The sequence below is a fragment of the Variovorax sp. V93 genome, assembly GCF_041154485.1.
GTDB classification, from domain to species: Bacteria; Pseudomonadota; Gammaproteobacteria; order Burkholderiales; family Burkholderiaceae_C; genus Variovorax; species Variovorax beijingensis_A.
The window spans coordinates 57,672-169,559 of record NZ_AP028670.1; the positions used below are offsets into that span (position 1 = coordinate 57,672).

Annotated in this window: 107 protein-coding genes and 1 pseudogene (2 of these 108 running past the window's edge); 57 read left to right on the top strand and 51 right to left on the bottom strand. The window is 65.5% G+C overall.

What is annotated here, in order from left to right; translation table 11 throughout:
• Positions 1-552 carry the 3' portion of a sigma-54 dependent transcriptional regulator gene (locus tag ACAM54_RS26265; protein ID WP_145746841.1) on the top strand. The gene continues 816 nt to the left of window position 1, outside the view, so 552 of the gene's 1,368 nt are visible here — the last part of the coding sequence; its start codon lies beyond the left edge, outside the window; the stop codon is at positions 550-552.
• A 57-nt stretch (positions 553-609) separates the two neighbouring features.
• Here the strand turns inward: ACAM54_RS26265 and ACAM54_RS26270 are convergent, their stop codons facing one another.
• Genes ACAM54_RS26270 through ACAM54_RS26285 form a run of 4 tightly spaced genes read right to left on the bottom strand, consistent with a single transcriptional unit; the run spans position 610 to position 3,895 of the window.
• A complete protein-coding gene (locus tag ACAM54_RS26270; RefSeq protein WP_369651805.1) occupies positions 610-1,827 on the bottom strand; it encodes an NAD(P)/FAD-dependent oxidoreductase in 1,218 nt (405 codons plus the stop codon).
• 4 nt (positions 1,828-1,831) lie between these two features.
• Entirely contained in the window at positions 1,832-2,149 is a 318-nt protein-coding gene (locus tag ACAM54_RS26275; RefSeq protein ID WP_145746843.1) for a non-heme iron oxygenase ferredoxin subunit, read from the bottom strand.
• An 8-nt stretch (positions 2,150-2,157) separates the two neighbouring features.
• The gene (locus tag ACAM54_RS26280; RefSeq protein ID WP_192324266.1) at positions 2,158-2,628 is read right to left on the bottom strand and encodes an aromatic-ring-hydroxylating dioxygenase subunit beta; all 471 of its coding nucleotides are present in this window, start codon (positions 2,626-2,628) and stop codon (positions 2,158-2,160) included.
• Position 2,629: 1 nt separating this feature from the next.
• Entirely contained in the window at positions 2,630-3,895 is a 1,266-nt protein-coding gene (locus ACAM54_RS26285) for an aromatic ring-hydroxylating dioxygenase subunit alpha (protein ID WP_192324264.1), read from the bottom strand.
• Between the two features lie 128 nt (positions 3,896-4,023).
• Between ACAM54_RS26285 and ACAM54_RS26290 the strand changes: the two genes are divergently transcribed.
• Together ACAM54_RS26290 and ACAM54_RS26295 are read left to right on the top strand one after the other, a co-directional pair.
• The gene (locus tag ACAM54_RS26290) at positions 4,024-4,938 is read left to right on the top strand and encodes a LysR family transcriptional regulator (RefSeq protein ID WP_192324262.1); all 915 of its coding nucleotides are present in this window, start codon (positions 4,024-4,026) and stop codon (positions 4,936-4,938) included.
• 87 nt (positions 4,939-5,025) lie between these two features.
• Positions 5,026-5,736 carry a gamma-glutamylcyclotransferase gene (locus tag ACAM54_RS26295; protein ID WP_192324260.1) on the top strand — a complete coding sequence of 237 codons (711 nt, stop codon included), beginning with the start codon at positions 5,026-5,028 and terminating at the stop codon, positions 5,734-5,736.
• Positions 5,737-5,752: 16 nt separating this feature from the next.
• Here the strand turns inward: ACAM54_RS26295 and ACAM54_RS26300 are convergent, their stop codons facing one another.
• On the bottom strand, positions 5,753-7,393 hold the full coding sequence (locus ACAM54_RS26300) for an AMP-binding protein (protein WP_369651804.1): 1,641 nt from the start codon (positions 7,391-7,393) through the stop codon (positions 5,753-5,755).
• Positions 7,394-7,416: 23 nt separating this feature from the next.
• Positions 7,417-8,007, bottom strand: coding sequence for a 2-hydroxychromene-2-carboxylate isomerase (locus ACAM54_RS26305; protein ID WP_192324256.1), 591 nt, complete (start codon positions 8,005-8,007; stop codon positions 7,417-7,419).
• A 160-nt stretch (positions 8,008-8,167) separates the two neighbouring features.
• Between ACAM54_RS26305 and ACAM54_RS26310 the strand changes: the two genes are divergently transcribed.
• Positions 8,168-8,908, top strand: a complete 741-nt coding sequence (locus tag ACAM54_RS26310) for an SDR family oxidoreductase (RefSeq protein WP_145746850.1) — start codon at positions 8,168-8,170, stop codon at positions 8,906-8,908.
• 7 nt (positions 8,909-8,915) lie between these two features.
• Positions 8,916-9,902 (top strand): nitronate monooxygenase family protein, encoded by a 987-nt coding sequence (locus ACAM54_RS26315; RefSeq protein WP_145746851.1) that lies wholly within the window; start codon positions 8,916-8,918, stop codon positions 9,900-9,902.
• Positions 9,903-9,951: 49 nt separating this feature from the next.
• On the opposite strand, the gene ACAM54_RS26320 is transcribed toward ACAM54_RS26315, so the two are convergent.
• Positions 9,952-11,730 (bottom strand): acyl-CoA dehydrogenase C-terminal domain-containing protein, encoded by a 1,779-nt coding sequence (locus tag ACAM54_RS26320; protein ID WP_369651803.1) that lies wholly within the window; start codon positions 11,728-11,730, stop codon positions 9,952-9,954.
• Positions 11,731-11,747: 17 nt separating this feature from the next.
• Positions 11,748-12,932, bottom strand: a complete 1,185-nt coding sequence (locus tag ACAM54_RS26325) for an acetyl-CoA C-acyltransferase (RefSeq protein WP_369651802.1) — start codon at positions 12,930-12,932, stop codon at positions 11,748-11,750.
• A gap of 300 nt (positions 12,933-13,232) precedes the next feature.
• Here ACAM54_RS26325 and ACAM54_RS26330 point away from each other — a divergent pair, with 300 nt between their 5' ends.
• Positions 13,233-13,823 carry a TetR/AcrR family transcriptional regulator gene (locus ACAM54_RS26330; protein WP_369651801.1) on the top strand — a complete coding sequence of 197 codons (591 nt, stop codon included), beginning with the start codon at positions 13,233-13,235 and terminating at the stop codon, positions 13,821-13,823.
• Between the two features lie 12 nt (positions 13,824-13,835).
• Positions 13,836-14,348 (top strand): MarR family winged helix-turn-helix transcriptional regulator, encoded by a 513-nt coding sequence (locus ACAM54_RS26335; RefSeq protein WP_225612951.1) that lies wholly within the window; start codon positions 13,836-13,838, stop codon positions 14,346-14,348.
• Positions 14,349-14,354: 6 nt separating this feature from the next.
• On the opposite strand, the gene ACAM54_RS26340 is transcribed toward ACAM54_RS26335, so the two are convergent.
• Positions 14,355-15,824 carry an efflux transporter outer membrane subunit gene (locus tag ACAM54_RS26340; protein WP_369651800.1) on the bottom strand — a complete coding sequence of 490 codons (1,470 nt, stop codon included), beginning with the start codon at positions 15,822-15,824 and terminating at the stop codon, positions 14,355-14,357.
• 104 nt (positions 15,825-15,928) lie between these two features.
• Between ACAM54_RS26340 and ACAM54_RS26345 the strand changes: the two genes are divergently transcribed.
• The 5 genes from ACAM54_RS26345 to ACAM54_RS26365 all read left to right on the top strand — a co-directional run bounded on the left by ACAM54_RS26345 (position 15,929) and on the right by ACAM54_RS26365 (position 22,635).
• A complete protein-coding gene (locus ACAM54_RS26345; protein WP_192324248.1) occupies positions 15,929-16,546 on the top strand; it encodes a TetR/AcrR family transcriptional regulator in 618 nt (205 codons plus the stop codon).
• A gap of 83 nt (positions 16,547-16,629) precedes the next feature.
• Positions 16,630-17,745: an efflux RND transporter periplasmic adaptor subunit gene (locus ACAM54_RS26350; RefSeq protein WP_369651799.1), complete on the top strand. Its 1,116-nt coding sequence runs from the start codon at positions 16,630-16,632 to the stop codon at positions 17,743-17,745.
• Positions 17,742-20,819 carry an efflux RND transporter permease subunit gene (locus ACAM54_RS26355; RefSeq protein WP_369651798.1) on the top strand — a complete coding sequence of 1,026 codons (3,078 nt, stop codon included), beginning with the start codon at positions 17,742-17,744 and terminating at the stop codon, positions 20,817-20,819. Before ACAM54_RS26350 ends, ACAM54_RS26355 begins: the two co-directional genes overlap by 4 nt.
• Positions 20,820-20,858: 39 nt before the next feature.
• On the top strand, positions 20,859-21,671 hold the full coding sequence (locus ACAM54_RS26360) for an oxidoreductase (RefSeq protein WP_209501543.1): 813 nt from the start codon (positions 20,859-20,861) through the stop codon (positions 21,669-21,671).
• Positions 21,672-21,705: 34 nt separating this feature from the next.
• Positions 21,706-22,635: a LysR family transcriptional regulator gene (locus ACAM54_RS26365; RefSeq protein WP_192324239.1), complete on the top strand. Its 930-nt coding sequence runs from the start codon at positions 21,706-21,708 to the stop codon at positions 22,633-22,635.
• A gap of 83 nt (positions 22,636-22,718) precedes the next feature.
• Here ACAM54_RS26365 and ACAM54_RS26370 read toward each other — a convergent pair whose 3' ends face one another.
• From ACAM54_RS26370 to ACAM54_RS26420, 11 genes are all read right to left on the bottom strand, one after another.
• Positions 22,719-23,627, bottom strand: a complete 909-nt coding sequence (locus ACAM54_RS26370; protein WP_369651797.1) for an acyltransferase domain-containing protein — start codon at positions 23,625-23,627, stop codon at positions 22,719-22,721.
• Positions 23,624-24,487 (bottom strand): triphosphoribosyl-dephospho-CoA synthase MdcB, encoded by an 864-nt coding sequence (gene mdcB, locus ACAM54_RS26375; protein WP_209501539.1) that lies wholly within the window; start codon positions 24,485-24,487, stop codon positions 23,624-23,626. The genes ACAM54_RS26370 and mdcB overlap by 4 nt, the downstream gene beginning before the upstream one ends.
• Entirely contained in the window at positions 24,484-25,176 is a 693-nt protein-coding gene (mdcG, locus tag ACAM54_RS26380) for a malonate decarboxylase holo-[acyl-carrier-protein] synthase (RefSeq protein ID WP_192324233.1), read from the bottom strand. The genes mdcB and mdcG overlap by 4 nt, the downstream gene beginning before the upstream one ends.
• A gap of 16 nt (positions 25,177-25,192) precedes the next feature.
• Positions 25,193-25,894, bottom strand: coding sequence for a biotin-independent malonate decarboxylase subunit gamma (mdcE, locus tag ACAM54_RS26385; protein WP_192324231.1), 702 nt, complete (start codon positions 25,892-25,894; stop codon positions 25,193-25,195).
• 14 nt (positions 25,895-25,908) lie between these two features.
• Positions 25,909-26,790 carry a biotin-independent malonate decarboxylase subunit beta gene (locus ACAM54_RS26390; RefSeq protein ID WP_192324229.1) on the bottom strand — a complete coding sequence of 294 codons (882 nt, stop codon included), beginning with the start codon at positions 26,788-26,790 and terminating at the stop codon, positions 25,909-25,911.
• On the bottom strand, positions 26,787-27,119 hold the full coding sequence (gene mdcC, locus ACAM54_RS26395; protein ID WP_192324227.1) for a malonate decarboxylase acyl carrier protein: 333 nt from the start codon (positions 27,117-27,119) through the stop codon (positions 26,787-26,789). Before mdcC ends, ACAM54_RS26390 begins: the two co-directional genes overlap by 4 nt.
• Positions 27,120-27,133: 14 nt before the next feature.
• Positions 27,134-28,816 (bottom strand): malonate decarboxylase subunit alpha, encoded by a 1,683-nt coding sequence (mdcA, locus tag ACAM54_RS26400; protein ID WP_369651795.1) that lies wholly within the window; start codon positions 28,814-28,816, stop codon positions 27,134-27,136.
• 45 nt (positions 28,817-28,861) lie between these two features.
• A complete protein-coding gene (locus ACAM54_RS26405; protein WP_369651794.1) occupies positions 28,862-30,235 on the bottom strand; it encodes an SLC13 family permease in 1,374 nt (457 codons plus the stop codon).
• A 159-nt stretch (positions 30,236-30,394) separates the two neighbouring features.
• On the bottom strand, positions 30,395-31,309 hold the full coding sequence (locus ACAM54_RS26410; RefSeq protein ID WP_369651793.1) for a LysR family transcriptional regulator: 915 nt from the start codon (positions 31,307-31,309) through the stop codon (positions 30,395-30,397).
• Between the two features lie 334 nt (positions 31,310-31,643).
• Positions 31,644-32,519, bottom strand: coding sequence for a sterol desaturase family protein (locus ACAM54_RS26415; protein WP_369651792.1), 876 nt, complete (start codon positions 32,517-32,519; stop codon positions 31,644-31,646).
• Positions 32,520-32,522: 3 nt separating this feature from the next.
• Entirely contained in the window at positions 32,523-33,026 is a 504-nt protein-coding gene (locus tag ACAM54_RS26420) for a MarR family winged helix-turn-helix transcriptional regulator (protein WP_225612949.1), read from the bottom strand.
• A gap of 478 nt (positions 33,027-33,504) precedes the next feature.
• Between ACAM54_RS26420 and ACAM54_RS26425 the strand changes: the two genes are divergently transcribed.
• Both ACAM54_RS26425 and ACAM54_RS26430 read left to right on the top strand, forming a co-directional pair.
• Positions 33,505-35,727 (top strand): LamG-like jellyroll fold domain-containing protein, encoded by a 2,223-nt coding sequence (locus ACAM54_RS26425; protein ID WP_209501531.1) that lies wholly within the window; start codon positions 33,505-33,507, stop codon positions 35,725-35,727.
• Positions 35,728-35,833: 106 nt separating this feature from the next.
• Positions 35,834-37,138 carry a hypothetical protein gene (locus ACAM54_RS26430; protein ID WP_369651904.1) on the top strand — a complete coding sequence of 435 codons (1,305 nt, stop codon included), beginning with the start codon at positions 35,834-35,836 and terminating at the stop codon, positions 37,136-37,138.
• Positions 37,139-37,154: 16 nt separating this feature from the next.
• On the opposite strand, the gene ACAM54_RS26435 is transcribed toward ACAM54_RS26430, so the two are convergent.
• A complete protein-coding gene (locus ACAM54_RS26435; protein WP_369651905.1) occupies positions 37,155-37,376 on the bottom strand; it encodes an SDR family oxidoreductase in 222 nt (73 codons plus the stop codon).
• Positions 37,377-37,622: 246 nt separating this feature from the next.
• On the opposite strand from ACAM54_RS26435, the gene ACAM54_RS26440 reads away from it, so the two are divergent.
• Positions 37,623-37,967 carry a hypothetical protein gene (locus ACAM54_RS26440; RefSeq protein ID WP_369651791.1) on the top strand — a complete coding sequence of 115 codons (345 nt, stop codon included), beginning with the start codon at positions 37,623-37,625 and terminating at the stop codon, positions 37,965-37,967.
• A gap of 115 nt (positions 37,968-38,082) precedes the next feature.
• Complete coding sequence (locus ACAM54_RS26445; RefSeq protein WP_369651857.1) at positions 38,083-39,498, top strand: ISNCY family transposase; 1,416 nt, start codon at positions 38,083-38,085, stop codon at positions 39,496-39,498.
• 322 nt (positions 39,499-39,820) lie between these two features.
• Here ACAM54_RS26445 and ACAM54_RS26450 read toward each other — a convergent pair whose 3' ends face one another.
• On the bottom strand, positions 39,821-40,690 hold the full coding sequence (locus ACAM54_RS26450; protein WP_369651856.1) for a WYL domain-containing protein: 870 nt from the start codon (positions 40,688-40,690) through the stop codon (positions 39,821-39,823).
• A gap of 129 nt (positions 40,691-40,819) precedes the next feature.
• On the opposite strand from ACAM54_RS26450, the gene ACAM54_RS26455 reads away from it, so the two are divergent.
• The 6 genes from ACAM54_RS26455 to ACAM54_RS26480 are packed head-to-tail and all read left to right on the top strand — an operon-like array spanning position 40,820 to position 43,578.
• A complete protein-coding gene (locus ACAM54_RS26455; RefSeq protein ID WP_369651790.1) occupies positions 40,820-40,990 on the top strand; it encodes a hypothetical protein in 171 nt (56 codons plus the stop codon).
• Between the two features lies 1 nt (position 40,991).
• Positions 40,992-41,303: a hypothetical protein gene (locus tag ACAM54_RS26460; protein ID WP_369651789.1), complete on the top strand. Its 312-nt coding sequence runs from the start codon at positions 40,992-40,994 to the stop codon at positions 41,301-41,303.
• On the top strand, positions 41,300-41,659 hold the full coding sequence (locus ACAM54_RS26465) for a metal-dependent hydrolase (RefSeq protein WP_369651788.1): 360 nt from the start codon (positions 41,300-41,302) through the stop codon (positions 41,657-41,659). The genes ACAM54_RS26460 and ACAM54_RS26465 overlap by 4 nt, the downstream gene beginning before the upstream one ends.
• A gap of 23 nt (positions 41,660-41,682) precedes the next feature.
• Complete coding sequence (locus ACAM54_RS26470; protein WP_369651787.1) at positions 41,683-41,940, top strand: multiubiquitin domain-containing protein; 258 nt, start codon at positions 41,683-41,685, stop codon at positions 41,938-41,940.
• Entirely contained in the window at positions 41,915-43,111 is a 1,197-nt protein-coding gene (locus ACAM54_RS26475) for a ThiF family adenylyltransferase (protein ID WP_369651786.1), read from the top strand. Before ACAM54_RS26470 ends, ACAM54_RS26475 begins: the two co-directional genes overlap by 26 nt.
• Positions 43,108-43,578, top strand: coding sequence for a DUF6527 family protein (locus ACAM54_RS26480; RefSeq protein WP_369651785.1), 471 nt, complete (start codon positions 43,108-43,110; stop codon positions 43,576-43,578). Before ACAM54_RS26475 ends, ACAM54_RS26480 begins: the two co-directional genes overlap by 4 nt.
• 399 nt (positions 43,579-43,977) lie before the next feature.
• On the opposite strand, the gene ACAM54_RS26485 is transcribed toward ACAM54_RS26480, so the two are convergent.
• Entirely contained in the window at positions 43,978-44,928 is a 951-nt protein-coding gene (locus ACAM54_RS26485) for a 5'-nucleotidase (RefSeq protein WP_369651784.1), read from the bottom strand.
• Between the two features lie 327 nt (positions 44,929-45,255).
• On the opposite strand from ACAM54_RS26485, the gene ACAM54_RS26490 reads away from it, so the two are divergent.
• Positions 45,256-48,519: a DEAD/DEAH box helicase gene (locus tag ACAM54_RS26490; RefSeq protein WP_369651783.1), complete on the top strand. Its 3,264-nt coding sequence runs from the start codon at positions 45,256-45,258 to the stop codon at positions 48,517-48,519.
• Between the two features lie 104 nt (positions 48,520-48,623).
• Here the strand turns inward: ACAM54_RS26490 and ACAM54_RS26495 are convergent, their stop codons facing one another.
• Positions 48,624-50,342, bottom strand: coding sequence for a phage integrase family protein (locus ACAM54_RS26495; protein ID WP_369651782.1), 1,719 nt, complete (start codon positions 50,340-50,342; stop codon positions 48,624-48,626).
• Positions 50,343-50,669: 327 nt separating this feature from the next.
• Between ACAM54_RS26495 and ACAM54_RS26500 the strand changes: the two are divergent.
• Together ACAM54_RS26500 and tnpB are read left to right on the top strand one after the other, a co-directional pair.
• Positions 50,670-50,840: pseudogene (locus ACAM54_RS26500) on the top strand (GntR family transcriptional regulator); the annotation flags it as partial.
• On the top strand, positions 50,814-50,954 hold the full coding sequence (gene tnpB, locus ACAM54_RS26505) for an IS66 family insertion sequence element accessory protein TnpB (RefSeq protein WP_369651910.1): 141 nt from the start codon (positions 50,814-50,816) through the stop codon (positions 50,952-50,954). The pseudogene ACAM54_RS26500 and the gene tnpB, both read left to right, overlap by 27 nt.
• Before the next feature lie 39 nt (positions 50,955-50,993).
• On the opposite strand, the gene ACAM54_RS26510 is transcribed toward tnpB, so the two are convergent.
• The 15 genes from ACAM54_RS26510 to ACAM54_RS26580 form a co-directional block, all read right to left on the bottom strand.
• Entirely contained in the window at positions 50,994-52,172 is a 1,179-nt protein-coding gene (locus ACAM54_RS26510) for a zinc ribbon domain-containing protein (protein ID WP_369651854.1), read from the bottom strand.
• A gap of 66 nt (positions 52,173-52,238) precedes the next feature.
• Positions 52,239-53,588, bottom strand: coding sequence for an allophanate hydrolase (locus ACAM54_RS26515; protein ID WP_369651781.1), 1,350 nt, complete (start codon positions 53,586-53,588; stop codon positions 52,239-52,241).
• Positions 53,589-53,631: 43 nt separating this feature from the next.
• Positions 53,632-54,315, bottom strand: coding sequence for an isochorismatase family cysteine hydrolase (locus ACAM54_RS26520; RefSeq protein WP_369651780.1), 684 nt, complete (start codon positions 54,313-54,315; stop codon positions 53,632-53,634).
• Positions 54,312-54,665 (bottom strand): nitrile hydratase accessory protein, encoded by a 354-nt coding sequence (locus ACAM54_RS26525; protein ID WP_369651779.1) that lies wholly within the window; start codon positions 54,663-54,665, stop codon positions 54,312-54,314. Before ACAM54_RS26525 ends, ACAM54_RS26520 begins: the two co-directional genes overlap by 4 nt.
• The gene (gene nthA / locus ACAM54_RS26530) at positions 54,662-55,255 is read right to left on the bottom strand and encodes a nitrile hydratase subunit alpha (RefSeq protein ID WP_369651778.1); all 594 of its coding nucleotides are present in this window, start codon (positions 55,253-55,255) and stop codon (positions 54,662-54,664) included. The genes ACAM54_RS26525 and nthA overlap by 4 nt, the downstream gene beginning before the upstream one ends.
• Positions 55,256-55,258: 3 nt before the next feature.
• Positions 55,259-55,918: a nitrile hydratase subunit beta gene (gene nthB, locus ACAM54_RS26535; protein WP_369651906.1), complete on the bottom strand. Its 660-nt coding sequence runs from the start codon at positions 55,916-55,918 to the stop codon at positions 55,259-55,261.
• 26 nt (positions 55,919-55,944) lie between these two features.
• A complete protein-coding gene (locus ACAM54_RS26540) occupies positions 55,945-56,697 on the bottom strand; it encodes an ABC transporter ATP-binding protein (protein WP_369651776.1) in 753 nt (250 codons plus the stop codon).
• A 2-nt stretch (positions 56,698-56,699) separates the two neighbouring features.
• Positions 56,700-57,491, bottom strand: coding sequence for an ABC transporter permease (locus tag ACAM54_RS26545; RefSeq protein WP_307657406.1), 792 nt, complete (start codon positions 57,489-57,491; stop codon positions 56,700-56,702).
• Positions 57,488-58,156: an urea amidolyase associated protein UAAP2 gene (locus ACAM54_RS26550; RefSeq protein WP_369651853.1), complete on the bottom strand. Its 669-nt coding sequence runs from the start codon at positions 58,154-58,156 to the stop codon at positions 57,488-57,490. The genes ACAM54_RS26545 and ACAM54_RS26550 overlap by 4 nt, the downstream gene beginning before the upstream one ends.
• 18 nt (positions 58,157-58,174) lie before the next feature.
• Positions 58,175-58,858 carry an urea amidolyase associated protein UAAP1 gene (locus ACAM54_RS26555; protein ID WP_369651911.1) on the bottom strand — a complete coding sequence of 228 codons (684 nt, stop codon included), beginning with the start codon at positions 58,856-58,858 and terminating at the stop codon, positions 58,175-58,177.
• A 122-nt stretch (positions 58,859-58,980) separates the two neighbouring features.
• The gene (locus tag ACAM54_RS26560) at positions 58,981-59,970 is read right to left on the bottom strand and encodes an ABC transporter substrate-binding protein (protein WP_369651774.1); all 990 of its coding nucleotides are present in this window, start codon (positions 59,968-59,970) and stop codon (positions 58,981-58,983) included.
• A 126-nt stretch (positions 59,971-60,096) separates the two neighbouring features.
• A complete protein-coding gene (locus ACAM54_RS26565; protein WP_369651773.1) occupies positions 60,097-61,038 on the bottom strand; it encodes a LysR family transcriptional regulator in 942 nt (313 codons plus the stop codon).
• 80 nt (positions 61,039-61,118) lie between these two features.
• Complete coding sequence (locus ACAM54_RS26570) at positions 61,119-61,304, bottom strand: Arm DNA-binding domain-containing protein (RefSeq protein WP_369651772.1); 186 nt, start codon at positions 61,302-61,304, stop codon at positions 61,119-61,121.
• A 236-nt stretch (positions 61,305-61,540) separates the two neighbouring features.
• Positions 61,541-62,926, bottom strand: a complete 1,386-nt coding sequence (locus tag ACAM54_RS26575; protein WP_369651771.1) for an ATP-binding protein — start codon at positions 62,924-62,926, stop codon at positions 61,541-61,543.
• A 51-nt stretch (positions 62,927-62,977) separates the two neighbouring features.
• Positions 62,978-63,601, bottom strand: coding sequence for a TetR/AcrR family transcriptional regulator (locus ACAM54_RS26580; RefSeq protein ID WP_369651770.1), 624 nt, complete (start codon positions 63,599-63,601; stop codon positions 62,978-62,980).
• A gap of 144 nt (positions 63,602-63,745) precedes the next feature.
• On the opposite strand from ACAM54_RS26580, the gene ACAM54_RS26585 reads away from it, so the two are divergent.
• The 6 genes from ACAM54_RS26585 (at position 63,746) to ACAM54_RS26610 (ending at position 72,242) form a co-directional block, all read left to right on the top strand.
• Positions 63,746-64,957: an efflux RND transporter periplasmic adaptor subunit gene (locus tag ACAM54_RS26585; protein ID WP_369651769.1), complete on the top strand. Its 1,212-nt coding sequence runs from the start codon at positions 63,746-63,748 to the stop codon at positions 64,955-64,957.
• A gap of 15 nt (positions 64,958-64,972) precedes the next feature.
• A complete protein-coding gene (locus ACAM54_RS26590) occupies positions 64,973-68,134 on the top strand; it encodes an efflux RND transporter permease subunit (protein ID WP_369651768.1) in 3,162 nt (1,053 codons plus the stop codon).
• A gap of 10 nt (positions 68,135-68,144) precedes the next feature.
• The gene (adeC, locus tag ACAM54_RS26595; RefSeq protein WP_369651767.1) at positions 68,145-69,611 is read left to right on the top strand and encodes an AdeC/AdeK/OprM family multidrug efflux complex outer membrane factor; all 1,467 of its coding nucleotides are present in this window, start codon (positions 68,145-68,147) and stop codon (positions 69,609-69,611) included.
• Positions 69,608-70,237, top strand: a complete 630-nt coding sequence (locus ACAM54_RS26600) for a TetR family transcriptional regulator (protein ID WP_369651766.1) — start codon at positions 69,608-69,610, stop codon at positions 70,235-70,237. Before adeC ends, ACAM54_RS26600 begins: the two co-directional genes overlap by 4 nt.
• Positions 70,238-70,323: 86 nt before the next feature.
• Positions 70,324-70,944: a TetR/AcrR family transcriptional regulator gene (locus ACAM54_RS26605; protein WP_369651765.1), complete on the top strand. Its 621-nt coding sequence runs from the start codon at positions 70,324-70,326 to the stop codon at positions 70,942-70,944.
• Positions 70,941-72,242, top strand: coding sequence for an NAD(P)/FAD-dependent oxidoreductase (locus tag ACAM54_RS26610; protein ID WP_369651764.1), 1,302 nt, complete (start codon positions 70,941-70,943; stop codon positions 72,240-72,242). The genes ACAM54_RS26605 and ACAM54_RS26610 overlap by 4 nt, the downstream gene beginning before the upstream one ends.
• Positions 72,243-72,509: 267 nt before the next feature.
• Here ACAM54_RS26610 and ACAM54_RS26615 read toward each other — a convergent pair whose 3' ends face one another.
• Complete coding sequence (locus ACAM54_RS26615; RefSeq protein ID WP_369651763.1) at positions 72,510-73,205, bottom strand: FadR/GntR family transcriptional regulator; 696 nt, start codon at positions 73,203-73,205, stop codon at positions 72,510-72,512.
• A gap of 187 nt (positions 73,206-73,392) precedes the next feature.
• On the opposite strand from ACAM54_RS26615, the gene ACAM54_RS26620 reads away from it, so the two are divergent.
• On the top strand, positions 73,393-74,274 hold the full coding sequence (locus ACAM54_RS26620; protein WP_369651762.1) for a fumarylacetoacetate hydrolase family protein: 882 nt from the start codon (positions 73,393-73,395) through the stop codon (positions 74,272-74,274).
• A gap of 90 nt (positions 74,275-74,364) precedes the next feature.
• On the top strand, positions 74,365-75,348 hold the full coding sequence (locus ACAM54_RS26625; protein WP_369651761.1) for a Bug family tripartite tricarboxylate transporter substrate binding protein: 984 nt from the start codon (positions 74,365-74,367) through the stop codon (positions 75,346-75,348).
• On the opposite strand, the gene ACAM54_RS26630 is transcribed toward ACAM54_RS26625, so the two are convergent.
• Entirely contained in the window at positions 75,324-76,208 is an 885-nt protein-coding gene (locus ACAM54_RS26630; protein ID WP_369651760.1) for a helix-turn-helix domain-containing protein, read from the bottom strand. The two genes, ACAM54_RS26625 and ACAM54_RS26630, sit on opposite strands and share 25 nt — an antisense overlap.
• Before the next feature lie 294 nt (positions 76,209-76,502).
• Between ACAM54_RS26630 and ACAM54_RS26635 the strand changes: the two genes are divergently transcribed.
• Entirely contained in the window at positions 76,503-77,285 is a 783-nt protein-coding gene (locus ACAM54_RS26635; RefSeq protein ID WP_369651759.1) for an alpha/beta fold hydrolase, read from the top strand.
• A gap of 66 nt (positions 77,286-77,351) precedes the next feature.
• Positions 77,352-78,692 carry an amidohydrolase family protein gene (locus tag ACAM54_RS26640; protein ID WP_369651758.1) on the top strand — a complete coding sequence of 447 codons (1,341 nt, stop codon included), beginning with the start codon at positions 77,352-77,354 and terminating at the stop codon, positions 78,690-78,692.
• Positions 78,693-78,768: 76 nt separating this feature from the next.
• Here ACAM54_RS26640 and ACAM54_RS26645 read toward each other — a convergent pair whose 3' ends face one another.
• Complete coding sequence (locus ACAM54_RS26645; protein ID WP_369651757.1) at positions 78,769-80,361, bottom strand: IclR family transcriptional regulator C-terminal domain-containing protein; 1,593 nt, start codon at positions 80,359-80,361, stop codon at positions 78,769-78,771.
• A 174-nt stretch (positions 80,362-80,535) separates the two neighbouring features.
• Here ACAM54_RS26645 and ACAM54_RS26650 point away from each other — a divergent pair, with 174 nt between their 5' ends.
• Genes ACAM54_RS26650 through ACAM54_RS26670 form a run of 5 tightly spaced genes read left to right on the top strand, consistent with a single transcriptional unit; the run spans position 80,536 to position 84,608 of the window.
• Positions 80,536-81,345: a ribonuclease activity regulator RraA gene (locus ACAM54_RS26650; RefSeq protein ID WP_369651756.1), complete on the top strand. Its 810-nt coding sequence runs from the start codon at positions 80,536-80,538 to the stop codon at positions 81,343-81,345.
• Positions 81,346-81,358: 13 nt separating this feature from the next.
• Positions 81,359-81,814, top strand: coding sequence for a nuclear transport factor 2 family protein (locus tag ACAM54_RS26655; protein ID WP_192324093.1), 456 nt, complete (start codon positions 81,359-81,361; stop codon positions 81,812-81,814).
• Positions 81,811-82,104 (top strand): Dabb family protein, encoded by a 294-nt coding sequence (locus ACAM54_RS26660; RefSeq protein WP_369651755.1) that lies wholly within the window; start codon positions 81,811-81,813, stop codon positions 82,102-82,104. Before ACAM54_RS26655 ends, ACAM54_RS26660 begins: the two co-directional genes overlap by 4 nt.
• A 1-nt stretch (position 82,105) precedes the next feature.
• The gene (locus ACAM54_RS26665; protein ID WP_369651754.1) at positions 82,106-83,701 is read left to right on the top strand and encodes an aldehyde dehydrogenase (NADP(+)); all 1,596 of its coding nucleotides are present in this window, start codon (positions 82,106-82,108) and stop codon (positions 83,699-83,701) included.
• 13 nt (positions 83,702-83,714) lie between these two features.
• Positions 83,715-84,608: a hypothetical protein gene (locus tag ACAM54_RS26670; RefSeq protein ID WP_369651753.1), complete on the top strand. Its 894-nt coding sequence runs from the start codon at positions 83,715-83,717 to the stop codon at positions 84,606-84,608.
• A gap of 18 nt (positions 84,609-84,626) precedes the next feature.
• On the opposite strand, the gene ACAM54_RS26675 is transcribed toward ACAM54_RS26670, so the two are convergent.
• Entirely contained in the window at positions 84,627-85,598 is a 972-nt protein-coding gene (locus ACAM54_RS26675; protein WP_369651752.1) for a LysR substrate-binding domain-containing protein, read from the bottom strand.
• A 93-nt stretch (positions 85,599-85,691) separates the two neighbouring features.
• On the opposite strand from ACAM54_RS26675, the gene ACAM54_RS26680 reads away from it, so the two are divergent.
• The 8 genes from ACAM54_RS26680 to ACAM54_RS26715 all read left to right on the top strand — a co-directional run bounded on the left by ACAM54_RS26680 (position 85,692) and on the right by ACAM54_RS26715 (position 92,635).
• Positions 85,692-86,720 (top strand): NAD(P)-dependent oxidoreductase, encoded by a 1,029-nt coding sequence (locus tag ACAM54_RS26680; protein WP_192324089.1) that lies wholly within the window; start codon positions 85,692-85,694, stop codon positions 86,718-86,720.
• Positions 86,717-87,796, top strand: coding sequence for an Ldh family oxidoreductase (locus tag ACAM54_RS26685; RefSeq protein ID WP_369651751.1), 1,080 nt, complete (start codon positions 86,717-86,719; stop codon positions 87,794-87,796). Before ACAM54_RS26680 ends, ACAM54_RS26685 begins: the two co-directional genes overlap by 4 nt.
• 42 nt (positions 87,797-87,838) lie before the next feature.
• Positions 87,839-88,663, top strand: coding sequence for a transporter substrate-binding domain-containing protein (locus ACAM54_RS26690; RefSeq protein ID WP_192324087.1), 825 nt, complete (start codon positions 87,839-87,841; stop codon positions 88,661-88,663).
• 33 nt (positions 88,664-88,696) lie between these two features.
• Positions 88,697-89,509 (top strand): transporter substrate-binding domain-containing protein, encoded by an 813-nt coding sequence (locus ACAM54_RS26695; protein WP_225612942.1) that lies wholly within the window; start codon positions 88,697-88,699, stop codon positions 89,507-89,509.
• A gap of 236 nt (positions 89,510-89,745) precedes the next feature.
• Positions 89,746-90,429 (top strand): amino acid ABC transporter permease, encoded by a 684-nt coding sequence (locus ACAM54_RS26700; protein ID WP_192324086.1) that lies wholly within the window; start codon positions 89,746-89,748, stop codon positions 90,427-90,429.
• A gap of 13 nt (positions 90,430-90,442) precedes the next feature.
• Positions 90,443-91,090 carry an amino acid ABC transporter permease gene (locus tag ACAM54_RS26705; RefSeq protein ID WP_369651750.1) on the top strand — a complete coding sequence of 216 codons (648 nt, stop codon included), beginning with the start codon at positions 90,443-90,445 and terminating at the stop codon, positions 91,088-91,090.
• A complete protein-coding gene (locus tag ACAM54_RS26710; protein WP_369651749.1) occupies positions 91,074-91,802 on the top strand; it encodes an amino acid ABC transporter ATP-binding protein in 729 nt (242 codons plus the stop codon). The genes ACAM54_RS26705 and ACAM54_RS26710 overlap by 17 nt, the downstream gene beginning before the upstream one ends.
• A gap of 20 nt (positions 91,803-91,822) precedes the next feature.
• Positions 91,823-92,635, top strand: a complete 813-nt coding sequence (locus ACAM54_RS26715) for a transporter substrate-binding domain-containing protein (RefSeq protein WP_369651748.1) — start codon at positions 91,823-91,825, stop codon at positions 92,633-92,635.
• Positions 92,636-92,682: 47 nt separating this feature from the next.
• Here ACAM54_RS26715 and ACAM54_RS26720 read toward each other — a convergent pair whose 3' ends face one another.
• The 5 genes from ACAM54_RS26720 to ACAM54_RS26740 all read right to left on the bottom strand — a co-directional run bounded on the left by ACAM54_RS26720 (position 92,683) and on the right by ACAM54_RS26740 (position 97,939).
• Entirely contained in the window at positions 92,683-93,774 is a 1,092-nt protein-coding gene (locus tag ACAM54_RS26720; protein ID WP_369651747.1) for a mandelate racemase/muconate lactonizing enzyme family protein, read from the bottom strand.
• The gene (locus ACAM54_RS26725; protein WP_192324081.1) at positions 93,771-94,625 is read right to left on the bottom strand and encodes an NAD(P)-dependent oxidoreductase; all 855 of its coding nucleotides are present in this window, start codon (positions 94,623-94,625) and stop codon (positions 93,771-93,773) included. Before ACAM54_RS26725 ends, ACAM54_RS26720 begins: the two co-directional genes overlap by 4 nt.
• 134 nt (positions 94,626-94,759) lie before the next feature.
• Positions 94,760-95,572: a transporter substrate-binding domain-containing protein gene (locus ACAM54_RS26730; protein ID WP_192324080.1), complete on the bottom strand. Its 813-nt coding sequence runs from the start codon at positions 95,570-95,572 to the stop codon at positions 94,760-94,762.
• Positions 95,573-95,722: 150 nt separating this feature from the next.
• Entirely contained in the window at positions 95,723-96,919 is a 1,197-nt protein-coding gene (locus ACAM54_RS26735; RefSeq protein WP_369651746.1) for a mandelate racemase/muconate lactonizing enzyme family protein, read from the bottom strand.
• Positions 96,920-96,970: 51 nt separating this feature from the next.
• Positions 96,971-97,939, bottom strand: coding sequence for a tripartite tricarboxylate transporter substrate binding protein (locus ACAM54_RS26740; protein ID WP_192324078.1), 969 nt, complete (start codon positions 97,937-97,939; stop codon positions 96,971-96,973).
• Between the two features lie 213 nt (positions 97,940-98,152).
• Here ACAM54_RS26740 and ACAM54_RS26745 point away from each other — a divergent pair, with 213 nt between their 5' ends.
• The gene (locus ACAM54_RS26745) at positions 98,153-99,196 is read left to right on the top strand and encodes a LacI family DNA-binding transcriptional regulator (RefSeq protein ID WP_369651745.1); all 1,044 of its coding nucleotides are present in this window, start codon (positions 98,153-98,155) and stop codon (positions 99,194-99,196) included.
• A gap of 132 nt (positions 99,197-99,328) precedes the next feature.
• Here ACAM54_RS26745 and ACAM54_RS26750 read toward each other — a convergent pair whose 3' ends face one another.
• On the bottom strand, positions 99,329-100,234 hold the full coding sequence (locus ACAM54_RS26750; RefSeq protein ID WP_369651744.1) for a LysR family transcriptional regulator: 906 nt from the start codon (positions 100,232-100,234) through the stop codon (positions 99,329-99,331).
• Positions 100,235-100,320: 86 nt separating this feature from the next.
• Here ACAM54_RS26750 and mdlC point away from each other — a divergent pair, with 86 nt between their 5' ends.
• The 8 genes from mdlC (at position 100,321) to ACAM54_RS26790 (ending at position 109,512) form a co-directional block, all read left to right on the top strand.
• Positions 100,321-101,949: a benzoylformate decarboxylase gene (gene mdlC, locus ACAM54_RS26755; RefSeq protein WP_369651743.1), complete on the top strand. Its 1,629-nt coding sequence runs from the start codon at positions 100,321-100,323 to the stop codon at positions 101,947-101,949.
• Positions 101,950-101,990: 41 nt separating this feature from the next.
• On the top strand, positions 101,991-103,442 hold the full coding sequence (locus ACAM54_RS26760; RefSeq protein ID WP_369651742.1) for an aldehyde dehydrogenase: 1,452 nt from the start codon (positions 101,991-101,993) through the stop codon (positions 103,440-103,442).
• 20 nt (positions 103,443-103,462) lie between these two features.
• Entirely contained in the window at positions 103,463-104,428 is a 966-nt protein-coding gene (locus ACAM54_RS26765) for a Bug family tripartite tricarboxylate transporter substrate binding protein (protein WP_369651741.1), read from the top strand.
• Between the two features lie 61 nt (positions 104,429-104,489).
• Positions 104,490-106,175, top strand: coding sequence for an FAD-dependent oxidoreductase (locus ACAM54_RS26770; protein ID WP_369651740.1), 1,686 nt, complete (start codon positions 104,490-104,492; stop codon positions 106,173-106,175).
• Between the two features lie 70 nt (positions 106,176-106,245).
• Positions 106,246-107,211 carry a Bug family tripartite tricarboxylate transporter substrate binding protein gene (locus ACAM54_RS26775; RefSeq protein ID WP_369651739.1) on the top strand — a complete coding sequence of 322 codons (966 nt, stop codon included), beginning with the start codon at positions 106,246-106,248 and terminating at the stop codon, positions 107,209-107,211.
• A gap of 10 nt (positions 107,212-107,221) precedes the next feature.
• Complete coding sequence (locus ACAM54_RS26780) at positions 107,222-108,112, top strand: intradiol ring-cleavage dioxygenase (RefSeq protein ID WP_369651738.1); 891 nt, start codon at positions 107,222-107,224, stop codon at positions 108,110-108,112.
• On the top strand, positions 108,109-108,417 hold the full coding sequence (locus tag ACAM54_RS26785) for a Dabb family protein (RefSeq protein ID WP_369651737.1): 309 nt from the start codon (positions 108,109-108,111) through the stop codon (positions 108,415-108,417). The genes ACAM54_RS26780 and ACAM54_RS26785 overlap by 4 nt, the downstream gene beginning before the upstream one ends.
• 21 nt (positions 108,418-108,438) lie before the next feature.
• Entirely contained in the window at positions 108,439-109,512 is a 1,074-nt protein-coding gene (locus ACAM54_RS26790; RefSeq protein ID WP_369651736.1) for a maleylacetate reductase, read from the top strand.
• A 37-nt stretch (positions 109,513-109,549) separates the two neighbouring features.
• Here ACAM54_RS26790 and ACAM54_RS26795 read toward each other — a convergent pair whose 3' ends face one another.
• Together ACAM54_RS26795 and ACAM54_RS26800 are read right to left on the bottom strand one after the other, a co-directional pair.
• Entirely contained in the window at positions 109,550-110,512 is a 963-nt protein-coding gene (locus ACAM54_RS26795) for a Bug family tripartite tricarboxylate transporter substrate binding protein (RefSeq protein ID WP_369651735.1), read from the bottom strand.
• 20 nt (positions 110,513-110,532) lie between these two features.
• On the bottom strand, positions 110,533-111,888 hold the 3' portion of the coding sequence (locus tag ACAM54_RS26800) for an NAD-dependent succinate-semialdehyde dehydrogenase (protein WP_369651734.1). It continues 120 nt past the right edge of the window; the window shows 1,356 of its 1,476 coding nt (coding positions 121-1,476); its start codon lies beyond the right edge, outside the window; the stop codon is at positions 110,533-110,535.

Below are 111,888 nucleotides of genomic sequence, written 5' to 3' on the forward strand. Positions count from 1 at the left end.
GGCTCCAACAAGGCCATTGCCTTCGACTGCCGCGTGGTGGCCGCAAGCAAGGAGGACCTGAAGGACATGAGCGACCGCCAGAAGTTCAGGGCCGACCTGTACTACCGGCTCGGCGTCGCCTTCATCGAGCTGCCGCCGCTGCGCGAGCGACGCGAAGACATTCCCCTGCTGTTCGAGCACTTCACGCTGCTGGCCGCGAGCCGCTACGGGCGTGCGGCGCCACTGCCCACCAACGCCCAGCTGGCCGACCTGATGGCCTACGCGTGGCCGGGCAACGTGCGCGAGCTGCGCAACGTGGCCGACCGCTTCGTCCTGGGCCTGCTCGGCGAGCGCCTGACGCAGACCCGCGGCACCGGCGAGGGCTTGCCGGCGCTGCCGCGCGCGCTGCCGCAGCAGGTGGAATCCTTCGAGCGCGCGGTGATCGTCGAGGCGCTGCGCAAGCACCAGGGCGACCAGCCGGCCACGGCGGCCTCGCTCGCCATCGCACGGCAGACGCTGCACGACAAGCTGCGCAAGCTCGGCATCGCGGCGGAAGAGTTCAAGTCCCCGTAACCGGCGGGGCGGCTCGGGCCTTGGCGATCGCCCGGCACAGGGACCAGGACCGCGGCCTCAAAGCTTGGCGAGCGGCACCTGCAGGTCGGCGAGCTGCGCGGCATCGACGCGGGTGCGGCGCTCGATCAGCCGCCGCGCAAATCGCAGGTCGCGCGCGGCATTGGGGCCCAGCGCCGCAACGACCTTGCCGGCGTCCAGGAAGAACATCACGAAGCTGCCGGAATTGCGGTCGCCGCGCACGACCACATCGTGTGCCGGCGTGGGCATGCCGAAGATCTGCAGGTTGACCTCGTACTGGTCCGACCAGAACCAGGGCAGCGGCTGGTGGTTCACCGCGATGCCGAGCGCCGCGCGCGCAGCGGCAATGCCCTGCTCCTGGGCGTTCTGCCACGATTCGAGCCGCATCCGGCGCCCCGCCCATTCGCACTGCCATGCAGCCACGTCGCCCGCGGCCAGGATGTCGGGATCGGAGGAGCGGCACTGCGAATCGACCAGCACGCCGCCATCGCATGCCAGGCCAGCCTCGCGCGCGAGCTCGTCGTTGGGGACCAGGCCGACACCGATGAGGACCGCGTCGCATTCGATCTCGCGCCCATCGGTGAATGACGCCGTGAGACCGCCCCGCGCGTTCTGCGCCAGGCGTTCGATGCCGGTGCCGAGCCGGACATCGACGCCGTGCGCGATGTGGAGCTGCAGCAGGTAGCCGGAGATTTCCGGCGGAACGGTGCGCTCGCACAGCCGGCCCATCGCTTCCACGACGGTCACCTCCATGCCTTTCTTGCGGGCCGTCGCAGCCACTTCGAGTCCGATCCAGCCGCCCCCGACGACGAGCAGCCGCTTGCCGGCCAACAGCGCGGCACCGAGCGCCGCCGCATCCTCGATGCTGCGCAAGCTGAAGACGCCGGGCAGGTCCGCGCCCGGGATATCCAGGCGGCGCGCCCGGCCGCCGCTGCAGAGAATCAGCTTGTCGTAGGAAACATGCGCTCCCTGCGTCAGGTGGAGCTGCTTCGCGGCCCGGTCGATGAAGGTCGCGCCGACGTTCGGCCGCCAGTCGATGCGAAGCGCATCGAAGGCTTCCGGTTTCAGCAGGTGGGTCGTGTCCGCCTGCGCGTCCCCGGCGAGCACCGCCTTGGACAGCGGCGGGCGCTCGTAGGGACGATGCGGCTCGTCGCCGACCAGCACCACGCGCCCCGCGAAACCCTCGCTGCGCAGCGTCTGCGCGGCCCAGCCGCCGGCCTGGCCGGCGCCCACGATGGCGATGGTTTCGGTATTCATGAGTTCAACCGAGCGAGAGAAACACCCGGCCCGCATCGATCTTCACCGGGTATGCGCGGATCGCCTCGGTCACGGGCGCGCAGGTCGGCTTTCCATTGCGCACGTCGAACTTGCCCTGGTGCAGCGGGCACTCGATCTCGTGGCCTTCGAGGAAGCCCTCGCACAGGCGCGCATGGCCGTGGGTGCACACGTTGTCGGTCGCGTAGATCTGGCCGTCCACGTTGTACAGCGCGATGTCGCGCCCGCCGACCTGCATGCCGACGACATCGTCGGCGGGTACTTCGTCGACCGCTGCGGCCTCGGTCCATTGGGAATCGCTCATGGCTGGCCTCAGAGGGGATAGATGACGGAGTTGGGGATCATTTCGCTGTCGTAGATGACCTGGCGCGAGGCAAACTTCAGCCCCTCGGCGGTACGCACGACCACATCGATGTAGCGGCCCACATTGAAGACGCTCGAGAGTTCGGACAGCTTGGTGCGGAACACCGCGTAGTTGGCCTCGCACTCGAAGCGGTCCGCCTCGGCCTTCAGCACGAGCGGCGTCCCGACCACGTGGCGCTGGTAGTAGGGGTCGTGGAACAGGGTCTCGCGGATGCCGTAGACGCGGTCCTTCAGCATGCCCTTGCTTTCGAACGACAGCGTGGCCAGCGGAAAGCCGCGCTCGTGGTTCTCGCGCGGCTGCAGGCGGTAGCTGCAGTCGTCCGTGAAGAATTCCGGCCAGAGTTCCCATTGGCCGGAACTCACCGCCTGGGCGTAGCGGGCATAGAGCTGGGTCAGCTCGAAGTAGTCCTGGAAGTTCATCTCAAGCCTCCATGACCTTGCGCCAGTATTCGTACATGCCCCGGATCAGCGTCTCGGTGACCATGTGGTCCGTGTCGCCGACTTCGCGTCCGCCGAGTTCGGCGAGCGTGCGGTGGAAAGGTTTCTGTTCGAAGCCTTTCTGCGAAAGCTCGATCACCTCGCCATCGTCGGCCGAAACGAAGCCCGCCGGTCCGAAGAGATTGGCCTGGCGCAGCCGCCGCAAGGTCATGGCGTCGTCGTCGTCCTCGAAGCCGAAGTGCGTCCAGACGAAATCGAAGGCGCCCGGGCCGCTCGGCTGGATATGCCGGGTCGAGACGCTGTTGACCTGCTGCTGGAAGATCACGCTCGGGAACAGCGTCATCATCACCGCCGTCGGGCCGCGCCACCACGGCTCGGGCACGATGTCCAGGAAGCGGTCGTCGTTGAGCTTCATGCTTTCCTTGAAGCTCGACACCTGTGTGACCTGGTCGGCCTTGCCGCTCGCGCCGCGGGTCGAGATCATCGCGGCGTGGCGGTGATGGCGGTCCATCTTCAGCTCCGACTTGTTGTCGGCGCGCCAGAGCCCGAAGGTGACGAACCAGGTGTGCAGCAGGCCCGGGTGGTACGGGTCCTTGATGTTCTCCTGCATCAGCTTCCAGTTGCCGGGAATGCGCTGGCGGTTGTAGCCGAGGATCGTGAGCTTGCGGCCGTTGAACAGCCGGTCGAAGTAGCCCAGGATTTCCGGGCCCATGAAGTCCTCGAGTGATTCCACCTGTGCATCGAAGGACGCGAACACGACGCCGCCGCGCGTGGCGACCTTGAGCTTGTTGAGGCCGTGCTCGGCCGGCTTGAAGTCGGCCGGCATTCCGCCATTGACCTTGCCGTCCTGCTTCACGCCGCGGCGAAAGGGCACGCCCTGCAGGTCGCCGCCCAGCGAGTAGTTCCACTGGTGATAGGGACAGGTGAACCCGCCGGCCTTGCGGTTGCCATGGCGCTCGCGGCAGAACTGCATGCCCCGGTGCGCGCATACGTTTTCCACCACGCTGATGGAGCCTTCCGCATCCCGGACCATGATCACCGAGCGCTCGCCGATCACCGTGCGCTTGAAGTCGCCGACCTCGGGAATCTCGGCCTCCAAGCCCACGTAGCACCAGTGGCCCCGGTAGAAAAGGCGTTCGAGCTCCTGCCGGTGCTGGTCGGCGTCGGTGTAGGCCATGAAGGGAATGCGGCTCGTGCCCTTGTCTTCCCAGCGGATCTGCTGCGGGAAAACGGCCGATGTGTCGTCCATGTCTTGTCTCCTGTGCGGCCGCGTCGCCTGGGCCGCTCGTCTCGTGGTTCCCAATGATCGGCAGTTCGAGCCTATCGTTCAATAGAATGTGCCGAATAATTCATATAGATTTCGCGAATGGAGACGCGGTGGAGCTCAAGGACATCGACCTCAACCTGCTGGTGGTGTTCAACCAGCTGCTGATCGACCGACGGGTGTCGAAGGCGGCGGCGAATCTGGGCCTCTCGCAGCCCGGCGTGAGCAACGCGCTGGCGCGCCTGCGCAAGCTCACCGACGACCCGCTGTTTCTTCGAACGCCCAAGGGCATGGAACCCACGCCCTTCGCCGAGCAGCTGGCCGCGCCGACCGCGAGCGCCCTGCAGACGATCCATGCCGCCATCAACCAGCGGAGCTCGTTCGAGCCGGCCACGTCGACGCGCGCCTTCACCATCGGCATGACCGACATCGGGGAGATCTATTTCCTGCCCAAGCTGATGAAGGAGCTGGCGCGCGTGGCGCCGGGCCTCTCGATCAGCACCGTTCGCAACACGGCGGTCAATCTCCAGGACGAGATGGAATCCGGCCACGTCACCCTGGCCATCGGCTTGCTGCCGCAGCTCAAGAGCGGCTATTTCCAGCGGCGGCTGTTCAAGCAGCACTACGTCTGCATGTTCCGCCGGGGCCATGCGCTCGACAAGCGCCAGATCTCGCTGGCCGAGTTCTCGAAGGCCGATCACGTGGTCGTGGTCTCGGAGGGAACCGGCCACGGCAAGGCGGATGAGCTTCTCAGCCGCAAGAAGATCGTGCGCAAGGTTGTCCTGACGGTGCCGCACTACGTGGCGGTCGGCCATATCCTGCACGGCTCCGACCTCGTGGCGACGGTGCCCGAGCGGCTCGCCCAGGCCCTGGCCGGTCCGTTCGGCCTGTCCTATGTGCGCCATCCGGCCAGGCTGCCCGAGATTGCGATCAGCCTGTTCTGGCACGGCCGCTATCACCGGGACCCCGCCGTGGCGTGGCTGCGCGCCTTGATCGTGCGGCTTCACGGGGAGGGTGTGCCCGGCTGAAGCGTTCCGTTGAATGTACGTACGTTCACTAAACGACTCCGATGCTATCATCGGACCCTTCCCACAGGACTCCCTGGAGGCTCGCCCATGCGTTATCCCGGCCCGCGCGAGAACGACCGAGATGGATCGAAGGCGGCGATCGAGCCCGTGCGGGTCACCCGCGAAGGGCTCCTCGATGACGCCTTCATGGCGCAGGTCTATGCGCAGCTCCCGGTGGGCGTGCGGCTGCGCACCGCGGAGGAACTGGAAGCGTCCATCGAAGGCGTGCTGTCGCGGCACGATGGCAATGCAGCCGTTCATGTGTTCGGATATGGATCGCTGATGTGGAACCCCGCGGTGGAGCACACCGGCGTGCATCCGGCGAAAGTCCACGGTTGGCACCGCTCCTTCTGCCTGCGCTCGATCGTCGGGCGAGGCTCGCAGGAGCACCCCGGACTGATGCTCGCCCTCGACCGGGGCGGCGCGTGCCAGGGATTGCTGTTGCAGATCGAGCCGCGCAAGGCGCGCGATGAGCTGCGGGTGCTCTGGCGAAGGGAGATGCTGACCGAGGTGTACCAGGCCCGGTGGGTGACCGCCCATGCGGAGGGCCGGCCGGTGCGCGCAATCACCTTTGCGGTCGACCGATCCCATCCACGCTACACGAAGGCGCTCTCCCTGCACGAGATGGCCCGGATGATCAACACGGGAGCGGGCAGCCTCGGCAGCTGCCGCGAGTACTTCGACGCCACGCTTCGAAAGCTCGAGGCGCTCGGCATACGCGACGTGGGGATGGAGCGGCTGCGCAGCGCCGTGGGCTGAAGCCCCATCCGCGCCATCAGGCCGCTGCCGGTGCGCGCAGCTCCTTGCGCAGGATCTTGCCCACGGTCGATTTGGGCAAGGCCTCGAGAAAGGTGATGTGGCGAGGCACCTTGTAGGGCGCCAGGAGCTCGCGGCAATGCGATTCGACCTGGTCCGCCTGCAGGCCCGGCGAGCGGCGTACGACGAACAGGTGGGGGACTTCGCCGGAGCGCTCGTCGGGCACGCCGACGCAGGCGCACTCCAGCACCTCCGGATGCAGCGCGACCACGCCCTCGATCTCGTTCGGATACACGTTGAATCCGGACACCAGGATCATGTCCTTCTTGCGGTCGACGATGGTCATCAGCCCCTGCGCATCCATGGTGACGACATCGCCCGTGCGGAACCAGCCATCGCCGGTGAATGCCATGCGCGTTTCTTCCTCGCGCTTCCAGTAGCCGGCGAACACCTGCGGGCCCTTGATGAGCAGCTCGCCGGGCGCGCCCGGCGCCACCGGCTCGCCCGCGTCGTCGACGATCATCACGTCGGTGGAGGGCACCGGAACGCCGATGGTGCCGTTGCAGCCCGGCGCATTGAAGGTGGCGCTGGGCGATGTCTCCGTGAGCCCATAGGCCTCGGTGATCGGCGGCCCGCCCGCCGCCTCCCACTTGCGCGCGACCGCCGCCTGGATCGAGGCGCCGGCGCCGATGACCATGCCGCAGCGCGAAAAGTCGACCGACGACAGTTCGGGCAGGTTCACCATGCCGTTGAACATGGTGTTGACGCCGATCAGCACGTCGAAAGGCGCCCGGCGCAACTCGGCGCACAGGGCCTTGGTGTCGCGCGGATTCATGACGAGCCGGTTGTGTCCGCCGCTCGCCAGCGCCATCAGCGCCATGCCGAGCGGGAAGATGTGGTACAGGGGCAGCGGCGTGACCAGCTCGAAGTTCTGGAACTCGAGGTTCAGCCGCAGCCAGGACTGCATCTGCAGCACACTCGCCAGGACGTTGCGATGCGTAAGGCAGGCGCCCTTCGATACGCCGGTCGTGCCGCCCGTGTATTGCAGGAACGCGAGATCTGAGGGGCGCACCTGTGCGGCGCTGAAGCCTGCATCCTGCACCGATGCGATGGCAGTGTGCAGCGGGACGAGATGCACGTCGGAGCCGCGTGCCGACATCGGCCGATCGCCGGCGGGCGCGAGCAGCGATCGCCTCAGGTCCTGCATCGGCGCGGTGACGACGTGCCGCACCTCCGTCCGCTCGATGGCCTCGGCCGCGAGTCCCGCGAACGGATCGGCAACCACCAGCGCCGCTGCGCCGGAATCCGCCAACTGGTACGCCACTTCGCGGGCCGTGTAGAGCGGATTCATGGTCACTCCCACGAAGCCTGCGCGTGCGATCGCAGCCAAGGCAACGGGATAGAGGAGGTGGTTCGGCAGCAGCAGCGCCACGCGGTCGCCGGGCTGCAGCCCTGCCGCCTGCAGGAAGGCCGCAAAGCGAGCCGATGCCTGTTCGAGCTCGGCGAAGGTCAGTGATTCGCCGTTGCACGTCACGGCCGGCCGGCCGGCGTTTCGAGCGAAGGCGCCTTCGAGCAGGGTGGCAAGGGTTTCGTGCTCGCCGTAGACGAGGTCGCGGGGCAGTCCTGCCGGGTAGGACGCATGCCAGATTCTTTGATCCACGTTGTCTCCTTTTTTTGCTTTGGTCAGGACAGCGCTTCGCGAACGAAGTCCATCCGGTCCTGGCCGAAGAACATCTGGCCGCCGACGAAGAGCGTGGGTGCGCCGAACACGCCGCGCTCGACCGCCTCCTGCGTCGTTGCCTTCAGTGCGGCCTTGGTCTCGGCGTCCTGCGCCAGGCGCTCGATCTCGGCGGGGTCGAATCCGCCTTCGACCAGCGTGCGCGCCGTGAGCTGCGCATCGTTGAGGTTGAGCGCATCGATCCACAGCGCCTTGAACACGCAGCCCAGCAGCTGCTGCAGCTGCTCGGGGCGGCGCAGTTGAATGCCGGTGACCGCACGCATGAGGAACAGCGTGATGACGGGGAAGTGCGGGTTGCCCTGGAACGGCACGCCATAGCGGCGCGCATGGCGCTCGTAATCCATCTGCGTATAGCGCCCCTTGGCGGGGATGGTGGCCGGCGAGGCATTGCCGGTGGCCTGGTAGACACCGCCCAGCAACATCGGCCGGTAGACGAGGTCGGCACCGTGGCTCGCGCACAGGGCGGGCAGCTGCGTCCACGCCAGGTAGGACGACGGGCTTCCCACATCGAAGAAGAAATCGACTGACTTGCGCATTGAGGGACTCCTTTAAGTTAACGAACGTTTGGTAAACGAAAGCTATGTGATTGAACGAGCTTCGTCAACGGGGTTTCCTTGGGCTTTGCCCTTGATTGACAAACGAACGTTCATTGATTAACGTGCAATGACCTAACGAACGTTTTTTAAAGGAGACCGTATGGACCCATCAGCCAACCACCGCGGCGTGGCTCTCGTCATCGGCGCGGGCGACGCCACCGGCAGCGCGATCGGCGCGCGCTTCGCCCGAGAGGGCTACGTCGCGTGCCTGACGCGGCGCTCGGCCGACAAGCTGGAGCCGGCCGTCGAGCGCATCCGCGCGGCCGGCGGCCAGGCGTTCGGCTACGGCAGCGATGCGCGCAAGGAGGAAGAGGTCGTGGCCCTCATCGACCAGATCGAGAAGGAGCGCGGCCCGATCGAAGTGATGGTGTTCAACATCGGCGCCAACGTGCCCAGCAGCATCCTGGAGGAGACCGGGCGCAAGTACATGAAGATCTGGGAGATGGCCGCCTTCAGCGCCTTCCTGAACGCGCGCGAGGTCGCCCGCAGGATGGTCGAGCGCGGGCGCGGCACGATTCTCTTCACCGGCGCGACGGCCGGCATCCGCGGCTCGGCGAAGTTCGCGGCCTTTGCCGGCGCCAAGCATGCACTGCGCGCCCTGGCCCAGAGCATGGCGCGCGAGCTCGGCCCGCGCGGCATCCACGTGGCGCACATCGTGGTCGACGGCGCGATCGACACGGAGTTCATCCGCAGCAACTTCCCCGAACGCTACGCGCTGAAAGAGCAGGGCGGCATCCTGAATCCCGAGCACATCGCGGAGAACTACTGGTACCTGCACACCCAGCCCCGGGACGCATGGACCTTCGAGATGGACCTTCGTCCCTACATGGAAACCTGGTGAAAGACACATGAAAACACGCATCACTGAACTCTTCGGCATCCGCCACCCGATCATCCAGGGCGGCATGCACTACGTCGGCTTTGCCGAGCTGGCCGCGGCCGTGTCCAACGCCGGCGGGCTCGGGCTCATCACGGGCCTCACGCAACGGACGCCCGAGCTCCTGGCCAAGGAAATCAGCCGCTGCCGCGAGATGACGGACCAGCCCTTCGGCGTGAACCTCACGTTCCTGCCGACCCTGTCCTCGCCGCCATACCCCGAGTACATCGCGGCCATTGCCGAAGGCGGCGTGCGCATCGTCGAGACGGCGGGGCGCAGTCCCGAGGCCTACATGCCCGCGCTCAAGAAGGCCGGCATCAAGGTCATCCACAAGTGCACCTCGGTGCGGCACGCGCTCAAGGCCGAAGCGATCGGCTGCGATGCCGTGAGCGTGGACGGTTTCGAGTGCGGCGGCCACCCGGGCGAGGACGACCTGCCGAACATGATCCTGCTGCCGCGTGCGGCCGAGGAGCTGAAGATCCCGTTCGTCGCCTCCGGCGGCATGGCCGACGCGCGCAGCCTGGTGGCGGCGCTGGCGCTGGGCGCGGAAGGCATGAACATGGGCACGCGCTTCGTGGCCACGCAGGAGGCGCCGATCCACCAGAACGTGAAGGACGCCATCGTGGCGGCCACCGAACTGGACACACGGCTGGTGATGCGCGGCCTGCGCAACACGGAACGCGTGCTGACCAATTCATCGGTCGAGCAGTTGATCCGGATCGAGAAGGAAAAAGGAGCCGACCTCAAGTTCGAGGACATCATCGACCAGGTCGCGGGGGTCTACCCGCGCGTGATGCTGCAAGGCGAGATGGATGCCGGCGCCTGGAGCTGCGGCATGGTGGTCGGCCTGATCAACGACATTCCGACGGTGCAGGAGCTGATCGATCGCATCATGGAAGAGGCGGAGCAGCTGATCGTTCAGCGGCTCGCCGGTTTGCTGGAGCCTGCGCTGGCCTAGCCTGGCGTTGTGGCGGCGCTGCTCCAGCGCCGCCACTGGTCACCAGCCATTAGAAGAGATCGACGGCCGGCTCCATCAGTGCGGACGACCCGGCCCGGATTTCCCGGCAGAGCCCCGCCGCCTGCGGCAGCAGCCGCTGGAAGTAGAAGCGGGCCGTGGCAATCTTCGATGCATAGATCGGGTCGCTCGATCCGGCATTCCTGAACGCCACCTCGGCCATGCGCGCCCAGGTCCACGCCAGCGCCAGGTGTCCGACCAGGCGCAGGTAGGGCACGGCGGCCGCACCTGCGGCATGCGGGTCCCGGGCCGACGCGGCCACCAGCTCGCCCGTGAGCTGCCTGATCTCGGTGGCCAGTTCGGCCAGCGGCTGCGCGAACTCGCGCATCGCCTCGCGCGGGCTGCAGGTTTCGGCGAATGCGCCGGCCATGTCGAGAAAGACACCCATCTGCCGGCCCTGGTCCGCCAGCACCTTGCGGCCGAGCAGGTCCATGGCCTGCACGCCGTTCGTGCCCTCGTAGAGGCCCACGATGCGCACGTCGCGCAGGTGCTGCTCGACGCCGTTCTCGCGGATGTAGCCGTGCCCGCCGAACACCTGCATTGCGAGCAGCGTGCATTCCACCGCAAGGTCGCTCGACAGCGCCTTCACGAGCGGGGTCAAAAGCCCCAGCAGTTCGGCCGTCTCGCTGCGCCTGGCCGCATCCGGATGAAGGCGCTGCAGGTCGCTCAGCTGCGCGGTCCACAGCGCCAGGGCGCGCGCGCCCTCGATGTTCGCCTTCTGCGTGAGCAGCATGCGGCGCACGTCAGCGTGCCCGATGATCGGATCGGCCGCTTCGCCAGACGATCTTGCACCGCTCGCGCGGCCCTGCAGGCGCTCCTTGGCATAGGCCAGGGCCTTCTGGTAGGCCGCTTCCATGAGGCCGATGGCGATCATGCCGACCAGCACGCGCATGTGGTTCATCTGCACGAACATGCCCGCGAGTCCCTTGTGAGGCGCGCCCAGCAGCCAGCCGGTGGCACCGTCGAAGTTGATGGTGCAGGTCGAGTTGCCGTGGATGCCCAGCTTGTGCTCGATCGAGCCGCAGACCACCGCATTGCGCGCGCCGGCTGCGCCGCTTGCATCGGGGATGAATTTCGGGACGATGAAGAGAGAAATGCCCTTCACGCCCGGCGGCGCATCCGGCATGCGCGCGAGCACCAGGTGCATGATGTTGCCGGTCAGGTCCTGCTCGCCGCCCGAGATGAAGATCTTGCTGCCGGTGATGCGGTAGCTGCCATCGGCCTGCGCCACGGCCCGGGTGCGCATCAGGCCCAGGTCGGTGCCTGCGTTGGGCTCGGTCAGGCACATGGTGCCGGCCCATTCGCCCGAGGCGATCTTGGGCAGGTAGAGCGCCTTCTGCGCCTGCGACCCGTTGGCCGACACGTTCACGTAGGTGGCATGCGACATGCCGGGGTAGGACGCCCACGCCATGTTCGCGCCACCGAAGACTTCATAGACCGCATTGGCCACGACCGAAGGAAAGCCCTGGCCGCCGAAGTCGGGGCTGCACGCCAGGCCGGGCCAGCCGTTCTTGGTGAACTCGTCGTACGCCTTCTTGAAGCCGGGCGGCGTCTGCACCACCCCGGGCGAGGGCATGCTGCAGCCGTGTTCGTCCCCCGCTGCGTTGAGCGGCGCAATCACCTCGGAGGCGAACTGGCCGGCCGCAGCGAGCACCTGGTCGATGGTTTCCGCGTCCAGTTCAGGCTGGCCGCAGTCCTGCAGCATGGCCGGCACCTGGAGCAGCTCGTGCAAGACGAACTGGATGTCGCGCATCGGGCTTTGGTAAGTCATGGTGATAGCTCCTTGCCTCAGGCCACTTCGAACAGGCCGGCGGCACCCATGCCGCCGCCGATGCACATCGTCACGACGACGAAGCGCGCGCCGCGCCGCTTGCCCTCGATGAGCGCATGCCCCACCAGCCGCGAGCCGGTCATGCCATAGGGGTGCCCAATGGTGATGCCTCCACCGTTGACGTTCAGCCTCTCGGGATCGATGCCCAGCTGGTCGCGCGAATACAGCACCTGGCAGGCGAAGGCCTCGTTCAATTCCCACAGGCCGATGTCACCGACCTGGAGCCCATGGATCTTCAGCAGCTTGGGCACTGCCAGGACCGGGCCGATGCCCATTTCTTCCGGCGCGAGCCCGGCCACCGCGATGCCGCGGTAGATGCCCAGCGGTTTGAGCCCGCGGCGCTCCGCAACCGCGCGTTCCACCAGCACGCAGGCCGATGCGCCATCCGACAGCTGGCTCGAGTTGCCTGCGGTGATGACGCCGCCTTCGATCACCGGCTTGAGACTGGCAAGGCCTTCGAGCGTCGTGTCGGGGCGGTTGCCCTCGTCGCGGTCGAGCGTGACCTCGCGGTAGCTGACCGCACCCGTCTGCTTGTCGGCCACGGCCATGCGCGCCGTGATCGGCACGATCTCGTCGTCGAACAGATGGCGCTCCTGCGCCAGGGCGGTGCGGCGCTGCGCCTCCGCGGAATACGCGTCCTGCGCCTCGCGCGAGATGTCGTACTTCTTCGCGACGATTTCGGCCGTGTTCAGCATCGGGATGTAGGCGTGCTGCACGCGCGCAACGAGCAGCGGGTCGGCTTCTTCGCCCACCCACTTGACGAAGGGGTTCTGCACGGCGGAGATGTTCTCCTGGCCCCCGCCCACGGTCACGTCCATGCCGTCGACGATGATCTGCTTGGCCGCCGTCGCGATGGCCATCAGCCCGGACGCGCATTGCCGGTCCATCGTCTGTCCCGGCACCGACTGCGGCAGTCCCGCCGCGAGTGCCGCGAGGCGTCCGATGTTCATGCCCGCGGTGCCGGCAGCCATGGCGCTGCCGATCACCACGTCCTCCACTTCCCCGGGATCGATGCCGGCCCGCTGCACGGCGTGCTGGATCGCGTGGCCCGTCAGCGTGGGCGACTTGATGTTGTTCAATGCGCCGCGGAACGCGCGGCCGATGCCCGTGCGTGCGGTGGAAACGATGACGGCTTCTCTCATGGTCAGACTCCAGGGGGTTGGCTAGACAGGTTGGCGCAGCGGCTCGCCGCGTTTCAGGCGCAGGGCGGGCGGGAGTTCCTCATCGCCATCGCTTCGTCCGCCTTGCTTTAAATAACGATCGTTTGATAAACGATAGTGCACTATAGTTTTGCGGCGAGGGCAGCGTCAACACGCTGGAGCGGGTTTGCGGCAGGGGGAAACCCTTGATGTGGAGCCCAGGGGCCGCGATGGAATCACGATCGTTTATCAAACGAGTGGCATGCTATGATGGGCACCTCCACGATCTGCAGAGGCCCACTCATGCGCTATCCGTCCACTCACAAAGAGGAAACCCGCAAGAAGCTGCTCGCGAATGCCCGTGCCATCGCCAAGAAGGGCGGCTTCGGCACCACCGGCGTCGATGAGTTGATGGCGAGCATCGGCCTGACCGGGGGCGCCTTCTATGGACACTTCCCGTCCAAGGAGGCGCTGTTCGCCGAACTGCTCGAACACGAAATCTCCAACAGCACCGACATGCTGGCCGGAGACCGCGACTCGCCGCCCGACCACGTCGCCAAGCGGCTGCGCAGCTACCTGAGTTCGTACCACGCGCTGCATCCGGAAACCGGCTGCGTGCTGCCGGCGCTCGGGCCCGAGATCGCCAGGGCCGGGCCCGAGGTGCGTGCCTCGGTCGAGGAGGGCCTGAAGCGCCTGCAGAAGAGCTGGAGCTCGCGCATCGGCGACCCCGATGCGGCATGGGCGCTGATTGCCCAGTGCGTGGGCGCGCTGGTGTTGTCCCGCGCGGTGGAATCCGAGCGCACGCGCAAGGAAATCCTGGCCTCGAGCCGGCGCTTCATCGACCAGACGCACGCGCTGGACGCGGCGCCCGCGAAGCCATCCAGGGCCTCCTGACGGCCGCGGCCGATGCTGCCCCGGCGCGCCACTGCTGCACGTGCGCTGATGCCAGCGCGCCCTGCACCGCGGACGCTGGCGGTTGATGCCGCCGGCCCCGAGCGGTCGGCCTGCACCTACACCACGGCGCATCAGCTCGCCCGCCTCGTCAGGCAGCACTACGACGCGGAACTGGGCGCGATCGGCCTCAGGGCCACGCAGTACCGGCTGCTGGTGGAAATCCTTGCACACGGGCCGGTGCGCCCCTGCGACCTGGCGGAGAGCATGTCGCTTTCTCCGTCGACGCTGACGCGCAATCTCAAGCCCCTGATCGCGGCGGGATGGGTCGATCTTGGACCCGGGATGGACGGACGCACCCGCAGTGTGTGCGTCACCGCTGCGGGCCGCAGCAAGTGTGCCGAAGGCCTGCCTCGCTGGAGCATGGCGCAGGCCAGGGTGCATCGGTTGATGGGGAGCCGGCAGGTCGGCGCGTTGCACGCGCTCGTTGGCCAATGCTTGACGAGCATGTCGGCAGCGGCCGAATGAACGCGGTCAATCTCGGTGCGGCCCGATGGCTGCCGCCCGGACGGGCTCGGCCTGCCAGCCGCCGCCGAGCGCCTTGAATGCATTGACTGCCGCGCGCGCCGACTCCGTTTGCGCCTGCGCTCTGGCATCGGCCACGCGCAGCATGCCCTCGTCGGCCTGCAGCACTTCGATCAGGCTGACCACACCGCGCTGATAGGCCGCGAACGATGCCCCTCGCGCGCGGCCGAGCGATGCTTCTCCCTGCGCGAGCAGCGCGGCCTGCTCTTCGCGCTTGACCAGGGCCGAGAAGGCGTTCTCCACGTCTTCGGTGGCACGCAGCGCGGCGAGCCGGTAGGCCGCGAGCAGCTCCGCGTCCTGCCCCTTGGCGAGTTCGATCTGCGCATCGATGCGGCCGAAGTCGAACAGCCGCCAGCGCAGCCCGAGCAGGGCCGCGGCCTGGCTCGCGCCGGCGCTGAACAGGTTGCCGCTGGTCACCGACGTGGCGCTGCCGATCGTTCCCGCGAGCGACAGTTTGGGGTAGTACTCGGCCACGGCCACGCCGATGCGGGCGTTCGATGCCGCAAGGCGCCGCTCGGCGGCGATCAGGTCGGGCCGGCGCCGCAGCAGCTCGGCGGGCGATCCGGCGGCACCGATGCCAGGCGCAACGGGAATGGCCGCTGGCGCAGCCAGTTCGGCGCGGTGCGCGCCTGGCGCCGTCCCCAGCATCACGTCGAGCGCGTTCATGGCCGCGGCCTCGCCCGCCTCGAGCGCCGGCACCGACGCGCGAACCTGCGCCAGCGCGCCTTCGCCCTGGTGCAACTGGAGCTCGGTGGCGAGCCCCTTGCCGTGGAGCAGGCCGATCTTCGCGAGCAGGTCCTGCTGCGTTGCGGCTTGCCGGCGTGCAATGTCTAGGCGGGCCTGCAGGCCGCGCAGGGTGATGTAGATGTCGGCGGTCTGCGCGGCCACGGCCAGGCGCGTGGCGGCCGCGCCGGCCTCCGATGCCTGGTAGTCGGCCAGCGCGGCCTCGCGTCCCCGGCGCAGGCCGCCGAAGATGTCCAGCTCCCAGCTGGCGCCGAGGTTCGCTTCGTAGGCGCTGCCGTGGCGATCGAAACCCGGCTGCGCGTTCAGCACCTGGCCCAGCGGCGTCTCCACCGACTGGTAGGCCCTGGCCGCCTGCGCGCCCAGATTGCCCGAAGGCAGCAGCGCCGCATTCGCCGCACCGAGCCCCGCCCGGGCCTGTGACACGCGGGCGGCGGCCTGCGCAAGATCGAGGTTCTGCTTCAGCGCCTGTTCAACATAGCCGGCCAGCTGCGCATCGCCGAAGCCGGTCCACCACGCCACCAGCTCGGCGTTGGCGGCGCCGGATCGCTGGGCGAGCGCCGCCTCGCCGATGAAATGGTCGGGCAGGGCCGGGACAGGCCGGACATAGTCAGGCCCCACGGCGCAGCCTGCGAGGAGGCTGAACAGCAGGGGCAGGGCAAGCGTGCGTGGGGACATGGGATTGCTCCGGGCGATGGACGGAAAAGGCCAAAGAATTGAGTGACTATAATTCAATTTGGTCACTTGTTGTTGTTTGTTTGCCGAGGCGCTAAGCTCCCGGCATGAACAACGCAACTTCTTCTGCGCCAACCACGCGGGGGCCGGCCGACCACGACGTGCGCGCGCAGATCGTCGCGGCGGCCACCGAGCACTTCAGCCAGTACGGCTACGAGAAGACCACGGTTTCCGACCTTGCCAAGGCCATCGGCTTCTCCAAGGCCTACATCTACAAGTTCTTCGAGTCCAAGCAGGCAATCGGCGAAATGATCTGCTCGAACTGCCTGCGCGAGATGCAGGCAGACATCCGCGCAGCGGTCGACGCGGCCGGCAGCCCGCCGGAAAAGCTGCGCCGCATGTTCAAGGCCATTGTCGATTCGGGCCTTCGGCTGTTCCTGCACGACCGCAAGCTCTATGAGATCGCGATCTCGGCAGCCAGCGAGCACTGGCCGTCGGCCATCGCCCACGAGGCGTGCATCCGGCAGATGCTGCTCGAATTGCTGAAGCAGGGGCGCGAGTCCGGCGACTTCGAGCGCAAGACGCCCATCGACGAGACGGCAGCAGCCATCTACCTGGTCATGCACCCGTACATCAACCCCGTGATCCTGCAGCTCAGCTCCAATTACACGGACCAGGCGCCGGCCCAGCTGTCGGGTCTGGTGCTGCGCAGCTTGTCGCCGTAGCCGAATAAGTTCTCAGTGACTATTGACTAAATTGGTCACTGTTATCAGAATCGGGGCTCTATCGATTCGTCAATGGGCCCCTCATGCACTCGCGCCGCTTCCTCACATCCGCCTTGGTCTGCGCCTTGCCGTTCGCGCTGGCCGCCTGCGACGACAAGGCCCCGCCCGATCCGCGCACCCAGGCGCCGCTGGTGCGCGCCGCCACGGTCCAGGCCGCCGCGTCGGCATCGCGCTCGTTCACCGGCACCGTCGCCGCGCGGGTTCAAAGCGACCTGGGCTTCCGCGTCTCCGGAAAGGTGCTGGAGCGCCTGGTCGACGCGGGCCAGACGGTCAAGCGCGGCCAGGTGCTCATGCGCATCGACCCGGTCGACCTGAGGTTGGCCGCGCGTGCGCAGCAGGAGGCCGTCAGCGCCGCGCGGGCGCGTGCGAAACAGGCCGGCGACGAGGAAGCGCGTTACCGCGATCTGCGTGGGACCGGCGCCATTTCCGCCTCGGCGTACGACCAGGCCAAGGCGGCGGCGGATGCCGCGCAGGCCCAGCTCGCGGCAGCAGAAGCGCAATCGGAAGTCGCACGCAATTCGAATCGCTATTCGGAACTCGTTGCCGACGCGGACGGCACGGTGCTCGAGACGCTGGCCGAGCCCGGCCAGGTCGTCAGCGCCGGGCAGCCGGTGGTTCGCGTGGCGCAGGCCGGCCGCAGGGAGGCGGTGGTGCAACTGCCCGAGACGCTCCGCCCTGTCATCGGCTCCGCGGGGCAGGCCACGCTGTTCGGCAGGGAACGCGTTGCCGTGCCCGTCAAACTCAGGCAGCTCTCCGATGCGGCCGACAAGCTCACGCGCACCTTCGAGGCGCGCTACGTGCTTGAGGGCGAACTCGCCAACGCGCCGCTGGGCGCCACCGTGACGATCGACATCTCGGACGGCAAGCCGGCCCGGGCAGGAGGCGTCCAGGTGCCCATCGGCGCCTTGTTCGATACGGGCAAGGCCACGGGCGTCTGGGTCATCGGCGGCGATCCGTCGACGGTGCGCTGGCAGCCGGTGGCCGTCGAGCGCCTCGACGGCGAGCGTGCGCTGGTGGACGGGCAGCTCAAGCAGGGAGACCAGGTGGTCGCGCTTGGCGCACACCTGCTGCGCGAAGGCGAGAAGGTGCGTGTGGCGGCCTCGGCCGCGACCGCCGCAGTGGGCGGAGCCCGCCCATGAGCGAAGGCCGCTTCAACCTGTCGGCGCTGGCGGTACGCGAGCGATCCATCACGCTGTTCCTCATCGGCCTGATCTCGCTGGCGGGGCTGGTCGCGTTCTTCAAGCTCGGGCGCGCGGAAGATCCGGCCTTCACCGTGAAGGTGATGACGGTCATCACCGCCTGGCCCGGCGCCACGGCGCAGGAGATGCAGGACCAGGTCGCCGAAAAACTCGAGAAGCGCCTGCAGGAGCTGCGCTACTACGACCGCACCGAGACCTACACGCGGCCCGGGCTGGCGTTCACGACGCTGACGCTGCTCGACAGCACGCCGCCGGCACAGGTGCAGGAACAGTTCTACCAGGCGCGCAAGAAGCTCGGCGACGAAGCGGGCAGCCTGCCGGCCGGCGTGATCGGACCGATGATCAACGACGAATACGCGGACGTCACCTTTGCCCTGTTCGCGCTCAAGGCCAGGGGAGAAGCGCAGCGCGTGCTGGTGCGCGATGCCGAGACGCTGCGCCAGCGCCTCTTGCATGTGCCCGGCGTGAAGAAGGTCAACATCGCGGGTGAGCAGTCGGAGCGCATCTACGTCGAGTTCGCGCACGACCGGCTGGCCACCCTGGGCATCGGGCCGCAGGACGTGTTCGCGGCGCTCAACAGCCAGAACGCGCTGAGCCCGGCCGGTTCCGTGGAAACCCGCGGCCCGCAGGTCTTCATTCGGCTGGACGGCGCATTCGACACCCTGCAGAAGATCCGCGACACGCCCGTGGTCGCGCAGGGCCGCACCCTGAAGCTGTCGGATGTGGCCACGGTCAGGCGCGGCTACGAAGACCCCGCCACCTTCATGATCCGCAACGGCGGCGAGCCGGCGCTGCTGGTGGGCGTCGTGATGCGGGAGGGCTGGAACGGGCTCGACCTGGGCAAGGCGCTGGACGTGGAAGCCCGCGCCATCAACGCCGAGCTGCCGCTGGGCCTGAGCTTCGCCAAGGTCACCGACCAGTCGGTGAACATCAGTGCGTCGGTCGACGAATTCATGGTCAAGTTCTTCGCGGCCCTGCTGGTCGTCATGCTCGTGAGCTTCCTGAGCATGGGCTGGCGCGCGGGCCTGGTGGTGGCTGCCGCGGTGCCGCTGACGCTGGCCGTGGTGTTCGTGGTGATGGCCGCTACGGCCAAGAACTTCGACCGCATCACGCTCGGCTCGCTGATCCTCGCGCTCGGCCTGCTGGTGGACGACGCCATCATAGCCATCGAGATGATGGTGGTGAAGATCGAGGAGGGCTACAGCCATGTGGCCGCATCCGCCTATGCCTGGAGCCACACGGCGGCGCCGATGCTCTCGGGCACGCTGGTCACCGCCGTCGGCTTCATGCCCAACGGCTTCGCACCGTCGACCGCGGGCGAGTACACGAGCAACATGTTCTGGATCGTCGGCATTGCGCTGATCGCCTCCTGGGTGGTCGCCGTGGTGTTCACACCGTACCTGGGCGTCAAGCTGCTGCCCAACTTCAAGAAGATCGAAGGCGGCCATGCCGCGATCTACGGCACGCCGCGCTACAACCGGCTGCGCGGCGTGCTGGCGCGCGTCATCGCGCGCAAGTGGCTGGTGGCGGGCGCGGTCGTCGGCCTGTTCGTGGTGTCGATCCTCGGCATGGGCGTGGTCAAGAAGCAGTTCTTTCCGATCTCCGACCGCCCCGAGGTCCTGGTCGAAGTGCAGATGCCCTACGGCAGCGCGATCACCCAGACCAGCGATGCCACGGCCAAGATCGAGGCCTGGCTGTCGGCGCAGCGGGAGGCCCAGATCGTCACCTCCTACATCGGGCAGGGCGCGCCCCGCTTCTACTTCGCGATGGGCCCGGAACTGCCCGACCCGTCGTTCGCGAAGATCGTGGTACGCACCGCCAGCCAGGAGGAGCGCGAAGCGCTGAAGCACCGGTTGCGCGAGGCCGTCGCCGACGGCCTCGCGTCCGAGGCGCGGGTGCGCGTGACGCAGCTCGTGTTCGGGCCGTACTCGCCGTTTCCCGTGGCCTACCGCGTCAGCGGACCCGATGCGAACGAGCTGCGCAGGATCGCAGCCGAGGTGCGGCAGGTGATGGATGCCAGCCCGATGATGCGCACCGTCAACACCGACTGGGGCACCCGCACGCCCACGCTGCACTTCACCCTGAAGCAGGACCGCCTGCAGGCCGTGGGGCTGAGCTCCAGCGCGGTGGCGCAGCAGCTGCAGTTCCTCCTGAGCGGCGCGCCGGTGACCACCGTGCGCGAGGACATCCGCACCGTGCAGGTGGTGGCCCGCTCGGCCGGCAGCACCCGGCTCGATCCCGCCAGGCTCGCGGACTTCACGCTCGCCGGTGCCGGCGGCCAGCGCATTCCGCTGTCGCAGGTCGGCGAGGTCGAGGTACGCATGGAAGAGCCCGTGATGCGGCGGCGCGACCGCATGCCCACGATCACGGTGCAGGGCGACATCGCCGAAGGGCTACAGCCCCCCGACGTGTCGAAGGCGATCACCGCGAAGCTGCAGCCGCTGATGCAGAAGCTGCCGGCCGGCTACCGCATCGCCGAGGCCGGCTCCATCGAGGAATCGGAGAAGGCAACCGCGGCGATGCTGCCGCTCTTCCCGATCATGCTGGCGGCCACGCTGCTCATCATCATCTTCCAGGTGCGCTCGATCTCCGCGATGGTCATGGTGTTCCTCACGAGCCCGCTCGGGCTGATCGGCGTGGTGCCGACCCTGCTGCTGTTCCAGCAGCCCTTCGGCATCAATGCGCTCGTCGGGCTCATCGCGCTGTCGGGCATCCTGATGCGCAACACGCTGATCCTGCTCGGCCAGATCCACCACAACCAGCAGGAGGGGCTCGATCCGTTCCATGCGGTCGTCGAGGCGACCGTGCAGCGTGCGCGGCCCGTGATCCTCACGGCGCTGGCGGCGATCCTCGCGTTCATTCCGCTGACGCATTCGGTGTTCTGGGGCGCATTGGCGTACACGCTGATCGGCGGTACTTTCGCGGGAACGATCCTCACGCTGGTGTTCCTGCCGGCGATGTATTCGATCTGGTTCAGGATCAGACCCGGCAACGCGACCCAACCCGCGCACTGACGCGCCTCATCACCATTCATCAAGATCAAAGGAATTGCCATGTCGAGTTCATCAGTCGTTGTCGTGACGGGCGCGTCCTCGGGCATCGGGCGCGCCGCTGCGGAAATGTTCGTGGCGCGGGGCTGCCGGGTGTTCGGCACCGCGCGCGACCTGCGCAAGGCACCTGCGCTGCCCGGTGTCGAGTTCGTCGAGATGGACGTTCGCGAAGAGGGCTCGGTCCAGGCAGGCATCGAATCCATCATCGAGCGGGCCATGCGCATCGACGTGCTGGTCAACAACGCGGGAATGATGATGATCGGCGCGGTCGAGGAAACCGCGACGGCCGAGGCCGCGGAACTGTTCGACACCAACGTCTTCGGCCTGCTTCGCACGACGCGCGCCGTGCTGCCATACATGCGCCAGCAGCGCCGCGGGCGGATCGTCAACGTGAGTTCGGTGCTCGGCGTGCTTCCGGCCCCGTACATGGGGCTCTATGCGGCCACCAAGCACGCGGTGGAAGGGCTGTCGGAATCGCTGGACCACGAGGTGCGCCAGTTCGGCATTCGCGCGACGCTGGTGCAGCCGGCCTTCACGCGGACCAACCTCGATGCCAACGCACCGCGTGCCAAGACACGGATCGCGGGCTATGACCGCGAACGCGACCAGGTGGCGCTCTCCGTGGCCGCCAGCGTCGGCGGTGCGCCCGGGCCGCACGGCGTGGCGAGCACCATCGTCGAGGCGGCGCTCGGCCCGTGGCGCATGCGCTGCACGCCGCCGGGGGAGGCGTCCTTGCTGACGAAGCTGCGCCGCTTCATGCCTGCGGGACCGGTGGACGCGAGCCTGAGAAAAAAACTCGGACTCGGTTCCTTCTGAGCGCGCGCCCCGTCCGGCAGCGAAGGAGAACATCATGGACAGCCTGGATCTCCTGCGCACCTTCAGCGAGGTGGCCTCTTCCGGAAGCTTCTCCCGCACTGCCAAGCATCTCGCGCTGTCGCGGGGGACCGTCAGCAAGTACATCGCGGCCCTCGAGCACCGCTTCGGCGTGCGGCTGCTGAACCGGACCAACCGCGCCGTCAGCCTCACGGACGCAGGCCTCCTGCTGCTCGACAGGAGCAGGCCGATACTGGAACTGGCCGACGTGACGCGCGCCGAACTGCAGGACCGCGCGCGCATCCCGAGCGGGCGCCTGCGCATCTCGGCACCGCACGGCATGGACCTGACGCAGCTGCCGGCACTGATCAACGACTTCCTCGGCCACTATCCGGAGGTCAGCATCAGCCTCGTGCTCTCGAACCGCCTGGTCGACCTCTCGGAGGAGGGGGTGGACATCGCGCTTCGCTTCGGCCCCTCGGCCAACGAGAACCTGATCGTTCGAAAACTGGTGCCGATGGCGCTCAGCGTCTGCGCCGCGCCCATGTACTGGCGCAAGCACGGCGTGCCTGCCCATCCCGCCGAGCTTGCGCATCACACCGCGTTGATCAGCACCCAGCTCCATCCGCTGCCGAAGTGGCGCTTCGAAGCCGACCGCCAGCCGATCGAGGTGGCGGTCCGCGGCAGGCTGGACGCAACGGAAACCGGCCCGCTGATCCAGGCGGCGCTTCTGGGCGCAGGCGTGGTCTACCTGCCGTCGGTGATGCTCGAGCCTTACATCGAGAGCGGGCGGCTGGTGCCCGTGCTTTCCACATTCGTTCGCAGCGACATGTGGCTGTCGGCTGTCTATCTGCAACGCCGGCACAGCACCGCGGTGCAGCGTGCATTCCTGGATTTCCTGGCGGTGCGGCTCAAGCCTGCAGGCAAGGAGGGCAGGACGGACCGTTCAGATCCACCGCGCCCTTGAGCGCGAGTTCAGGCGTGACCAGCAGCTGCTCACGATGGATCTCCTGATGGTTCGATTCGGTGCGTCAAAGGGCCTGCCGGGCTTCATGGATCCGCATGGCTGTTCAGCCACGCTGCAATCGCTGCGGCGCTGCGGAAGTCGTCGCAGGCGCGCGCGGGAACGCCGGGATGGCGCTGGTTCCACATGCGCGAGAGCGTCTGGCCCGGCCCCACCTCCAGCACGCAGCGCACCTGCCGCGCCATGATGTTTTCCATGCATTCGTCCCAGCGCACCGTCTGTGCAATCTGGGCAGCCAACGCCGCGCGGGCAGACCCTGCATCGCGGACGCGGTCCCCTGCATTGCTGAACAGCACGACGCGGGGCGCCTGGAACGGCACCTGCGCCAGCGCCAGTGAAAAGCTCACCGCCGCTTCGCGCATCCAGGGCGTGTGGGACGCAACGCTGACCCGCAGGCGCGTGCACTGCGCACCGGCGGCCAGGGCGATGCGCTCGGCATCGTCCAATGCAGCAATCGGGCCGCCGAGGACCACGCTGGCGCTGCCGTTGCGAATCGCGAGTTCGAGCCCCGCGTCGATGCGCAATTGCTCCAGCTTCTGCGCGGGCAACCCGCTGACGGCCAGGAGGCCGCCGGGCGCACGGGCGGCGCAGCGGTCCATGGCCTCGGCCCGCAGTGGCGCGAGTGCTGCGGCCGCGCCCGCATCGATCACGCCGGCCGCGCTGAAGGCCGCCAGTTCGCCGACGCTGTAGCCGGCGACCGCGGCGGGCGGCGGAACCATGGGCGCGAGTTGTGCCCAGGCCGCCAGGGCAAGGCCGGTCAGCAGCGTCTGCGCGTTGTCGTTGCGTTCGGCCCAGTGCGGGTCTGCGAGGGCGCGGCGCCAGTCGGCGACCCCCAGCCGCACGCACATGCCGTGCACGAGTGCGTCGTCCGCGAGCCAAGGCAGCATCGCGGGATGCTGGGTGCCCTGGCCGGAGAAAAGCAGCGCGAAGCTCATGGGCCTGGACACACGCGCTGGAGCCAGCAGGCGGCGGCCAGCGTGTCTGCCGCGCCGCCGGGCGACAGGCGTCGCCGCACGAAATCGTCTGCAATGGCCTGCGCCTCCTGGAGCCCTTCGGGCCGCGCGATGCCGCCTCGATCGAGAAAGCCTTGCGCTGCGTGCCGGGCGTCGCGCAAACCGGCCAGGCCGCCACGGTGCGCGAGATTGCTGTCGTCCAGCACGGCGATGATGTGGAACAAGGTATCGAGCCGGGCCAGGCGGGGCGCGAGGCCCCGGGCCAATGCCTTCCTCAGTGCCGGAAGCGCCGTCTCGAACAGCACCGGAAACGCCAGCGCCGCCTCTTCCGATGCGCTGCGCAGGCCATGGCGCCGTGCAGCGATGCCGCCGGGGAGGGCGGACGGCCGTTGGCTCCGCTTGGCGAGTGCGTCGCCCCAGTGCCGGCGCAGCGCATCGCGCAGCGCTGCCGGGTGCAGTGGACCGTCTTGCTCGCGCAGTGCCGCGCCCGCCGCCGCGCACAGCAGGCCGAGCATGAAGATCGCGCCGCGGTGCGTGTTGATGCCGCCGGTGGCAGCCAGCATGCGCGCCTCCGCCGCGATGCCGTGGCGTTCGAGCACCGCGAAATCCGCGCCCGCAGCCCCGGCCTCGGCGATCCGGACGAAGTAGCGGCGCAGCGAGAACAGGCTGCGCATGAAGGTGTGCGCGTCCATGTCGTCGTGGCTGCCGCAGTCGATCAAGGTGACCAGGCCAGGCTTGGGCGACAGCGACAGTTCGTCGTACAGCGCGAGCGTGGCGGCGCGACCGATCGCTGCCAGTGTCGGCCGTGACTCCGGGGCCAGAGAAAAGGCGGCGTTCCTCATGCGACCGGCTCCATGATCTCGGCTTGCCCGCACCAAGTGGTATCCCGCTGCAGGCACACGCCGTCCAGGCGCTTGACCATCACCGCCCGCGCACGTCCGGCGCGCCACTCGCGCCATTCACGCCAAGCCACGGCCGCGCCGTCCGCGAACATGAGCTCGCCATCCAGCCGGGGCCGTTCCGCCTCGAAGGACCCGAGCGCACGAACCACGGCATCCGCATGTGCCGCGTCGTCGACGGGGATCGACAGGTCGAGATCGGAATCGTCCCGTACGTGATCGAGACCGCTGATCGCCTGCCAGCCGAAGCTGCCGAACACGCGAGGGGTCGCATGGCTTGCGTCGAGCCTGCCGAGCAGTTCACGCACTGCGCCACGCGCCGGCGGGGGCAGCAGCTTCTGCATGTCGTCGAGCCGCGGGAATTCGCCGAGGCCGTGCACCGCGGCGTGCGGCACCTGCAGCGCAATCCGGCGCCTGTCCCAGCGCGCAGGCGCAGGCAAGCCGAGCGCGATCCATCCATCGGCCATGGCGTCTGCCGGCTGGCGCGTCACGACCAGCGGTAGCCGGTGCGATGCCCAATGCGCGAGGCAGTCGCGCGCCTGCGCATCCCACGGCCGGCCGAGCACGGCGGCCCATCCGCTCGTGGAGAGGCGGGCGAGCTGGTGGCGGCGCAGCGGAACCATGGCGGTCATCACATTCAGGCGGAATTCAAGCGGCGTCCAGCACGCGCTGCACGACCGAGGCGGCGAGCCGGCGGCCACCCCGTTCGGCGCCGTCCCGCGCGCGCTGGTCCTCGGTCGGCGCATGGGCCAGCGCCTCGCGCAGGCAGGCCTGCAGGTCACCTTTCCAGAGCGAACGCACGCCGCCCATCGCCACGTAGTTCTGCACGCCCGGTGCGAACACCGGGTTGGACTGCGACAGCGCCGTGAGCTTGTCCTCCGGCAGCTTGGTCACGCGCGCCATCGCGGGGATGCGCATCACGCGGATCTCGGCGTCGGGCAGCGCATAGCAGGCGTCGGCGATCAACCCCGAGGTGATGAAGCCGCCGGACAGCGCCTGGTCGTACACCAGGCCGAGCACGCGGTGGCCGCGGCGCCGCGCCAGGTCGATGCTGGCGCCCAGGTGCGCCATCGCCCGGTTGATGCCGAGCAGTTCGTCGCGCCGGCGCAATTGCTGGCCCTGGGTGTCGATCAACAGCAGGATCGGCCGGCCCGGATGCCGTGCGATGGTGTCGAGCACCACGCGGGCCTGCGCCAGCGCGAGCCGGACACCGATCGGCGCGTGGTTGGTGGTGCCAATCACCGCCACCGGCTCACCGTCGAAGATGACTTCGCCTTGCAGAAAATCTTCGTCTTCGCGCATGCCGTGGTAGGGGCCGAAGAGCTGGGTGACCAGAGAACTCCATTGCATGTGATGCTCCTCGTTCAGATGGTGCGAAGCGCGCGCACGGCTTCGACCGAAAGCTCCGGCACCTGCTGCGCGTCGGCAATGCCGAGTGCGCTCCAGAGCAGCGCCGCCTCGTCGCGGTCCGTGGTGTCGGTGGTGTCCAGGGCGTGCAGGCGTTGCGTGAGCAGCGCGTGCTCCTGCTCCAGTGCCGCGAACGTGAACGGCTTCGATGCACCGATCGCCGCGATGGCCGCCGCGCGGAAGGCGGCAACGTCGTCTTCGACCAGCGCATCGCAATCGCCGGTCAGCCAGCGGTGCTTGCCGCCGGTCGTGCGCCAGACCAGCGCGCGGTCGCGCGAGTCGAACTCATCCACACCGTGAGAGGCTTCGATTACCTCGGGGCCCGACATCGCCAGCCGGCCGACATCGCTCATCACGATGTAGTCGGCACAGCGCGCCACGATGCCCATGCCGCCGAAGCAGCCATTGGCACCGCCGATCAGCACGAGCACCGGGATGCCGGCGGCGCGCACGTCGAGCAGGGCGCGCATCACTTCCGATACCGCGATCAACCCGGCATTGGCCTCGTGCAATCGCACGCCGCCCGATTCGGCCAGCAGCAGCACCGCCGCCGGCCGGTCGCGCAGCGCCCGCTGCAGCAGGCCGACCAGCTTGGCGCCATGCACCTCGCCGACGCCGCCGCCCATGAACGCGCCTTCCTGGGCAGCCACGAACACCTCACGGCCATCGAGCATTGCGCGGCCGACCGCCACGCCGTCGTCGAAGGCCGAGGGCACGCCGAGCTGTGCCAGGTGCGGGCTCATGACCCGCTCGCTCGGCGGCAGCCATTCGTGGAAACTGCCAGGATCGAGCAGCAGCGCCAGCCGCTCGCGCGCCGAGCATTCGGCATAGCTGATCATGGCCGGCCTCCGGTGATTTCGGCCACCGCCTGGTCCAGGCGCAGGCTCACCACCGCGGGCGTGGCCCCCATGTCGTTGATCGACACGCGCACGCCGGCCAGCGGATGGCGCGCGTGGAAGTCGTTCATCACGGCCTGCCAGATCGGCTCGAAGCCGCGCGCCGAAGTCTCGATGCGCACTGCGCAGCCATCGCCGCCGGCCGGCTCGAGCAGCACCTCGAGGTTGCCGGAGCCGACCACGCCGACCAGCACCGGCGCAAAGGCCCCAGCCGGCTTGCCGCCGGAAAAGGAAAAGTCCAGGGTTTCGAGCCCTGCGGGAACGTCGCTCATTGTCGGATCTCCTGCTACCAGTTTCTGAAGCGCCTGGGCGGCTGGTACAGCCCGCCGGAGGCGCGCACCAGGTCGCGCATGCTGCGTGCGGCCAGCAGGTTGCGCGTGGCCTGGCGGGGGTCGATGCCAAGGTCCTGCGGCCGGCGGATCACGCCGCGGTCGCGCAGGTTCTCCACCGCGCGCCTGTCGCGTGCCAGGCCCACCGCGGTGTAGCCGGCCACGCCGCGGATGGCCTGTTCGCGCTCCGCGTCGCTGCGGCACAGCAGCAGGTTGGCGATGCCTTCCTCGGTGAGGATGTGCGAGACGTCGTCGCCGTAGATCATGATCGGCGGCAGGTCCATGCCGGCCTGCTCCTGCAGCGTCCAGGCGTCGAGCCGGTCGACGAAGGCCGGCTGCATGTGCTCGCGGAAAGTCTCGACCATCTGCACCACCAGCTTCTGCCCGCGCGGCGTGCCGGCGGCGCCCGTGCGGCCGGCACGCGCCTCGCGCCCGGCCTTGAGCCAGGCCGGGCTCGCATGGCGGCGGCCGCGCGCATCGGCGCCCATGTTGGGCGCGCCGCCGAAGCCGGCGATGCGGCCCAGCGTGGCGGTGGAGCTGTTGCCGTCGAGGTCGATCTGCAGGGTCGAGCCGATGAACATGTCGCAGGCGTAGTGGCCCGCCGCCTGGCAGAACGCCCGGTTGCTGCGCAGGCTGCCGTCCGGGCCGGTGAAGAACACGTCGGAGCGCGCGCGGATGTAGTCTTCCATGCCCAGCTCGGAGCCGAAGGAGTGCACGGACTCCACCCAGCCCGCCTCGATCGCCGGGATCAATGCCGGATGCGGGTTCAGCGCCCAGTGCCTGCCGATCTTGCCCTTGAGGCCGAGCGACTCGGCATAGGTCGGCAGCAGCAGCTCGATGGCCGCCGTGTCGAAGCCGATGCCGTGGTTCAGGCGCTGCACGCCGTACTCGGCATAGATGCCCTTGATCGCCATCATCGCCATCAGGATCTGGACCTCGCTGATCTGCGCCGGGTCGCGCGTGAACAGCGGCTCGATGAAGTTCGGGCGCGGCGCCTTGACGACGAAGCTCACCCAGTCGGCGGGAATGTCGATGCGCGGCAGTGTGGTGGTCCTGCCGTCGACCATTTCGTTGACCTGCGCGATCACGATGCCGCCCGAGAACGCCGTGGCCTCGACGATGGCGGGCGTGTCCTCGGTATTGGGGCCGGTGTAGAGATTGCCTTCGGCATCCGCAGCCTGCGCGGCGACCAGCGCGACCTTGGGCGTCAGGTCGATGAAATAGCGCGCGAACAGTTCGAGGTAGGTATGGATCGCGCCGATCTCGATGCGCCCCGCCGACACCAGCTTGGCCAGCCGCGCGCCCTGCGGCCCCGAGAAGCTGAAGTCCAGCCGGGCCGCCACGCCGTTCTCGAACACGTCCAGGTGCTCCGGCAGCGCCAGCACCGACTGCACCATGTGCAGGCCGTGGATGCGCTGCGGATCGACCTGCACCAGGGCCTGCGCCAGGAAGTCGGCCTGCTTCTGGTTGTTGCCTTCGAGGCAGACACGGTCGCCGGGCGAGAGCACGGCTTCGAGCAGGGTGGCAATGGCTTCGGTCTCGACGCGCTTGCCGGCGAGCCGCGTCCCGAGCGCATCGGCCGCGCGCGCGAGCCGGGCATTGCGGTCGTCAGCCTTGGAGGTCCAGGAACTGGGGGTCATGAGAGGAGGAGGGGGTTGAAAGTCGATCGAATCGGGGGAAGTGCCTCAGAGCACCACGAAGAGCAGCCACACCACCACGGGAGCCACCAGCGTCACGACGGCGCCATACACCATCAGCTGCCGGAAGAACAGGTCGCGGTCCACGCCCTTGGCGTTGGCGAGCACCAGGGCGCCGTTGGTGGAGAACGGGCTGACGTCGACGATGGTCGAGGACACGGCCATGGCCGCGATGAAGCCGATGGCACTCACGCCGCTGCCGCCCTGCAGGAACGGCACCGCCAGCGGGATCAGCGAACCGAGCACGGCGGTCGACGAGGCGAAGGCCGAGACCACGGCGCCCACGAAGCACAGCAGCAGCGCCGCGACCATCGGCGAGGTGAGCCCGGCCACGCTGTGGCCGACGAAGTCGATCGTGCCCATCTTTTCCATCACGCCCACGTAGGTGCTGACGCCCACGATCAGCATGATCTCCGGCCACGACACCTGGCCCAGCGCGCGCTTTTGCAGGTTGGGCGCCATCAGCGTCAGCACGAGGCCGATGGTGATCGAGACGAAGCCGATGTCCTGCTTGAAGAACAGCGTCAGCACGGCCAGCGCCAGCAGGCCGGCCACGGTTGCGATCTGGTAGCCACGCGAGCCTGGGTTCGCGGCCCCGGCGGGCGCCGATTCCATCAGCGAGTTCTCCGCCCGCGCCGCGGTACGCCGCTCCTCGGGGAACGATTCGCCCTCGGCGTCGCCATACACCTGGGCGCCGCTCTGTCCATGCGAGGCGCGCGGCACGACCGGCGCACTGCCATCGGCATTCGCTCGCTGGCGCATCAGCTTCATGCCGCCCATCAGGAAGAACAGCAGCAGCGACACCGACAGGTTGACGCCAAGGCTCGCCAGCATGGTGGCGATCTCGTTGAGCGGCAGGCCGGCCTTGGCAACGATCTTGTTGGTGATGCCGCCGTAGATGCTGATCGGCGAGAAGCCGCCGCCCTGCGCACCGTGCACGACCATGAGCCCCATGAGCAGCGGATTGATGCCGTACCTGGCGGCAAAGCCGAGCGCGATCGGCGCGATGATGGCCACCGCCGCCGGGCTGACCGCGCCCACCGCCGTGAGCAGCGCGGCGATCAGGAACATGATCCACGGGATGGCGGCGATGCGCCCACGCACGGCGCGCACCGCCAGCCTGACGAGCCAGTCGATGGTGCCGTTGTTCTGCGCCAGCGCAAACAGGTAGGTGATGCCCACCAGCGTGAGAAACAGGTCGGCGGGAAAGCCGCCCATGATCCCCTTCGCGTTCATGCCGGCCACCAGCGTGCCGACCAGGAAGGCACCGACGAAGGCGATCACACCCATGTTGATGGGCAGCACCGTGGCCAGCACGAACATGCCGACCAGTGCGTAGATCGAAATCCAATGTGAACTCATCGAGGCGTCTCCGGTGTTTTGGGTGCGACGCACATGCACCGTGCGCCTGGGTCCGTACGTTACGGACCCCCTCCGGGACGATCAATGAAGCGGCGTGGCCGACCCTTACGCCTTGCGAAACGATCGAGGGTTAACCCGAATCGGGCCGGTACCGCGCGTTCAGCCGAGTTCGGCCTTGGCCAGGCGGCACACCGACAGCAGCGCAAGCAGGTTGGGATCGCGCTCGCGGGTGCGCAGGAAGTTGAGCGCGATGGTCTGGCGCATCAGGTACCTGGGCTGCAGCGGGATCAACTGCACCTTCTGCGGCATGACGCCGCGCACCCGCCCCGGCAGCAGCGTGTAGCCGACGCCGCCGCTCACCAGGTTCATCAGCGAGAAGATGTCGTCGGTCTTCATCACCACGTTGGGCGTGAAGCCGGCGATGCGGAAGGTCTCCACAAACCCCCGGTAGGTGGCGAAACCTTCGCTCAGGCTCACGAAGCGTTCGCCGGCGCAGCTGCTCAGGTCGATCTCGCCCAGCGCGGAATAGGGCGAGCCCACCGGCGCAGCAAACTGGATGTCGTCCTCGAACAGGGGCTCCGATTCGACATCGGAAACATCCTCGGGAATGGCCATGAGCGCCGCGTCGATCGCGCCATCGCGCAGCTTCTGCAGCAGGTGCGCATTGGAGCCGAGCACGAGCTCGGTGTGCAGGTCGGGCTTGCGCAGCTTCATGCCCATGATCAGCTGCGGCACCGTGCGGCTCGTCAGCGAATAGAGGGAGCCGATGCGGATGCGGTCGGACGAGTAGCCGGCGACCTCCCGCGTGGCGCGGATGCCCTGGGCCATGGTGCGAAGCACCTCGCGCGCCACCTCCGCCAGCGCATGTGCGGCTTCGGTCGGGTGCAGGTTGCGGCCTTCATGCCGGAACAGCGCGCAGCGCAGGCCGGTTTCCAGCGAATGCAGGGCCCGATGCACGCTGACGGCGCTGATCTCGAGCTTTTCCGCTGCGCGGGCCAGGTTGCCGGTCTCCATGAAGGCCAGCAGGATCTCGAGCTTGCGGAAGGTGATCTCTTCGTCGACGTGGAGGAGCATGGAGGGCCTGCGGATGAGGCCCGATCGTAACCCTGCACTCATCTGCCGCGCCTGCGCGTGGGCGTGGCCGCCGCCTGGCGCGACGACTCCGAGCGGGCAACTGGAGCGATGGCATGCGCGCGTGGCACCCGAAAGCCGGTCGGTGAGCTTCTTCGGCACCTTGATCTCGATGGTGAAGCAGGCTTCGGCACGGCCGTGATGCCCACGTTCGCAATGACCGCCTGCAAGCGCCATCATGTCAACGCAGACGTCCGGCGCGGCATGTGCGTCTGCTGGCCTTCTCAGGCACGCCTGGCTGGAGAGCTGATGCCCCTGAGGCCATCCGGCGGGAAAGCTATTTGCCCGCACGCTGGCGCAGTTCTTCGGTCGTCTCGCCGGGTCCTATGGCACTCCACCCAGGTGGCATCACAACATGGGCCAGTTTGGCCTTGAAGCCACGCGCCGCAACGACATCTCTCACCAGCGAAAGCCACTGATCAAATTCCACCCGGAAGGGGTTGTAGCTGGTTTGAGGTTTGACCAAACCGTAGCGGCAGGGAGTGTCTGCGCGCTCCGCAATATAGGTACCGAACAGACGGTCAAACACAATCAACACACCGCCGTAGTTCCCATCCAGATACTCCAGGTTGGCGGCGTGATGCACGCGGTGGCTGGAGGGTGTATTGAGCACGTATTCCAGCCAGCCCAGTTTGGGAATCCACGCGGCGTGGATCCAGAATTGGTAGGCCAGATTCAGCGCCAAGGTCGCCAACACCAGTTGCGGGTGAAATCCCAGCCAGACCAAAGGCACGAAAAAGACCACGCTGCCGGTGAGCTTGCCCACCATGGAAACGCGGTAGGCGGCTGCCAGGGTCAATTGGTTGGGTGTGTGGTGCACCGAGTGGTTGGCCCAAAACCAGCGCACACGGTGCGAGGCGCGGTGGTACCAGTAGTAGCAAAACTCCTGACCCAGGAACAACACGGCGATCGCCTGCCACGAATCGATCGTGACAGTGGTCAAGCGATGAGCCCACGCCCAATCGAAAACGGGGGCGGCCAGGGAGAACGGAATCGCAATGGCGAACACATGGCGCGCCACCACATTGGTCAGAGAAACGCCCAGGGCTTTCCAGTCGTAGCCTTGCCTGCGCGCCAGAACGGCGGCTTCCAGCAGCGAGGCCAGCACAAGAATGGGGAGCACCACCAGGACCAGGAATTTGTTCATGCTCATGGCCTACTCCTGATCGGTTTGCCGTGCGTTGGCAGCGGTTGGGTCGGCAGCAACTGTCGGAAGAGCCTGTGCAATCCGCTCCAGCAGTACGCAAGCACTTTGCAACTGCGCGCACTCCGTGGACGTCAGTTCGGAGGCAATGACCTGTGCCAGTGAAATCTCCACGCGTTTGGCAGCGCTGCCCAGCAATGTCAAACCCGATCTGGTCAGCGTGAGTACCGATTGCCGACCGTCGGTGGCATGCGGTTCGCGTTTCACCCAGTTTTCGGCCTCCAATTCAGCCAGCAGACGGGTTAAGGATTGGACCTTGACGCCTTCTCGCATGGCTAGTTCAGTAGGTGTCATGGGGCCTGCAAGGCGGAGCTGACCGATCACACTCAATTTGGCCGCGCCAATGCCCTCGGTTTGAAGCTTGGGCCGCAAGGGGCGTGAGAGCAGGGTGACAGCACGCCGCAGTTGGCTGGCACAAGCCTGGGCGTCATTTCGATTTTTTGCCATGGTTTTCATAAGACGTTGCTTACTAGATTTATTGTAAGAACAGTCTTACTAAAATGTCAACGCACGGGCCAGCGCCCGATGTCTATCCGGATCAAGCAAAGTGCGGCGACCCCCCAGCTCAAGCGGGCCGAAGAGAGGGTCTGCGGAGGAGCCATGACGCAGTGGGCTCGGCGGGAGAGATCGAACTGCGGGCCGGCGATGCGACCCGACGCGGTATCGAGGCAGGCGTGCCCCGTCGTGCGGGCCTCCGGCGCGCGCATGTCGATGCGTCGGTGGTTCCTGTCGATCCTGCATGGGATCGCAAGGCTGCTGACATTCGATGGCTTCGCCCGACGCCTCGGGTGACAACGAATGTCACTTCTTGCCGGTGCGTTTCCCTTGCAGCACGTGCAATGCATCCATCGGTTTTACCGAATTTCTCCGTATCGAGCGATCGGGGCGAGTGGCACGCAGATTGCAGAGTCTCTTCTTTGCACATTCAAGATAGATGACACATCCCACGAACGACGACAAGAGCGCCTCGCTGCTGGATCGCCGCACTTTCTTTATCGGTACTGCAAGTGCTCTGGCACTGGGAACGACGGCTTGCGGTGGAGGAAGCGGGGGCAGCAGCTTCTCGCCCATGGGTGGCGCCGCCGCGCAGCAGACGCCGCAACAGCAGACATCGGGTGCGGCTCCCGGTGCCGCAGACAACCCTGCAGCCTCGACGCCCGAGACGACGCCCCCCGCGCCGGAAGCACGCAAGATTGGGCATCCGGGCCTGCTCGTCACGGAGACCGACCTGCAGCGCATCCGTGACAAGCTCGCAGCCAGCGCGCAGCCGTGGGTCGGTGGCTGGGGCATGCTGCTCAATGGCGGGCGGGCCAACCTCGACACCAGGCCGTTCCCGCTGGCGACGGTGATCCGTGGCGTGGACGGCCAGAACTTCGGCGTGATGATCGTGGACATGCAGCGCGCGCTCCATCTCGCGCTGCGCTGGAAGATCACGAACGACGAGAACTATGCGAAGAAGTCGGTGGAGTTCCTCAACGCCTGGTCTTCGACCCTGACCAAGCTGGACGGCAATTCGAACGTCTTCCTCGCCTCGGGGCTCTACGGCTTCCAGTGGGCCAACGCCGCAGAGCTGATGCGGACCTATTCCGGATGGGCGAAGGAGGACCTCACCCGCTTTCAGGACATGCTGCTGAAGGTGTTCTATCCGTTGTGCCACGACTTCCTGGTCAACCACAACGGCACGGAGACAAGAAAGGTCACCCACTACTGGGCCAACTGGGACCTGTGCAACATCTGCTCCGTCTACGCGATCGGCGTGTTCTGCGACCGGCCCGATCTGACCGCCGAGGCGATCAGCTACTACAAGACCGGCCGGGGCAACGGCGCGGGCGCCAACAACGTCTACTACGTGCATCCCGGTTATCTGGGGCAATGGCAGGAAAGCCATCGCGACCAGGGCCATTCGACCCTTGGCATCTCCCTGGCCGGCGCACTGTGCGAGATGGCCTGGAACCAGGGCGAGGATCTCTACGGATACTGGAACAACCGGCTGCTGGCCGGCGCGGAGTACGTCGCCAAGACGAACCTGGCGGACGCCAGCGGCAACGCCCTGTTCACGATGCCGTTCGCCCCTTACACGGGCGTCTTCGGAACGGGCACCCAGGCGGCGGGCACGGGCAGCCTGCGGCCTTGCTGGGAACTCATCTACAACCACTACGTGAACCGCAAGGGCCTCTCGGCACCGTGGACCAAGGCAGTCGTCGACAAGGTACGGCCGGAGCGAGCCGATGGCGGCGACCAGCCGGGGCTGGGCACGCTGCTCTATGCGCGCGATCCGGTCCCCGCCGCAAAGCCCAGCGGACTGAGTGCATTGCTCAACGATGGAAAGGTGCAGCTGTCCTGGTGGGGCAGCGCAGGCGCCTCCCACTACCTCGTGCAGCGAGCGGCTTCGCCCGACGGTCTGTTCACGACCCTTTCGACAGTCACCGACCCGCGCACCTACACCGATGCCCCGGCCCAGGGCACCTGGTACTACCGGATCGACGCCGTGACCGACACGGGCCAACTCGCCGGCGCGGACACCCTGCGCGTGGCCGTGCCCGGCGAGCTGTGGCTGCACCTGCCGCTCAACGGCGATGCCAACGATGCCAGCGGCCACGGCCTGCATGCACAGTTGAAGGGCGGCACGAGCTGGGGCGAAGGACGCGCCGGCGGAAGTGCTTTGCAGCTCGACGGCCGCAGCGGTCACGTTGCGCTGCCCGACGGGGCCGTGTCGGCCCTGGGCGATTTCACGATCGCGGTGTGGGTCTATTGGGATGCGACAGCCGTCAATACGCGCATCTTCGACTTCGGCTCCAACGACGTGGCCTACATGTCGCTGATCCCGCGCGATGGCAAGGACCAGCTGCGTTTCTCGGCCTCGCGCAATCAGTTCTGGAACGAGGAGTCTGTGACCGCCGGCCTGCTGCCCACGGGGCGTTGGGTGCACGTGGCGTTCACGCTCTCGGGCACCGTGGGCACGCTCTACATGGATGGCGCGCAGGTCGCCACCGGGAACGGCATCTGGATCAATCCCTTCCAGCTGGGCCGCACCACGCAGACCTGGTTGGGCCGTTCGCAGTACGGCGGCGATCCGTTCTTCAAGGGCCGCATGCAGGACTTCCGCATCTACGGCGGTGCGCAGGACGCGGCCTTCATCGCGAACCTCGCGCGCTGACGGCCGACGGATAGCTGCGCGGCGCAGCCGACCCTGACCTTCAACCGACCCGCGTGCGCCTTCCAGGACGCGCCGGGGCTTTCCTCGATCCAAACAGACTTTTCTCATGAACTTTGCTTCTCGACGATGCGTTTCCGCACTGATGACTTCGCTGCTGCTTTTCGGCTGCGGCGGAGGAGGAGGTGGGGGCGGCGGTGGGGCCGGCGTTGCGCTGGTGGGGAGCCCGACCGGCCAGTCCGGCAGCGGCGCTTCCTCCAATGCCGGCCCGAGCAGTGGCGGCCAAGGCACCGGCGGCGCTTCGGGTGGTGGTGATGTTCAAGGCGGCGGTGGCATCCAGGGCGGGGGCGACACCGCGCCCCTCATGGCCACGGTCGCCTTGGCCAGCAGGCTCGGCAAGCCCGCCCGGGTGCTGGTCGGCCTGGGCGCCACTTCCATCGACGACATGAAGAGCCAGGACATCCAACCCGACATCGTCGAGCGCTATCTGGTGGGTGTCGGGCCGGGTTCCTGGCCCACGTGGAACAGTCCCGATGGGGCCTACGTCACCTTCACCGCGCAGGCCGCCCAGGCCTACGGTGCGGTTCCCATGTTCACGCTCTACCAGATGACGGCGAACGGCGAGGGCAACCTGAGCGGCATCAGCGACAAGACCTTCATGGACAAGTACTGGGGCCAGGTCCGGTTGATGTACCAGCGCATTGCGGACCTGGGCACGCCCGTTCTGATCAATCTGGAGCCGGACTTCTGGGGATTCGCCGCGTCGCAGGCACCCGGTCGCGATCTGACGAAGATGGCCGCTGCCGTGAGCGGCCAGCCGGAATGCAGCACACTGCCGAACACCGTCGCGGGCCTCGGCCAGTGTTTCGTTCAGATGGGCAGGAAGGTCGCGCCCAAGGCGCTGCTCGGGTTCCCTCCTGCCTTCTGGAACGGCACCCCTGCGGAGATCGCTGCTCAGATGCGCACGGCCGGCGCGAATCAGGCCGACTTCATCGTCGCCCAGACCAGCGACCGCGACGCGGGCTGCAGGGAAGCTGCATCGCGGCCTGCCGAATGCCAGAACGGAAGCGCTCCGTTCTACTGGGACGCGAGCAACAAGACCAGCCCGAACTTCCACGATTCGCAGAAGCAGTATTCGGACTACCGCGCGGCGCTGGGCAACGGCCTGCCGATCCTGTGGTGGCAGACCCCGATGGGCGTGCCTTCCGACACGCCCGGCGGCACCGACCAGCACTACCGCGACAACCACGTCGACTACATGCTGCGCAACACGCAGGAGTACGGCGACATGCAAACCTTCGCGATCGTCTTCAGCGCAGGCGGCAGCCACCAGACCTCCATTGCCACGGATGGCGGCCAGTTCGCGCGGCTGTCGGCACAGTACCTCGCGCGCGGCGGCGCCGCACTGAAGTAGCGGCCTGCTGTCTTCGCTACCGCGCGGTGGCCCCGCCATCGACCGGGATGATCGCGCCGGTCATGCAGCTGGATGCGGGCGAGGCCAGCAGCAGCGCCGGTCCCTTGACCCCGTCGACCTGGGCCACCCGGCCCAGGGGGATGTGGGTGCGCATCGGCTCGGCTGACTCCGGAACGTGCTGTCGGCCGCTGTTGATGTTCGCGGCGAAGGGGCCGGGCGCAATGGCGTTCACCAGCACGTTGTGGGGCGCCAGCTCGATGGCGGCATCTCTACCTAGCCAAAATGGGACATTACTAATCGGCCGCTACATCTGCGAAAGATGCAATGTATCTTATGTTAAATAATATACTGGACGGCTTACCATTAGGGGTTCCATGTGGTTCTAGTAATTCCTTTGACACTCTCCAATTAATTCCTTTGACACCATCGACTCACGCGCTGCTTTCTGGAGAAGTTGGGTTGCCAAGTTTTGCGGGAGACGCGGATGATTTCCGCATGGGCCAACTTGGGAGGTATGCCGGCATTACTTTCTGACAGCGACTGCTGGCATGCAAACCAAGAGGCCCAGTCGATGCGCGTGCGGCAAGAAATCGCGCAAGGCCTCGACGCCGATCGGCAAGTTTGGCAGCAACTCGACACCTTTTGTCCTGTTGCGGGGCTTCGCCACGCGGGTAACACTGCCGCACTCCCGAATTCAGCGACACAGGCCAATGGCCCGAACATCTCCGGAAACAGGATGGGCACGAATGCCAAGCTGCTAAGCAAGCATTCGCGTAAAGCATCAAAAGAATCTCGGCGCGAAAATCTCTCGACGTCAAATCCGCAATGAATTAAACATAATCATTCTTGTATCGCACAAATTTGTGGGAGCAAAGTTGTAATGTCGCATTCCAGCAAAGTTGAAATGTCGCAAAGTTGGCTGCCCCGAGCTCCGAGGCATGGCCATGGCGACACCTGCTGCGACGATCACTATGACGATGCGCGAAGCCGATCGGCTCAAGACTATTCAGGCGGTGGTCGACCGGATGCTGCGGGTCGGCCAGGCCGCGCAGCGGCTTGGCATGAGCCGAAGGCAGATCGAGCGGCTGGTGAGCCGCTACCTGGACGACGGGCCCTCCGGCCTGGTCTCACGCAAGCGCGGGCGTCCCAGCAGTAACCAGCTGGCCGCAGGGATTGCCGAGCGCGCCGTCGAGCTCATTCGCGAGCGCTACGGCGACTTCGGCCCGACACTGGCCGCCGAGAAGCTGAAGGAATGTCATGGCGTCGTACTCAGCAAGGAAACCGTGCGAGCGCTGATGACGGCGGCCGGCCTGTGGACGCCCCGCAAGCAGCGCGCGGCCAAGATCCACCAGCCTCGCAACCGCCGGGCGTGCGTCGGCGAGCTGATCCAGATCGACGGCAGCGATCATGAGTGGTTCGAAGAGCGTGATGTGCGCTGCACATTGCTGGTGTTCATCGACGACGCCACGAGCCGGCTGATGCAGCTGCACTTCGTGCCGACCGAGTCGGCCTTCGCGTACTTCGAAGCCACGCGGGCCTACCTCGAGCAGCATGGCAAGCCGGTGGCGTTCTACAGTGACAAGGCCACCATCTTCCGTTCAGCGCGCGACTCGACCGACTTCGGTCGCGGCACGACGCAATACGGCCGTGCACTGTTCGAGCTGAACATCGACATCATGTGTGCCAACACGAGCCAGGCCAAGGGTCGCGTGGAACGCGCTAACCTGACCCTGCAGGACCGTCTGGTCAAGGAGCTGCGCCTGCGCGGGATCAGCACGCGCGAGGCAGCGAATGCGTTTGCGCCGCACTTCATCGCTGACTTCAACGCCCGGTTTGCGAAGCCGGCCAAACGGGACTTCGATGCGCACAGGCCGGTGCGTGACGATGAAGATCTGGATCTGCTGTTCACTTGGCGGCTGCAGCGCAAGGTGTCGCTGTCGCTCACGCTGCAACACGACCGAATCATCTATCTGCTCAAGGACTCGCCGGCCAACCGCAAGCTGATCCATCGGTACATCGATGTCTATGAGTACCCGGATGGGCGCATCGAGCTGCGAGCCGACGGAGTCAACCTGGTCTATGAGCGCTATGACCGATTGCCGCAGGTCGACACCGCCGCCATCGTCGAGAACAAGCGCCTGGGCCATGCTCTGCAGGCTGCGCTGGTGATCCAGGCGCAGCGTGACGATCGAAGGAAGTCCAGTACGCCCTCGCGCACGAATCAGGGGCAGGCGCCCTACTCCACCAAGGCTTTGCCAGGGACCAAACGGTCCAGGCAGTTCACGTCACAGGACCTCGACGAAGCGGTCAGAGCGGTCTGCCGAGCCCCCAACAAAACAACCGTGTTGGCCTCCGGCTGAAAGGCACTGTGCAGGCTCAAAGGCAAGGCAGTCACGGCGTTCGCCGGGCTCCATCCAAAACGAAGAAATGCGACATTTCTACTTGGCTAGAACTACGACATTTGAACTTGGCGTTGACAAAATTTGTAGCGGCTGAATAGTAATGTCGCGTTTGGCCCGAAATATCGCATTGTTGCTCCGGTCCAGCTCCTGGAGCCGAGGCACAGCGATGGCAACACCGGTGGCAACTACTATCACCATGTCGATGCGTGAAGCCGATCGCCCCAAGACCATCCAGGCCGTCGTCGACCGGACGGCGCGTGTAGGCCACTCCCGCGCGCAACTACTTTGACTTCGGATCGCGATACCCGGGTGCGAGGAAAGCAGACTCGGAGCCGTAGAGCGCAAAGGGGTCTCGCAACCACAAGGCGAACTCACGACCACGCAGATTGTGGTCTGGCGAGCAGTCAACGTGCCACTGCTGCAGCATGTAGCCGGCGTTCGCGGCCCGAACGCGCACCTTGAGCACACCGTCCTCCATCGGGTAGTCCATGAGGACCACGTCCCTGCTCTCGAAGTCCGGATGTGGAACCAGCTCGAGTTCAATGATGCGACTCCACTGAAGGTCGCTCTGCGCACTCTCTTCATCACGAACAGGCGAGTCTTCCAGAACTTGAGGCTCCAACATGCGCGTCAAGACGAAGTCTCGAAACTCTTCGCTCTTGCGGTCATAAACACGCGCGTGCCACCGTGTGCCGATATTCACTAGGGCAAGGGGCACAACCTCTCGCTCGCTGAGCCCACTGGACTTGGACCGGTATTTAAGTTTCACGGCCTTTCGACGATTGATGGCGCGTGTAATGGGCGCCAAGACGCTCACCGAAGGTAGGCTCAACGCATTCGGGAATTCACAAGGCACTAGCGGCCGACCCGCGCTATGCACCCCGTCTCCGAAGCCCTCGGACAGCGTGACTAGGACTCGGCCGGGACTGTGCGCAAAAAGCGGTTGGAAGTTCGCAGAAGGCAAGTAGAGCTTGCTGGTGCCATCGAAGTCCAGGTTCTCGGGCGCTAGGCTGCGGTACATCGCGATGTCGCGCGTAGCACCCGCCGGCCCGGTTTGGAACCGTTCCGTGAGGTCTGAGCGCTTTAGCTCCCCCAGGAAGTACACCCGGAAATCGATGTACGCGAGCCTCTCGGCTTGTGAAAGAGGCATGTCCGGAAGCGCTTGTGAATGGGTATGCACCTCATCATTATAGCCCTGTTACAACTTCATAAAGAGCACTTGTGATACTCATTTTGATTATGTATGCTCCGCACATCGAAACTCTGCAGGAACTCAGTCATGGCCAAGAACAACCCGCCCGGAGACGGGCGCCGCATCGGCGCCGTGAAAGGCCAGATCCCCTCGGGTGACTGGGTCAAGCGCGACACCTCCACCGGGCGCTTCATGGATGTAAAGACGTCTAGTCCTGCGCCCTTCAAGGGCGTGCGGCGCGAAAAGAAAGGCGGCTAACATGCTCACGCATCTTCTCGCCTTCGCGCTGAACCGGCCGCGCGTAATCGAGGCCGCCGGCGAGGTGGTCAGCCGGGTTGCGGGGTTCGTCCTGGTCGCGGGCTTCATCTTTCAGGCACTTGCAAGCGTGATGGGGAGCCTGCCCGGCGCACAGGGGGCCGTCACCGCGCAACAATTCCTGCCCGGCCTGCCGACCTGGTGGGTGCCAGAGAGCGCTGCAGGCGTCATCGCCTGGGCGGTTGTGCTCGGCCTTGGCCTGAGCGCCATGTTCGGCGGCCGGCAGTTGCGTCACGAGCTGGAGCCCTACAGATGAACGGTCCCACCCACCGCCTGATTGCTGGCCTTGGCATCGCAGCAGCTGCAGCGCACCGGGAACAACTGAACGGCGACCAGCTGACATCCATGCCCTTGGCCGCCGGCGTCGTCGGAGCGTTCTGCACCAACCTGCCGGACATCCTGGAGCCCGCGACGTCGCCCAATCACCGCAAGATCTTTCACAGCGTCGCCTGCGCCGTAGTTCTCATCGCTGGCTTTAAGAAGGCCTGGGAGTGGGAACCCGAGGACGACCTTGGGAAGTTCTTGCGCTTCGTTGCCCTCGCCGGGATCGCGAGCTATCTGGCCCACCTAGCGCTCGACGCGACCACCAAGCGGTCCCTGCCGCTCATCTGACCACGCTTTACCAAGGACTAGCCATGTCGAACGAATCCACAGAAGTCACCATCATCGTCAACGGTCGCCAGCGTACCGTCGCCAAGAACAGCGAGCTCACCGTCGCACAGTTGGTGGCGATGGCGTTCGACACCCCGCCCACGGGTGAGAACGTTGAATTCACCATCACCTACCGCAAGGGCGGCAACGAGCACCGGCCGGAAGGCAGCTTGTCAGGCAACGACACCGTCAAGGTCAAGGACGGCACGGTCTTCAATGTCACAGCTACTGATAAGTCGTAGTCCAGACCTGTCGCGGCTGCGCGCCGAGGGCTACAACATCTCCGTCGAAAGCGGTCACCTGGTGATGCGCGACGTCCCGTACGTCACGCCGAACAAGCAGATTGCCCGCGGCATCATCGCTGACCCCTATAACGATGCCAGCGGTCAGCCTGCCAATCACACGATGTGGATGTCCAGCGAGAAGCCTTCGGACGAGAACGGTCAGCCGCTTGTCCGCTACCTGGCTGGCGACGGCCCCCTCCACAACCAGCCCATTAGCGAGAAGGTCGTCGCGCAGTGGTACCTGTCCATCAAGCTGATTGACGCGGGCAAGAACCACATTGCCGACACCGACTACTACTCCAAGTTCACGCGGTACGTAGAGAAACTGGGAGCCGCGGTCAAAGCGCTCGGCGGCACGGAGACCGCGTGCACCTACCCGGTCGTGGTCCCGGACGCCGAGGAGAACTCCGTCTTCAAGTACCACGACACCGCGTCCATCCGAGCCAACATCGTGCCCATCTCGAAAAAACTCGCAGGCCAACGCATCGCCATCGTGGGTGTCGGAGGCACTGGCTCGTATATCCTGGACCTGGTCGCCAAAGCGCCGGTCGCAGAGATTCACCTGTACGACCCCGACACGTTCCTGCAGCACAACGCGTTCAGGGCGCCCGGCGCGGCATCGCTTGAGGAACTTGGGCGCAAGACGGCAAAGGTCGACTACTTCGCAGAGGTGTACGGGAATATGCGCTCGGGAATCGTGCCGCACCCTGCTGGTCTCACGGCGCAGAACGTTCAAGAGCTGGGCTCGATGAACTTCGTTTTCCTTGCAGTTGACCCGGGCGAGCACAAAAAGTTGGCCATTGCCGCCCTGCTCCAGGCCAACGTCCCATTCGTTGACTGTGGCATGGGCTTGTACGTTGTCGACGAGAGCCTCGCGGGTCAGCTGCGCCTGACCACGGTCACGGCTTCCAAGCAGGACCATATAGACCGCCATATCAAGCCGAATCAAGCCGGCGTGCCGAACGAGTATGCCCACAATATTCAGGTGGCCGAGCTGAACGCGCTCAACGCCTCGCTGGCGGTCGTCCGCTGGAAGAAGCACTTCGGCTTCTACAACGACCTCGAACGTGAACACAACTGCACGTATACCGTTGATGGGAATGCGTTGCTGAACGAGGAATTCCAGTGAGACTGCAACGCATCCAGCACCAGTTCGTCGAGTTCGTCCCGGAGAAACTCGAGCCAGGCAAGCTGTACGTAAGTCTGGAGTACAACACCGCTAATCACCTGTGCGCCTGCGGGTGTGGCTTCGAAGTGGTCACTATCCTGGGCCCCGCCGACTCCTCCGTTACGTACAACGGCCGCGGCGTTTCCATCTCCACGTCCATCGGCAACTCGAACTTTCCCTGCAAGTCGCACTACTGGATTGAAGACAACAGCGTGCTGTGGGAGGCCCGAATGACGCCGCAGCTCACCGCTCTTTCCAGAGCGAGGGACAAGGCGGCCAAGGCGCGGGAGTATCGCAAACCGGGACAGGGAGGCGCCACGCGACCGCCTGACGAAATCGTTGCCGCACCTCGCGTCGCCGCGACCGAAACGCCGCCGCCGACAGTGGAGAAGCCCAAATCCTGGTGGCGCAGGCTTCTAGGTGACTGAACGAAGGTCCCTGCCCGCCGACGCCAGGGGCACACATGTTGCGGCGATTGGCCTCAGGGTTGTCACTCCGTGGTATTGCGGCCGAGAATTGGCGGGCACTGGCCTGCGCGGACAATATCCCGCTAACACTTTGAGCGATAAAGTGCTTCCCAATAGAGGACTGCCGCAGAGTGCTTGTTGTCCGGCTGTCCTCAGTTTTTCGTCAAGCCGTCAGCGACTTTTTCGTCGAGCCACTGGGGCCGAGTGTGCACCGGCGTCAGGACGCGTCCGCGCGCGTCTCGCATTTTTTGTCCAGATTTTCGCGCCAGTCTTGCGTTTTTGGTCAGCCCACACTGTCGATCTCCACACGGCCCCGCCTCTGGCGCTGCGCGCGGGATCCCCGCGGCTTCAATCCGCTCTCTACAACGGGCTCGGTGCCTTTTCCTGATTGGTAACTCCGAACGGGATGTGCACAGAGGGCACCACCGTGCTTGCCGATCGGAGATGACCCGATTGATCGTCAAAGAAAATGTGCGGCTTCAGCACGGCGAGGACGCGCCCCTTTTCGATGCCGCCAAGAAAAAAAGCATCGTTCGCCATCACGCCCCAGCTTTTCAGTGTCTTAAGCGCGCGCTCGTGAGACGGCGCATTGCGCGCGGTGACGATCGAGACGCGGATCCGGTTCTCATACGCTGGATTTTGTCGCTTGTGATGCTCTTCCGCAGACTGGATCTTGGCGACCCGAACCAGGAATTCCTTGAGAGGGCCCGGATGGTGCGGCTGCATGACATTCTTGACTTCATGCGCATGGAACGCGCTCAGGCCGGACGCCTGCATCACCGACTCCGATTCATCGCCCGCCAGAACGCCGTCGAAGTCAAAAGCAATTCGAAGGGAGTTGTCCTCCTCGTCGTCATCGAACTTGGAGTCAAGCACTTGTCCAGCCGGATGGCCCGCCTTGATCGCGGCGTCCACGTCCGATTTGTTACCCGAGAGAAAAAGGGCAATGTTGAGCGCCGGGATGTATTCGTAGGGCGACCTCCCCTGCATGAAAATCGCGCGCGTCATACCCAGTTTGTAGTGTTCGATGGTTTTCATCACCCGCAGCCCTGTGTCGGGGTCGTTTCTCGAAAGAAGTACCACTTCGACAAAGGGATCGGCGGCATCCGCGCGAAGGTCGTTCAGCGCGAGCAGGCGCTTGATGAATGGAAAGGCGATGCCCTTGGGAAGCGGGTTGTAGAGGTTCTCCTCTTGGAACTTGCGGTATTCCTCTTCGCCGTGGCTCTTGAAGATGGCGTCCGAGTCGGTGAGGTCGAACACCGCGCTCGACGCAACGCCGATCACGAGGCGGCTTTCCAGTTCGTAAGGCAACTCGGTACTCCATATCGATAAAAATGGACCGGCAACGCGTAGCCGGTTCTGACTCGTTACGCGCGCACGTCGATGAACCGCCCCCATCCTGAGGCCGTCAGACAGCGCCGTGCCAGTGTATGTGCACAAAGTCAGCCGCCTGAAGCGTGTGCACAGCCGCAACTGTGCAATCCAGGCGATGTCTGTCACGGCCTTGGGCAGGCCCGACCGGCGCTTGGCGATGTCAGCGCTGACTCGAGCCGGGCACCGATCCATCCTCGAAACGCAAGATACGATTGAATACGCCGACGATCTTCCGAAGAATTCATCGCTACAAGGGGAGGCCAAATGAGGATTCTGTTGCCACGCGTTCTGGGTGTTCAAGAAAAACTGCCGAAAGGCATCCTCGCGCAACTTCTCGTGCCGCACACGACTTTTGTCGGTCGCGCGACTCAGTTCACGGTACCGTCGGCTACCGGCTGGTGCATCACCGCTGACGACGGCGGCACTGTTTACATTTTTCCGCGCGCTCCTCGGCCCGAACACCTTCCAGCGGGCAACACGCTGCTTGGCACCGTGCCGTCAGGTACTGACGAGGTTGACCTTAGGAATTCGAAGTGGTTGAGCAACCTGCACGCCGCATCACCGAATCCACACGAATTTGCAAGGTCAAGCTGGAAGTCGGCGTTCCGCTATATCGGCGAGGACGAGGTCGAAGTCGGCCAAGTGGGCCTGCGTAAACCACAGATCGGCGCCTTGCATGCGATCCACGCGCACTGGTCGACCAATCACGAAGTAGCGACAGTAGTGATGCCAACAGGCACTGGAAAGACCGAAACCATGCTGGCAACCCTTGTTACTGCCAGATGTTTGCGTCTTCTCGTGCTTGTACCCACTGAAGCGCTGCGTCGCCAAGTTTCCGACAAGTTCATAACACTAGGAATCTTCAAAGGCCCAAATAGTGTTGTGCTTGCGGAGAGTGTTGTTCGCCCCGTGGTCGGAACGCTCACGAAACGCCCAGCCAACGTCGCCGAAGTAGACGCATTTTTCAACCGCTGCAACGTCATCGTGACGACCAGCGCGCTGGCTGGGCAGTGCGTCCAGGAAGTAAGGGACCGCATGGCGGAACTCTGCACAGAATTGTTCATCGATGAGGCCCACCACGCCGAGGCACCAACTTGGAAGCAATTCAAGGCAAGTTTTAGATCGCACGGACGAAGAATCCTGCAGTTCACCGCCACGCCTTTCCGCGAAGACGGAATGCCGCTCGATGGAAAGATTGTGTATGTCTACCCCCTGAGATTGGCGCAGCAGGAAGGTTACTTTCGCCCCATCAGTTTTCGTCCGGTCTACGCATTTAGTCTGGCTCGAGCCGATAGGGACATTGCACGAAAGGTTGTCGACGAACTTGACAACGACGCGACAGGGTTGCATATCGCGATGGCAAGGGTCTCCACGACTGCGCGTGCAGCCGAGGTTTTGCAGATCTACCGCGACCTCGGTCAATACAACCCAGTCATGCTGCACAGCGGGATGCCGAGGGACGAACTCGAGGAGGCTCGAAGTCTCCTTGAGGCACGCCAGACGCGAATCGTCGTCTGCGTTGACATGCTGGGCGAAGGCTTTGACATGCCAGAACTAAAGATTGCGGCGTTCCACGACCTGCGCAAAAGCTTGGCCGTGACGTTGCAATTGGCAGGTCGCTTCACCCGTGTAAGGGCAGACCTTGGTGATCCGGTCTTCATAGCAAACACGGCTGACGTCAATCTTGCGAGTGAACTCAGAGCGCTCTACTCACAAGATCCCGATTGGAACTTGCTACTCCCGGACTTGAGCGAAGCAGCAATCCACCGAGAAGTCGAAGCGCAAGAGTTCATGTCGGGCTTCCAGGGGGTATTGAATGAAATCCCGCTGAACGAGATTACTCCGGCGGCTAGCATGGTGGTCTATCGGACCTACTGCGCTAACTGGCGCCCTGCCGCCTATCGACGAGCTTTTCATGGCGGTTCGAAGGAAGAGCGCATCTACCCGATCCTGAATGAAGCGGAGAAGACTTTGGTGGTGATTGCCGCCATGCGCCAAGGCGTTCCATGGACTGACATCGCTTCAGTTGAGAGCGTCGTTTGGGAGCTGTGCATAGCGGTGTGGGATCAGCCCAAGGGCCTCCTGTACATCCACGGTTCAACAAACACGGGCATGTACACCGATTTTGCCAAGGCCTTGTGCGGCGACGACGTCGCACTCATTCGTGCGCCAGAGGTTTTTCGGGTGCTTTCTGGCATCAATCGCTTGATGCTCATGAGCGTCGGTCTCGACGAGCAGATCGGTCGACAGGTGCGTTACACGGGGCGGATGGGTCCTGATGTCGGTGCTCGTCTCTCAGATGCAACCCTGGGCACAACGACCAAGGCAGTGCTCGCCGGCGTCGGATTCGAATGCGGCGAGCAGACATCCATCGGAGCGGGCAAACGGGGGCGCGTGTGGTCGAACCTTCGCTTACGCCTTAACACGTTCGCGGACTGGTGCAAGAGAGCAGGAGAAAAAATTTCCGACGAAGCGATCGACCCAGAAGAAGTTCTCAGAGGAACGCTTGTTCCTCGAATGGTGGAAGCTCGCCCGACATCCGTCGCAATCGGTGTCGATTGGCCGGCTGAACTTTTGGACCATATCGAGTCGGCCACTACCATAATTTTTTCGGCGACCAGTGAAGAGCGGCTTACCAACGTGAGCATCGAGCTGACGGAATTCTCCGCGACAGCGCCACTCGTGATACGCGTAGCGTCGCCGTCGAACGAGGTTCTGATGCGACTGAACTTTGTTGGCAACGGAGCAACTGCGGACTTTACGTTCTCGTACGAGCAGGCTACACGGGCCCACATTCGCAGAGGCAAGACGTACGATCTTTGCGACTTCTTCACCGAGTTCCCTCCCACATTTTGGTTTGCCGACGGTTCACGCTTGGACGGCAACATGCACACCGAACTCAGGACCGCGGCTACGTTGTTCTCGCGCGACCGACTGCAGGCGGTCGATTGGAGCGGCATCGACATTCGCAAAGAGTCCCAGCGCGAAGAGCGTCGCACGGACTCCGTCCAGTACAGAGCAATAGAGATCCTTCGAGGAGAGAACGACTACGACGTATTGTTTGACGATGACAGCAAAGGTGAAGCCGCGGACATTGTTGGCATTCGCGTGGACAACCGCGCGGCACCGCGGCTCATCACAGTTGATCTGGTCCATTGCAAGTATTCGATCGGTGATGCACCCGGCGCGCGTATCGATGACATGTATGAGGTTTGCGGTCAAGCCCAGAGGAGCGTCATGTGGTTGCACAGCAAAGATCGACGAACGGACCTGTTCGCACATTTGTTGAAGCGCGAAGCGTCTCGCATCGAAGGTGGTCGGCCGAGCCGCTTTGAAGTGGGAACGAATGAGCGGCTTGTCGAGATACGTGAAATCAGTCGGACCTGCGCTGTCACCCTTCGAGTGTTTATCGTTCAACCAGGCCTTTCGAGCGACGCAGCAGCGGAACATCAACTTGCGCTACTGGGAGTGACTGAAAAATTTCTCACGGAAACCTTCCAAGTCCCCCTGTACGTTTACTGCAGCTAGCTCCCAAAGCCCCCCTGCCAGTTGCCCGATTCGCTGGCATGATGAAACGAAAGCTGGCGAGCGCCCAACTGCGCAACGGATCTGTTTGGTCGTGAGGCGTTGGATCAACATGCGCTGCTAGCGTCACGTCGCATACCCAGGACTGGAAAAGCGTCCCCGATCTGCCGCGCACGCTTGACCTCGTCGGTGTGCAGGTAGACCGAAGTGGTCGCCACAGAGGCATGCCGCAGGTTGTCCCGCACGGTCGTCAGCTCGACGCCGCGCGCGAGCGCATGGGTCGCATGGGTGTGCCGCATCCAGTGCGGCGTGGCGCGCTTGAGCTTGTCCGCGGTGGACGGACTTACGCCCTCCAAGGCGTGCGCGGCGTGCAGGAAGAAGCGGCGCATCACGGACCACAAGCGCGATGCGCTGATCCCAGTCCCGTCTTCTGCCAGCCCGGGCACCAGCGCGGTCTTCGGATTCCAGCGAGACCGCGTCACGGGCAGACCCCGCTGCGCCAGATATTGGTCGAACGCGCCTCGCGCCAGCAATGGCAAGGCCACCTTCCCGTGTTTGCTGCCCTTGCCGACCACGTTCAGCCAGTCGTCGCCCTGCGCATCGTGCTCGATGCCGCCCAGCCGGGCGTCGACCATCTCGCTGGGCCGCAGGCCCGTCGCGTACCAGAAATCCAGCACGAAGCGCAGGCGCTGGGCGCCCTCCTCGCTCCATCCGCCGATCCACTCGATGCCGTCGGCGGTGGAGCGGATCAGCGTCCATTCGTGCTCCGTGAACACCCGGGATGCATCGAGGGCGCCGCCACGGCCCGTTCCCTTGACCTTCACGCCGGCAAAGGGATTGGCCAGCACATAGCGCTGCTCGATCAGCCAGCGATACAACGCGCCGATCACGGACAGCGCGTACGCCACAGAGCGCGGCGCCAGCGGTCCCTGGAAGGGGCGCCACTCCGCGGATGCGCGCGGCCGCGCGGGGCCGACCCAGCGCTCCCGCGGCGACGGCCGCCGCAAGAACGCACGGTACGCCACGGCATCCTCGGTCGTGAGCGATGACAGCGCCTTGCCGCGCTCCAGGATCGCCCACAGCATGAGCCGCTCGGCTTCCTTGCGGTAGGCGCGCTGGGTGGCCGCCGCGTCCTGCAGGCCCAGCCAGGCCTGGAGGGCCTCGTAGTCATTGCTGGCTGACAGGGTGCAGGTGGCCTGCGGTGCTCGGAAGGTGCCTCGGGTGCCATCGACTTCCTGCGGCACGACCAGGTGCTCCCACGGTGCGGCCTCGGCCCTCGGCACGACCACCAGCGCCCTCGCCCGCTCGGTCAACGCCGGGTGGGCGGCAAAGAACACTTCGATCTGGCGCGCGCTTCGTGCGCCCAAGCCGGGCACCGCCGCCCACCATCGGCGCCGGCGCGGCACGCGCACCGTCAGATCGGCCAGCGTCCGAATGCCGGCGTTTTGCAGGGCATGGGCGGCGCGTGTCGGCAACCAGCGTTCGACGGTGTCCGTCACCATCGGCGCAGGCAGGGGCAACTGCTGCAGCTTCTCGATGGCATCCCTCACCGCCCGGGCGCGTTGCTCGCGCTCGGCCGCCGGGTGCGCGATCAGCGAGGCCAGGTCGTCGCGGTGCCGCAGCCGCGCGTAGCTCGCCAGCTGGCGACGGATCTCGCCCAGCATGGCGCGAGAGGACTGTCCTGTTGCCTTGTTTTCGCCGAGATATTGCACGACCGCGGCGCGCGCCGACAGACCCGCATACCAGGCGCGCAGCGCCGCCAGCTGCGAGGCGCTGGGGAAATCGCCATCTCCGGCCCCTGCCCCATTCACGGTGCGTACTTTCATGCCCGCCAGTTTAGCCGCATGAACTTGCTATTGTGATAAGAAGAGTTATCTGGATAGTCGTCTCATTTCTGCACAAGAGCGCCGAGCATGCGGGGCCTGAACTCGCTCAGCATGTGCTCCAAGGCGAGATTGAAGGGCTGTGCGTCCAGTCCGCGTCGGCACGAAGTACTGTCATTTGTTTGACCGGAAGTTCAGAGCGTGGCCTTGCTGGGCATCAGCAGCAGCTGATCATTTTCCGAATATCGAAGCACGTTTTTGTTATTTAACGGCCCAAGCATCGCTGACTAGCGTCCGGTTTCGACCAACCGGTCATAACAGGTCAGCCGCATGAAAGTTGCCAGGGCTCTCGAGCCGATAGCCTTTTCTCCCGTTCCGCTCTACACCCAGGTACGCGAAGCGCTGCGCGAGCGCATCCTCGACGGCACCTACCCACCGCATGCGCAACTGCCTTCCGAAAGCGAAATGGTCGCGCTGTTCAAGGTCAGACGCATCACGGTGAGCATCAACGGCCTGGCCGTGCTGGTGGAGCAGGCCCTGGGCCTGGACCCGTTCGCCTCCTGCGCGTACGTGTTCAGCAACCGCCGGCGCGACCGGGTGAAGATCCTGGGTTGAGAGCGCAACGTCTTCTGGCTGCTGCTCAACCAACTATCTTCATACTGCACCTCTTCCCGATGAAGGCGAGGGCATTGACGCCCCCTTTTTCTTGTTGGCCGCTGTCCGATCAACGAGCCGATCCCATCGACTGCAATGCGTGCTCGGCGGGGGCGCTCCTGGGTCCTCGTACAAGTAGGCGTGGGCGTTATAGACGTGCCTTGCAATGAGCCCGCTCGTCGCCCAGCGCACGAGCGGGCACTCGCGGATGTTCAAGCGTGCCGCCGCCTCTGCCTTGGTCAGCATGCCCCGGTCTCGAAGTCGATCGTAGCGCGAGCGCAGATCGTAGCTGTGGGCGAGATAGACAACGCGCAAGGCCGTGAACTGCGCTTCTGCGCATCCGGGTCGACCCGCTCCACCGGGACGTAGTCCTTGCTCGTTCAGGAGTTCAGCGATCTCGCAGCAAGTATGCTCGTCGAGCAGCTTGTCGACGAGTTCAACGGTCTTCCGTGGCGTCCTCACTTGCTGTGCCGAGGACTTGGAATTCAGCGTCGTGACCGTCTCCGTCCGGCCGCCCTTGAAGCGGACATGAACCTTGGTGGTCCCCTCGGCGGGTAGCTTGACCAGCGTGGCATCCTCGATGATGTGGTCGAGCATTCGTTTGCGCTCCCGGTTCGGCGTGCCCGGGTCGGCCCACAGTCGCTGGAAGTCCGTCGTCATCGTGATGAGTCTTTCGCGAACCGTCTCGCCAAGGAGGCGTTCGTCTTCCTTCCTTTCTCGCTCGCGGTCCTCTCGCGCCCGGGCCAACGTTCTCAGCTTGTCGTTCCACTCGGATTCGAGCGTGTCAGCGACGAGACGGTTGCCAGGATCGACCAGCATGAAGCGACGCTGTGCAAGATCCGCGTCGACCTGGGCCCTCTCGATCGCGCGACGCCGCAATTGGTCGCCCTCCTCCTGTCGAGATTCGATCTCTGACCGGATCTCGAGCGCCAACTCGACTGCGGCCGGTGTCATCTCCTCGACGACGACCGCTGCGATCGCGGCGTCGATGGGCCCTCCCGCAATTGACTGGCAATTGGGTGCGGCGCTCTGGCCATGCGCGCGGTCGCAGACATACCATGCCTCCAACCCTCCGCGCCTTGCGGCATGCCGCACGCGCATGTGTTGACCGCATCGGCCGCAGACCACGCGCCCCTGCAGGAGTGCTGCACCTTCTCTCGGCGGTGAGGCGCGCGCCATCTCGTACGCACGACCGTTTGCCTCAAGGACTGCGATCGGTCCGAACGGCTCGCGGCGCAAGCAAGTTCAAGCCTGGTACATCTCCCCGACCTGCAGAAGCTTGGAGTCATCGTGCCCACGCCCGACGAACATCATTCCAGTCGGCAGCCCGTCCGGGCGGAAGCCGTTTGGAACCGAGATTGCAGGCAACCCGAGAAACGGCGCGAAGTTCGTATAGTCGCCAAGACTGGTTGAACCAAGGGCAGGATTCTCACGAACAAAGTCTCGGGTGTGGATCGTCGGTGAAGTCGGAACGCACAGAACATCGACTTGCGACCAAGTCTCCCGCTCGATTTGCCTTTCCAGCCTTTTGACCTCGTGGAGCATCGAGAAAGCATCGACTGCCGAAAACTTTGCAGCATTGACGATGGCATCGCGCACCACCGAGGTGTAGGTGGCATCCGGATGACTCGCGATGAAGTCACCCAGGACTGCGGTTCGCTCTGACATCGAGGGCCCGAAATAGGTCATGTCGGAGATGGCCTTGAATGGCTTGAAGTCGATCACCTTGGTCTGTGCACCCAGCGCTCGCAACCGATTCAGTCCCCGCTCGTACGCTGCACGTGCCTGCTTGTCGCCAAAGAACAGATCGTCCCGCGGCTCGAGGACCCCATAGACGGGAGCAGCAATCTGCGCCCCGCCATCCTGCACGCGAACGGAAAATGGATCGGCGTCATCGTAGGCAGCGGCAACCGCGAGCACCCGACGCACATCGTCCGAGCAGTTCCCAAAGATCGAGATGGTGTCAAGGGAGCGGGCGCATGGGACCACACCGGTTGCGCTCAGCACCCCGCTGGACGGTCTGAAGCCAACGATATTGTTGAACCCCGCTGGAATCCGCCCTGAACCAGCGGTATCAGTCCCCAAGGAGAACTGTACGATGCCGCAGGCGACGGCCACGGCCGAGCCTGAGCTTGATCCGCCCGACACATGGTCCGGGCTGTACGGATTGATCGGGCTGCCGTACACGGAGCGCATGCCGGTCAGTCCGGTCGCGAACTGGTCCAGGTTGCACTTACCGACAAGCATGCCGCCAGCGGCCAGCAACTTCTGCACGACGAACGCGGTCTTCTCCGGAACGTAGGCGTACTCTGGGCATCCCGCAGTCGTGGGGATGCCCGCGACGTCGATGTTGTCCTTGACGGCGAAAGGTATGCCGAAGAGTGGCAGCGACATGCGGTCCGCCGCGTTCAGCTTGGCAAGCTCGTGCGCCCTTTCGCGCAATGTTTCTGGGGAACTGGTCGCAATGAAAATGGGATTCTCACGATGCCGCTCGAGTCGGTGTATGACCTCTTCGGCGACGGTCAGCGGGTTCAGATCGCCTGTGTGCAATTTCTGCGTAAGGGCTTGGATGCTGGGTTCAATGGCGGAATTCATGTCAGTCGGATCTTGGGTTCTATGCTTGCCCGGCAGGGCACGTTTAATCACACCTCAGTGCGTCGGTCAGGGATGCGCTGTCCGATACCGCGGCGATGTACCCGCTTTCGACCTGCAGGAGCTCGAGTGCGATCTGGTGAGTTCGGGCGTTCGGCTCGGCGCAACAATCCGACAGCACGAGAACGTCGAAGCCTCGATCCGACGCCTCTCTTGCGGTGGTGGACACGCATACTCCCGTGGTGACGCCGACGAGTACGACTTGCGAGATGCGTGACGAGCGCAGCCGATGCTCCAGGTCTGTCGCATAGAACGCCCCGGTTCCAGGCTTGTCGATGACAGTCTCATTCGCGGAGGGAGTCAGTTCGGAGACGATGTCCCAACCGGGCTCGCCCCTGATAAGCAAGCACCCCAGTCCTCCACTCGATCCGATCTCCGCACCCGCTCGGCAAGTCTTCGCCCGTTTGTTCTTCGGTAGATCCCCGAGGTTGGGGTGGTGGCCCTCACGGGTGTAGATCACATGCACGCCGGCGGCGCGAGCGGCGTCCCGCAACGACGAGATCCGTGGGATGAGCGATTGGGCGGCAGTCACGTCGTCCCCTCTACGCCCCATGTAACCCTCCTGATCGCAGAAGTCACGCTGCATATCGATGATGATCAGCGCCGTCTCCGGCGCACTGAAGGGGCCTTCAATAGGAAACTGATAAGGGCTTGCCTCGACCTTCTTCACAGGCTTCTCTCCGTATAGATGGGTGCAAGCTCATGGTCATGGTCGCCATGCACGTGGGTAGCTGCGATCAGGCTCTTCCGGATCCGATCCTCGAGCAGTTCGATTCGCGACATCGGGAAGCCCGTCGAATGGAGAACGGTCGTCAGCGCTTCGATCCAGCAGTCGTAGTAGGACTCTTCATCGGCAATGCACCCGCCGCCGCGCTCATGATCAGAAATCGATCTGATCAGTTCGCGCTGGAAGTCCTTGAGGTCGATCCATTTAGATTGCGACAGCGCGCTGACAAGTGCGAACGCTCGTGCAGCCCAGGGAGTTGGGAACGATTCGGGTATTGCTTCAATGCCAGTCATAGCACGACCCTCGCCACACCGATCATCGAGTCACGCGTCACCAGGGTGGCAAGCGCATCCTCGTCGAGCCCTTCCGACCCACCCGGACGCTCAGGCAGAACAAGGTAGCGAATCTCTGAAACGCTGTCCCACACGCGGATCTCAACCGAAGGATCGATCACCAGCCCCATCTCAGCCAGAAGCCGGCGGGGTTCCCTCACCATGCGCGAACGGTAGGCGCTGGATTTGTACCAAGCTGGCGGCACACCCAGGATCGGCCAGGGGTAACACGAGCAAAGCGTGCAAACAACGGCGTTGTGAACGCTCGACGTGTTCTCCACCACATGCAGCTTCTCCGTCTCAGGGCCGCCCAATCCCAACTCGGCACAGGCTGCTAGCCCGTCGGCCAAAAGCCTTGTCCTGAAATCTGGATCCACCCAGGCTCGGGCAACAACACGCGCGCCGCCCCTAGGGCCAACGCGTTCCTCATAGTGGCGGACGAATTCGTCGACCTGTTCGGATTTGATGACACCGAGCTCTACAAGGAGGCTTTCCACTGCTTCGGTACGGAGCGCTTGCCAGGGTTTCTCTGGCGGGGTATGCGTTTTCATATGTCAAGGTTCCTCGAGGTGTTCCTCGCTGAGGTCAATAAACACGGTGGTGTTGGGTTCAGCTTGGGGCCCCCAGAGATCGGCCGCACAGAGTCGAATACCGTAGACCGCCTGAGTCCGCTCGCCCCTGTAGTGAGCTCTGGTGTCTGGGAAGACCCATGCCTCGGCGTTGACGCGATCAACAACGCCAACCTTTCCCCGTGCGTAGGCGGTGACGCGTGTGTGGCCCTCAGGGTGAATATTCCTGATGCGAACCTGTTGGCCTACGTGATACCGCGGACTGACGCTGTCCTCATGTCTCCACGCACCCCAACGAACCTTTTGGTCATCTCGCCTGGGCCAGTCCCTCGGCGCATCGCATACAGACAAGGACTCCATGTGCGTCGCCAGATCCTCGACCCGCCTCTCGATCTCAGCGCGCCGCAGGATGTTCTTGCGATCCAAGAGGCGTTCCATCGCGAATAGCCAGCGGCCGTAGTAGCCCGAGCGAATGTAGTCATCAGGGCTCATCAGTTCGATCTCATGGCGATGCTCGTCCAGGTTCCAAATCTCCTTGGTATCGAGAACCTGTGTCATACAGAACACTCGGCTCTCCCAGAAAGAATGGAAGACGGGCTCATTCACCTCTTGCTCGACCAGGCCGAACCCGTGGAGACCACCCATGTCATGTATCCCGTTCATTCCGAGCCTCAGTAGATGACGGTTTCGATGCGCTGTTGCAACGCAAGAAACTCCGGCGAGTACCGATCCTTCATGGTTCCTTCCGACGTGTCCGCATCGATCAAGACCTCGGCCGGGCGCCCTCCGAGGACGAGTACACGATGACCTACTTGGATTGCCTCTTCGATGCTGTGCGTGACCATCACCATCGTCGTCTCGGTCTTCTCCCAAAGATCAAGCATGAGGGCGTGCATGCGCCTGCGCAGACTGATGTCGAGCGCGCTGAAGGGCTCGTCGAGCAGCAAGACACGAGGACCCGAAACAAGGGCACGTGCAATGGCCGTGCGTTGGCGCATGCCTCCCGACAACTCATGCGGGTATTTTGTCGCCGCCTCCGCGAGGCCCACGGTAAAAAGCATCTCGTCCACGACTTTGGCCTTGCCGGATGATCTACCCTTGAACTTGAGTCCAAACTCCACGTTGCCTCGAACGGTCAACCAAGGGAAAAGATTGTTCTCCTGGAAGATCATCACGATGTCTGGCGTGGGCCCATTCAGGTACCGCCCTTCGAACAGGACACCTCCAGTATCCCGGCCGACGACAAAGCCGCCCAGCGACTTCAGCAGGGTTGTCTTGCCGCACCCAGAGGGACCGAGAAGGCAAGTGATCTCGCCTTTTCGAAGGGCTAGCGAGAAATCTTGGAGCGGTCCATGAGCAGCTCCAAAATCGACTGTGAGTCTTTCAACGCGAAATGCATCGCTGGCTTCGGATTTTTCGCTCACGCTCACACCCGCCACCACAAGACACGCTGCCCGATGAGAAGCAGGATGCGGTCGACGACATATCCAGTGATGCCAATGACCAACATACCGAACATCACGAGTTCATTGTTGAAGAGGTTTCGCCCCATCATGATGATCGCGCCTAGCCCATCTCGAAGCCCAACCATCTCTGCGACGAGAACGGCCATCCATGCAGCGATGAAATTGGTTCGCAGGAGGACGAAGACGCCAGGCAAGATCGCCGGTAAGGTCACCCATATCCAGCGCTGCGCGGGTGTCGCGCCAAGGTTTCCCGCCACGATCTGAAACTCGGGCGGAATGCGCCGGATCTCATTCAACGTTGCAAGCGTGAGGATGAAGTAGACCCCCATGAACACGATGAAAATCGCGGTGATGTCACTGATTCCAAAGACCACGATAGCTGTTGGAATCCATGCGATGGGAGCGATGGGCGCGAGCAGCTGGAGGATCGGCGATAGGCTCCATGTCGCGACACGTGAAAGGCTCAGCAGAGCCCCTGTGAGAATCGAGGCGATGAAGGCAATTGCCATTCCGAGAAAGACGCGAAAGAAGGTTGCCGCAAGCGACTGCGTGACTGTCGCGGCCTGAGAACCCAGGCCGATTCGAAAGTTGCTTTGCGCAATGCTTCGTAGGAATTGAGAAGGCGGTGGAAGGACGCTTGCCAACGCTCCGCCGTGCATACCGGCGAGTTCCCATGCACCGAGGAGTGTTGCGATGGAAAGCGCGCCGATGATCAGCGGGGCGCCCTTCCGCGGCTTCGTGTCGAAGGTCATGTGGGGCTCGCAACGGTGACGGGCGCGTCCCATACGAGATATCGGACAGGCGTCGGGTTGTAGCCATTTGCAGGGTTGTTGAGCTGCGGGCAGTTGGAGATGACAACAAGGACATCCATCTCCGCTCTCATTTCAACGTATTTACCTGGCCCCGAGATTCCATCCTCATAGGTGAGGCGGCCCGCTGACGTCATCGGTACGTTCATGAAGAAGTTGATGTTCGAGACGACATCCCGCTTTTGAAAGCCGGCCGGATGCTCGCCGATCGCGAGCATGAAGTTGTCGCGACAGCTGTGCATGAAGCGCTTGTCGAGCCCATGGCGAACTGTGTTGCTCTCGGAAGAGCAGCAGCCTCCGCCCACGGTGTCATGTCTTCCGCAAGTGTCAGCCGTGATCGTCATCATCGGCCTGTTCTCACTGGACATGATGGCGGTGCCGACCCCGAGGTACAGATTGCTTTGAGCCAGAATCGTGTGCAGCAGGCTGTAGCGTTCGCTCAGATCAGCCGCGTTATAGAACAGGGTATCGACGGCCTGATTGCCCTCGAGATCGACGATGCGGAACATTTGCCCTGCCTTCAACAGCTGGACCCAGGGGGTGCCAGGTGGATGGACGGTGTCGATCAGTGCGTCGGCGGGATCAAGCGAGCTTTCGACAATTCGAATTTTCATAGCGAGGCGATCTCAGAGGTAATACCGTTCGGTGTTCATGAAGCCGCGCCTGTTCTCGGGCATGGCTTGGCGGCACGGGTCATCTTTCCCTGCGGTTCCTGAGCGCCAGCATTGAAGCTCCACCGTAGGGGGGGCGTATGTAGGACTGAGATCGAGCCTGTGAGGCGCGCTGGCGAGCACGACAAGCACATTCATCTCGAAGCGCAGGTCGACGAAGTCACCATCCTTGGAATGGGCTGGGGCAAAGCTCATGGCGCCGTCGTCGTCTACCTGCACCTTGCTGAAAAAGTTCACGTTGGGCACGAGATCTCGACGACCAAGACCCCACTTGCCGAGCTCTGTGAGGAACCCGTCGTGCGCGTTGCGGAACATGTCGTTGCGGTGTTCCTGAAATCTCCGAACGCCATATCGCCGCTCCACGGTGGGGCCGTCGATCAGTCCACCAATGGTGTCGTGCCATGCACAGTTCGAATCAGCGACCGAGCAAAGTACCCTTCCCATGTCGGAGTAGCACACCAGCCCCTTGCGAATGAAAGCGGTACTTTGGATCTTCAAGGTGTCGGGCATGTTGTAGCGTTCGCCGCGATCCTCGAAGTTGTAGAACAGTGCAGACACATTGGCGTTTGCACCACGTGCGGTGACACGGAGGGTGTTACCACGACGCAGGAGACCGGACCAGTGGCAGCCGCCGGGCATCTCCTCGCGCCATAGCTCGAGTTCTGGCGAGTAGCGCGTCGAATGCTCGGGCACGGCGTCGCGGGCAAGTCTCGGAAGGTCTTCGAACATGAGAGCTGCGCCCGCTGCTTGGGTAGACATGCTCATTTCTTCTCCAAGGACTTGATGGTGTCGAGGCGGAAGATGTCCGAGGTCCCAACGGTGCCCTTGACGTATCCGAGCTTGGTCAGCTCATCCACCACGCTCTGAATCACCGCGATATCTGGCACGAAGCTCACTGGCGCGGGGGCAGACTTCAACGAGGAAAGCAAGACCTTCTCGTTCACCCGGAAGTAGTTGCCCGCAGTGAGGATTTGCGCTGCCTTCTCGGGTTGCTTGTTGATGATCTCGGCCGCGCATATCAGGCCCTTTAGATAGGCCTGGACGACCTGCGGGCGATCCTTGAGGGTTTTCTCGAGAACGCTGACCACCGTGTTCGGGGTTGTGACCGAGTACGTCTTGGCACTGGTCGTGAGCACAGTTGCGCCCTTGTTCACCACCATGTCAGTCGTGTATGGCTTGATGTGGCTGAGAATATCGACCTGGCCGCTACGGAACGCCTCAACCATGGCGATCAGGTCGTTGAAGTAGACCAGCTCGACGTCGTTTTCTGAGATTCCGAGGCGGCTGAAGTCGCGCTTCAGGATAAGTTCGAGCGTGTCACCTTGGAGGGTGGCGATCTTCAGCTTCCGCTTCTTGGCTTGGACATATGGCTTCAGGTCGTCCATCGACTTCAAGCCGAGCTTGCCCTGGGCAACCACCTCCATCACGCCCCAGCCTCCTGCTGCGGAGACCACGCGAATTGGCACGCCGCTGTTCGCAGCGAAGAAGGGCAAGGTGAACGGATTCGTGCTGAAGTCGATCGCGCCACCGGCAAGCGCGGCGTTGTTGTCGCCTGGATTTGCGAAGAACAGAGTCTCGACGTCCAGGCCTTGGCTTGCAAAGCAGCCGCTCTCCTTGGCGACAAAAAGCGGCGCCATGTCGATGGCGACAAGATGGCCGGCCTTCACCTTGATGAGCGGCTTGTCTGCCGCGCTCGCACCACCCCCGGCCAACGCAGCGGCGCAGGCCAATCCCACGAGGAACCTCTTCATTTCACGTCCTTTTCAGTCAGCGTCTGGTGCGGGCTGCGCCAGCTATTGCTGCTGAGAAGTCACTCTATCGAGGAGGTTGCCGCGGTTAAATTGCGGCGAATCGAAGTATGTTTGCAGTTTTTCGAACTACGCAGCCAGGCGCACCTGTACGGTGCCATCCAAATGCACCTTTGCGGCGCGCAGGCAACTGAGAAAGACATGCAGGGCGGGAACTGTGTGCTGCTGATCGGCCCTCGTCGCAATGGAGAAATGCGTGTCGCGATAGAGCTGATCAGGAAGAAGCTCGACCAGCTCACCCGAGTTCACCCACTGCTTGATGTAGTGCCGTGGCAGGAAGCCGATGCAATCACCGGTGAGAATCAGTAGCGCTGCTGCTTCGATATGGCTCACGCTGGTGATCATGGAGTCACCGCCTGGGCTTACAAACGGAAACTCATGAGTGCCGAGGAAGGACCTCAGCACCTTGTTGCTGGCCGGTAGTGCGTGTGCGAGTTCGATTTCGCTCTGGATCTGTGCGAGAGGGTGGTCACGATGACAGACCAGCACGTCTCGTTGCTGATATAGCTGTTCATACGCCAAACCTCGGAGCCGGCTGTAGAAGACACCGATCGCGACGTCAAGGCGATGCTCTTGCAGAGCTCGTTCTAGATCCTGAGGCGACAGCACCTCGAGCAGAAGGCGCGCGCGGTTCCTCGGGTGCCGGCGGAAGTCTTCGATCGCCCCTCGAAATGGCGACATCGGGTCCGTGATGATGTTGTCGATGAATCCGATGCGAAGTTGACCTTCCATTCCTCCGCGCAAAGACCCCGCTTGCACCTCAAAATTCTGTACGGACTGGAAGAGTTCAATAACGAGGCGGTAGAACGACTCGCCCTTTTCGGTCAGCCTGAAGCCACTTCGACCGCGATGGCATAACACATAGCCGAGCCTCGTCTCCAACTGAGACATTTGGGTGCTGATAGTCGAGGTTCCTACGTTGAGGATGGCTTGAGCATTTGCGAATCCTCCGGATTCGACAACAGCGCGAAAGACCTTCAACAATCGGACGTCGATATCACTGACAACCACGTGCAACTCCGAAAAATAGCTGCACACGCAAGCCCGATGCCAACACTACACGGGGCACGCACCAGTCTGGTGACCGGACACTAGAAATCGTCTTCTGAAACCGCGCGCCTCATGATTAGGGGTAGGGCCTGCACTCGGGCTTTACCTTGACTTCTCCCGCTGCTTCGGCACGCGCCTTCTTGCGCGGCGGCAAGCGCCACGACCGGGTAGTGCCCGAGACTGAGCTTGGCCTCCTTGCCGTGCCGCTTGTAGCGATAGACCCACACTTTGCCGGTCGGGCGGGCGGAATCGAAAGAACCGCTACAGGTCGCGCCACTACTCGGGCAGGCGATCGCTCGGGATTGGGATTCTCCAACCTTGGCCTGTTCGCGAGGCTGTACAAGGAGCGCTTCGGTGAGTTGCCGTCGGCAACATTACAACGCTAGATCTGACGAGACCGCCAAGAAGGAATGGTTCGCTTCGTCCACGATGATCAGCACCTGATCCTTGTGACAAGTACCGCTCATACCGAGACCAACGGCATTTCGATGGCGATGGTGAGCCCACCCAGCTTCGATGCCGAGGCGGTGATGCACCCTTCATGGGCCTCTACGATGTTGCGGCAGATTGCAAGGCCCAGTCCGCTGCCGCCCGTCGCCCGATTGCGTGAAGCCTCGACGCGATAGAAGCGCTCGAACAGCTTCTCCATCTTGTCGTCGGGAACACCTGGCGCGCTGTCCTCGACGACAAGGAGTGCATTCGTGCCGTGCTGGATGCAGCGCACTTGAACGACGCCACCGCTGTCCGTGTAGCGCAGCAAGTTCTCGAGCAGATTGCCGAACAGCTGGTGCAGGCGCGGTTCGTCGCCGCTGATCATCAGCGGCGCTTGCGTGGTCTCCAGTACCAGATGCAGCGACACCTCTTCAAGCCGCTCCTGCATGCTGCTGGCCGCCGCCTGCAACACGGTTGCCACGTCGATGGGGACCCGGCGGTACGCCATCGCACCGACATCGCTCAGCGACAGATCATGCAAGTCATTCACCAGCCTGCCCAGGCGATCGACCTGCAGGTGCATGGCGTTGGTCGACTGGGCCGTTGGCGAGCGGATCCCGTCCTGGATGGCTTCGAGTTGCACGCGCAGCACTGCGAGCGGCGTGCGCAGTTCATGGGAGATGTCCGCCATGAAGCCACGCCGTGCGCGCTCGGTATGTTCCAGCGTCTGCGCCATGCGGTTGAAATCCCTCGCCAGCGCGCCGAGTTCGTCGTTGGCGCCAACCGCGATGCGGGAGGCGTAGTCCCCCGCCGCGACCTGTTGTGTGGCCCGGGCCATCTCGCGAACGCGCCGCAGCAGCGCGCGGGCCAGGACGAGTGTCAGCATGGCGGCCACCAGGAGCGAGCCGAGCCCGACCAGCGTCAAGGCGGTGAATTGATGTTCGAGAAAGCGCTTGTCATTCTTCGGAATCACGGCGTCGAACGGCACCGTCGCAACCCAGCCCACAATTCGTCCGCCGACGATGATGGGAACGCGGATCGAATCCGCGTTGACGTCTGAATTGCCGACCACGCGGTGCATCTGCGCATCCAGCAGGCCCACGCGTGCAAGGGCGCCAGCCTGATCGGGAGCCACCAACCGGGACGCCGCATCACCCCCAGTTTCTTGGAGAAAGGGTAGCACCAGGTTCATCCACTCCCGGAAGTCGGAGCGCAGGAAGTCCCAGCTGCCGCGAGTGGCGTAGGCCTGCTCCAGGCGAGGAACGATCTCTTCCATCCGCGTCCTGCTCTGCTGGTTGAGGTAGCCCAGGAAGCCACGCTCCATCACGAGCCGCATGGCGATGGCCTGCACCACGACCACGGCAGCGCAGGCCAGCAGAACGAACAGGAAGAGCTTGGCTCGGACGCCGACTTTCATGAGAGCAGGCCTGCTGATCGAGGTGCGCGCACGAGGAGCCTCGACCCACTCTCATCCTGCCGTCGTGCTGGCCGGTGCGTAGCCACCGAGGAACACCTGCACCGCGCGGCGCGTCGCCTCCCGCAAATCCTTCCGGGTCAGCGGCCCCTGCATGCCGAGAAGACTCGGCCTGACGGTTTCCGAGTCCAGCAGCGCCGTCAGATGGGCGGCCGCCACGTGCGGGTCGGCCTTGCGCAGCCGGCCCTTGCGCATCTGCTGTTCCAGGAAACCCGCCAGTTCGGCGAGGCCCTTCTTGGGACCGCCCTCGTAGAAAAGCCGCCCGATGTCGCTGCGGCCGGATTCGGCGATCACCGCCCTGTGCGCCTGGATCACCTCCTGCGAGCACACCACGGCCAGGACCTTCTCGCCGAAACGCTGCAGCACGCGCTCGAGGTCGTCATCGCCCTCCTCGGCCAGCGCCGTGAAGATCGGGTCGAAGTGGCTTTTCGCCGAGGCGTGGATCACGGCAACGAACAGTTCCTCCTTGGAGCCGAAGTACCCATAGAGCGTGGCCCTCGAGCCGCCCACGCGTGCGGCGATCTCCACCATTGAGGCCCCCTCGAACCCCAGTTCCCTGAAGACCTCCGAGGCCACCTGGACGATGGCCTCGCGCTTGGCTTCGGTCTTGACCCGCATCTCGCGTCTCCTTATTTCTATACACAGGTGATCATTATTGATTGACAGCACCTGAAAGTCAAAATACATTTCAGTACAGCACTGTCTAGTTAACAAGCACCCGGGCACACCATGGACCGGTCGCTCTTCTTCAGGAGAATCTCAATGCGCCCCCCTCTCGCCTATGGCCTGACCTTTGTCGCGGCCCTCGCGTCCACCTGCCTGCTCGTCGCCTGCGGCAAGCCGCCCGGCGGTCCGCCGCCAGCGCCCGGCACGCCTGAAGTCGGCATCGTCACGGTCCAGCCGCAGCGCGTGGCCATCACGACCGAGTTGCCTGGGCGCACCGTGCCCTTCCTCATTGCCGACGTGCGACCGCAGGTCGGCGGCATCGTGAAAGCCCGCAAGTTCCGCGAGGGCAGCGACGTGAAGGCCGGAGAGGCGCTCTACCAGATCGACCCCGCCACGTACAAGGCCACCTACGACAGCAACGTCGCCGCCCTCGCCAAGGCGCAGGCCAGCCTTCGCACTACACGGCTCAAGGCCGAGCGCTACAAGGAACTGGTGGCCATCAATGCAGTGAGCCAGCAGGACTACGACGATGCCGCGGCCTCCCTGCAGCAAGGCGAAGCGGACGTTGCCTCTGCGAAGGCGAATGTCGAGACGAGCCGCATCAATCTCGCCTATGCGCGCATCGACGCGCCGATCTCGGGCCGCATCGGCAAGTCGACGGTCACACCCGGTGCGTTGGTCACGGCCAGCCAGTCGACCTCGCTCGCAACCATCCAGCAGCTCGATCCGATCTACGTCGACGTGACGCAACCCAGCGCCGCCGTGCTCCAGCTCAAGCAGGCGATGGGGCGCGGCGATCTTCAGAAAAGCGGCGCCAATGCGGCCAAGGTGCAACTGATGCTGGAGGACGGCAGCGCGTATCCGCTCGAAGGCAAGCTCGAGTTCTCGGACGTCACCGTGGACCAGAACACCGGCGCCATCACCCTGCGCGCGGTGTTTCCCAATCCCAAGGCGGACCTGTTGCCCGGCATGTACGTGCGCGCCGTGCTGCAGGAAGGTGTGAAGGAGCAGGCGCTCATGGTGCCGCAGCAGGCGGTGTCGCGCGACAGCACCGGCAAGCCGATGGCCTATGTGGTGGATGCCCAGCACAAGCTGCAGCGGCGCGTGCTCGAGACCGAACGCGCCGTCGGCGACCAGTGGCTGGTGAAGAGCGGCCTGCAGGCCGGCGACAAGCTCGTGGTGGATGGCCAGCAGCGCGCGGCGCCGGGCGTTGAGGTGAAGACGGTGCAATGGAATCCCAAGCCCAAAACCACCGGTACTGAAACAGCCAAGGCTGCTCTTTCCGAGCCCGCCGGCGCTGCGAACTGATCGCGAGAGACCGCCATGGCACGTTTCTTCATCGACCGCCCCATCTTCGCGTGGGTCCTCGCCATCATCGTGATGCTGGGCGGCGTCATGTCCATCGCCACGCTGCCGATCGCGCAGTACCCGAGCATCGCGCCGCCTGCCGTCGCCATCACCGCCAACTACCCCGGCGCTTCCGCCAAGACGCTGGAAGACACCGTCACCCAGGTCATCGAGCAGAAGATGAAGGGCCTCGACAGGCTGAGCTACATGGCCTCGACCAGCGAGTCCTCGGGCTCGGTCACCATCACGCTCACCTTCGAGAACGGCACCGATCCCGACACCGCCCAGGTACAGGTGCAAAACAAGCTCTCGCTGGCCACGCCGCTCCTGCCGCAAGAGGTGCAACAGCAAGGCGTCACCGTCACGAAGTCGGCCACCAACTTCCTGAACGTGCTGGCCTTCACCTCCGAGGACGGCAGCATGAACGGCTCCGACCTGTCGGACTATGTGGCCGCGAACGTGCAGGACGCCATCAGCCGCGTCGAAGGTGTGGGTGACACCACCCTCTTCGGTTCGCAGTACGCCATGCGCGTGTGGCTCGACCCGAACAAGCTTGCCAATTTCAGCCTCACGCCGCTGGATGTGAAGAACGCGATCCAGGCGCAGAACGCCCAGGTCTCGGCCGGCCAGCTCGGGGGCATGCCAGCGGCCGGCAACCAGCAGCTCAACGCGACCATCACTTCGCAGACGCGCCTGAAGACCGCGCAGGAGTTCGAAGACATCCTGCTGCGCACGCAGACCAACGGCGCCCAGGTGCGCCTGCGCGACGTGGCCCGCATCGAACTCGGCAGCGAGTCGTACAACACGGTCGGGCGCTACAACGGCAAGCCGGCCGCCGGCCTGGCCATCAAGCTGGCCACAGGCGCCAATGCGCTGGACACGGTCAAGGCGGTCGACGCCCGGGTGGCCGAGCTCGAGAAGTTCTTTCCGCAGGGCATGAAAGTGCAGAAGCCCTACGACACGACGCCCTTCGTGCGAATTTCCATCGAAGAGGTGGTGCGCACGCTGATCGAGGCCGTGGTGCTGGTGTTCCTGGTGATGTACCTCTTCCTGCAGAACTTCCGCGCCACGCTGATCCCGACCATCGCCGTGCCGGTGGTGCTGCTCGGCACCTTCGGCGTGCTCGCGGCCTTCGGCTTCACCATCAACACGCTGACCATGTTTGCGATGGTGCTGGCGATCGGCCTGCTGGTCGACGACGCGATCGTGGTGGTCGAGAACGTCGAGCGGGTGATGACGGAGGAAGGCCTCTCGCCGAAGGAGGCGACACGCAAGTCGATGGGCCAGATCACCGGTGCGCTGGTCGGCGTGGCCTTGGTGCTGGCCGCGGTGTTCGTGCCGATGGCCTTCTTCAGTGGTTCCACCGGCGTGATCTACCGGCAGTTTTCCATCACCATCGTCTCGGCCATGACGCTCTCGGTGCTGGTGGCGCTGGTGCTCACGCCGGCCCTGTGCGCAACGCTGCTCAAGCCGGTGCCCAAGGGACACGCAATGGCGAGCACCGGCTTCTTCGGCTGGTTCAACCGCAGCTTCGACCGCGGCAACCACCGCTACCAGGGCATCGTGCGGCACATGGTGGGCAAGGGCTGGCGCTACATGGTCCTGTATGCGGTGCTGCTGGCCGCGGTGGTGTTCGGCTTCATGAAGCTGCCGGTGGGCTTCCTGCCGGACGAGGACCAGGGCACGATGTTCGCGCTGGTGCAGCTGCCGCCGGGCGCGACGAACGCGCGCACGCAAGAAGTGATCCATCAGGTCGAGCATCACTTCCTCGTCGACCAGAAGGACGCGGTCTCGGGCATCTTCACTGTGGCGGGCTTCAGTTTCGCGGGCAGCGGACAGAACACCGGTTTCGCCTTCATCAAGCTCAAGCCCTGGGACGAGCGCAAGGGCGAAGCACTGAGCGTGACGGGCGTGGCGGCGAAGGCCGGCGCCTTCTTCAACACCATCCGCGACGCGAAGGTGTTTGCCTTCGCGCCGCCGGCCGTGGCGGAGCTCGGCAACGCGACCGGCTTCGACCTGATGCTGCAGGACCGTGCCAACCTCGGCCACGAAGCCCTGATGCAGGCGCGCAATCAGCTGCTGGACGAACTGTCGAAGGACAAGCGACTGGTGGCCGTGCGTCCCAACGGGATGGAGGACACGCCCGAATTCAGGCTCGAGATCGATCCGCACAAGGCACAGGCCCAGGGCCTTTCGATGGCCGACATCAACGACACCTTCTCGGCTGCCTGGGGCAGCAGCTACGTCAACGACTTCATCGACAAGGGCCGCGTGAAGAAGGTGATGCTGCAGGCCGATGCGCAGTACCGCATGCTGCCCGAGGACATCGATCGCTGGTACGTGCGCAACAGCGCTGGATCCATGGTGCCCTTCACCTCATTCGCCAAGGCGGGCTGGAGTTCGGGCTCGCCGCGGCTGGAACGCTACAACGGGGTTCCTTCCGTGGAGATCCTGGGCATGGCGATGCCGGGCGCCGCCTCCAGCGGCGAGGCGCTGGCCATCGTGGAAGCGGCGGTCGCAAAGCTGCCCGCGGGGATCGGCTACGAGTGGACCGGCCTCTCGCGCCAGGAAAAGGCATCGAGCGGCCAGACCGGCCTGCTGTATGGCCTGTCGATCCTGATCGTGTTTCTCTGCCTTGCCGCGCTCTACGAGAGCTGGGCCATCCCGTTCTCGGTGATCATGGTGGTCCCGCTCGGCGTGCTGGGCGCGCTGGTCGGCGCGATTCTGACGTGGAAGATGAACGACGTGTACTTCCAGGTCGGCCTGCTCACGACCATCGGCCTGGCGTCGAAGAACGCCATCCTGATCGTCGAGTTCGCCAAAGACCTGCACGCGCAGGGCAAGGGGCTGGTCGAATCCGCGCTGGAGGCGGCGCGACTGCGCCTGCGCCCCATCCTCATGACCTCGCTGGCCTTCATCCTCGGCGTACTGCCGCTGGTCCTTGGCAGCGGTGCCGGCGCCGGCGCACAGCATGCGCTGGGCACGGCCGTGATCGGCGGCATGCTGTCGGGCACCGTCCTCGCGATCTTCTTCGTGCCTCTTTTCTTCGTACTGGTGCGCGGGCTCTTCAAGGGCAAGGACCAAGGCGATTTCGCCGCGCCGGCCTCGCATGCACAACCGGCCGCGGCCGCATCCTGAGATTTCTGTCATGAATCTTTTGCGCTTCACACCGCTCGCGCTCGCCGCCCTGATGGCCGGCTGCAGCCTGATGCCCACCTACCAACAGCCCGCAGCGCCCGTGCCCGGCAAGTTCGCCGGTGACACGAACGGCGACCCGGCATCCACACCGGTCGCCGATCTCGGCTGGCGCGACGTGTTCACCGATCCCTCGCTGCAGCGCGTGATCGAGATGAGCCTTGCCAACAACCGCGACCTGCGCGTGGCGGTGCTCAACATCGAGAAGGCCCGCGCCCAGTACCGGGTGCAGGACGCGGCGCTTTTTCCCACCGTCAACGCCAGCGCCGGCGGCAGCGGCAGCCGAACCCCGGCCGACCTGTCGTCCACCGGCGAGGCGCTCACCGCGCGCCAGTACAGCGCATCGCTCGGATTCAGCGCCTACGAGCTCGACCTGTTCGGCCGCGTGCGAAGCCTGAGCGCGCAGGCGCTGCAGCAGTTCCTCTCCACGGCCGAGGCGCGGCGCAGCACACAGATCACGCTCGTGGCCGAGGTGGCGACCAGCTACCTCACGCTCGCCGCCGACCAGGACCGGCTGAAGCTCGCGCGCGACACATTGCAGAGCCAGAGCGACTCCTACCGCCTCAACCAGCGCAGCTTCGAGCTGGGCGTGGCATCGGCGCTGACGCTGAGCCAGGCTCAGACCAGCGTCGACAGCGCCCGTGTCGACGTCGAGCGCTACACCTCGCAGGTGGCGCAGGACCGCAATGCGCTGGCGCTGCTCGTGGGCGCCGAAGTGCCGGGCGAACTGCTGCCCCAGGCCTTGCCGGACGGCGCGGCAGCGTCCACGAGCCCGCTGGCCACCATCCCGCCAGGGCTGCCTTCGGAACTGCTGCAGCGCCGGCCCGACATCCTGCAGGCGGAGCGCGATCTCAAGGCGGCCAATGCCTACATCGGCGCGGCGCGCGCGGCCTTCTACCCACGCATCAGCCTCACCGCGTCGGCCGGCACGTCGAGCGCGGAGCTCTCGGGCCTCTTCAAGGGCGGCTCGGGCAGCTGGAGCTTCGCGCCGCAGATCTCGCTGCCAATCTTCGACGGCGGCGCCAACCGCGCCAACCTGAAGATCGCCACCGTGAGCCGCGACATCTCGGTAGCGCAATATGAGAAGGCCATCCAGACGGCGTTCCGCGAGGTTTCGGATGCCCTGGCGCAACGCAGCACGCTCGGGCGCCAGCTCGATGCGCAGCAGTCGCTGGTGAACGCAACGGCGGACAGCTACCGACTTTCGCAGGCGCGCTTCCAGCGCGGTGTCGACAGTTACCTGAGCGTGCTCGACTCGCAGCGCTCGCTCTACACCGCCCAGCAGGACCTGATCGGCACGCGCCTGTCGCGTTTCACCAATCTGGCGACCTTCTACAAGACGCTGGGCGGCGGTTGGGTCGAGACTTCGACAACCCCGATGATAGGGGCACTCGCACGCACCGCGGAACCGGCGTCATGAGGCGCGGTCGCGCTGCGACCGAAGTCACCCGCGCCCGGGTGCTCCGGGCCGCCCTGGAAACTTTTGCGGCCAGCGGTGTGCGCGCGACCACGCTGGAAGACGTGGCGTCGCTTGCAGGAGTGACGCGCGGCGCGGTGTATTGGCATTTCGAGAACAAGGCCGCACTGGTGGCCGCGATCGTCGATCAGCTTCAATGGCCGATGGACATCGGGCCGGACATCGCCGCCTATCGCGCACACGCGAAGCCGCTCCAACTCTTGCGCGAGCACATGTGGCGACAGATGACTCGCTGCATGGAGGATCCAGATCAATGGCTCGCCGCGCAATTGGTGCTTCTGCCTCCGGAGCGGGCCGAGTTGCCTGTGGGCGTGGCGACTCGGCTGGTGCGCACGATGGGTGACGCGGTGGAGCGACTGAGCCAAGTGATGACCGTGGCCTGCGAGCGCCGCCAACTGCGGGAGGGACTGCGTCCGGCATGCGTAGCGCGCTGCCTGCATTCAGTGGGCATCGCCGTTCTTGCCGAGCATGCCAATCAACGGGAAGACTGCAGACGGCGTGCATCGCCGCTATGCATCGACCTGTTCATGGCCGGCGCCTGCAGCGATCTTGCTGCGGTGCTGTCATGAGCCGTGCTCAATTGCGTTCCCGAAACAGATTGAGTACCCAAAAAATCTTGATCGTACGCACTTCATCGCACACGTGAGATCACGAAATGAGCTCTCAGACAGATACCAATCTCGATTCAGGCAACGATGAGTTGCGCCGGAACCAAGTGCTGGATGCCGCGGCGGAATGCTTCCGTCGGGAAGGCATTCATGGCAGCAGCGCCGCCACCATCTGCCAGGTTGCTGGTATCAGCCCGGCCGGCCTCTATCGCTACTTCGCCAGCAAAGAAGCGATGGTCGAAGCCATTGCCGAACGCGAAGAAAGCGACATGGCTGAACTCGTGCGCCGCATGGAACAGGACTTGGGCGGTGGAAACCTTGCGACCCGGCTGATTCGTCGGACTCACGAGATGGTCGAGCGCAACAGCGATCCGGCTTCTGTCGGGTTGATGCTTGAGCTGGCAGCCGAAGCGGCGCGCAACCCCGCTGTCGCAAAGATCTTGCAGAGGACCGATCGTGCGGTCAAGAAGCGCTTTCTGGACATGACACGGCGCATCGGTTTGCCCGCAGGACTGGACGAAGCCACGCTCATGAAGCGCATGGATATGATCGCGGCGCTGTTCAGCGGCTTGGCGTTTCGTTCCATCGTCGACCTGCGGCGAGACCGTGCCACCGTCGTGGACATGACCAACGAGCAAGTACGGCTCCTGATCGGGTCAACGCCATGAGCGCGCCTCACCTGCATCCGCGGCGCATCGTGGTGGTGGGAGGTGGTGTCGCGGGCTTGATCCTGGCGACTCGCCTGGGGCGCACACTCGGCGCCACAGGGCGTGCCGCGATCACCCTTGTCGACCGAAGCCCCACGCATGTTTGGAAACCCATGCTGCACACCATCGCCGCAGGGACCTGGAACATCTATCAACAGCAGGTTCAGTATCTGACACACGCCCGGGCTCATGATTTCAGCTATGTGCCCGGCGAGCTCGACGGCATCGACCGTGCCGCCCGACGTGTCCATTTGGCGCCGATCCGGCTGGAAGGAGAAATGGTGGCCGAGGCTCGCGAACTGGCATACGACGCACTCGTGCTGGCATTGGGCAGCAGCGCCAATGACTTCGGCACTCCGGGAGTCAACGAGCATTGCCATTGGATAGACAGTCAGGCGCAGGCAGATGCCTTCAATAGACGCTTGCGTGCACACGTGGCGCGCAGCTTCGTGAACGGGAACTATATCGATGTCGCGATCGTGGGCGGCGGCGCGACAGGCGTGGAACTGGCCGCGGAGATGAGCCGCATGGTCGAGCTTGCCGCCAGCTATGGAACCGAAAGCGGCATTCGTCAGCGCCTCCGTCTGACATTGCTGGAAGGCGCGCCGCGAATACTCAACGCTTTTCCGGAAGCGGTTTCTATTTCGGCGTCGGCCCAGTTGCGCGCGCTGGGTATCGATGTTCGCACCAAGGTGCGAGTCATGGCAGCCGACGCCAAGGGATTCGTGCTTGAAAGCGGCGAACGGATCGACGCCGCTCTCAAGGTGTGGGCCGCCGGCATCCGTGCGGCCAACGGCATCGCGGACTGCGGACTCGAACTGAACAAACTCGGGCAAGTGGTAGTGACGCCGAGCCTGCTGGCCAGCGGCGAAGACTGCATCTTTGCCATTGGCGATTGCGCCAGCCTGGTACCGCATGGTGCCGAGCTGCCGCTTCCATCGACAGCCCAGGTCGCCAACCAGCAAGCGCTGCATCTGGCAAGACATCTTCCGGCATGGTTGTCCGGGAAGCAGTTGCCGCCGTTCAACTTTCGCGACTTCGGTGCTCTCGTTTCACTCAGTGACTACAACGCCTTTGGAACACTGGGTCGCTTCGGTTTCTTCCGGGGCGGCTTTATCAAGGGCCGCTTCGCACAGTTGAGCCATGCGCTGCTCTATCGCAGCCATCAGCTTTCGTTGCACGGCCCCAGCCGCGCAGCGCTGCTGTGGTTGGCCGAGCGGATCAACGCGCTGGTCAATCCAAAGATCCGAATCAGTTGAAGCGCAGCAATGATCTGGCGGACGAAGGCTGAGGTACGGCGCAAGGACACATGATGAACACTCGGACGCGTAAACCACCCAAGCCATGCGGCCCACCGAGATGGTGGGAGACCATGGCAGGCGCACCTTTGGCATATTTCATGGTGCTGGGCGGGTTGTTTTGGGCACCGTTTCTCTTGAAGAAGCTGTTCGTGCCTTAGAAAGCCCATTTGCTTCATCGCGCGGTCCCGCCGCAACTTGCTCGCTTGCCCCCCATGCGTCCAGGCTCTAGGAACCCAGCAGATTGCGTCGCACGTGAAGGAGGTGGTCTCGAGTGTGCGCCGTTGCACGCACCAGATCGCGATCGGTGAGCGCGCCCACGATCTGGCGGTGCTCGGCCTGGTAGGAAAGGCGCCGTTCCTGCGAAAGGCTGTGGCGCTTGAGCGCTCCCCAATCGTCCTGAGCGCGTGCCTGTTTGATCAGCCGAAATATGTTCGTGACCAGTGAGTTGTGCGCGGCGAGCGCAATGGCTTCATGCAGTTCACCGTCCCATACCTCGAACTCTTCCATGCTTCGCGCCGCCTCGGCCTTGTCGCAGCAGTGCGCCATCTTTGCGAAGTCGTTCTGCGAGGCATTGCGGATGATGAGCTCCACGATGCTCGGCTCGATGGCGAGCCGGGCATCCATGAGCTCGGCCGGACTGATCGAACCCGCCCCGGTTGCCAGCACCGTGTCCGGCTCGGCCGGCCCGCCGTTGCTCAACTTGTCCGGGTCCAGCCGGTCGCTGACGAACGTACCGCTGCCGACCGTTTGGGTGATGAGACCAGCTGCCTTGAACTGCGCCAATACCCGCCGAACCGTCGAGCGGCCAATGCCGAAGGATTCGCTGAGATGACGCTCGGTGTCGATCCTGTGCCCCCGAGGCCATTCGCCGGACTTGAGCTTGCTCAGGATTGCTTCTCTCAATACCGCCGCGCTGTCCATCGTGGGTCCTCTTTCGGTTCAGATCATATCAAGTGGTTGTCAACAAAGAGCCAACGCCAAACCAATTCGAACCAATTGAGCTGATTATTTAAGCAACGGCCTGAAAATTGAACCTAAGCAACCCAATTCAGTCCATAATCGACCAATCGAATCAAATTGGTTTGAACATTAACCCAATTGGAGCAATATGAAGATCGGACGTGTTTCTCATCTCGGGCGAGTGCGCATGGTGTTGGTCGACGAGGCCAACACGACCGTTGCATTCATTGGCGGAAGCTTCTCGCGCCATCTGAATCCGGTCCAGGCCGTGATCGAGCGCCGCATGACATCGGCAGAACTCGAAGAACTGGAAGTCGGCAGGGCGGACTTTTCCGAGGTCACCTTTCTCTCGCCGATCTCCGTGCCTGTGCGAAACATCTTCGCGGTAGGCAAGAACTACATCGAGCACGCCGCCGAGTTTGATGCGAGCGGCTTCAATGCCACGCGTGGCGCCGCCGCAGTGCCCGCCTTCCCTCAGATCTTCACCAAGGCGACAACTTCGCTCGCGGGTCCTTCCGATGACATCGTCTTCGACCCGGCACACACCTCGTCAGTCGACTACGAGGGCGAGATCGGCGCCGTGATCGGCACGGAATGCCGCAACGTCTCCCCCTCGGATGCTCTTGCGAAAGTGTTCGGCTTCATCGCCCTCAACGACGTGACAGCGCGCGACCTTCAAAAGAACCATGCACAATGGTTTCTCGGGAAGTCCCTCGACACGTTCTGCCCTGTCGGTCCATGGATCTCCACGGCGGACGAAGCTGCGATCGATTCGCTCAAGGTGCAGACCTGGGTGAACGGCGAACTCCGCCAGGTCGGCTTGTTCAAGGATCTGATCTTCGACGTTCCAACCTTGATCTCGACCTTGTCGAAGGCGATGACGCTTCTGCCCGGCGACATCATCGCGACCGGCACTCCCGTTGGTGTCGGCATCGGCCATTCCCCGCCCAAGTTCCTGCAGCACGGCGACCTCGTTCGCGTCACCGTCACGGGGCTGGGCGAGCTGAACAACCGCGTTCGCGCGAAGTGACCGGCCGGGCTGAGCCCCTCCTGCATCGCCCCCGGCGCGAGCGGTACGCCGGACAGGCGGCCCATTCAAAAAGAACGGAGACAACACAAAATGATCGATTCGAAGAAACGCCGGGTGCTGATCGGCTTGGCCGCTGCAGCATTGCTTTCCCACGTGCCGGCCTCGGCACAGGACGCATACCCGGCGAAACCGATCACCATGGTCGTGCCCTTCCCGCCTGGCGGCGCGGCTGACATTGCTGCGCGGCCGGTGGCGGAAGCCATGGGCCGCTACCTGAATCAGCCGGTCATCATCGAGAACAAGGCGGGTGCCGGGGGAGGCATCGGCATGTCGCAGGTCGCGAAGGCGAAGCCTGATGGCTACACCGTGCTCATGGCCCTTTCCTCCATCGTCGTGCTGCCCGAGGCGGACGTCGTCCGTCAGCGCCGGCCCATGTTCGAACTCTCTCAACTGCAGCCCATTGCCCGCTTCACGGCGGACCCGGTGGTTCTCGTGGTCAGGGCCGACAGTCCGTGGAAGAACTTCGAGCAATTCGCCGCGGCATTGCGCGCAAAGCCGAGTGGATACACCTTTGGATCATCGGGCAACTACGGGACGATGCACGTCCCGTTCGAACAGATGAATGCAGCGATCAATACCTCCATGCTGCACGTTCCCTTCACCGGTGCGGGCCCTGCAGTCGTGGCGCTTCTCGGCGGCCAGGTGGACGCCCTGGCCACCGGCCCTTCGACGGTTGCTGGCCATATCCAGGCCGGAAAGCTTCGCGCCCTTGCGCACTGGGGCGAGCGCCAAATTCCGACACTTCCCACAGTGCCCAGCCTGAAAGAATCAGGAGTGCCGGTGGCCTACCTGCAATGGACCGGTGTATTTGCCCCGGCATCGACGCCGAGTGCCGTCGCGGCCAGGCTGCGGGAGGCTGCCAGGTTTGCCGCAAGCGACACGCGTGCGCTCCGATCCCTGGAGGCAGCAGGCACCTACATGCAATACCTCGACACCCCCGAGTTCACTGCATTTGTTGCACAAGACGCGCAAGCCATGGCGACGGTTGTTCATCGCATCGGAAAGGTCGACTGACCCCGTTCACGCGGAATCCCCGTCACGGTCACGGGCAAAGGGTCCCGCGTCGCGCGCTTGAAGATGGACGGCGAGACGCCGGTGTGCTCCTTGAAAAATCGCGAGAAATTTCCGGGAGCAGAGAAGCCGAGATCCAACGCGACGTCTGTCAGTGCGCTGCCTTCCGCCACGCGCCGCATGGCTTCTTCGACGCGAACGCCGCTCCAGAAGACCTGCGGCGTCGTGTTGAGTTGGTCGCGGAACAGGGCGAAGAAGTGGCCGCGCGACAAGCCCACCTTGGCTGCGATTTCATCAATGGTCGTGATCTCCGACACATGCTCCCGCATGTAGGCAATGGCGCCGCGCAGCCGTTGGTCGAGCAGCACGCCCACGCTGGCCGCAGATGGTTCGACACCGCCGGCGGTGGAGGAGGTCGCGATGGCGGCCTCCAGCAGCCGTTCGACCTCTTTGTCGATGGTCGATCGGACGTCCTTGGCGGAGATGATCAGATCGAGCACACGCCAGCATGATCGGCGCAGCGCGGCGTTGATGGGTACGCGAGGCGAAGGAAACCGAAAGCTGCGTCCTGTGGCGTTGCCGAGGTTGTCCAGCCACTCTTGCGAAATCATGAAGACCAGGAACAGGCAGGAACCGCCGCCGCTGTCCATGACCATGTCATGCGCCTCGAACGCGTTGACGCCCAGCGCAACGTTTTCGCCATAGGGAACGACTTGGCTGCCCACGTGGGCAACTGCACGCGTACCGCCGAGCCAAAGGGCGAGTTGCGATTCCGAATGCGCGTGCGCAACCAGGTTGGCACGCGCTTCCAGAACGATCGCCGTACCAAACGCCCCTTCGCGTAGCGCATATGCCTTCGACATCTCTCGGGTCCTTGAATCATGGATCAACGGCGCAATTGTTCGTCCGGACGCGCCTTGCGATCCCTCATTTCCGGGTAAATCCCTAGCACTTCACCTGACTCCGTGATACGTCACAGGATGCGGCGATAAGCGTCCGGGCGCTCCCGTTTCTACAGTTCCCTGATCCCGCGGTACCTTGACCGGCATCACGGAATCCGCAGACAAAACACAGGAGCACACCGCCATGCGCATCGCAATCTGCCTCTTCGACGGCACTCGACGCTTCATCGAGAACAAGTTCGTCTGAGCGGTCCCATGGCGACACAGTTTATCCACGGCCTGGCCGTCGAGGTCGACGGCAGCGGCGACGCGCTGCTGTGCATTCATGGGCTTGGCGGCTCGTCGAATACCTGGACGCCACTTCTTGCAGCGTTGTCGGATTTCAAGCTCATTCGCCCGGACCTTCCCGGCAGTGCACGTTCGCCACTGCTTCAGGAGGCGATCTCGGTCGAGGGTTGTTCAGCGGCTCTTGAAGCGTTGCTCGCCAGCCTGGGCGTCGAATCGATGCACGTCGTTGCGCACTCGCTCGGAACCGTCGTTGCGCAGCACCTCGCGGTGCGCAATCCTGGCAAGCTCAGGTCGCTCGTGCTCTTCGGCCCGCTGGTCGCGCCGCCTGAGGCGGCCCGGCCGAACCTAATGGCGCGCGCAGCAGCCGCGCGTGGCGGCGCAGCGGCCATGCAGGAGATCGCCGACACCATCGTCAAGGGCGCCACCAGCCAGGACACGAAGGCGCAGCAGCCCGCAGTACTTGCGCTGGTAAGGGAAAGCGTGATGCGCCAGCCGCCGGAGGGCTATGCGCAAAGCTGTGAAGCGCTGGCCGCTGCGCAGCCGGCCGAGATCGAGCGGATCGAGGTGCCGACATTGCTGGTCACGGGCGACCAGGACGGCGTCTCCCCTCCCGCCAGCGTGGCCGCCATGGCTTCGCGCATCGCAGGATCGCGACAGGTGGTCCTCGAAGGCTGCGGCCACTGGACGACCTTCGAAAAACCACAGCGCTGTATGCAGGAACTCGAACAGTTCTACGCATCGCTGCACTGATCTTTTCTTTCAACCGCTCACGTTCCCTCAACCCGTTTCCGGCACCACGGCCGGAGGAGACAAGCCATGACACGTACAGCATTCACCAATGTCCGCATCTTCGACGGATCGGGCGAGGACGCCTATGTCGGCGATGTTCTGGTCGAAGGCAAACGTATCGCTGAGGTCGCGCGCGCGCCCAAGCGCGTGAGCACCGACGACGCGCGCGTGATCGAGGGCAAGGGTCGATTTCTCATGCCAGGCATGACCGAAGCACACACGCATTTCTCGTGGAACGACCAGCCTTCACTCGCCGCGATTCAGTTCATGCCGCCCGAGGAACACATGCTGTGGTGCGTGCGGGTCGCCAAGCGCTATCTCGACATGGGCTGGACTTCAGCCATCGGTGCGGCGGCAGCCAAGCCGCGGCTGGATGTCGTGCTGCGCAATGCCATCGACGCCGGCGAGTTTCCCGGGCCGCGCTACCTCGCGGGCAGCCAGGAACTCACCACCATCGGCGCGCTGGGCGACAACACCTTGCCGCACATGAAGTTCGAGGAGCTGAGTTTCGGCAGCGTGTGCAGTGGACCCGAGGAGATCCGCAGATCCGCCCGGACCTTCATCAAGTATGGCGTCGATCACCTGAAGATCAATTTGTCCGGCGAGTACATTGCCGGCCTGCCGGCCGAAATGTCTCCGTTTGCCGAGGACGAAGTGGCGATGCTCGCCCAGGAGGCCAAGCGGTATGGCAAGCGCATGGCGGCCCATGCGCGGTCCAGTGAATCGGTGAAGCAATGCGTCCGGCACGGCATCGAGATGGTGTATCACGCCAGCTTTGCGGATACGGAAGCGCTGGACATGCTCGAAGTCGCAAAGGACAGGCACTTCGTTGCGCCAGGTATCGGCTGGCTGATTCGTACCACCTACAACGCGGCCGAGTACGGGATCACCGAAGCCGTCGCCACCCAGATGGGCTACAAGCGGGAGCTCGAGATTGCATCGGCAACGCTGCGCGAGATGCACAAGCGCGGCATTCGTGTCCTTCCAGGTGGCGACTACGGTTTTGCCTGGATGCCGCACGGTACCAACGCGAACGACCTGCAGTACTTCGTCGACTACGTCGGCATGACGCCGAAGGAAGCGTTGATGTCGGCGACGAAGCTCGGCGGCCAGATCATGCAGCGCCCCGACGAACTGGGGCAGCTGAAGGCGGGCTTCCTGGCTGACATCGTTCTCGTGGACGGCGATCCGCTCCAGAACCTTGCACTGCTGACAGATCCCGCGAAGGTTCAGCTAGTGATGAAGGACGGCGTGATCCACAAGGACTGCGCCACGCCGGTCCCGGCCCAGGCGGCGCTGCACCTGGAGGGCGCGGACTCACCCCTACAGGAACAAGGCGTTCGGGAAGCGCTGGCGGAGATGACCTGAACCGGACGCCGGAACAGCGCCTATAGCCCGAGACCGTTCTGCACGTCGATTCCGCGGTTGAGACGGACGTACCTGGTCAAAGGGCCAGAGACAGTACTCGCCCTGACAGAGGTGCATTGGTCAGTGTGTCGATCGGCACGCTGTGCCGCGCGGTCGTGATGACCAACCTTTCCCCCTCGCCCTCGACGGGCGGTGCAAAAGCCAGGTCGGTCGCACACGGCACGGGCAGTCCAACCACCCGGTCGAGCTGTCCGTCCGCCGTGAAGCGAACCACCGACCAGCCGTCGTGTAGCGCCGTCCAGATACCACCGGCCGCGTCGAACGCCAGGCCGCTGATGCGCCCGGACCCTCTGGGCACGGTGGCGAGGCGGCGCACGATGCCCCTCTCCTGCTGCAGCTTCAAGATCGTGCCGGAACCCGGGGCGGTTGCATAGAGCATCTGGTCCTGCGGGTGCCAGCCGAGCGCCTGCACAGGCTCGCCTATGCGCCATTGCACGTCGAGCGTGCCATCTTCGCGCAGGCGGCCGATGGCCGAGCCAGCCTCAGGCAACGCCAACGCGGCCCAGAGGATGCCGTCCTTGCCGTTGCAGGCCGCGAGCACCTGGCCCGAAAGCCATGGCGCGAAAGGCGAAGACCGCCCGTCGGCACAGACCCGCTGCGCACCGCGCTCGTGCACCGCGACCACGTCGTCGCCATGGCGCAGCAGCGCGACCACCGGCGCCTCGATGTTGGCGAGTTCGCGGTCCCGCCCATTCGCATAGAGATGCACCGAAGGCGCGAGCGCATCGGCCCACCAGAGCCGGCTGCCGTCGGCAGACCACAGGGGATGCGCCCCATGAAATGCCCAATGGCCGGGCAGCGCCGTCACCGCCGCCTCGGTCTCCGGTGCTGGATCAGTGCCGACCGCTTGGAGTTGAGCGCCGATGCGGCGCGCAGCCTCTGCCACCTCGGGCCCCAGCAGTTCGAGCCGCCCCCGCGTGAGCCGGTACGCCGGTCCCGCCACGCTGATCGCCCCGCGCACCTGCCCCGCCGCATCGACCACCGGCGCGCCCACGCAACGCACGCCCAGCACGATCTCCTCGTCGTCGATGGCGTAGCCGCGCGCCTTGGTGATGCGCAGCTCGGCCTGCAGGCGGCGCCGGTCGGTGATGGTGAGCGGCGTGAACGGCTTCAGCACCGCGTCGCGCACGATGGCATCGCGCGCCTCGTCGGGCATGGCCGAGAGAATGGCCTTGCCCTGGCTTGTGCAGTGCACCGGCTTGCGCTGCCCGAGTACGGCCGCCGAACGCTGGCTGTGCGCGCCGTCGCAGCGCTCCAGCGAAATGACTTCGCGCCCATCGAGCGCGGCCAGGTAGCTCGTCTCCCCCGTGAGGTCGCGCAGCGCGCGCAGTTCGAACGCGGCGGCCGCCACGAGGTCGGGCATGGCGTAGGCCTGGCGTGCCATCTCGAAGCAGCGGAAACCCAGGCAGTAGACCTTGCGCAGCGGATCACGCCGCACGAGCCCGCGCGCGACCAATGTGGCGAGCAGGCGGTAGACGGTGGTGCGCGGCAGGTCGAGTTGTTCGGCCAGCTCGCTCTGGCCCAGCCCTCCGGCCGAGGAACCGATGGCGTCGAGCACGTCGAGTGCCTTTTCGAGGGCACCGGTGCCCTCGCCGGGAGTGGTGGCCATAGTGGAGAAGCCCTTGTTTGCCTGTTTGTCTCAGATAACGGTACTGCGTGTGTCGTGCAGGGCAGCAACGCAGCTGCAACCCATTCTATTTTTGGACCTGTCTCCTTACAGTGAGTGTTCCGCCCCCGCGATGACCTGTGGTCTCGTCCGATCCCACCATTTGAGACAGCTTCCATGACGACGTCCCTGCCCAAGCCGCTGGCCAGCATCCCCCAGCGCGCCCCCACTCCCTTCGTGCCCGATGCGGTGCTCGACCGCCTCGCCAAGGCCACGAGCGGCTCGCTGACCACGCAGCTCTACATCAAGGGCTTTCGCCAGCCGGTGCTGCACGGCTTGACGCCGTTGAACAAGAAGATCAAACCATTCGCAGGCCGGGCCTACACGATGCGTTTCATTCCCGCGCGGGAAGACGTCGACGTGTACGGCAACCTCACGACCGAGCCCAGCGCCGACAACCTGCAGTGGGTGGGCGTGGAGCAGATTGAACCCGGCCACGTGCTGGTGATCGACAGCAACAAGGATGGCCGCGCCGCCTCGATGGGCAACATGCTCATCACCCGCATGATGATGCGCGGCGCGCGCGGCGTGGTCACCGATGGCAGCTTTCGCGACGGCACCGAACTGAAGGAAATGGACTTTCCGATCTGGTGCACCGGCGTGACCGCGACCACGCGGCTGTCCTACCACCACGTGGCCGACCTGCAGGTGCCGATCGGCTGTGCCGGCGTGGCCGTGTACCCCGGCGACGTGATCCACGGAGACGGCGACAACATCACCGTGATCCCCGCGCATCTGGCCGAGGAGATGGCAGACCTGTGCGAGAAGCGCGACGACATCGAGGCCTACCTGGCCCTGCGCGTGCAGGCCGGCGAGGCGCTGTGGGGCCTGTACCCGCCCAGCGACGCGACGCGCCGCCAGCATAAGGAATGGGTGGCCGCCGGCCGCCCCAAGATCAAGCCCGCGCAGCCCGCCGGCGCGCGCTGAACCGGAAAGAGACATGACCTACTACGCCCCCGACTACTACGACGGCCTGATCCGCCGTTACTTCGACGCCTGCAATGCGGCCGACTACCAGGCGCTGATCGACTGCTTCACGCCCGACGCGGTGCACTACTTCCCGGCCGGCCTGCCGGAGGTGCCCTGGCGCACGGCCGACACCATCGCGAAGAAGTGGATCTGGTGCGTGGAGACGCTGGGTTCGCAATGGACCATCGAGCGCATCCTGATCAGCCACGACAAACCCGAGGCCATGATCGAGTGGACGCACTGGAAGAACAAGAGCGGCACGGCGCTGCGCGGCGCCGAGTGGTACGACTTCGAGAACGGCAAGATCAAGGAGATCCGCGCCTACTACGCCTCGCCGGCCGACAAGGGCACGCCCATCAACGAACTGGTCGACTTCGACTATGCCGGGCGTGGCTACGCGCTCAAGAGCGAAGGGACTGCCAGGTGATCCGCCACGTCGTGCTCTTTCGCCGCAAGACGGACGTCGAGAAGGACCTGGCGCGCGAAGCCGCGCTGGCCGAGCGGATGGCTGCCCTGGGCGCGCAGATTCCGGCGATCCGCCACTGGCGCGTGGCCGCGAACGAGCTCGTGCGGCCGATCAGCTGGGACTACGTGCTGGAGTCCGAGGTCGAGAGCGCCGCAGCGCTCGACGCGTACCTGTTCCATCCCCTGCACCAAGCCTTGGTCGCAGATCTCAAGCCCTACTTCGACTGGGCCGCCGTCGACTACACCGTTTAACATGACTACCATCACCCTCACCGGCGACATGCTCGTCGGCGCCAGCGCCGTGCGCGGCAGCGCAGGCACTCAGCGCGCCTTCAACCCCTCCACCAACGCCGAGATCGCCGAGCCCAGCTTCGGCCTGGGCGACGCGGCCGACGTGGACCGCGCGGCCACGCTGGCCGCCGCGGCGTTCGACACCTATCGGAGTTTGCCGCTGGCCACGCGCGCGGCGTTCCTGGAGACAATCGCCGAGAACATCCTGGCGCTCGGCGACACGTTGATCACGCGTGCGCACGAAGAATGCGGCCTGCCCATCGCGCGCCTGCAGGGTGAGCGTGGCCGCACGGTGAGCCAGTTGCGCCTGTTCGCCAAGGTCGTGCGCGACGGCCATTTCCTCAAGGCCACGATCGATCCGGCCCAGTCCACGCGCCAGCCGCTGCCGCGCGCCGACCTGCGCTTGGCCAAGCTGCCGCTGGGCCCGGTGGCGGTGTTCGGCGCCAGCAACTTCCCGCTGGCCTTTTCGGTGGCCGGCGGCGACACGGCCGCCGCGCTGGCCGCGGGCGCGCCCGTGATCGTGAAGGCGCACAGCGCGCACCTGGGCACGTCCGAACTGGTGGGCCGCGCGCTGCAGCAGGCGGTGCAGGCCCACGGCCTGCCCGAGGGCGTGTTCTCGCTGCTGATCGGCGCCGGCCGCCAGATCGGCGAGGCGCTGGTGGCCCACCCGGCGATCCAGGCCGTCGGCTTCACCGGCTCGCGCCAGGGCGGCTTGGCGCTGCAGAAGATCGCCAACGCACGGCACCAGCCCATCCCGGTCTATGCCGAAATGAGCAGCATCAACCCCGTGTTCCTGCTGCCGGCGGCGCTGGCTGAGCGGGCCGAATCCATCGGCAAGGGCTTTGCCGCCTCGCTCGCCCTGGGCGCGGGCCAGTTCTGCACAAACCCCGGTCTTGTGCTGGCCTGCGACGGCCCCGGCTTTGCCGGCTTTCTGCAGGCCACGCACGATGCGTTGACCGCCACGCCGGCGCAGACCATGCTCACGCCCGGCATCCACGCGGCCTACCAGACCAGCTCGCAGAAAGTCGGTGCCACGCCCGGCGTGGAAACCGCGGTGTTGGGGGGCGGGGCGGGCGATCGGCCCAACGCCGCGCAGGCTGCGCTGTATGTGACCGATGCCGCACGGTTCCTGGCCACGCCCACGCTCCGCGAAGAAATGTTCGGCCCCGCCGCCATCGTCGTTCGCACACGCGACATGCAGGAGATGCTGCAGGTGGCGGAGCAACTGGAAGGCCAGCTGACCGCGACCTTGCAGCTGGACACCGCCGACCATGCGGACGCGCGCCGCCTGCTGCCTGTGCTCGAACGCAAGGCTGGCCGCATCCTGGTCAACGGCTTCCCGACGGGCGTAGAGGTCTGCCACGCGATGGTGCACGGCGGCCCATTCCCGTCCACCTCGAACGCGATGTTCACCTCGGTCGGCGCCGAGTCCATCGAGCGCTTCCTGCGCCCCGTGTGCTACCAGGACCTGCCGGACGCGCTGCTGCCCGCCGCGTTGCAGCAGGCCAATCCGCTGGGCCTGTGGCGCATGGTCGATGGCGCTGTGCGCCAGCCCTGAGCGCGGCTTGGCCATGAACCCCGTCAGGCTGCGCGTCGGCCGCGCCGAGTTGCGCCTGCTGCCTGCCGCCGGCGGGCGCATCACCGCCTGCACGCTGGCCGCGCCGGACGGCACGCTGCAGCAGATACTGCAGCTCTACCCCGAGCAGCACGCCGACCTTGACCGATGGGCCAAGGGAGGCATCTACCCGCTCGTGCCCTACAACGGGCGCATCCGCGATGCCCGGTTGCGGCACGCCGATCGCGACTGGGCGCTGACACCGCACGCGGGCAGCCCCCACACACTGCACGGCATCGCCCAGCGCCGGCCCTGGCAACTGCTGGCGTGCGATGCGAGCCGGGCGAGCCTGGTCTACATGCACGCCGCCGACACGCACTGGCCGTGGGCATTCGAGGCGACCATGGACGTCGCGCTGGACCCGGGCCGCGTGCGCATCGCGCTCACACTGCGCAACACCGGCAACGCGGACATGCCGGGCGGCGTGGGCCTGCACCCGTACTTCGTGCACCGGGCCGACAATCAGGTGCGGTTCGATGCCGGCCCCGATTGGCCGTTCGACGCCGACTACCTGCCGCGAGAGCCCGCGGCCGATGGCAGACATCGCCGCCCCTGGACGGTGGGCGCAGCGGACTTCGCGGCTGGCGAGGTCACGCACTTCATTGCGGACTGGTCCGGCACGCTCGATATCCGTTCTGCGCAGGCCAGACCCGTCCGGCTGCTCGCCAGCGGCGCGATGGACCAGCTCGTCATCCACCGGCCCGCGAACGCACCACACGTCTGCATCGAGCCGGTCAGCCATCTGCCCGATGGCTTCAACCTGCACGCACGCGGCGCGACGGGCACAGGCACCCGCATCCTGGCGCCCGGCGCGCAGCTGCAGGGGCAGCTCGACATCGTGCTGGGATGATCGGCGCGCGCCGTGCCATCAACCGCGGCGCGGCCTCTTGCGCGCCAGGCGCTGCAGGATCGCCATCATGTCCTGCGCAGTCGATGTCAGTTCCATGCCACGCCGCGTGACGATGCCGTAGGGCGACAGCGCGCTTTTCAGCCGTACAGGCAAGACGCGAAAGCGCTCGCCTTCGTTGTCGACCATGGCGCGCGGCAGGACGCCGACCATGCCCGCCTTCTCGACCATGTTGAGCATGGTGTAGACCGACGATACGCGCACCAGGTCGGCCGGCAATCCCAGGCCTTCGCCGCCGAACTCAGCTTCCAGCAAGCGCCGCGTCGGCGTGGGCGAATCCTGGATCACCCAGGACAGGCCATGCAGGTCGGCCAGGCTGCGCGAGCGCTGCGAGACAGGGCCATCGCGCCCCGTGAAGATGCACAGCGGCTCGTCGCTGAGCGGCAGCAGTTCGAATTGCAAACTGTCCTGCGGACGCACGAAGCGCGCGAGCACGAAGTCGAACTCGTTCTTCCCCAGGTCCGCCAGCAGCCGGTCGCTGGAGGACTCGACGATGCGCACCGAGACCGCGGGCCGTGTCTTCTTGAGCTCCAGCACCGCCGCCGGCAGCAGACCGGCCGCCGTCACCATGATGGCGCCGATGGTCAGCGTGCCGTGGCCGCTGCGCACCAGCGTGTCCAGGTCGGCACCGAAGCGCTGCGTCTCGCCGAGCACGCGGCGCGCATACACGGCGACGAAGCGGCCAAAGTCGTTGATCTCGATCGCGCGCGCGCGCCGCGTGAACAGCTGCACGCCCAGCACATCCTCCAGGTCCTGCAGGATCTTGGTGGCCGCCGGCTGCGTGAGGCTCATAGCAACTGCCGCCTGCCGCAGGCTGCTGGTGCGCGCCAGCGCGTCGATAAGGCGCAGATGCTTGAGCCGCAAGCGGCCCACCAGGCGATGCCGCGCGCGCTCCGCGGCCTGCTCTTGCGCGTCGTCTCTGCTGATAACCATTGCGTATCAAATCCGGAAATTTCTTCAATATTAATTGGATGGCATCCCTTCTACAGTGCGGGCCGGTTCAACACACTCGAAGGAAGACATCCCATGCAGGTTTTCGTATCAGGCGCCACGGGGCGCGTCGGTGGCACGCTCGCGCGCGCCTTGCTGGAACGGGGCTGGCGCGTGCGCACGCTGGCGCTGCCGCAGGACCGCAACCTGGCGGCCACGCGCGACGCCGGCATCGACTGCGTGGTGGGCGACCTGGCCGACCTCCCCGTCGTACGCCAGGCCATGGAGGGCGCCGATGCGGTGTTCCACATGGCGGCTGCCATCTCGTTCCAGCCGCAGGCGCGCGACCTGATCTGGAGCGCCAACGTCGTGGGCACCTACAACGTGCTGCGCGCCGCTGCGGAGCAGTCCGCCAGGCGGCCGGTGCGCCTGGTGTTCGCGTCGAGCGATCAGGTCTACCCCACGCGCTTCGCGCGCTACCGGCCGACCGACGAACTGCACCCGCGGGAGCCCTACACCTTCTATGGGCTGAGCAAGCTGCTGGGCGAGGACATGGCCGCGTTCTATGCGCGTTCCGAGCCCAATCTGAAGATCAGCACGGCGGTCTTCTCGCACATCGAGGCTGCGCACGAGCTGCTGGACCCGAACGGCGAATATTCCAGCGCGGCGTTTTACGTGAACGGCCGCGTGCGCAGCCTGAAGGCCAGCAGCACGCACCATGCGGGCGCCACCAGCCAGGCCGAACTGCGCAGCATCCTGGACGTGCTGGAGCCGCTGGTCGCGCCCGACGAGCCGCTGCTACTGGCACGCGACGCCGACGGCAAGCCGCACACGCAGGAGCTGGTCGACGTGCGCGACATCGTGCAGGGCCTGCTGCTGATCCACGACAAGCCCGAGGCCATCGGCGAGACCTTCAACCTGGCGCCCGCCACGCCGGTCAGCCTGGCGGAGTTCATTCCCTATCTGGCCGAGGCCACCGGCCGGCGCTACGTCGAGGCGCGCATCCCCGTGGAGCTGGGCCGCACGCACGGCAGTGCGGCCAAGGCGCGCGCGCTGCTGGGCTATGCGCCGAAGTATTCGCTGTTCGACATGGTCGACGAAGCCGCCGGCAGGGGCGCTCTGTGAGCGACAGCCTGCGTTACGACGTCGCCGCTGTCCGCGCGTTCGCGCGCCAACTGTTCGAGGCGGCCGGTCTCGCGCCCGACAAGATCGACAGCGTGGTGCGCTCGCTGGTCACGGCCGACATGATGGGCCACACGACTCACGGGCTGGCCATCGCCCCCTGGTACCTGCAGGAGGCACACAGCGGCGCCATGGCGTTGCACGGCGAGCCCGAGGTGCTGTCCGACCGCGGCGCCTGTGTGGCCTGGAACGGCCGGCGCCTGCCGGGCGCCTGGCTCATCGACCGCGCGATCGACGTGGCGCTGGAGCGCATCGAGGCGCACGGCGTCGTCACCTGCACCATCGCGAACGGCTATCACACCGGTGCGCTGGCAACATACCTGCCGCGCCTGACCGAGCGCGGGCTGATGGTGGTTCTGGCCTGCTCGGGCCCAGCGCACAGCGGCGTTGCTCCTTTTGGCGGCACGCGCGGTTTGTTCACCCCCAACCCGCTGGCCGCCGGCATGCCCAGCGGCGGCGACCCTGTGCTGCTGGACATCAGCTGCTCCATCACCACCATCAAGCGTTCGACGCAGGTGGCCAAGGCCGGCGGCCGGCTCCCGGGCCAGTGGGTGATGGACGCACACGGCGAGCCCACGGACGACCCTGCCGTGCTGCTGCAGGGCGGCGGCAGCCTGCTGCCCGTCGGCGGCCTGGACCACGGCCACAAGGGTTACGCCATGGCCTTGCTCGTCGAGTCGCTGACGCAGGGCCTGTCGGGCTACGGCCGCCGCGACGGCCCCACCGGCACTGTGATGAACACCTTCCTGCAGGTGCTGGATCCGGCGGCCTTCGGTGGCCGCTGCGCATTCACCGACGAGACCGACTGGCTGATCGAAGCCTGCCACGCCAATCCACCGCGCTCCGGCCTCGACCGCGTGCGCGTGCCCGGCGATCGGGCCATGGCGCGCCAGCGCACGGCACTGGCCGAAGGTGTGGCGCTGGACCAGGCCATCCTCGACGGCTTGGCGCCATACGCCTCGGCCTGTGGCCTGCCGCTGCCGCAAGCCCTGAACCAGCGCGACACCCAGGCGGCCTGAATCCATTTCCCTTTCACCGACAACACGACCAGGAGACAAGACATGCACCACAGTCCCATACCCAACCTGCGCCGCACCTGGCTACAGGCCGCCCTCGCCTGCACGCTCGCCGGCGTCGCCTGGGCGCCAGCCCATGCCGACGCGCTGGACAGCATCGCCAAGAGCGGCGTGCTGCGCATCTCGATCGACCCGGCCGCGCCGCCCTACTCCGCCAAGGACGCCAAGCTCGCGTTCGCGGGATCGGAGGTCGAGGTCGCCGAACTTCTGGCCAAGGACCTGGGCTTCAAGCTGGAGATCGTGCCGACCAATCCAGCGAGCCGCATCCCGTACGTGCTGACCGACAAGACCGATCTGGTGATCTCCACGCTGTCGATCACGCCGGAACGCGAGAAGGTGATCGATTTCTCGGTGCCGTATTCCGGCATCCAGGTCATCGTGGGCGCACCGCGTGCCACGCCGCTGGCTCGCATGGACGACCTGGTGGGCCGCAAGGTGGCCGTGGTGCGCGGCAGCACCAACGACGCCGAGCTGACCAAGGCCGCCAAGCCCGGCACCGAGGTCGTGCGCTTCGACGACGATGCGACCGCCATCACCGCGGTGCTCAGCGGCCAGGCCGAGTTCTATTGCACAGCGCCCGCCCTGCTGGCCCCGGTCAACCAGCGCAGGCCGGAGCTGGCCATGGAGCCCAAGCTGGTGGTCAAGACCAACCTCACCGGCATCGGCATCCGCAAGAACGAGACACGCCTGAAGGCCCGCGTGGACGACTGGGTGCGCGAGAACCTGCGCAACGGCAAGCTCAATGCCATCTACCGCAAGCACCACAACGCCGACCTGTCGCCCGACGTCGCGCGCGCCGCAGGCGCCTGACACCCAACCCGAACCGACATCAAGGACACTGCCATGACCATGCGCCATTCCGGCCGCCTCCTCGGCGCCCTGTGCGCCGCCGCGTGCACCCTGTGGGCGCCTGCCGCCCTGGCCCAATCCGATACGCTCGCCAGAGTGCAGGAGAGCCGCAAGATCCGCATCGCGATCGACCTCAACGTACCACCCTGGTCGTACAAGAACGACAAGCTGGAGGTGACCGGCTCGGAAGCCGAGACCGCCCAGTTGCTGGCCAAGGACCTGGGCGCGGAGCTGGAGATCGTGACCACCAACGGCGCGAACCGCATTCCGCTGCTGATCACCAACCGCGCCGACATCGTGATCTCGGCCATGACCATCACGCCCGAGCGCCTGAAGACGATCGACTTCTCCATTCCGTACTCCGGCATCTCCACGTTCGTCGCCGCACCGAAGTCCATGGTCATCCGTACGCCGGCGGACCTGGCCGGCAAGCGCATCGCCGTCACGCGCGGCACCACCAACGACACCGACGTGACAAAGCTCGCGCCGCCCGGCGCCGAGATCGTGCGCTTCGAGGACGAGGCCACCACCATGACCGCCGTGGTCAGCGGCCAGATGGACGTGATCGCGCAGGCCACCACGCTGATCGCGCTGATCAACCAGAAGGCGCCCGCGCGCCAGCTGGAGCCCAAGCTGCCCTTGCAGGAATCCCTGTTCGGCGTCGGTCTCCGCAAAGGCGACACACGCATGAAGGAGTGGATCGACCGCTGGATCCAGGCGCAGCTCAAGAATGGCAAGCTGCAGGCGATCTACCGCAAGCACCAAGGCGCGGATCTGCCAGCGGCGGTGCTCAAGTCCGCTTCCTGAGCGCTGCCCCGCACGCCAGCGCAAGGGGTTTCGTCCCACCCAACGGGACGATCCAGGGCGACTCGGGTTAACCCTGAACGCCCTGAACACCGGGGTGCTCTTTAGCATTCCCGGCACGCGTCGTCCACCGCCTGTCCGGATGGTGGGACGCCCTCCCCTCGCACCATGAGCACTGCCTTCCTTCTTCTCCGCTGCCGGCCCCGCGCCACGCAGCGGCCTCACCCGAGGTCCACCCCTTGAACTACGAATTCGATTTCGGCGCTGTGCTGGCGTTCTGGCCACTGTTCGCCGAAGGCGCCTGGGTCACGCTGCGGCTGGCCTTCTTTGCCACCGTCATCGGCTTTCTGTTCGGCACGCTGTGCGCGATCGCGCGCACCAGCGGGCCGACCTGGCTGCAACGCATCGTGGCCGGTTATGTGGAAGCCATCCGCAACACCCCGCTGCTGATCCAGAGCTACTTCCTGATCTTCGGCATGGCCAGCATCGGCCTGCGGCTGCCGATCCTGGTGGGCGCCACGATCGCCCTGGTGGTCAACATCGGCGCCTACACCACCGAGATCATGCGCGCGGGCATCGACTCGATCCAGCCGGGCCAGCTGGAGGCGGCGGAATGTCTGGGCTTGTCGCGCACGCAGGTCTACCTGCATGTGGTGCTGCGCCCGGCCATGGAGCGCGTGTACCCGTCGCTGGCCAGCCAGTACGTGCTGCTGATGCTGGCCTCCAGCATCCTGTCGTCGGTCGGGGTCGAGGAACTGTTCGGCATCTCCAACCGCGTGCAGAGCGACACCTTCCGCAACTTCGAGGTGTTCGTCGTGCTTGGCGTTGTGTACCTGGCGCTGTCGATGCTGCTGCGCGCGACCTTCTGGCTGCTGAACCTGGCGCTGTTCACCCGCCGGCGCAAGCTCGGCACGCCGATCTGAAGGAGCCCGCACCATGAACATGCAATACATCGGCTCGCTGCTGCAGGGCCTGTGGGGCACAGTGCTGCTGAGCCTGCTGACCTTCCTGTTCGGCGGCCTGTTCGGCCTGGTCATCGCGCTGGCGCGCATCTCGCCGCTGCGCCTGGTCGCCCGCGCCACGCAGGCCTACATCCAGTTCATGCAGGGCCTGCCGCTGCTGGTGCTGATGGGCCTGTGCTTCTACGGCCCCAGCCTGCTGGGCATGCAATCGGTCAACCCGCTGTTCGCGGCCACGCTGGCCATGACCTTCTACGCCGGCGCCTACCTGGGCGAGATCTGGCGCGGCTGCCTGGAGGCCGTGCCCAAGTCGCAGTGGGAGGCTGCCGAATGCCTGGGCCTGTCGCGCGGGCAGCGCATGCGGCTGGTGGTGCTGCCGCAGGGCCTGCGGCTGGCCACGCCGCCCACCGTGGGCTTCATGGTGCAGATCGTGAAGAACACGTCGGTCGCTTCGCTGGTGGTCGGCTTCACCGAGCTCTCCTACAACGCCAAGGTCCTCAACAACACCACGTTCCAGCCATTCCTGTACTTCGGGCTGGCCGGTCTTCTGTATTTCGCGGTCTGCTATCCCTTGTCCCGGCAGGCCCGCAAGCTCGAAAGGAAGCTCAATGTCAGCCGTCGTTGAACTCAGCAACATCCACAAAACCTTTGGCACCAACCATGTGCTGCGCGGCGTGAGCTTCGAGGTGGAACGGGGCCAGGTGGCCGCCATCATCGGCCAGAGTGGCTCGGGCAAGAGCACGGCGCTGCGCTGCATGGACCGGCTGGAGACGATCGACCAGGGCGAGCTGACGGTCTGCGGCCATGCGCTGCACGACCCGCGCCTGGACGTGAAGAGGCTGCGCCGCGACGTGGGCATCGTGTTCCAGAGCTACAACCTGTTCCCGCACCTGACGGTGGAGCAGAACGTGACGCTGGCGCCGCGCACGGTCAAGGGCATCAAGGCATCCGAGGCCCGCGAGATCGCCGCCGCGGTGCTGGCCAAGGTCGGCCTGCAGGAAAAGATGTCGGCCTACCCCGAGCAGCTCTCGGGCGGCCAGCAGCAGCGCGTGGCGATCGCCCGCAGCCTGGCGATGGAACCCAAGCTGATGCTGTTCGACGAGGTGACCTCCGCGCTCGATCCGCAGCTCACCGGCGAGGTGCTGCGCGTTATGGAACAGCTGGCCAAGGACGGCATGACCATGGTGCTGGTCACGCACGAGATGGCCTTTGCGCGCAACGTGGCCCACAAGGTGATCTACATGCGCGACGGCAAGGTGCACGAGAGCGGCACCGCCGACATCCTGCGCAAGCCCTCCACGCCCGAGCTGGCGCAGTTCGTCAGCGCCGACGCCTGATTTCTACACAAGGAGCAACCGTGATTTCTCGGCGACACATTTTTCCCCTGGCGGCCCTCGGCGCGGCTTGCCTGCTGGCCGGTGCCCGGCCCGCCCACGCGCAGCAGGACACCCTCGCTGCCATCCGCCAGGCCAAGACCCTCAAGGTGGCCCTGGAGTTCGGCCGCCCGCCATGGGGATACAAGGACGACAAGCTCAAGATGACCGGCTCGGACATGGAGGCCGCCGAGTTGCTGGCCACCGACCTGGGCGTGAAGCTGGAGATCGTCGAGGTGACGGGCCCCAACCGCATCCCCTTCCTGCAGACGCGCAAGGCCGACGTGGTGCTGTCGACCTTCTCGATCACGCCCGAGCGGCTCAAGGTGATCGATTTTTCGCAGCCCTACGCCAGCGCTGTGCAGATCGTCGGCGCGCCGAAGAACGTGGTGCTCAAGAGCGAGGCCGACCTCAAGGGCAAGCGGGTGGGCGTCACACGCGCCACCACCGGCGACGTGGAACTGACCAAGAAGGCCAAGGACCTCGGCGTGGAGGTGCTGCGCTTCGACGACGAGTCGACCAACATGACGGCGCTGGCCAGCGGCCAGGTCGACATCGTGGTGCAGGAGCCGGCGACGCTGACGGCCGTGGCCGCGCGCAACCCGGCCCGCCAGATCGAGCCCAAGTTCATCTTCGCGCAGTTCCCGGTGGGCATCGGCCTGCGCAAGAACGACACGGAACTGAAGGCCTATCTCGACCGATGGGTCAAGGGCCACATGGCCGACGGCAAGCTGAACGCGATCTACCGCAAGTTCCACGGCACGGACCTGCCGACCGAACTCCTGAAAGGCGGCTGAAGCCGCCCGGCCGCTCCCTGTGTGCGGGAGCGGCCATGCTCACAGGGTCAGACGCGGTAGCGCGCCAGCACTTGCGCGTCGGGCACGAAGCCGTGGCCCGGCACCTGCGGAATGCGCACCGTGCCGCGCACCGGCAGCGGCGTGCCGCCCTCGGCCAGGTCGGCTCCAGGCTTCACGTACAGGTGCTCGAACAGCGGCTCGCCCGCCAGGCCCGCGCCGAGCTGCAGAGTGGCGAAGTAGCCGGGGCCGAAATACGGCGAATGCGGCATCATCGTCACACCCTGCGCCTCGGCCAGGGCCGCAACGGCCACGAACTCGGTGATGCCGCCGACCTTGATCACCGAGGGTTGGGCAAAGCGCACGGCGCCTGCTTCCAGCATGCGGGCGAACTCGTGGCGCGTGCAGGCGTTCTCGCCGGCGCCGAGCGGGAACGCACTGTTCAATTGCGCCTGGGTGCGGATGTCCTCCGGCGGAAACACCGGCTCCTCGACCCACATCGCATCCACCTCGCGCAGCACGGCGATACGCTCCCGGGCCTGCTCGGTCGACCAGGCGCAGTTGACGTCCACCGACAGGCCGATGCCCGGCCCGCTGGCGGCGCGGCCGGCACGGAGGATGTCGGGCTCGATCTCGTGCAGCTTGATGTAGCGGTAGCCCTGGGCAACGGCTTCGCGGCAGTACTTCTGCACCAGCTCGGCGTCGCCATAGCGCACCAGGCTCGCATAGGCCGGGATCTCGCTGCGCCGCGCGCCGCCCAGCAGGGCATGCAGCGGCTTGTCCTGCGCCTTGGCGGCGATGTCCCACAGCGCGATGTCGAAGCCGGAAATGGCGAACATCGTGATGCCGTAGCGGCCGAACAGGTGCAGCCGGCGCTGCAGCTCCAGCGTCAGCGCCTCGGGCGTGGCCGGCAGCTCGCGTCCCTGCAGCAAGGGCGCGACCATGCTGCGCGCGGCCGCCGCCACCGCGGCGCGGCAGGAATACGCAAAGCACTCGCCCCAGCCGACAAGGCCGGTGTCCGTCTCGACGCGCACCAGCACGAACTCGAGCGAGTCCCAGCGGCCCGGCGTGATGCCCAGGCCGCTGCCGCCGTCGTCGAACGGAATGACCGCCTCGATGACTTCGATGTGCGCGATCTTCATGCGGCGCTCCTCGTGCGCGGCAGCAGCCGATCGGTGTCGCCTTCGTATTCGGATTGCGAAAACTGGCCGCCCAGCGTCAGCTCGGCCGCGGCGAGCGCCGCGGCGCTGCCGGGCGTGGGCAGCGGATCGTCACGCAGCACCTGTTCGTCCCAGCCCTCGGAGCTGTCCTGCGGCACATAGCCCAGTGCGTAGGCCGTGGCGTTGTCGTAGTGGCGGCCCTCGGCGTCGGAAATGCCGTAGACGATGTCGAAGCCGATGTCCGGATGCTCGATGCCGATGGCCACCAGCTGGCCCAGGTCGCGCCAGCTGAGCCAGCTGCCCAGGCGGCGCCGGTCGATCGGCCGCGTGTTGACATTGCCGATGCGCACTGCCAGCACCTGCATGCCGTACTTGTAGGCGTACAGCGCGCCGAGGGACTCGCCGAAGGCCTTGCCCACGGCGTAGCGGCTGTCGGGCCGCAGGATGGCGGTGTCCCCCATGCGCGGTCCGTGCGGCGCGCGCGGGTGCAGGCCCACCACGTGGTGTGAGCTGGCGTAGACGACGCGGCGCACGCCGGCATCGCGCGCGGCATCGAACACGCTGATGCAACCCTCGACGCTGAGCTTGACCTGCTCGGGCCAGGGGGCGTCGGTGGTGCAGGCCGCCAAGTGCACGACGGCGTCGCAGCCGCGCAGCTGCTGTGTCATGGCCGCCTGGTCGGTGATGTCGACGACGGCAGCTTCCTCATGGGCCGCGATGTCCTGGATCGGCTTGATGTCCAGCGACAGCACGCGGTAGCCGCGCTTGAGCAGTTGCGCGCGCAGGCCGGTTCCGACCAGTCCTGCGGCGCCCGTGATGGCAATACGTTTCATACTTGAAAAGGTCTCGGTTGAGCCCGCGTCGCGGGGTGTCGCAATTGTCGAACGCAGCTGTCCATGCCGGAGAGCGCCGCGCACTCGGCTCCGCCAGCTGTACCAGATGGCGGGACGCACACGCCACCGTCCGCCTAACGCGCAGCTTGTGCTACCGCAGCGGGCAGGTCGATGCCTTGATTCTTCTTGAACACTGCAGCCAGTTTGCCATTGGCCATGTTGGTCCTCACCCATTGGTCGACCCATTCCTTGAGCCGCGCCTCGTTCTTGCGCATGCCGATGCCGTGCAGGTTGTTGCGCAGCACGATCTTGGTCTCCAGCGCCTTCGCCGGATTGCGCTTGTTGACGGTCTCGTTGAGGGTGACCGATTGCGCGACGATGTCCACCTGGCCGCTCAGCACCGCGGTCAGCGTGGTCGCCTCGTCCTCGAAACGCACGATCTCCACGTCCTTCGGAGCGGCGGCGGTCAAGTCGGTGTCCATCGAGGTACCGCGCGCGACGCCGACGCGTTTGCCGGAGAGATCGGCCATGGTCTTGATGGCCATGCCGCGCGGCGCAGAGACCGCGGTGGTCGTGCCCGAGTACGGCAGCGAGAAGTCGATGACCTTCTGCCGCTCGGCGGTAATCGTCATCGCAGCCACCACGATGTCCGCCTTGTCAGTGATCAGCTGCGGAATGCGGTTGGCGCCATTGGTCGACACAATCTCCAGCGTCACGCCGAGATCCTCAGCCAGCATCTTGGCAGTCTCGTATTCGGATCCGCTCATCTCGAGCTTGTCGTTCTTGAACGACCAGGGCGGAATGCTGGGGTCGAGCGCAATGCGGATCTTCTTGGCTTGCTGGATGCGTGCCAGTGTGTCGCTTTGCGCGTGGGCAGCTGTACTGCCAAATGCCAGCGTGCCTGCAAGGCAGGCGCTGACGATGGTGAAAGTGCGTCGGTCGATCATGGTGTCTCCTGTGGATGCGCGATCGGGGCGACTGACGACGCCCTGCGGCCCGCTGATGCTAGGAGGCCCGCGCGGCCGCGGCGTACGGCCCCGCGGGCGCAATGGCCGAAAATCCCCACCCGCTGGGACGCGGCGGCGGTGGCGGCAGACTCAGGGCTGCTTGCCGAACTCCTGCGTCTCGGTCGTCCACTTCAGTGCCTGCTCGCTCAGGCTGAAGCCCAGGCCCGGACGGTCCGACAGGTGCATGCGCCCGTCCTTCAGGTGCATCTGCTCGTTGAACATCGGGCCCAGCCATTCGAAGTGTTCGAGCCAGGGCTCGATCGGGTAGGCTGCGGCCAGGTGCAGGTGGATTTCCATCGCGAAGTGTGGTGCCAGTTTGCGCCCCTTGAAAGCCGCCAGGTTCATGATCTGCAGGAAGGGCGTGATGCCGCCCACGCGCGGCGCGTCGGGCTGGATGAAGTCGCTGCCCTCGGCCATGATGAGCTGCGCGTGCTCGCCGAAACTGGTGAGCATCTCGCCGGTGGCGATGGCGGTGTCGAAACGCGCGGCGAGCTGGGCGTGACCCTCGAAGTCGTACGCGTCGAGCGGTTCCTCGATCCAGGTCAGGTCGAAGCCTTCGAACGCGCGGCAGGCACGCGTGGCCTTCTGCCGATCCCATTGCTGGTTGGCATCGACCATCAGTGGGAACGAATCGCCGAGCAGCTTGCGCACTTCGCCCACGCGCTGGATGTCGATGGCCAGGTCGGGCTGGCCCACCTTGAGCTTGATGCCGCCGATGCCGCTCTCGCGCGAGATGGCCACGTTCCTGAGCACCTGGTCGAGCGGCGTGTGCAGGTAGCCGCCCGAGGTGTTGTAGCACTGCACCGAGTCGCGCTCGGCGCCCAGCAGTTTGGCCAGCGGCAGTTTCGCGCGCTTGGCCTTCAAGTCCCACAGCGCGATGTCGAAGGGGGCGATGGCCTGCGTCGTGAGGCCGCTGCGGCCCATGCTTGCGCCGGCCCACAGCAGCTTGGTGAACAGGCGCGAGATGTCGTTCGGGTCTTCGCCGATCAGGTTCGGCGCGAGCTCCTTGGCATGCGCGTACATGCCGGGGCCGCCGGCGCGCTTGGAGTAGCCGAAGCCGATGCCTTCATGGCCGTCGCGCGTGCGGACCTCGGCAAAGATGAAGGCGATTTCGGTCAGCGGCTTCTGGCGACCGGTGAGCACCTTGGCATCGCTCACCGGCGTGGCCAGCGGCAGGTAGGTCAGCGAGAGCTTGATCCAGTCGATGCGGTCGGCCGCATCGGCCGCGGTGCGCGCGCCTTCAGCCACCTTGGCATAGGAAACGATGTTGGATTCGACGGCTTTCATACGGTCACTTTCGGAAATGGGAACAAGGAAGAAAAGGGAAAGGCGCGAGGTTCATTCGAGCTTGATGCCGGCCTTCTGCACCACCTGCGTCCAGCGCGCGGTCTCGTCCTGCACGAAGCGTGTGTAGTCGACCGAGCGCGAGGCCACCACCACGAAGCCATTGGCTTCCAGCTTGGCACGCACGGCCGAGTCTGCAAAGCCCTTGACCATGGCGGCTTCGAGCTTGTCGACGACGGCCTTCGGCGTGCCCTTGGGCGCCGACAGGCCGGTCCACGACACGGCGCTGAAACCGGGGTAGCCCGACTCGGCCACCGTGGGCACGTCGGGGAACAGCGGGTTGCGCTGCGCGCTGGTGACGGCCAAGGCGCGCAGCTTGCCGGCCTTGATGTGCGGCAGCACCGAATCCTGGTTGGTGAACATGCCGGGGATCTGGTCGGCCAGCACGTCGTTGAGCGCGGGTGCGCTGCCCTTGTACGGAATGCCCACCATGTCGAGCCCCGCCACCTGCTTGAGGTACTCGGTGGTGACGTGGCCGGACGAGGCGTTGACCTGCCCGTAGCTGAACTTGCCCGGGTTGGCCTTGACCCATGCGATGAACTCCTTGAAGTTCTTCGCCGGGAACGATGGGTTCACCACCAGCACGTTGGGCCCGGCCGCAAGCTGCGACACGTGGACGAAGTCGCGGTTCGAGTCGTACGGCGGCCTGGGCGAGAAGCCGTGGATGATCGCGTTGCTGCCGATGCCCGACAGCAGCAGCGTGTAGCCGTCGCCCGGCGCCTTGGCCGCCTGCTCGGTGCCGATGGCGCCGCCCGCCCCGCCCTTGTTGTCGACGATGAACGGCTGCTTGAGCTGCCGCCCGAGCACCTCGGCAATCAGTCGGCCCATGATGTCGCTGGTGCCGCCCGCGGGGAACGGCACGATGAGCTTCACCGGGCGCGATGGGTAGTCATCCTGGGCGTGGGCTGCGCCGGCCAGCAGGCCGGCGACGGCCAGGGCGGCAAGAAGGGTTCTGCGGAACATATGGGTTGTCTCCTGTGCGCTGGGTTCGCTTGTTGGATGCTTGTTTATGGAAGCGCTTTCATTTTGGCTTTCACAAGAGCTTTTACAACCCTTGTCGATCACCCCTCATTCAGAATAGTCCCACAGCATGGGACGCGGCGGACCGAGCTGATAGCGCTTTCATTTCAAGAAGTTTCTACTGCCTCACAAGGCTATGATCGACGGCGTTTCGCCATGCCCGTTCCCAAGACCCACATTTCTGAAGAGACCTCGCCACCTGGCACCGCCCGCATGAGCGACGTGGCGCGCGAAGCCGGCGTGTCGCTGGTCACCGTCTCGCGCGCCATCAACACCCCCGACAAGCTCGCACCCGACACGCTGGCCGCCGTGCGCGCGGCCATCGAGCGGCTGGGCTACGTGCCCAACCTCATGGCGGGAAGTCTGGCGTCAAACCGCTCTCGCATCGTGGCGGCGATCGTGCCGACCATTTCAAATCTCGTGTTCTCCGAGACCCTTGAGGCGCTCGCGCAGACGCTGGCCGACGGGGGTTACCAACTGCTGTTGGGCCAGAGTGCATACCGTCCCGGCGACGAAGCCGCGCTGGTCGACACCTTTCTCGGCCGCCGCGTCGACGGGCTGGTGCTCACCGGCATCGCGCAACCGAGCGCGTTGCGGCTCAAGCTGCGCCGCGCGGGCGTGCCTGTAGTGCAGACCTGGGACCTGCCCGCCGCAGGTGACGAGGCGCCGATCGACATGCTGGTCGGGTTCTCGAACGTCGATGCGGGACGCGCTGCCGCCAGGCACCTGCTCGCGCGCGGGCATCGCGCGCTGGCTTTCATCGGCGCCGAGGAAGAGCGTTCGCGCCTGCGGCTCGAAGGCTTCCGCGCGGAGGCCGCCGCGCAGGGCGCGGGTGAAGTGCCGGCTGAACTGATCCGCCCGCCGGTGCAGATCGACGATGCCGGACCACGGCTCGCGCAGCTGCTCGCGCGGCGCCCTGACATCACCGCCGTGTTCTGCAACAACGACCTGCTGGCTGCCGGCCTGCTCTTCGAATGCCAGCAGCGCGGCTGGAACGTGCCGGGCCGCATCGCGGTGATGGGCTTCGGCGACATGCCGATCGCCCGAGCCGCGTCACCGCGCCTGTCCACAGTGCGCATCCGCCGTGCCGAGATGGGCGAGCGCGCGGGCCAGATGCTGCTCGCGCGTCTGGCCGGTGCAGACCCTGGCGCGCGGCTGGTAAACATCGGCTTCGAAGTGATCGTACGCAGCAGCACGTGAAGTGACCGATGGATGGCCCCCCGGAACCCCGGGGCGTCAAGGCGCCTGGTGATCATCCCTTCTTGCGCGGGGACATGAGTTTCCGCGCAAGGTCCTGTTTCCGCAGGCCCTTCGTCCGCGTGCTGCCGGCCGTCAGCGTCCCTTGTCCTTGAAGAGACCGACGAAGAGGTTTCGGATCCATTGGAGCGCAGGGTCTGACTCGAAGCGGCGGCTCCAGTGCATCGACACGGTGAAGGTGCTGCGGGGAAGTTCGGCCGGAAGCAGTGCATAACGCTTGGCATCGATGAACCGGCGTGCGATTTCTTCCGGCATCACCACGGCGAGGTCGGTGCGTTCGATGATGGCCGGCAATGCAAGAAAGTGCGCGGAGGTCAGCACCAACCTGCCGTCCAGCCCGAGCTGCTGCAGGATACGGAAGGTCTCCGAATGCGATCGCACGGCCACGTACTCCAGCCGCCGCAAGTCCTGGATGGTCGTATGCCCCTTCTTGGCCTTGGCCATGGGATGCCCCGCCCGGACCACCACTGCATAGCGGTCGCGCAGCAACTCGACACGCTCCGTTCCGCTGACCGAGGGCAGGAAGCCAAGCGCGAAATGAATAGCACCGGTTTCCAGGGCATCGGCGATCTCCGCGTGCGGCAGCGGGGTCGTGTGCACCCGCACGCCGGGTGCCTGGCGGTGCAAGGCCGAGATCAATTCCGGCAATAGCCTCGCCTCCCCGATGTCGTTCATGTGCATTCGAACGGTCATGCGCGAGTGCGAAGGATCGAAGCTGTCTTCGTCTCGCAACACCTCTTGAATGGCGGCCACGGCCGGCTGCACCACGCTGGCCAGCCGTTCCGCCCGCAGGGTCGGCCGCATGCGTCCGTTGGCGCGCACGAACAGCGCGTCGCCCAGCGCAAGCCGCAATCGCGTCAACCCCTGGCTGGCCGCCGGCTGGGACAGCCCCAGCGCATCGGCCGCAAGGCTGACGCTGCCCAAGCGATACACCGCTTCGAACAGGCGAAGCAGATTCATGTCCAGCTTTTCACTATGCATAGTGCTTATTTTCTTCTAGATGTTTCATTGTATTGATGAATAAACCACCAGCGGCAAAACTGCGGCATTCATCAAAAGGAGCATTCATGGATCAACGCGTCGAGCCGCTTGAGCAAGAGCCACTCGCAGTGGGCCGCACCCTGTCCGTGCGGGACGCCGTCTACAAGCTGCTGCGCGCATTCGGCATGACGCGCGTGTTCGGGAACCCCGGGTCGACCGAGCTGCCGCTGTTCATCGACTTTCCGGACGATTTCCACTATGTGCTCGGCCTGCAGGAGTCGGTGGTCGTGGGCATGGCCGACGGGTATGCCCAGGCCACGCACAACGCGGCGTTCGTGAATCTGCACTCCGCCGCCGGCGTCGGCCATGCAATGGGCAACATCTTCACGGCCTATCGCAACCGCACGCCGCTGGTGATCACGGCCGGCCAGCAGGCGCGTTCGATCCTGCCCTTCGAGCCCTTCCTGGGATCCACGCAGGCGGCCGAGTTGCCGAGGCCTTATGTGAAGTGGAGTGTGGAGCCGGCGCGGGCCGAAGACGTCCCGCTGGCGATCGCGCGTGCCTACTACATCGCGATGACGCCGCCGCGCGGTCCGGTCCTGGTCTCGATCCCATCGGACGATTGGGACGTCCAGACCCTGCCGGTCGATGCGCGAGAGGTCAGCCGCCACCTGCGCCCGGACCCGGACCTTCTCGCGCGCATCGCCAAGGCGATCGACGGCGCCCGCTCACCGGCCTTCGTGGTCGGTGCCGCGGTCGATCGCGACGAAGCCTGGAACGAGGCGGTGCAGTTGGCCGAGCGGCACAACGCGCGCGTGTATGTCGCGCCCATGTCGGGCCGATGCAGCTTCCCGGAGGACCACCCGCTGTGGGGCGGCTTCCTGCCTCCGATGCGCGAGCGCATCGTCGAGCGGCTCGCCGGACACGACCTGGTGTTTGCGCTCGGTGCGCCGGCGTTCACCTACCACGTCCCGGGCCAGGGGCCGCATCTCCCGGAAGGAACCGAGCTCGTGCAGCTGACGGACGATCCTCAGGTCGCGGCCTGGGCGCCGACAGGAACCTCGGTGGTCGGCAGCATTCGCCTCGGCTTGCTCGACCTGCTAGAACAGAGCCAGCCGCGAGATCGCGCGGCACCACCGCCTCATCCACGGCCGCCGCGCGTTGCAGAACCATCGCCTGGCGAACGCCTGCCGGTGCCGTGGGTTCTGCAGACGCTGGCCGATGTGCGCGCGCGCGACAGCATCGTGGTCGAGGAAGCACCCAGCGCACGGCCGGTCATGCATGCGCACCTGCCTATCCTCGCGTCGGAGACCTTCTACACCATGTGCAGCGGCGGCCTGGGCTACGGACTCCCCGCGGCCGTGGGCGTGGCGCTGGGCAAGCCCGGCGCACGGGTCATTGCACTGATCGGCGACGGCTCGGCCATGTACGCGATCCAGGCGCTGTGGAGTGCGGCGCAGCTGGCGCTGCCGGTCACGGTCGTGATCCTGAAGAACCGCCGCTACGCGGCGCTCTACGAGTTCGCCCGCATCTTCGGCTACCGGCCCGACGAGCATGTTCCGGGCACCGACCTGCCAGATCTCGATTTTGTTGCGCTGGCCGGCGCGCAAGGCATGAAGGCGCTGCGCGTCGAGACGGCCGAGCAGTTGCGCCCGGCCTTGCACCAGGCCCTTCAATCGGCTGCACCGATGCTGGTCGAGGTCGAAGTGGCCTGACAGTTTTTCGCTTTCTTTCAAACCTACAAGGAGACAAGACAATGGGCACGATATCGATGTTGATCAATGGCGAAAGCCGGCAGGCCGCGGACGGCGCCACCTTCGAGCGCCGCAACCCGCTCGACGGCACGGTGGCCACCACAGCGCCCGCCGCCACTCGCGCCGACGCCGTGGCTGCGGTAGAGGCTGCGGCTGCGGCGTTCCCGGCCTGGTCCCGGACAGGCCCTGGCGAACGCAGGGCACTGCTACTGAAGGCGGCGCAGGCCATCGAGGCCAAGGCGCAGGCCCTGACCGAGGCAATGGCGTCGGAGACCGGCGCTGCCGCGCCGTGGGCCGGCTTCAACGTGCATCTGGCTGCCGGCATGCTGCAGGAGGCGGCCGGCATGACAACCCAGATCGGCGGAGAAGTCATCCCCTCCGACGTGCCGGGCAGCCTGGCCTTGGGCATACGCCGTCCCGCTGGTGTGGTGCTGGGCATCGCGCCGTGGAATGCGCCGGTGATCCTCGGCGTGCGTGCCATCGCCACGCCGCTGGCCTGCGGCAACACGGTGGTGTTCAAGGGCTCGGAACTCAGCCCCGCCACCCACGGGCTGATCGTGGAGGCCTTCAAGGATGCGGGCTTCCCCCCGGGCGTCGTCAACTTCGTGACCAACGCGCCAGCGGACGCGGCCGAGGTTGTCGAAGCGATCATTGCCCATCCGGCCCTGCGCCGTGTGAACTTCACCGGCTCCACCCGCGTGGGCAAGCTGATCGCACTGACCTGCGCGAAGTACCTCAAGCCGGCCGTGCTGGAATTGGGTGGCAAGGCCCCGCTGGTGGTGCTCGATGACGCCGACCTCGAAGCCGCGGTCAACGGCGCGGCCTTCGGCGCCTTCGCCAACAGCGGCCAGATCTGCATGAGCACCGAGCGCATCATCGTGGACAGCCGGATCGCGGACGCCTTCGTCGACCGGCTCGCTGCCAAGGCCACGCAACTGCCGCTGGGCGATCCGCGCAAAGGACCCGTGGTGCTCGGTTCGGTCGTCGATGCGAGCACCGTCGAGCGCTGCAACGCGCTGATCGACGATGCGCTCGCCAAGGGCGCGAAACTCGTGTGCGGCGGCAAGGCCGACAACACGTTGTTCCCGGCGACGCTGCTCGATCACGTGACGCCGCAAATGCGCATCTACCACGAGGAGAGCTTCGGTCCCGTGAAACCGGTGGTGCGTGTCGACGGCGTCGACGAGGCCGTACGCGTGGCCAACGACAACCCCTACGGCCTGTCCGCCGCCGTGTTCGGGCGCGACATCGCCCGTGCGTGGGAGGTCGCCAACCGCATCGACTCCGGCATCTGCCACGTGAACGGCCCGACCGTGCACGACGAGGCGCAGATGCCCTTCGGCGGCGTGAAGGACTCGGGCTACGGCCGCTTCGGCGGAAAGGCCGGCATCGATGCCTTCACCGAACTGCGGTGGCTCACGATACAGACCACCGAGCGCCACTACCCGTTCTGACAACAAGAAGGAGACAGTTCATGAAATTCCTGCTGGCAACAGCCGCGCTTGCGCTCGGCCTCGGACCGTGCGGCATCGCCCAGGCCCAGGACTGGCCGAAGCAGCCCATCAAGATCGTCGCCAATTTCGCGCCCGGCGGCGCGGCCGACCAACTGGCCCGCGTGATCGGCGCGCCGCTGCAGAAAGCGCTCGGGCAGCCGGTGCTCGTCGAGAACAAGGGCGGCGCCGGGGGCAACCTCGGCGGCGATTTCGTCGCCAAGTCGCCGCCCGACGGCTACACCTTCCTGATGAGTTCCGGCGGCATGGTGTCGATCAACCCCCACATCTACGCGAAGATGCCCTTCGACCCCGCGAAGGATCTCGTCCCGGTCGCATCCGTCGCACGCGTGCCGTTCTACCTGGTGGTTCGTGCCGACAGCCCCGTCAAGGATTTCAAGAGCCTCGTCGCCGACCTGAAGGCGAACCCCGGCAAGCGATCCTTCGGTTCGCCCGGCAACGGGAGCTCGCCCCATCTTGCCGGGGAGATGATGATGGGCCGCACAGGGACCACGGCGGTCCATGTGCCGTACCGTGGCGCGGCCCCCGCGCTGACGGATCTGCTGGGCGGGCAGATCGACTTCCTGTTCGACCCGGGAATCAGCATCCAGCACGTCAAGACCGGCAAGCTGCGCATGCTCGCGGTGGCCAGTCCCAAGCGGGCGCCCCAGATGCCGGAGGTGCCGACGCTCGACGAACTCGGGCTGAAAGGCTTCGACGCCGATGCGGTGTTCGGGCTCTACGCCCCGGCCGGCACACGGCCGGCCGTGATCCAGCGGATCAACGCGGAAGTCAACCGCGCGCTGGCATTGCCGGCCGTCAGGGCACACATCGAAACCCTCGGCAACGTACCGGAGCCGCTGACGCCTGCCGCCTTCGGCGACAAGGGCGCGGCCGACTTCAAACGCCTGGGCGCCGTGATCCGGGAACGCGGCATTCGCGCCGACTGATGAGGCGACGTTCCCCAGCACGCCACTTGCAGATGAATCTCGCCATGAAGAAAGACAACCGATGATCGCCGCCTCCCCGCCTGCCGACGGCAAGCTCCCCGTCATCGAGACGGACGTCCTGATCGCCGGCGGCGGCCCCTGTGGGCTGATGCTCGCCAACGAACTCGGCCGCCGCGGCATCCGCTGTCTGGTGGTCGACGCCAAGCCGAGCACGGCCTTCAACCCGCAGGCCAACGCGACGCAGGCCCGCACGATGGAGCATTTCCGCCGGCTGGGCTTCGCGCACGAGATCCGTGCGCTGGGACTGCCCGCCGACCACCCGACGGACATCGCCTACTTCACGCGCTTCGCCGGGCACGAGCTGGCGCGCATCAGCCTGCCGACCGCTGCCGAGGCGACCGTGAAGATCAAGACGATGACGGGCTCCTGGAGCGCCGCCGAGCTGCCGCATCGCGTGTCGCAGAAGTTCGTGGAGGAGGCGCTGCGCCGCCATGCGCAGGCCTGGCCGTCCACCGATGTGCGCTATGGCTGGCGGCTGGAACGCTTCGATGACGACGGCACGTCGGTGAGCGCCACGGTGCGGCGAAGCGAAGGCGGTCCGGCACAGGACGTGGTCGCGAAGTTCCTCGTCGGCGCCGACGGCGCCCGCAGCTTTGTCCGGCAACAGCTGGGCATCGAGTGGGGTGGCGTCACCGGCATCCAGCGCGAGTTCATGGGCGGCAAGATGTTCGCCATCTACCTGCGCGCGCCCCAGTTTCCCTCCGTGCTGCGCCACCCCAAGGCCTGGATGTACGTGGCCGTCAACCACGAAAGGCGTGCCTTCATGGCTTCGGTGGATGGCGTGTCCGAGTACGCCTTCCACGCGGCGTTGCGGCCTGGCGAAGACGCCGACGGCTGGACCGAGGCCGATGCGCGCCGCGTCTTCGCCGAAGCGGTGGGCGCCGACGTGCCGATGGAGATCCTCTCGATGGGTACCTGGCTCGCCGGGCACGCGCTGGTGGCCCGGCGCTTCCAGCAGGGTCGCGTCTTCATCGCCGGCGACGCCGCCCACCTGTTCACACCCACCGGCGGCCTGGGCTACAACACCGCCGTCGAGGATGCGGTCAATCTGGGCTGGAAGCTGGCGAGCGTGATTCGCGGCCATGCGCCGCTGGCGCTGCTCGACAGCTACGAGGCCGAGCGCAGGCCCCTGGCCGAGCGCAACACCGGCTACGCGCGCAAGTTCGCCGACTCGGTGGGACTCTTTGCGGCCAAGCCCGAACTGGAGGAGGCCTCCCAGCGAGGTGATGCCGAGCGCAGGCTTGCGGGCCTGCACTTCGATGCGCATGCCCGCCTCGAATTCAACATCCCGGGCGTGACCTTCGGCGGCCGCTACGACGGTTCACCGGTCATCGTCGGCGATGGCGCTGCGCTGCCGCCCGATGAGCCGAATGTCTACACGCCCACCGCCAGTCCTGGCGGTCGTCCGCCGCACGCCTGGCTGGACGACGGGCGCTCGCTGTTCGACCTGTTCCACACCGAATGGACCCTGCTGGCGCTGGGGTCCAACCCGCCTTCCACCGAGGCCTTCGAGGCCGCGGCCCGGGCACTGGCGATCGACCTGCGTGTCGTGCGGCTGCCGCAGCGATTGCTGCGCGAGCTCTATGAGGCGCCGCTGGCACTCATTCGCCCCGACCAGATCGTGGCGTGGCGCGGCATGGCTGCGGACGATGCGGTGAGCGTGCTGTCCCGCGTGACGGCCAGGTAGAGGCCATCGGCTCCGTACCCCGCTTCAACAACACCAACAACTTCCGGCGATCCACCTGAGGACACCCTGCATGAGAACCACCACTGCCCTGCTTCTTCGCCTCCCGGCCATCGCGATGGCCTTGGCCATCGTTCCGCCGGCCTACGCGCAGGCCTGGCCGACCAAGCCGGTCCGCCTGGTCGCGGCCTTCCCGCCAGGCACACCCGGTGATGTGATTGCCAGGTTGATCCAGCCGGCGTTGCAGGCCACGTGGGGCCAGCCTGTCGTGGTCGAGAACAAGCCGGGTGCGGGTGGCAATCTGGCCGCTGGAGAGGTCGCACAGGCCAAGGACGGCCACACCCTGCTCGTCGGGCCCGACACGATCCTCACCATCAATCCCCACCTGTACAAGAAGCTGAGCTTCGATCTGCGGGCCTCGCTCAAGCCCGTCACCTACTTCGCCAGCTTCAACCAGATGCTGGTCTGCAATCCAGCCACCGGAATCACGTCTTTCGAGGCCTTCACCCGCCTGCCCCCTTCGAAGCCGTATGCCTCCGGCGGGACGGGAACCCCGAGCCACATGACCATGGAGATGCTGCTGGCGACCACCGGCAGCAAGCTCACCCATGTGCCCTACAAGGGCCCGGGCCCCGCCGCGCAGGACGTGCTGGCGGGCCACGTCGACTGCGGTTTCATCGTCTCTTCCGTCGTCCTGCCTCATGTCCAAGGCGGGCGGCTGCAGGCCATCGCCGTCTCCAGCAAGGAACGATCGGTTCTGCTGCCCAAGATTCCGACCGTGGCCGAGAGCGGACACCCCGGCTTCGATGCGACCTTCTTCGAAACGCTGCTGGCACCTTCGAGCCTGCCGGCCGCTACCGTCGAGAAGATCCAGCACGACGTGCGTGCCGCGCTGGATGCACCGGCCATCAAGGCTCGGCTGGCAGAGATGGACCTGCGGGTGGAAGGCAACACCGCGCAGGAAGCCCAGCGACGCAGCCAGGAGGATTTCGCCAAGTGGGGCGCTGTGGCGCAGCGAGCCAAGCTGCAACTGGATTGAGGAGAACAACGTGCGCAACCTGAATCAGCACACCATCACCGACGCCGTGCTCGCGCGGCAGGCGCAGACGGCGGATCCGCGGCTCAAGCGCGTCATGGACAGCCTCGTCAAGCACCTGCACGCCTTCGCGCGCGAGGTGGAGCTGACCGAGCAGGAGTGGTTCAAAGGCATCGAATTCCTGACCCGCTGTGGCCACATCACGGATGACAAGCGTCAGGAGTTCATCCTGCTATCGGACGTGCTGGGCCTGTCGATGCTGACGGTGGCACAGAACAACGACAAGCCGGCCGGCTGTACCGAGGCGACCGTCTTCGGCCCCTTCCACGTGGAAGGGGCTCCGCACTACGAACTGGGTGCGGACATTTCCAATGGAGCGCGTGGCATCCCTTGCCTTGTCCGCGGCACGGTGCGCGGGATCGGCGGCAAACCGGTCGCCAATGCGCACATCGACGTATGGCAATCGGACGAGGACGGCCTGTACGACGTGCAGCACCCGGAGATCGGCCATGCACAGGCGCGCGGCATCGTGCACTCCGACAGCGAGGGTCGCTACCATTTCCGCTCGATCCTGGCCGTCCCCTACGCCATTCCGCACGATGGGCCGGTGGGCGATCTTCTGGAGGCCACGGGCCGGCATCCCTGGCGTCCCGCGCACCTGCACTTCCTGATCAAGGCGAACGGCTACGAGAAGCTGATCACGCACGTGTTCCGCAGCGACGATCGGTACCTGGATTCGGACGCCGTGTTCGGTGTGCGCCAGTCGCTGATCGCCGATTGGAAGCCGCAATCCGATGGCAGCTACCTGGTCGAGTACGACTTCGTGCTGAACCCCGCCAAGCAGGGCGCGGCGGATGCCCGGCATCCTGCCCCCAACTGGCAACCCGCAAAGGATGCGCAATGATTCGACACATCGTGATGTGGAACGTGAGCGGTGCCACGGCCGAGGAGAGGCAGGGAAACATCGAGCGGTTGAGAAGATGCTTCCATGGCCTGCGTGGTCGGATTCCCGGGCTGCTTCGGCTGGAGGTCGGCGTGGATGCAAGCCGAATCGACTATGCCTGCGACGTCGTGTTGTACAGCGAGTTCGAATCCTGGAAGGCGTTGGATGCCTATGCAAGGCATCCGGAGCACCTGCAGGTGCGCGATGAGCTTGAAGGCGTCCGTATCGCAAGGCACCAAGTGGACTACGAAGTCCATACCGATTGAACTCGATACAGTGGAAACCGCATGAAGGAATTCGTCTACACCGGCCAGCCGTCCAGGGTGGTGTTCGGCGCGGGCGCCCTGGCGCATCTGGAGCGCGAGATCGACCTCCTCGGTGCACATCGTGCGCTGGTCCTGTCGACGCCCGAGCAGCAACAGCAGGCGCACATGGTGGCCAAGCGCCTTGGCGTTCGTGCGGCAGGCATCTTTGCGCGTGCCGTCATGCACGTGCCCATCGAGACGGCGCGCGAGGCCCGTGACGAGGCGCGCCGCCTGGGCGCGGACTGTGCCATTGCCATTGGAGGCGGCTCGACCACCGGCCTGGGCAAGGCGATCGCGCTCGACTCCGGCTTGCCTATTCTTGCGATCCCCACGACCTACGCGGGAAGCGAGATGACGCCGATCTACGGCATCACCGAGGGCGGACTGAAGAAGACCGGCAAGGACCTTCGCGTGCTGCCGCGCACCGTGATCTACGACCCCGAACTGACGCTGACGCTGCCAGTCCCCCTGAGCGTGACGAGCGCGATGAACGCGATCGCGCATGCGGCCGAAGGCCTGTACGCGCGCGACGGCAATCCGGTGATGGACCTGATGGCCGAGGAAGGCATCCGGGCGTTGGCCAGTGCGCTGCCGGCCATCCGCCGGCGCAGCGACGACATCGATGCGCGCGGGGATGCGCTGTACGGTGCCTGGCTGTGCGGCGCGGTGCTTGGCAACGTGGGCATGGCGCTGCACCACAAGCTGTGCCACACCCTGGGCGGCAGCTTCAACCTGCCTCATGCCGAGGTGCACACCGTGGTGCTGCCCCAGGCCATCGCCTTCAACGCGCCGGCGGTGCCGCAAGCCATGTCCCGTATCCAGCGCGCACTCGGGGCAGCGCAATGCAGCGCCGCGGCGGGCTTGTTCGATCTGGCGCGAGACAACGGAGCACCGGTCGCGCTGCGCGACATCGGCATGAGGGAGGACGATCTCGATCGTGCGGCAGATATCGTCGTGAGCAGTCCTTACTGGAACCCGCGAGAGGCAGGCTTGGCGCAGCGCGGCGAGATCAGGCAACTCCTGCAGCGCGCCTTCGAAGGCATCCGGCCTGCGTAGGCCTCTTGTCTGTCTGCTCCCGCCCGGCTGGCATCCCCTACTCGAACCGCAGCTTCGCTTCCGAAGCGATCTTCCGGTGCAAGGCGAGTTCACCCGCGATGGTGTCCGCGAGCCGAGCGGCGGGCCCTCCCTGGGCTTGCAGCCCGAGTTCCAGGAAGCGCTTCTGAACAGCGGGATCGGCCACGGCGGCGGCAGCGGCCTTGTTCAATCGTTCGAGCGTGGCCGCTGGCGTCGCGGCGGGTGCGAGCAAGCCCACCCAGGACTGCTGGACAAAATCCTTGACACCGGCTTCCACTGCCGTCGGCGTGTTGGGAAAGCGAGGATCGCGCTTTGTGCTGGTCACCGCGAGAAGCTTCACATGACCGGCATCCACCAGCGGCTTGGCCGCGGCGTCGAACGCCAGGTCCAGTTGTCCGCCGGCCACGTCGTTCAATGCGCCGGTCGTCGACTTGTACGGGATATGGACCAGGAATGTCCCAGTCAGCGCCTTGAAGTACTCGCCGGCGAAGTGCGTGCCGCTGCCCACGCCGGCGCTGCCATAGCTCAGCTTGCCGGGGTTTTTCTTCGCATAGGCGATGAACTCGGCCAGGCCGTTGACCGGGATCTTGTTGCTGGTGACGATCTGCAACCCGTAGGTCGCGGACATGCTCACCGGCGCCAGCGACCTGGTGGGGTCGAAAGACACCTTGGGATCGACCACCGGCAGGATGCTGTAGCTGGAATTGGTGAAGAGCAGCGTGGTGCCGTCCGCCGGCGCCTTCACCACGGCATCGACGCCGAGCCGGCTGCCGGCACCGGGACGGTTCTCGACGATCGTGGTCTGGCCAAGTTGCTGCGACAACTTCTCGGCGAGGATGCGAGCGGCCTGGTCCGTCACGCCGCCCGCAGGAAAGGGCACGACCAGCTTGATCACGTTCGGCTGTGCCGGCGCGACGCCGGCAGCCGTGATGAAGCTCGCCGCGAGCCAGGTCTGCCGTATCCGGCGAAGATGAGTCTGCATTTTTGTCTCCTTGCCTGCGATCAGCCGAAGGCCGGTGCCAGGCCATCCCAGCAAAGGTATTTGATCTCGAGGAATTCCTCAATGCCGTACTGCGAGCCCTCGCGTCCGAGGCCACTCTGCTTCACGCCGCCGAAGGGCGCCACCTCGTTCGAGATCGATCCGCAGTTGATCCCTACCATGCCCGACTCGATGGCGGCCGACGCTCGCCAGATCCGTGCCGCATCGCGGCTGTACAGATAAGCGGCCAGGCCGTACTCGGTGGCGTTGGCCATCGCGAAGGCCTCCTCATCGGTCCCGAAACGAAACAGCGGCGCGATCGGCCCGAAGGTCTCCTCTCGTGCCACCGCCATCTGCGGCGTCACGCCCGCGAGCAAAGTCGGTTCGAAGAATCGGCCGCCAAGCGCATGGCGCCTGCCCCCGTGCAGCACGGTGGCGCCCTGGGCGACGGCGTCGGCGATGTGCTCTTCCACCTTGGCCACGGCCGCATCGTCGATCAGCGGCCCTTGCTGCATGCCGGGCTCGAGACCATTGCCCACGCGAAGCGCGGCCACGCGCTCGACCAGCTTGGCCGCGAAGGCCTCGTAGACGCCCGACTGCACCAGGACACGGTTGGCGCTGATGCAGGCCTGGCCGGTGTTGCGGAACTTGGCGGCCACCAGGCCGTCTGCCGCCGCGTCGAGGTCGGCATCGTCGAAGACGATGAAGGGGGCGTTGCCGCCCAGCTCCATAGAGCACTTCTTGACCGTCGCTGCCGCCTGGCTGAGGAGCACGCGCCCCACTTCGGTTGAGCCCGTGAAGGTGATCTTGCGCACCAGCGGGTGCGAGGTCAGCGTACCGCCGATGGCGCGCGTGTCGTTGCCGGTCACGACGTTGAACACCCCCGCCGGCACGCCCGCGCGCTGACCGAGCTCGGCCAGTGCCAGCGCGGTGAGCGGCGTCTGGCTCGCTGGCTTCACGACCATGCTACAGCCGGCGGCGAGCGCGGGGCCCGCCTTGCGCGTGATCATCGCGGCCGGGAAGTTCCAGGGGGTGATCGCCGCGCAGACGCCGATCGGCTCCTTCAGCACCACGATGCGCGCCGTGTCCCGCGGTGCCGGGATCACATCGCCGCGCACGCGCTTGGCCTCCTCGGAGAACCACTGCAGGAAGGAGGCGGCGTAGTCGATCTCCACTTTCGCTTCGGCCAGGGGCTTGCCCTCCTCGAGGGTGATCAACGTCGCCAAGTCATCGCGATGCTGCACCATCAGCTCGTACCAACGACGCAGGATGTCCGAGCGCGACTTCGCGGTGGTCTGCCGCCACGAGAGGAAGGCGCGGTGCGCGGCTTCGATGGCGGCCGCCGTCTCGGCTTCCTTGAATCGCGGCAGGGCCACGAG

Bases quoted from the DNA above. Each gene is read 5' to 3' on its own strand.
- ACAM54_RS26270 (WP_369651805.1), bottom strand. From the start codon at position 1,827: ATGAATACCGAAACCATCGCCATCGTGGGCGCCGGCCAGGCCGGCGGC.
- ACAM54_RS26275 (WP_145746843.1), bottom strand. From the start codon at position 2,149: ATGAGCGATTCCCAATGGACCGAGGCCGCAGCGGTCGACGAAGTACCC.
- ACAM54_RS26280 (WP_192324266.1), bottom strand. From the start codon at position 2,628: ATGAACTTCCAGGACTACTTCGAGCTGACCCAGCTCTATGCCCGCTAC.
- ACAM54_RS26285 (WP_192324264.1), bottom strand. From the start codon at position 3,895: ATGGACGACACATCGGCCGTTTTCCCGCAGCAGATCCGCTGGGAAGAC.
- ACAM54_RS26295 (WP_192324260.1), top strand. From the start codon at position 5,026: ATGCGTTATCCCGGCCCGCGCGAGAACGACCGAGATGGATCGAAGGCG.
- ACAM54_RS26305 (WP_192324256.1), bottom strand. From the start codon at position 8,007: ATGCGCAAGTCAGTCGATTTCTTCTTCGATGTGGGAAGCCCGTCGTCC.
- ACAM54_RS26310 (WP_145746850.1), top strand. From the start codon at position 8,168: ATGGACCCATCAGCCAACCACCGCGGCGTGGCTCTCGTCATCGGCGCG.
- ACAM54_RS26315 (WP_145746851.1), top strand. From the start codon at position 8,916: ATGAAAACACGCATCACTGAACTCTTCGGCATCCGCCACCCGATCATC.
- ACAM54_RS26320 (WP_369651803.1), bottom strand. From the start codon at position 11,730: ATGACTTACCAAAGCCCGATGCGCGACATCCAGTTCGTCTTGCACGAG.
- ACAM54_RS26325 (WP_369651802.1), bottom strand. From the start codon at position 12,932: ATGAGAGAAGCCGTCATCGTTTCCACCGCACGCACGGGCATCGGCCGC.
- ACAM54_RS26330 (WP_369651801.1), top strand. From the start codon at position 13,233: ATGCGCTATCCGTCCACTCACAAAGAGGAAACCCGCAAGAAGCTGCTC.
- ACAM54_RS26335 (WP_225612951.1), top strand. From the start codon at position 13,836: ATGCTGCCCCGGCGCGCCACTGCTGCACGTGCGCTGATGCCAGCGCGC.
- ACAM54_RS26340 (WP_369651800.1), bottom strand. From the start codon at position 15,824: ATGTCCCCACGCACGCTTGCCCTGCCCCTGCTGTTCAGCCTCCTCGCA.
- ACAM54_RS26345 (WP_192324248.1), top strand. From the start codon at position 15,929: ATGAACAACGCAACTTCTTCTGCGCCAACCACGCGGGGGCCGGCCGAC.
- ACAM54_RS26350 (WP_369651799.1), top strand. From the start codon at position 16,630: ATGCACTCGCGCCGCTTCCTCACATCCGCCTTGGTCTGCGCCTTGCCG.
- ACAM54_RS26355 (WP_369651798.1), top strand. From the start codon at position 17,742: ATGAGCGAAGGCCGCTTCAACCTGTCGGCGCTGGCGGTACGCGAGCGA.
- ACAM54_RS26360 (WP_209501543.1), top strand. From the start codon at position 20,859: ATGTCGAGTTCATCAGTCGTTGTCGTGACGGGCGCGTCCTCGGGCATC.
- ACAM54_RS26365 (WP_192324239.1), top strand. From the start codon at position 21,706: ATGGACAGCCTGGATCTCCTGCGCACCTTCAGCGAGGTGGCCTCTTCC.
- ACAM54_RS26370 (WP_369651797.1), bottom strand. From the start codon at position 23,627: ATGAGCTTCGCGCTGCTTTTCTCCGGCCAGGGCACCCAGCATCCCGCG.
- mdcB (WP_209501539.1), bottom strand. From the start codon at position 24,487: ATGAGGAACGCCGCCTTTTCTCTGGCCCCGGAGTCACGGCCGACACTG.
- mdcG (WP_192324233.1), bottom strand. From the start codon at position 25,176: ATGACCGCCATGGTTCCGCTGCGCCGCCACCAGCTCGCCCGCCTCTCC.
- mdcE (WP_192324231.1), bottom strand. From the start codon at position 25,894: ATGCAATGGAGTTCTCTGGTCACCCAGCTCTTCGGCCCCTACCACGGC.
- ACAM54_RS26390 (WP_192324229.1), bottom strand. From the start codon at position 26,790: ATGATCAGCTATGCCGAATGCTCGGCGCGCGAGCGGCTGGCGCTGCTG.
- mdcC (WP_192324227.1), bottom strand. From the start codon at position 27,119: ATGAGCGACGTTCCCGCAGGGCTCGAAACCCTGGACTTTTCCTTTTCC.
- mdcA (WP_369651795.1), bottom strand. From the start codon at position 28,816: ATGACCCCCAGTTCCTGGACCTCCAAGGCTGACGACCGCAATGCCCGG.
- ACAM54_RS26405 (WP_369651794.1), bottom strand. From the start codon at position 30,235: ATGAGTTCACATTGGATTTCGATCTACGCACTGGTCGGCATGTTCGTG.
- ACAM54_RS26410 (WP_369651793.1), bottom strand. From the start codon at position 31,309: ATGCTCCTCCACGTCGACGAAGAGATCACCTTCCGCAAGCTCGAGATC.
- ACAM54_RS26415 (WP_369651792.1), bottom strand. From the start codon at position 32,519: ATGAGCATGAACAAATTCCTGGTCCTGGTGGTGCTCCCCATTCTTGTG.
- ACAM54_RS26420 (WP_225612949.1), bottom strand. From the start codon at position 33,026: ATGAAAACCATGGCAAAAAATCGAAATGACGCCCAGGCTTGTGCCAGC.
- ACAM54_RS26425 (WP_209501531.1), top strand. From the start codon at position 33,505: ATGACACATCCCACGAACGACGACAAGAGCGCCTCGCTGCTGGATCGC.
- ACAM54_RS26430 (WP_369651904.1), top strand. From the start codon at position 35,834: ATGAACTTTGCTTCTCGACGATGCGTTTCCGCACTGATGACTTCGCTG.
- ACAM54_RS26440 (WP_369651791.1), top strand. From the start codon at position 37,623: ATGATTTCCGCATGGGCCAACTTGGGAGGTATGCCGGCATTACTTTCT.
- ACAM54_RS26445 (WP_369651857.1), top strand. From the start codon at position 38,083: ATGGCGACACCTGCTGCGACGATCACTATGACGATGCGCGAAGCCGAT.
- ACAM54_RS26450 (WP_369651856.1), bottom strand. From the start codon at position 40,690: ATGCCTCTTTCACAAGCCGAGAGGCTCGCGTACATCGATTTCCGGGTG.
- ACAM54_RS26455 (WP_369651790.1), top strand. From the start codon at position 40,820: ATGGCCAAGAACAACCCGCCCGGAGACGGGCGCCGCATCGGCGCCGTG.
- ACAM54_RS26460 (WP_369651789.1), top strand. From the start codon at position 40,992: ATGCTCACGCATCTTCTCGCCTTCGCGCTGAACCGGCCGCGCGTAATC.
- ACAM54_RS26465 (WP_369651788.1), top strand. From the start codon at position 41,300: ATGAACGGTCCCACCCACCGCCTGATTGCTGGCCTTGGCATCGCAGCA.
- ACAM54_RS26470 (WP_369651787.1), top strand. From the start codon at position 41,683: ATGTCGAACGAATCCACAGAAGTCACCATCATCGTCAACGGTCGCCAG.
- ACAM54_RS26475 (WP_369651786.1), top strand. From the start codon at position 41,915: ATGTCACAGCTACTGATAAGTCGTAGTCCAGACCTGTCGCGGCTGCGC.
- ACAM54_RS26490 (WP_369651783.1), top strand. From the start codon at position 45,256: ATGAGGATTCTGTTGCCACGCGTTCTGGGTGTTCAAGAAAAACTGCCG.
- ACAM54_RS26495 (WP_369651782.1), bottom strand. From the start codon at position 50,342: ATGAAAGTACGCACCGTGAATGGGGCAGGGGCCGGAGATGGCGATTTC.
- ACAM54_RS26510 (WP_369651854.1), bottom strand. From the start codon at position 52,172: ATGGCGCGCGCCTCACCGCCGAGAGAAGGTGCAGCACTCCTGCAGGGG.
- ACAM54_RS26515 (WP_369651781.1), bottom strand. From the start codon at position 53,588: ATGAATTCCGCCATTGAACCCAGCATCCAAGCCCTTACGCAGAAATTG.
- ACAM54_RS26525 (WP_369651779.1), bottom strand. From the start codon at position 54,665: ATGACTGGCATTGAAGCAATACCCGAATCGTTCCCAACTCCCTGGGCT.
- nthA (WP_369651778.1), bottom strand. From the start codon at position 55,255: ATGAAAACGCATACCCCGCCAGAGAAACCCTGGCAAGCGCTCCGTACC.
- nthB (WP_369651906.1), bottom strand. From the start codon at position 55,918: ATGGGTGGTCTCCACGGGTTCGGCCTGGTCGAGCAAGAGGTGAATGAG.
- ACAM54_RS26545 (WP_307657406.1), bottom strand. From the start codon at position 57,491: ATGACCTTCGACACGAAGCCGCGGAAGGGCGCCCCGCTGATCATCGGC.
- ACAM54_RS26555 (WP_369651911.1), bottom strand. From the start codon at position 58,858: ATGCCCGGCGGCTGCCACTGGTCCGGTCTCCTGCGTCGTGGTAACACC.
- ACAM54_RS26560 (WP_369651774.1), bottom strand. From the start codon at position 59,970: ATGAAGAGGTTCCTCGTGGGATTGGCCTGCGCCGCTGCGTTGGCCGGG.
- ACAM54_RS26575 (WP_369651771.1), bottom strand. From the start codon at position 62,926: ATGAAAGTCGGCGTCCGAGCCAAGCTCTTCCTGTTCGTTCTGCTGGCC.
- ACAM54_RS26580 (WP_369651770.1), bottom strand. From the start codon at position 63,601: ATGCGGGTCAAGACCGAAGCCAAGCGCGAGGCCATCGTCCAGGTGGCC.
- ACAM54_RS26585 (WP_369651769.1), top strand. From the start codon at position 63,746: ATGCGCCCCCCTCTCGCCTATGGCCTGACCTTTGTCGCGGCCCTCGCG.
- ACAM54_RS26590 (WP_369651768.1), top strand. From the start codon at position 64,973: ATGGCACGTTTCTTCATCGACCGCCCCATCTTCGCGTGGGTCCTCGCC.
- adeC (WP_369651767.1), top strand. From the start codon at position 68,145: ATGAATCTTTTGCGCTTCACACCGCTCGCGCTCGCCGCCCTGATGGCC.
- ACAM54_RS26600 (WP_369651766.1), top strand. From the start codon at position 69,608: ATGAGGCGCGGTCGCGCTGCGACCGAAGTCACCCGCGCCCGGGTGCTC.
- ACAM54_RS26605 (WP_369651765.1), top strand. From the start codon at position 70,324: ATGAGCTCTCAGACAGATACCAATCTCGATTCAGGCAACGATGAGTTG.
- ACAM54_RS26610 (WP_369651764.1), top strand. From the start codon at position 70,941: ATGAGCGCGCCTCACCTGCATCCGCGGCGCATCGTGGTGGTGGGAGGT.
- ACAM54_RS26615 (WP_369651763.1), bottom strand. From the start codon at position 73,205: ATGGACAGCGCGGCGGTATTGAGAGAAGCAATCCTGAGCAAGCTCAAG.
- ACAM54_RS26620 (WP_369651762.1), top strand. From the start codon at position 73,393: ATGAAGATCGGACGTGTTTCTCATCTCGGGCGAGTGCGCATGGTGTTG.
- ACAM54_RS26625 (WP_369651761.1), top strand. From the start codon at position 74,365: ATGATCGATTCGAAGAAACGCCGGGTGCTGATCGGCTTGGCCGCTGCA.
- ACAM54_RS26630 (WP_369651760.1), bottom strand. From the start codon at position 76,208: ATGTCGAAGGCATATGCGCTACGCGAAGGGGCGTTTGGTACGGCGATC.
- ACAM54_RS26635 (WP_369651759.1), top strand. From the start codon at position 76,503: ATGGCGACACAGTTTATCCACGGCCTGGCCGTCGAGGTCGACGGCAGC.
- ACAM54_RS26640 (WP_369651758.1), top strand. From the start codon at position 77,352: ATGACACGTACAGCATTCACCAATGTCCGCATCTTCGACGGATCGGGC.
- ACAM54_RS26645 (WP_369651757.1), bottom strand. From the start codon at position 80,361: ATGGCCACCACTCCCGGCGAGGGCACCGGTGCCCTCGAAAAGGCACTC.
- ACAM54_RS26650 (WP_369651756.1), top strand. From the start codon at position 80,536: ATGACGACGTCCCTGCCCAAGCCGCTGGCCAGCATCCCCCAGCGCGCC.
- ACAM54_RS26655 (WP_192324093.1), top strand. From the start codon at position 81,359: ATGACCTACTACGCCCCCGACTACTACGACGGCCTGATCCGCCGTTAC.
- ACAM54_RS26665 (WP_369651754.1), top strand. From the start codon at position 82,106: ATGACTACCATCACCCTCACCGGCGACATGCTCGTCGGCGCCAGCGCC.
- ACAM54_RS26670 (WP_369651753.1), top strand. From the start codon at position 83,715: ATGAACCCCGTCAGGCTGCGCGTCGGCCGCGCCGAGTTGCGCCTGCTG.
- ACAM54_RS26675 (WP_369651752.1), bottom strand. From the start codon at position 85,598: ATGGTTATCAGCAGAGACGACGCGCAAGAGCAGGCCGCGGAGCGCGCG.
- ACAM54_RS26680 (WP_192324089.1), top strand. From the start codon at position 85,692: ATGCAGGTTTTCGTATCAGGCGCCACGGGGCGCGTCGGTGGCACGCTC.
- ACAM54_RS26690 (WP_192324087.1), top strand. From the start codon at position 87,839: ATGCACCACAGTCCCATACCCAACCTGCGCCGCACCTGGCTACAGGCC.
- ACAM54_RS26695 (WP_225612942.1), top strand. From the start codon at position 88,697: ATGACCATGCGCCATTCCGGCCGCCTCCTCGGCGCCCTGTGCGCCGCC.
- ACAM54_RS26705 (WP_369651750.1), top strand. From the start codon at position 90,443: ATGAACATGCAATACATCGGCTCGCTGCTGCAGGGCCTGTGGGGCACA.
- ACAM54_RS26710 (WP_369651749.1), top strand. From the start codon at position 91,074: ATGTCAGCCGTCGTTGAACTCAGCAACATCCACAAAACCTTTGGCACC.
- ACAM54_RS26720 (WP_369651747.1), bottom strand. From the start codon at position 93,774: ATGAAGATCGCGCACATCGAAGTCATCGAGGCGGTCATTCCGTTCGAC.
- ACAM54_RS26725 (WP_192324081.1), bottom strand. From the start codon at position 94,625: ATGAAACGTATTGCCATCACGGGCGCCGCAGGACTGGTCGGAACCGGC.
- ACAM54_RS26730 (WP_192324080.1), bottom strand. From the start codon at position 95,572: ATGATCGACCGACGCACTTTCACCATCGTCAGCGCCTGCCTTGCAGGC.
- ACAM54_RS26735 (WP_369651746.1), bottom strand. From the start codon at position 96,919: ATGAAAGCCGTCGAATCCAACATCGTTTCCTATGCCAAGGTGGCTGAA.
- ACAM54_RS26740 (WP_192324078.1), bottom strand. From the start codon at position 97,939: ATGTTCCGCAGAACCCTTCTTGCCGCCCTGGCCGTCGCCGGCCTGCTG.
- ACAM54_RS26745 (WP_369651745.1), top strand. From the start codon at position 98,153: ATGCCCGTTCCCAAGACCCACATTTCTGAAGAGACCTCGCCACCTGGC.
- ACAM54_RS26750 (WP_369651744.1), bottom strand. From the start codon at position 100,234: ATGCATAGTGAAAAGCTGGACATGAATCTGCTTCGCCTGTTCGAAGCG.
- mdlC (WP_369651743.1), top strand. From the start codon at position 100,321: ATGGATCAACGCGTCGAGCCGCTTGAGCAAGAGCCACTCGCAGTGGGC.
- ACAM54_RS26760 (WP_369651742.1), top strand. From the start codon at position 101,991: ATGGGCACGATATCGATGTTGATCAATGGCGAAAGCCGGCAGGCCGCG.
- ACAM54_RS26765 (WP_369651741.1), top strand. From the start codon at position 103,463: ATGAAATTCCTGCTGGCAACAGCCGCGCTTGCGCTCGGCCTCGGACCG.
- ACAM54_RS26770 (WP_369651740.1), top strand. From the start codon at position 104,490: ATGATCGCCGCCTCCCCGCCTGCCGACGGCAAGCTCCCCGTCATCGAG.
- ACAM54_RS26775 (WP_369651739.1), top strand. From the start codon at position 106,246: ATGAGAACCACCACTGCCCTGCTTCTTCGCCTCCCGGCCATCGCGATG.
- ACAM54_RS26785 (WP_369651737.1), top strand. From the start codon at position 108,109: ATGATTCGACACATCGTGATGTGGAACGTGAGCGGTGCCACGGCCGAG.
- ACAM54_RS26790 (WP_369651736.1), top strand. From the start codon at position 108,439: ATGAAGGAATTCGTCTACACCGGCCAGCCGTCCAGGGTGGTGTTCGGC.
- ACAM54_RS26795 (WP_369651735.1), bottom strand. From the start codon at position 110,512: ATGCAGACTCATCTTCGCCGGATACGGCAGACCTGGCTCGCGGCGAGC.